General features: G+C 67.7%; 90 protein-coding genes and 1 tRNA gene (2 of these 91 cut by a window edge). 42 read left to right on the top strand and 49 right to left on the bottom strand.

The features are described 5' to 3' along the window. On the bottom strand, positions 1-259 hold the 5' portion of the coding sequence (gene lpxL, locus BMZ48_RS00710) for an LpxL/LpxP family Kdo(2)-lipid IV(A) lauroyl/palmitoleoyl acyltransferase (protein WP_091530058.1). The gene continues 674 nt to the left of window position 1, outside the view; only the first 259 of its 933 coding nucleotides appear in the window; it begins with the start codon at positions 257-259; its stop codon lies beyond the left edge, outside the window. Positions 260-391: 132 nt separating this feature from the next. On the opposite strand from lpxL, the gene waaA reads away from it, so the two are divergent. Further along, positions 392-1675, top strand: a complete 1284-nt coding sequence (waaA, locus tag BMZ48_RS00705) for a lipid IV(A) 3-deoxy-D-manno-octulosonic acid transferase (RefSeq protein ID WP_091530705.1) — start codon at positions 392-394, stop codon at positions 1673-1675. Between the two features lie 29 nt (positions 1676-1704). Here waaA and rarD read toward each other — a convergent pair whose 3' ends face one another. After that, complete coding sequence (gene rarD / locus BMZ48_RS00700; protein WP_091530055.1) at positions 1705-2580, bottom strand: EamA family transporter RarD; 876 nt, start codon at positions 2578-2580, stop codon at positions 1705-1707. Between the two features lie 101 nt (positions 2581-2681). On the opposite strand from rarD, the gene BMZ48_RS00695 reads away from it, so the two are divergent. Next, the gene (locus BMZ48_RS00695; protein ID WP_091530051.1) at positions 2682-3581 is read left to right on the top strand and encodes a TIGR01777 family oxidoreductase; all 900 of its coding nucleotides are present in this window, start codon (positions 2682-2684) and stop codon (positions 3579-3581) included. Here BMZ48_RS00695 and BMZ48_RS12935 read toward each other — a convergent pair. After that, on the bottom strand, positions 3539-3931 hold the full coding sequence (locus tag BMZ48_RS12935) for a hypothetical protein (protein WP_091530049.1): 393 nt from the start codon (positions 3929-3931) through the stop codon (positions 3539-3541). The two genes, BMZ48_RS00695 and BMZ48_RS12935, sit on opposite strands and share 43 nt — an antisense overlap. Before the next feature lie 130 nt (positions 3932-4061). On the opposite strand from BMZ48_RS12935, the gene BMZ48_RS00685 reads away from it, so the two are divergent. Then, complete coding sequence (locus BMZ48_RS00685) at positions 4062-5060, top strand: GGDEF domain-containing protein (RefSeq protein WP_159431028.1); 999 nt, start codon at positions 4062-4064, stop codon at positions 5058-5060. Between the two features lie 3 nt (positions 5061-5063). Continuing rightward, positions 5064-5768, top strand: coding sequence for an SDR family NAD(P)-dependent oxidoreductase (locus BMZ48_RS00680; RefSeq protein ID WP_234981451.1), 705 nt, complete (start codon positions 5064-5066; stop codon positions 5766-5768). A gap of 39 nt (positions 5769-5807) precedes the next feature. Here BMZ48_RS00680 and sat read toward each other — a convergent pair whose 3' ends face one another. Together sat and BMZ48_RS00670 are read right to left on the bottom strand one after the other, a co-directional pair. Further along, entirely contained in the window at positions 5808-6992 is a 1185-nt protein-coding gene (sat, locus tag BMZ48_RS00675; protein ID WP_091530043.1) for a sulfate adenylyltransferase, read from the bottom strand. Positions 6993-7050: 58 nt separating this feature from the next. Further along, positions 7051-7650, bottom strand: coding sequence for an ATP-dependent Clp protease proteolytic subunit (locus tag BMZ48_RS00670; RefSeq protein ID WP_200769464.1), 600 nt, complete (start codon positions 7648-7650; stop codon positions 7051-7053). 90 nt (positions 7651-7740) lie between these two features. Here BMZ48_RS00670 and BMZ48_RS00665 point away from each other — a divergent pair. Next, positions 7741-7817, top strand: a tRNA-Arg gene (locus BMZ48_RS00665). 43 nt (positions 7818-7860) lie between these two features. Here the strand turns inward: BMZ48_RS00665 and BMZ48_RS00660 are convergent. From BMZ48_RS00660 to BMZ48_RS00650, 3 genes are all read right to left on the bottom strand, one after another. Further along, entirely contained in the window at positions 7861-9216 is a 1356-nt protein-coding gene (locus BMZ48_RS00660; protein WP_159431027.1) for a virulence factor family protein, read from the bottom strand. Next, the gene (mprF, locus tag BMZ48_RS00655; RefSeq protein ID WP_234981450.1) at positions 9213-11804 is read right to left on the bottom strand and encodes a bifunctional lysylphosphatidylglycerol flippase/synthetase MprF; all 2592 of its coding nucleotides are present in this window, start codon (positions 11802-11804) and stop codon (positions 9213-9215) included. Before mprF ends, BMZ48_RS00660 begins: the two co-directional genes overlap by 4 nt. 192 nt (positions 11805-11996) lie before the next feature. Beyond that, complete coding sequence (locus BMZ48_RS00650) at positions 11997-13190, bottom strand: alginate export family protein (protein WP_091530041.1); 1194 nt, start codon at positions 13188-13190, stop codon at positions 11997-11999. Positions 13191-13476: 286 nt separating this feature from the next. Between BMZ48_RS00650 and BMZ48_RS00645 the strand changes: the two genes are divergently transcribed. The 6 genes from BMZ48_RS00645 to BMZ48_RS00620 all read left to right on the top strand — a co-directional run bounded on the left by BMZ48_RS00645 (position 13477) and on the right by BMZ48_RS00620 (position 22714). Then, complete coding sequence (locus BMZ48_RS00645; RefSeq protein ID WP_091530038.1) at positions 13477-14046, top strand: ANTAR domain-containing response regulator; 570 nt, start codon at positions 13477-13479, stop codon at positions 14044-14046. Between the two features lie 382 nt (positions 14047-14428). Further along, on the top strand, positions 14429-15760 hold the full coding sequence (locus BMZ48_RS00640) for an MFS transporter (RefSeq protein WP_091530036.1): 1332 nt from the start codon (positions 14429-14431) through the stop codon (positions 15758-15760). A gap of 26 nt (positions 15761-15786) precedes the next feature. Further along, complete coding sequence (gene nirB, locus BMZ48_RS00635) at positions 15787-18357, top strand: nitrite reductase large subunit NirB (protein ID WP_091530033.1); 2571 nt, start codon at positions 15787-15789, stop codon at positions 18355-18357. 18 nt (positions 18358-18375) lie between these two features. Continuing rightward, positions 18376-18717, top strand: coding sequence for a nitrite reductase small subunit NirD (gene nirD, locus BMZ48_RS00630; RefSeq protein ID WP_091530030.1), 342 nt, complete (start codon positions 18376-18378; stop codon positions 18715-18717). Positions 18718-18785: 68 nt separating this feature from the next. Then, the gene (locus BMZ48_RS00625; RefSeq protein ID WP_091530688.1) at positions 18786-20027 is read left to right on the top strand and encodes an NAD(P)/FAD-dependent oxidoreductase; all 1242 of its coding nucleotides are present in this window, start codon (positions 18786-18788) and stop codon (positions 20025-20027) included. Continuing rightward, positions 20027-22714: a nitrate reductase gene (locus BMZ48_RS00620; protein WP_091530029.1), complete on the top strand. Its 2688-nt coding sequence runs from the start codon at positions 20027-20029 to the stop codon at positions 22712-22714. The genes BMZ48_RS00625 and BMZ48_RS00620 overlap by 1 nt, the downstream gene beginning before the upstream one ends. A gap of 91 nt (positions 22715-22805) precedes the next feature. Here the strand turns inward: BMZ48_RS00620 and BMZ48_RS00615 are convergent, their stop codons facing one another. Continuing rightward, complete coding sequence (locus BMZ48_RS00615; protein WP_091530685.1) at positions 22806-23159, bottom strand: winged helix-turn-helix domain-containing protein; 354 nt, start codon at positions 23157-23159, stop codon at positions 22806-22808. Positions 23160-23295: 136 nt separating this feature from the next. Here BMZ48_RS00615 and mobA point away from each other — a divergent pair, with 136 nt between their 5' ends. The 6 genes from mobA to BMZ48_RS00585 all read left to right on the top strand — a co-directional run bounded on the left by mobA (position 23296) and on the right by BMZ48_RS00585 (position 27878). Further along, positions 23296-23874: a molybdenum cofactor guanylyltransferase MobA gene (mobA, locus tag BMZ48_RS00610; RefSeq protein ID WP_159431026.1), complete on the top strand. Its 579-nt coding sequence runs from the start codon at positions 23296-23298 to the stop codon at positions 23872-23874. A gap of 5 nt (positions 23875-23879) precedes the next feature. Beyond that, entirely contained in the window at positions 23880-24893 is a 1014-nt protein-coding gene (moaA, locus tag BMZ48_RS00605; RefSeq protein WP_091530681.1) for a GTP 3',8-cyclase MoaA, read from the top strand. Between the two features lie 5 nt (positions 24894-24898). Next, entirely contained in the window at positions 24899-25144 is a 246-nt protein-coding gene (locus BMZ48_RS00600; RefSeq protein WP_091530023.1) for a MoaD/ThiS family protein, read from the top strand. A 2-nt stretch (positions 25145-25146) separates the two neighbouring features. Further along, positions 25147-25632 carry a molybdenum cofactor biosynthesis protein MoaE gene (locus tag BMZ48_RS00595; RefSeq protein ID WP_091530021.1) on the top strand — a complete coding sequence of 162 codons (486 nt, stop codon included), beginning with the start codon at positions 25147-25149 and terminating at the stop codon, positions 25630-25632. 40 nt (positions 25633-25672) lie between these two features. Then, on the top strand, positions 25673-26599 hold the full coding sequence (gene moaCB / locus BMZ48_RS00590) for a bifunctional molybdenum cofactor biosynthesis protein MoaC/MoaB (RefSeq protein WP_091530018.1): 927 nt from the start codon (positions 25673-25675) through the stop codon (positions 26597-26599). Between the two features lie 76 nt (positions 26600-26675). Further along, positions 26676-27878: a molybdopterin molybdotransferase MoeA gene (locus tag BMZ48_RS00585; protein WP_091530015.1), complete on the top strand. Its 1203-nt coding sequence runs from the start codon at positions 26676-26678 to the stop codon at positions 27876-27878. A 24-nt stretch (positions 27879-27902) separates the two neighbouring features. On the opposite strand, the gene BMZ48_RS00580 is transcribed toward BMZ48_RS00585, so the two are convergent. Both BMZ48_RS00580 and msrB read right to left on the bottom strand, forming a co-directional pair. Beyond that, on the bottom strand, positions 27903-28325 hold the full coding sequence (locus BMZ48_RS00580; protein ID WP_091530012.1) for a hypothetical protein: 423 nt from the start codon (positions 28323-28325) through the stop codon (positions 27903-27905). 64 nt (positions 28326-28389) lie between these two features. After that, a complete protein-coding gene (msrB, locus tag BMZ48_RS00575) occupies positions 28390-28788 on the bottom strand; it encodes a peptide-methionine (R)-S-oxide reductase MsrB (RefSeq protein ID WP_091530009.1) in 399 nt (132 codons plus the stop codon). An 82-nt stretch (positions 28789-28870) separates the two neighbouring features. On the opposite strand from msrB, the gene BMZ48_RS00570 reads away from it, so the two are divergent. Continuing rightward, entirely contained in the window at positions 28871-29512 is a 642-nt protein-coding gene (locus BMZ48_RS00570) for a lysoplasmalogenase (RefSeq protein WP_091530007.1), read from the top strand. Between the two features lie 22 nt (positions 29513-29534). On the opposite strand, the gene dacB is transcribed toward BMZ48_RS00570, so the two are convergent. Further along, positions 29535-30992: a D-alanyl-D-alanine carboxypeptidase/D-alanyl-D-alanine endopeptidase gene (dacB, locus tag BMZ48_RS00565; RefSeq protein ID WP_234981447.1), complete on the bottom strand. Its 1458-nt coding sequence runs from the start codon at positions 30990-30992 to the stop codon at positions 29535-29537. Positions 30993-31074: 82 nt separating this feature from the next. Beyond that, entirely contained in the window at positions 31075-31566 is a 492-nt protein-coding gene (locus BMZ48_RS00560) for a GAF domain-containing protein (protein ID WP_091530001.1), read from the bottom strand. Between the two features lie 173 nt (positions 31567-31739). On the opposite strand from BMZ48_RS00560, the gene BMZ48_RS00555 reads away from it, so the two are divergent. Beyond that, positions 31740-33782: a M13 family metallopeptidase gene (locus tag BMZ48_RS00555; protein WP_091529999.1), complete on the top strand. Its 2043-nt coding sequence runs from the start codon at positions 31740-31742 to the stop codon at positions 33780-33782. A gap of 306 nt (positions 33783-34088) precedes the next feature. Here the strand turns inward: BMZ48_RS00555 and polA are convergent, their stop codons facing one another. The 10 genes from polA to BMZ48_RS00505 all read right to left on the bottom strand — a co-directional run bounded on the left by polA (position 34089) and on the right by BMZ48_RS00505 (position 53543). Continuing rightward, the gene (polA, locus tag BMZ48_RS00550; protein WP_091529996.1) at positions 34089-36827 is read right to left on the bottom strand and encodes a DNA polymerase I; all 2739 of its coding nucleotides are present in this window, start codon (positions 36825-36827) and stop codon (positions 34089-34091) included. Between the two features lie 58 nt (positions 36828-36885). Continuing rightward, positions 36886-38133, bottom strand: coding sequence for a diaminopimelate decarboxylase (lysA, locus tag BMZ48_RS00545; protein WP_091529993.1), 1248 nt, complete (start codon positions 38131-38133; stop codon positions 36886-36888). Positions 38134-38143: 10 nt separating this feature from the next. Next, positions 38144-38326: an LPS translocon maturation chaperone LptM gene (gene lptM, locus BMZ48_RS00540; RefSeq protein ID WP_091529990.1), complete on the bottom strand. Its 183-nt coding sequence runs from the start codon at positions 38324-38326 to the stop codon at positions 38144-38146. 80 nt (positions 38327-38406) lie between these two features. Further along, on the bottom strand, positions 38407-41748 hold the full coding sequence (locus BMZ48_RS00535) for a translocation/assembly module TamB domain-containing protein (protein WP_143383583.1): 3342 nt from the start codon (positions 41746-41748) through the stop codon (positions 38407-38409). After that, positions 41745-43490, bottom strand: a complete 1746-nt coding sequence (locus BMZ48_RS00530; RefSeq protein WP_091529984.1) for an autotransporter assembly complex protein TamA — start codon at positions 43488-43490, stop codon at positions 41745-41747. Before BMZ48_RS00530 ends, BMZ48_RS00535 begins: the two co-directional genes overlap by 4 nt. A gap of 10 nt (positions 43491-43500) precedes the next feature. Beyond that, positions 43501-44403, bottom strand: a complete 903-nt coding sequence (ttcA, locus tag BMZ48_RS00525; protein WP_091529979.1) for a tRNA 2-thiocytidine(32) synthetase TtcA — start codon at positions 44401-44403, stop codon at positions 43501-43503. 84 nt (positions 44404-44487) lie between these two features. Continuing rightward, positions 44488-45951, bottom strand: a complete 1464-nt coding sequence (locus BMZ48_RS00520) for a M20 family peptidase (protein WP_091529976.1) — start codon at positions 45949-45951, stop codon at positions 44488-44490. Between the two features lie 25 nt (positions 45952-45976). Next, a complete protein-coding gene (locus tag BMZ48_RS00515) occupies positions 45977-49069 on the bottom strand; it encodes an efflux RND transporter permease subunit (RefSeq protein WP_091529973.1) in 3093 nt (1030 codons plus the stop codon). Then, positions 49066-52335, bottom strand: coding sequence for an efflux RND transporter permease subunit (locus BMZ48_RS00510; protein ID WP_091529970.1), 3270 nt, complete (start codon positions 52333-52335; stop codon positions 49066-49068). Before BMZ48_RS00510 ends, BMZ48_RS00515 begins: the two co-directional genes overlap by 4 nt. A gap of 116 nt (positions 52336-52451) precedes the next feature. Next, positions 52452-53543, bottom strand: coding sequence for an efflux RND transporter periplasmic adaptor subunit (locus BMZ48_RS00505; protein ID WP_091529968.1), 1092 nt, complete (start codon positions 53541-53543; stop codon positions 52452-52454). Between the two features lie 284 nt (positions 53544-53827). On the opposite strand from BMZ48_RS00505, the gene BMZ48_RS00500 reads away from it, so the two are divergent. Continuing rightward, entirely contained in the window at positions 53828-54310 is a 483-nt protein-coding gene (locus tag BMZ48_RS00500) for an FKBP-type peptidyl-prolyl cis-trans isomerase (protein ID WP_091529965.1), read from the top strand. A gap of 42 nt (positions 54311-54352) precedes the next feature. Here BMZ48_RS00500 and BMZ48_RS00495 read toward each other — a convergent pair whose 3' ends face one another. The 3 genes from BMZ48_RS00495 to gltB form a co-directional block, all read right to left on the bottom strand. Next, positions 54353-55213, bottom strand: coding sequence for a hypothetical protein (locus tag BMZ48_RS00495; protein ID WP_091529962.1), 861 nt, complete (start codon positions 55211-55213; stop codon positions 54353-54355). A gap of 100 nt (positions 55214-55313) precedes the next feature. Then, the gene (locus tag BMZ48_RS00490) at positions 55314-56732 is read right to left on the bottom strand and encodes an FAD-dependent oxidoreductase (protein ID WP_091529959.1); all 1419 of its coding nucleotides are present in this window, start codon (positions 56730-56732) and stop codon (positions 55314-55316) included. A gap of 11 nt (positions 56733-56743) precedes the next feature. Further along, positions 56744-61255 (bottom strand): glutamate synthase large subunit, encoded by a 4512-nt coding sequence (gene gltB, locus BMZ48_RS00485; protein WP_091529957.1) that lies wholly within the window; start codon positions 61253-61255, stop codon positions 56744-56746. Positions 61256-61450: 195 nt separating this feature from the next. On the opposite strand from gltB, the gene BMZ48_RS00480 reads away from it, so the two are divergent. Then, the gene (locus BMZ48_RS00480) at positions 61451-61702 is read left to right on the top strand and encodes a type II toxin-antitoxin system Phd/YefM family antitoxin (protein ID WP_091529954.1); all 252 of its coding nucleotides are present in this window, start codon (positions 61451-61453) and stop codon (positions 61700-61702) included. A 7-nt stretch (positions 61703-61709) separates the two neighbouring features. Then, on the top strand, positions 61710-62135 hold the full coding sequence (locus BMZ48_RS00475; RefSeq protein ID WP_091529951.1) for a PIN domain-containing protein: 426 nt from the start codon (positions 61710-61712) through the stop codon (positions 62133-62135). Between the two features lie 8 nt (positions 62136-62143). Here BMZ48_RS00475 and BMZ48_RS00470 read toward each other — a convergent pair whose 3' ends face one another. From BMZ48_RS00470 to BMZ48_RS00435, 8 genes are all read right to left on the bottom strand, one after another. Next, complete coding sequence (locus BMZ48_RS00470) at positions 62144-63292, bottom strand: deoxyguanosinetriphosphate triphosphohydrolase (RefSeq protein ID WP_091529948.1); 1149 nt, start codon at positions 63290-63292, stop codon at positions 62144-62146. Then, positions 63289-64401 carry a 3-dehydroquinate synthase gene (gene aroB, locus BMZ48_RS00465; protein ID WP_091529945.1) on the bottom strand — a complete coding sequence of 371 codons (1113 nt, stop codon included), beginning with the start codon at positions 64399-64401 and terminating at the stop codon, positions 63289-63291. Before aroB ends, BMZ48_RS00470 begins: the two co-directional genes overlap by 4 nt. Before the next feature lie 73 nt (positions 64402-64474). Continuing rightward, complete coding sequence (gene aroK, locus BMZ48_RS00460; protein WP_091529941.1) at positions 64475-65005, bottom strand: shikimate kinase AroK; 531 nt, start codon at positions 65003-65005, stop codon at positions 64475-64477. Positions 65006-65045: 40 nt separating this feature from the next. Beyond that, positions 65046-67115, bottom strand: a complete 2070-nt coding sequence (locus BMZ48_RS00455; RefSeq protein WP_091529939.1) for a type IV pilus secretin PilQ — start codon at positions 67113-67115, stop codon at positions 65046-65048. 32 nt (positions 67116-67147) lie between these two features. Further along, positions 67148-67651, bottom strand: coding sequence for a pilus assembly protein PilP (locus tag BMZ48_RS00450; protein WP_091529936.1), 504 nt, complete (start codon positions 67649-67651; stop codon positions 67148-67150). Position 67652: 1 nt separating this feature from the next. Next, the gene (locus tag BMZ48_RS00445) at positions 67653-68294 is read right to left on the bottom strand and encodes a type IV pilus inner membrane component PilO (RefSeq protein WP_091529933.1); all 642 of its coding nucleotides are present in this window, start codon (positions 68292-68294) and stop codon (positions 67653-67655) included. Next, complete coding sequence (locus tag BMZ48_RS00440) at positions 68291-68899, bottom strand: PilN domain-containing protein (protein ID WP_091529929.1); 609 nt, start codon at positions 68897-68899, stop codon at positions 68291-68293. Before BMZ48_RS00440 ends, BMZ48_RS00445 begins: the two co-directional genes overlap by 4 nt. 31 nt (positions 68900-68930) lie before the next feature. Continuing rightward, entirely contained in the window at positions 68931-70010 is a 1080-nt protein-coding gene (locus BMZ48_RS00435; RefSeq protein WP_091530677.1) for a pilus assembly protein PilM, read from the bottom strand. 171 nt (positions 70011-70181) lie between these two features. Here BMZ48_RS00435 and BMZ48_RS00430 point away from each other — a divergent pair, with 171 nt between their 5' ends. After that, positions 70182-72572 (top strand): penicillin-binding protein 1A, encoded by a 2391-nt coding sequence (locus tag BMZ48_RS00430; RefSeq protein ID WP_234981446.1) that lies wholly within the window; start codon positions 70182-70184, stop codon positions 72570-72572. A 33-nt stretch (positions 72573-72605) separates the two neighbouring features. Beyond that, positions 72606-73193 carry a hypothetical protein gene (locus tag BMZ48_RS00425; RefSeq protein ID WP_091529926.1) on the top strand — a complete coding sequence of 196 codons (588 nt, stop codon included), beginning with the start codon at positions 72606-72608 and terminating at the stop codon, positions 73191-73193. 67 nt (positions 73194-73260) lie between these two features. Here BMZ48_RS00425 and BMZ48_RS00420 read toward each other — a convergent pair whose 3' ends face one another. From BMZ48_RS00420 to rph, 6 genes are all read right to left on the bottom strand, one after another. Beyond that, the gene (locus BMZ48_RS00420; RefSeq protein WP_091529922.1) at positions 73261-74556 is read right to left on the bottom strand and encodes a citrate synthase; all 1296 of its coding nucleotides are present in this window, start codon (positions 74554-74556) and stop codon (positions 73261-73263) included. Next, complete coding sequence (locus BMZ48_RS00415; protein ID WP_091529920.1) at positions 74553-75824, bottom strand: malic enzyme-like NAD(P)-binding protein; 1272 nt, start codon at positions 75822-75824, stop codon at positions 74553-74555. Before BMZ48_RS00415 ends, BMZ48_RS00420 begins: the two co-directional genes overlap by 4 nt. Before the next feature lie 122 nt (positions 75825-75946). Beyond that, complete coding sequence (gene rpmE / locus BMZ48_RS00410; RefSeq protein WP_091529917.1) at positions 75947-76159, bottom strand: 50S ribosomal protein L31; 213 nt, start codon at positions 76157-76159, stop codon at positions 75947-75949. Positions 76160-76247: 88 nt separating this feature from the next. Then, positions 76248-77411 carry a radical SAM family heme chaperone HemW gene (hemW, locus tag BMZ48_RS00405; RefSeq protein ID WP_091529914.1) on the bottom strand — a complete coding sequence of 388 codons (1164 nt, stop codon included), beginning with the start codon at positions 77409-77411 and terminating at the stop codon, positions 76248-76250. Further along, entirely contained in the window at positions 77408-78013 is a 606-nt protein-coding gene (gene rdgB / locus BMZ48_RS00400; protein WP_091529910.1) for an RdgB/HAM1 family non-canonical purine NTP pyrophosphatase, read from the bottom strand. The genes hemW and rdgB overlap by 4 nt, the downstream gene beginning before the upstream one ends. 4 nt (positions 78014-78017) lie before the next feature. Beyond that, on the bottom strand, positions 78018-78728 hold the full coding sequence (gene rph / locus BMZ48_RS00395; RefSeq protein ID WP_091529907.1) for a ribonuclease PH: 711 nt from the start codon (positions 78726-78728) through the stop codon (positions 78018-78020). Positions 78729-78859: 131 nt separating this feature from the next. Between rph and BMZ48_RS00390 the strand changes: the two genes are divergently transcribed. The 4 genes from BMZ48_RS00390 to trhA are packed head-to-tail and all read left to right on the top strand — an operon-like array spanning position 78860 to position 81426. Further along, positions 78860-79282: a SufE family protein gene (locus tag BMZ48_RS00390; RefSeq protein ID WP_091529904.1), complete on the top strand. Its 423-nt coding sequence runs from the start codon at positions 78860-78862 to the stop codon at positions 79280-79282. A 53-nt stretch (positions 79283-79335) separates the two neighbouring features. Continuing rightward, positions 79336-80286 carry an SPFH domain-containing protein gene (locus tag BMZ48_RS00385; protein WP_091529900.1) on the top strand — a complete coding sequence of 317 codons (951 nt, stop codon included), beginning with the start codon at positions 79336-79338 and terminating at the stop codon, positions 80284-80286. Continuing rightward, positions 80283-80717: an NfeD family protein gene (locus BMZ48_RS00380; RefSeq protein ID WP_091529897.1), complete on the top strand. Its 435-nt coding sequence runs from the start codon at positions 80283-80285 to the stop codon at positions 80715-80717. The genes BMZ48_RS00385 and BMZ48_RS00380 overlap by 4 nt, the downstream gene beginning before the upstream one ends. Positions 80718-80763: 46 nt before the next feature. Then, a complete protein-coding gene (gene trhA / locus BMZ48_RS00375) occupies positions 80764-81426 on the top strand; it encodes a PAQR family membrane homeostasis protein TrhA (RefSeq protein ID WP_091530671.1) in 663 nt (220 codons plus the stop codon). Positions 81427-81500: 74 nt separating this feature from the next. On the opposite strand, the gene BMZ48_RS00370 is transcribed toward trhA, so the two are convergent. Beyond that, on the bottom strand, positions 81501-82148 hold the full coding sequence (locus tag BMZ48_RS00370) for an NAD(P)H-binding protein (RefSeq protein WP_091529863.1): 648 nt from the start codon (positions 82146-82148) through the stop codon (positions 81501-81503). A gap of 47 nt (positions 82149-82195) precedes the next feature. On the opposite strand from BMZ48_RS00370, the gene BMZ48_RS00365 reads away from it, so the two are divergent. Together BMZ48_RS00365 and BMZ48_RS00360 are read left to right on the top strand one after the other, a co-directional pair. Continuing rightward, positions 82196-82618 carry an HIT domain-containing protein gene (locus tag BMZ48_RS00365; RefSeq protein WP_091529861.1) on the top strand — a complete coding sequence of 141 codons (423 nt, stop codon included), beginning with the start codon at positions 82196-82198 and terminating at the stop codon, positions 82616-82618. Between the two features lie 373 nt (positions 82619-82991). Beyond that, positions 82992-84974, top strand: a complete 1983-nt coding sequence (locus BMZ48_RS00360) for an SDR family oxidoreductase (protein ID WP_091529858.1) — start codon at positions 82992-82994, stop codon at positions 84972-84974. A 115-nt stretch (positions 84975-85089) separates the two neighbouring features. On the opposite strand, the gene BMZ48_RS00355 is transcribed toward BMZ48_RS00360, so the two are convergent. Then, the gene (locus BMZ48_RS00355; protein WP_091529856.1) at positions 85090-86163 is read right to left on the bottom strand and encodes a 3-deoxy-7-phosphoheptulonate synthase; all 1074 of its coding nucleotides are present in this window, start codon (positions 86161-86163) and stop codon (positions 85090-85092) included. Between the two features lie 177 nt (positions 86164-86340). On the opposite strand from BMZ48_RS00355, the gene BMZ48_RS00350 reads away from it, so the two are divergent. The 6 genes from BMZ48_RS00350 (at position 86341) to BMZ48_RS00325 (ending at position 90868) form a co-directional block, all read left to right on the top strand. After that, positions 86341-87273, top strand: a complete 933-nt coding sequence (locus BMZ48_RS00350) for a DUF3187 family protein (RefSeq protein WP_234981444.1) — start codon at positions 86341-86343, stop codon at positions 87271-87273. 38 nt (positions 87274-87311) lie between these two features. Then, positions 87312-88058 (top strand): hypothetical protein, encoded by a 747-nt coding sequence (locus BMZ48_RS00345; protein WP_143383582.1) that lies wholly within the window; start codon positions 87312-87314, stop codon positions 88056-88058. 139 nt (positions 88059-88197) lie between these two features. Continuing rightward, a complete protein-coding gene (locus BMZ48_RS00340; RefSeq protein WP_091529849.1) occupies positions 88198-89379 on the top strand; it encodes a magnesium transporter in 1182 nt (393 codons plus the stop codon). A gap of 30 nt (positions 89380-89409) precedes the next feature. Next, complete coding sequence (locus BMZ48_RS00335) at positions 89410-89712, top strand: EF-hand domain-containing protein (RefSeq protein ID WP_091529847.1); 303 nt, start codon at positions 89410-89412, stop codon at positions 89710-89712. Continuing rightward, positions 89712-90452 (top strand): sulfite exporter TauE/SafE family protein, encoded by a 741-nt coding sequence (locus tag BMZ48_RS00330; RefSeq protein WP_091529845.1) that lies wholly within the window; start codon positions 89712-89714, stop codon positions 90450-90452. Before BMZ48_RS00335 ends, BMZ48_RS00330 begins: the two co-directional genes overlap by 1 nt. Further along, positions 90443-90868: a PaaI family thioesterase gene (locus BMZ48_RS00325; protein WP_200769462.1), complete on the top strand. Its 426-nt coding sequence runs from the start codon at positions 90443-90445 to the stop codon at positions 90866-90868. Before BMZ48_RS00330 ends, BMZ48_RS00325 begins: the two co-directional genes overlap by 10 nt. Before the next feature lie 18 nt (positions 90869-90886). On the opposite strand, the gene BMZ48_RS00320 is transcribed toward BMZ48_RS00325, so the two are convergent. Both BMZ48_RS00320 and BMZ48_RS00315 read right to left on the bottom strand, forming a co-directional pair. After that, complete coding sequence (locus tag BMZ48_RS00320; protein WP_091529842.1) at positions 90887-92188, bottom strand: MFS transporter; 1302 nt, start codon at positions 92186-92188, stop codon at positions 90887-90889. 10 nt (positions 92189-92198) lie between these two features. Next, a complete protein-coding gene (locus BMZ48_RS00315; protein ID WP_091529839.1) occupies positions 92199-93491 on the bottom strand; it encodes an MFS transporter in 1293 nt (430 codons plus the stop codon). 100 nt (positions 93492-93591) lie between these two features. Here BMZ48_RS00315 and BMZ48_RS00310 point away from each other — a divergent pair, with 100 nt between their 5' ends. After that, positions 93592-93825: a hypothetical protein gene (locus BMZ48_RS00310; protein WP_091529837.1), complete on the top strand. Its 234-nt coding sequence runs from the start codon at positions 93592-93594 to the stop codon at positions 93823-93825. Positions 93826-93893: 68 nt separating this feature from the next. Here BMZ48_RS00310 and BMZ48_RS00305 read toward each other — a convergent pair whose 3' ends face one another. From BMZ48_RS00305 to trkA, 3 genes are all read right to left on the bottom strand, one after another. Beyond that, complete coding sequence (locus BMZ48_RS00305) at positions 93894-94835, bottom strand: homoserine kinase (protein ID WP_091529834.1); 942 nt, start codon at positions 94833-94835, stop codon at positions 93894-93896. Positions 94836-94911: 76 nt separating this feature from the next. Beyond that, positions 94912-96402, bottom strand: coding sequence for a TrkH family potassium uptake protein (locus BMZ48_RS00300; RefSeq protein ID WP_091529831.1), 1491 nt, complete (start codon positions 96400-96402; stop codon positions 94912-94914). Then, positions 96402-97778 (bottom strand): Trk system potassium transporter TrkA, encoded by a 1377-nt coding sequence (gene trkA / locus BMZ48_RS00295; RefSeq protein ID WP_091529827.1) that lies wholly within the window; start codon positions 97776-97778, stop codon positions 96402-96404. The genes BMZ48_RS00300 and trkA overlap by 1 nt, the downstream gene beginning before the upstream one ends. A gap of 161 nt (positions 97779-97939) precedes the next feature. Here trkA and BMZ48_RS00290 point away from each other — a divergent pair, with 161 nt between their 5' ends. The 3 genes from BMZ48_RS00290 to BMZ48_RS00280 are packed head-to-tail and all read left to right on the top strand — an operon-like array spanning position 97940 to position 111133. Beyond that, positions 97940-105562: a PKD domain-containing protein gene (locus BMZ48_RS00290; protein WP_234981465.1), complete on the top strand. Its 7623-nt coding sequence runs from the start codon at positions 97940-97942 to the stop codon at positions 105560-105562. Between the two features lie 37 nt (positions 105563-105599). Then, entirely contained in the window at positions 105600-108560 is a 2961-nt protein-coding gene (locus BMZ48_RS00285; protein WP_159431024.1) for an Ig-like domain-containing protein, read from the top strand. Then, positions 108560-111133, top strand: coding sequence for a hypothetical protein (locus BMZ48_RS00280; RefSeq protein WP_091529821.1), 2574 nt, complete (start codon positions 108560-108562; stop codon positions 111131-111133). The genes BMZ48_RS00285 and BMZ48_RS00280 overlap by 1 nt, the downstream gene beginning before the upstream one ends. Here BMZ48_RS00280 and BMZ48_RS00275 read toward each other — a convergent pair. After that, entirely contained in the window at positions 111130-111714 is a 585-nt protein-coding gene (locus BMZ48_RS00275; RefSeq protein ID WP_091529817.1) for a phospholipase D family nuclease, read from the bottom strand. The two genes, BMZ48_RS00280 and BMZ48_RS00275, sit on opposite strands and share 4 nt — an antisense overlap. Positions 111715-111720: 6 nt before the next feature. Next, complete coding sequence (gene rsmB / locus BMZ48_RS00270; RefSeq protein WP_091529813.1) at positions 111721-113031, bottom strand: 16S rRNA (cytosine(967)-C(5))-methyltransferase RsmB; 1311 nt, start codon at positions 113029-113031, stop codon at positions 111721-111723. 366 nt (positions 113032-113397) lie between these two features. On the opposite strand from rsmB, the gene BMZ48_RS00265 reads away from it, so the two are divergent. Together BMZ48_RS00265 and BMZ48_RS00260 are read left to right on the top strand one after the other, a co-directional pair. Then, positions 113398-114327, top strand: a complete 930-nt coding sequence (locus tag BMZ48_RS00265) for an SH3 domain-containing protein (RefSeq protein ID WP_091529809.1) — start codon at positions 113398-113400, stop codon at positions 114325-114327. 99 nt (positions 114328-114426) lie between these two features. Continuing rightward, positions 114427-115343, top strand: the 5' portion of a protein-coding gene (locus BMZ48_RS00260) for an EAL domain-containing protein (RefSeq protein ID WP_091529806.1). The gene runs 2476 nt beyond the window's last position; 917 of the gene's 3393 nt are visible here — the first part of the coding sequence; it begins with the start codon at positions 114427-114429; its stop codon lies off the right edge, out of view.

The raw sequence follows: 115343 nt of genomic DNA, 5'->3' as shown, positions 1-115343 counted from the left end.
GGCCGAGTTCGGCGAAATGGGCGTCGACGAGACGTTCGCGGTCGTGCTCGCCAAGCTGCGGATAGGCGATGGCGAGGTTGGCGCGCACGACGGCGCGGCGCCGGCGCAGGAGCCGCCCGGCTACGCGGCCGAGCCCGGCGCCGAGCATCATCTGCACCGGGATCGGCAGCCAGCTCAGCAGCCAGACGAGTCCGATGCCGACCCAGGTCGGCCAGAGACGGGGGTGCAGCAGGCGGACTTGGAATACGGGTACGGCCATGCATCGATTGTAGCGACGCGCTGCGGGTTCCCGATCGATTCACGCAGGTGCAGGGCGCGCGCCGAGTGCACGCGATTTTGAGCCGCGCTGCGGGACATGCTGGAATGCAGCGGAGATTTCCCAGGCTCGCCGATGCGCCTCGTCTATACGTTCCTGCTGTATCTACTCACGCCCTTCGTGCTGCTGCGCCTGCTCTGGCGCTCGCGCCGGCTTGCCGACTACCGCCGCCGCATCGGCGAGCGTTTCGGTTTCGTGCCGACGCCGGCGCAGCCGGTCGCGGTCTGGGTCCACGCCGTTTCGGTCGGCGAGGCGCTGGCGGCATTGCCGCTCGTGCGTGCACTGGTCGAACGCCACGGGTCGCAGCGCGTGCTGGTGACGACGACGACGCCAACCGGCTCGGCACGCGTGCGCGAGGCGCTGGGTGCGGCCGTTTTGCACGTCTATGCCCCTTACGATTTGCCGCAGGCGGTCGACCGTTTCGTATCCCGCATGCGTCCGCGCTGCGTCGTCGTCATGGAAACCGAGCTGTGGCCCAATCTGTTCCGCGCCTTGCGCCGGCGCGGGATTCCGCTGGTCATCGCCAATGCCCGGCTGTCGGTCCGTTCGTTCAGGGGCTACGCCCGCGTCCGCGGCTTGGCCGCCGCGACCCTGGCCGATTGCACGCACATCGCGGCGCAGAGCGAAGCCGATGCGGCGCGCTTTCGCGCGCTCGGGGCGCCGCCTTCGCGTGTCAGCGTGATCGGCAATCTCAAATTCGACCAGATGGTGCCGCCAGCGCAACGTGCATCGGGCCATGCGCTGCGCCAGGCCCTGGGTTCACGACGGCCGGTGTGGATCGCCGCGAGTACGCACGAGGGCGAGGAAGAGCGTGCCCTCGCCGCGCACCGCCTGTTGCGGCAGGCACTGCCGCAGGCGCTGCTGATTCTGGTGCCGCGCCATCCGCAGCGCTTCGACACGGTCGCTAGCCTGGTCGAACGAGCCGGGTTTACCGCCGTGCGCCGCAGCGCGCTGCCGGCGCATGCGCCGGTGGCGCCATCGACCGCCGTGCTGCTCGGCGACAGCATGGGCGAGATGTTCATGTATTACGCGGCCGCCGATGTCGCTTTCGTCGGCGGTTCGCTGGTTCCGGTCGGCGGTCACAACGTGCTCGAACCGGCGATGCTCGGCAAGCCGGTGCTGTTCGGACCGCACATGCACAATTTCGCCGAGGCGCGCACGCTATTGCTGGATGCCGGTGCCGCGCTCGAGGTAGAGGCACACACGCTCGCCGATACCCTCATTGCCCTACTCGGCGACGCAAAGCGCTGCCAGCGCATGGGCGATGCGGGGTATGCCGCCGTCGCCGCCAACCGCGGTGCGCGCGAGCGCCTGCTCGCCCTGATCGATGCCTTGCCGGAGAGGCCGGTTGCGGACTGAACGCCACCGGCGGACGCCGGCAAGGCGCTTTACACGCGCGCGGCCGAGCGGCGTGTGCGCCACAGGCTATCGGCGGCGTAGAGCACGAGGGCCATCCAGATGCAGGCGAAGCCGACCGCCTGCACGCGTGTGAACGGCTCGCCGTAGAGCAGCACGCCGCAGATGAGCTGCAGGCTCGGCGCCAGATACTGCAGGATGCCGATCGTCGACAGCGGGATCCGGCGCGCGCCGATCGCAAACAGCACCAGCGGCAGCGCGGTGACCAGACCGCTCATCGCCAGCAGCAGATCGACGCGACCGCCGGCGTGACCGAAAACGCCGCTGCCGCGCTGTTCGCTCCACGCCAGGAATGCGAGCGCCGGCAGGAACAGTAACCCGCTCTCCACCGCCAGCCCCTGGACCGAAGGCACCACCGCGAGCTTGCGGATCAGACCGTAGCCGCCAAAGGAGAACGCCAGGCACAGCGCGATCCACGGCATCCGCCCTGCCTGCCAGGTAAGCCAGAGCACGCCCAGCGCGGCGATGCCCACCGCCAGCCACTGCATCGGATGGAGCCGTTCGCGCAGCACCAGCACGCCGAGCAGCACGCTGACCAGCGGGTTGATGAAATAGCCGAGACTGGTCTCGACGATGTGACCGGCGTTGACCGCCCAGATGTACAGCCACCAGTTGACCGCGATCAGCACCGCACTGCCGGCGAGCATGGCCAGCAGTCTGGCGGGCAGGCGGCGCAGCCAGCCGAGGCCTTCGCGCAGGATCAGCCAGGCGGCGACGAACAGCAGGCACCAGACGATGCGGTGCGCCATGACCTGCGTCGCCGGCACCATCGCGAGTTGTTTCCAGTAAATCGGGAACAGGCCCCAGATCAGGTAAGCGCAGGCAGCAGCGATCAAACCCTGGCGCATGTGCGGTACCGGCGGCGGAAAAAGGTGCGCAGTGTACGCCTTCGTCCGCACGCGGATCGGCGTCGCGCTAAAGTGCGGCGGATGTCGATCGGGGGTGGAACATGCACGTGCTCGTCACCGGAGGCACCGGATTCATCGGCCGGCCGCTGTGCGCCGAGCTGCGCCAGCGCGGACACCGGGTCAGCGTACTGACCCGCTCCGCGGTGCGCGCCGCGGCGCGCCTGGGGTCGGATGTGCGCTGCATCGAGCGGCTTGACGCGCTGGCCGGGGATCCGCCCGAGGGCTGCATCCATCTGGCCGGCGAGAATCTCGGCGCCGGGCGCTGGACGCCGGCGCGCAAGCGCGCCTTCGTCGACAGCCGCGTGCACACCACGCGGCATCTGGTGGACGGTCTTGCGCGCTTTGCGCCGCGCCCACGGGTGTTGATCTCGGCGTCGGCGATCGGTTGGTACGGCGCGCGCGGCGACGAGCCCCTGACCGAAGAAGCCCCGCCCGGCGCGCAGCACGAGTTCACCGTGCAGTTGTGCCAGGCCTGGGAGGACGAGGCCCGGCGCGCCGAGGCGCATGGCCTGCGCGTCTGCCGCGTCCGCATCGGCATCGTGCTGGAACGCGATGGCGGTTCGCTGGCGCGGATGTGGCTGCCGTTCCGGCTCGGATTGGGCGGGCCGATCGGCAGCGGCGCGCAGTGGATGTCGTGGATCCACCGCGCCGATCTCGTCGCCCTGCTGATCTGGCTGCTGGAGAATCCGGCCGCGCACGGGGTTTACAACGGCACCGCGCCGGAACCGGTCACCAATCGCACGTTTACGCGGGCGCTGGGGCGCGCATTGCATCGCCCGGCGTGGCTGCCCATGCCCGGTTTTGTGCTGCGGCTCGTTCTCGGCGAGATGGCCGATATCGTCCTCACCGGCCAGCGCGTGGTGCCGCAACGCGCGCTCGAGCAGGGTTTCGTGTTCCGCTATCCGGAACTTTCCGCGGCGCTCGCGGCGATCGCGGGCTGATCGCGCAGCGCTGCATTGCGCAGCAGGTGCAGGCGCAGCAGGGAAGGCTGTCCACCGCCGGCGAGGCGCGCGTCGAACCGGGCGAGCGCCGCGGCTCCGGCGTCGGCGTCCAGGCGCTGGCGCACGGCGTCGATTTCCGTGGCGGAGGCCGGCCGCAGTGCCACCCACCAGCCGCAGAACGCAGCCGTGATGAGCCAGGCGACGGCCGTGCGCCGCGCCCCGTCGGTGCGCAGGAACAGGCGCCGGTAACCGGGCTGCGGCCGCCGCAGCGGGATACGCGCACAGCCGTCGTTCGCCGCCATCGATAGCGGTACCTCGGGGCTGACGGGACTCTCGCGAAGAACGTCCATGGCGGTCGGATGTCGGGCACTCAGAGTCTGAACATCGATAGCAGGCGCGATGCATCTGATCGCAAGGCAGCCGCCGGACGGCGCAGGCCGTCCGGCCGAACGGAGGGCGCCTCCCGTAGAATACGGCGGCATGAAGAGTAGCGGCGGCATGCGGTTTTCGTACGAGTCCCGCACGGTGTGGCCGTGGGCCGCGGATCCGTTCGCCGATCTGCAGCCTTCGCGGCACGAGGCGCTGCTGCGCGAGCGGCCCGAGCGCTATTCCGAGATGGTGCAGAGCATCAGCGGCTATGGCGTCTTCCTGATCGACCGCGCCGGGACGGTCCAGAGCTGGAACCGCGGCGCCCAGCTGATCTCCGGTTTTGCGCGTACGGACGTGCTCGGCCAGCCGATCGACGTCTTGTATCCGCCCGATGCGCAGCGCGAGGGCGTGCCCCGGCGCACGCTCGAATTCGCACGCGCCAACGGGCACTGCCGGGACGAGCAGCGCCGGCGCCGGCGCGATGGCGGCGAGTTCCTCGCGCAGATCGCACTCGATGCGATCCGCGCCGAGAGCGGCGAGCTGCGCGGTTTCGTCGAGGTCTTCCAGGACATCACCGAGGCCAAGCAGCGCGAGGAGCGGCTTTACCAGCGCGCGACGCGCGATGCCCTCACCGGCGTGGCCAATCGCGGGCACTTCGTCGAAATGGCCACGCTCGAGATCGAACGCGCGCGCCGGTTCGCCGAACCGTTGTCGGTGATTCTGCTCGACATCGATCACTTCAAGAGAGTCAACGACACCTACGGCCATGAAGTCGGCGACCGCGTGATCGTGACCGTGGCCAAGACCTGTGCGACGCAGGTGCGCAAAATCGACCTGGTCGGCCGCCTCGGCGGCGAGGAGCTGGCCATCCTGTTGCCGCGTGCGAACAAAGAGCCGGCGACGGAAATGGCCCAGCGGCTGCGGCGCCTCATCGCCGAGCAGCGCGTCCCCGCCGGCAACGGCCGCGAGATCGGGTTCACCGTGAGCATGGGAGTGGCCGCGCTGCGGCCGACCACGCGCGATCTCAACGAGCTGCTGCGCAATGCCGATGCCGCCCTCTACAAGGCCAAGCGCGAGGGACGCAACCGTGTCGAAGTCTGGTTCGAGTAGGCCATGCAGACCATGCAGACGTTGAGCGGGAAGGTCGTCGTCGTCACCGGTGCGTTCGGTCATCTCGGTGCCGCCGTGGCGCATCTCGCCGCTACGCGCGGCGCCCGCGTCGCGATGGTCGATCGCGCGCCGCAGCCGCCGCCCGATCCGCCGGCTGCGGCGTTCGCGCAGGGCGGCGTCGATCTGTCCGACGCCGACGCCGCACGTGTCGTGATGACCGCCATCGCCGCGCAACTGGGTGCGATCGATGCGCTGGTCAATGTCGCCGGCACCTTCCGCTGGGAGACGATCGAAGCCGGCAGCGCGGAAACCTGGGACGCGCTCTATCGCATCAACCTGCGCAGTGCGCTGTGCGCGACGCAGGCCGCCTTGCCGCACCTGCTGCGCCGACCGGCCGGGCGCATCGTCAACGTCGGTGCCCATGCGGCGGCCCGCGCCGGGCTCGGCATGGGCGCGTACGCCGCATCGAAATCCGGCGTCGCACGCCTGACCGAGGCGCTGTCCGAAGAACTCAAGGACCGCGGCATCACCGTCAACGCCGTTTTGCCCGGTATCATCGATACGCCGCAGAACCGCCGGGACATGCCGGATGCCGACCCCACGCGCTGGGTCGCGCCAAGTGCGATCGCCGAAGTGATCGGCTTTCTGCTGACGGACGCCGCAGCGGCGGTCACCGGCGCGCTGATTCCAGTGACCGGCCGGCTCTGAAGTGCCCGTTGCGCTCGGCGGCCGTGTCTTACCGCCGGGCTAGCCGCCGATCGACTGGTAGTACTCCATCAGAATCTTCGCCACTTCCGGGCGCGAGAATTCCGGCGGCGGCGCGATGCCGCGGCCGAGCATCTCGCGCACTTTGGTCCCCGACAGCGTGATGAAATCTTCCGGCGTGTGCCCGGGCGCTTCGCGCATCATCACCACCTTGCCGAGCTTTTTCGACCAGGCCGTGTTGTCGGCGCGGAAGATCTGGATCTTCAGGGCATCGGGCGGAATCGTGTCGAAGATCGTCTGCGCATCGAACGGTCCGTAATAGTTGCCGACGCCGGCGTGGTCACGGCCGACGATCAGGTGCGTGGCACCCATGTTCTGACGGAACACCGCGTGCAGCACCGCCTCGCGCGGACCGGCGTAGAGCATGTCGAAGCCATAGCCGCTGATCATCACCGTGTTCGGCTCGAAGTACAGCTCCACCATCTTGCGGATGCAGGCGTCGCGCACCGGCGCCGGGATGTCGCCTTCCTTGAGTTTGCCGAGCAGCATGTGGATGACGATGCCGTCGGCGTTGAGCCGCTCCTTGGCCATGCGGCACAGCTCCTCGTGCGCGCGGTGCATCGGGTTGCGCGTCTGGAAGGCGACCACGGTGCGCCAGTTGCGCGCCCGGATCTCCTCGCGGATCTGCGGTGCGGTGCGGAACGTGTCCGGGAACTCGGTCTGGAAATAGCTGAAATTCAGCACCTGGATCGGGCCGGAGAGCAGGATGTTGCCGAGCTGCGTGAACACCGCCACGCCCGGATGCTGGGGATCGAGCGTGCCGAAGATCTTCTCGGTCATGAACCGGATTTGTTCATCCGAGACTTTCTCGACGGCCGCAACGTCCATCACCGCGAGCACCGGGTGGCCGTCGACGTTCGGATCGCGCAGCGCGATGCGCATGCCGGCCTTGATCGAGGCATCGCGGGTCAGATTGACGATCGGCACCGGCCAGAACAGCCCCGCGGTCGTGTGCATGTGCTCGGCCACGGACAGGGCGTCGGCCAGATTCATGTAACCGGTGAGCGGGTTGAAATAACCGGCCCCCAGCATCACCGCATTGGCCGCGGCCGCGGAATTGAGCAGCAGCGACGGCAGGGTTTCGGCCTCTGCGCTCAGCGCGCGGCGGCGCGCCTCGTCCTCGACGAACAAGGGCTTGAGTTCAGTGGAACCGTGGGGCTGGATCATCGGGTCGTTCCTCGGCATGGGCGTGAGACAGCGTGGGTGATGTCGGCGCAGGGGTATATCAGCCGATCTCGGTCGCGCTGGTGATGATGCGGCCGACCAGGCCGTAGGCCTTGGCTTCTTCCGCGCTCATCCAGTAGTCGCGCTCGGTGTCCTGCTGGATGCGCTCCAGCGGCTGTCCGGTCTCGCGGGCGAAGATCTCGTTGAGCCGGCTGCGCATGCGCACGATTTCCTTGGCCATGATCGCGATCTCGGAAGCGGTGCCGCCGGCCCCGCCGGAGGGCTGGTGCAGCATGAAGCGTGTGTTCGGCAGGCTCAGGCGGTTCTCGCGCCTGGCCGCGGCATAGATCAGTGCGCCGGCGCTCGCCACCCAACCGGTGCCGATCACGCGCACCACCGGTTTTACGAACTTGATCATGTCGTGCATCGTGTCGCCGGACTCGACGTGACCACCCTGGCTGTTGATGTACACGGTGATCGGATCGTCCGACTCCGCGGACAGCGCCAGCAGCCGCGCGCTGAAGACTTCGGCCACTTTCTGGTTGATCGGGCCGTAGATCAGGATCGTGCGCGCCTTGAACAGCCGCTCCTCGAGCGCATGTGCGCGGCGCTGCGGGGTTTCGTCGGCGGCGTCCTCGCCGAAAAGCATGGGGTCGAACATGGCACCTGCGGATGCGTGGATGGAAAGAGGCGCAATTCTAGCCGCGCGCGGGGACAAGGCGCCCTTGAGTCCATTAGAATCGACGCCCCCGCGCCCGTAGCTCAGCTGGATAGAGTACTTCCCTCCGAAGGAAGGGGTCAGAGGTTCGAATCCTCTCGGGCGCGCCACTTCGCCGCTGCAGTCGGCCCGCAAGCACGCCGGCGGAGAGCGTCAGCGCGCCGGGATGCGCCGCAGGATTGCGGCGGCCAGGGTGTCGTAGGCGCCGTCGAAATGATGGCCGCCGGGCAACTGCTCGGCGTGTACGTGCGCCGCGCCGGCGCTGCGGCACAGCGAGTCGGTCTCCTCCTCGCCGTACAGGCACAGCACGTCCTCGGCGCGCAGGCGCGCGAGCTCCGGCTGCACTGGCAGGCCGTCGGAATCGGACCCGAGCCAGTTGCCCAGGTGGAACTCGAAGGACGCGCGCGCCTCCAGGCCCATCAGCACGATGTGCACGACCGTTCGGCGCGTGGCCGCCGGCAGGCGGTTGACGGCGAAGGGCAGCACATTGGCCCCCTGCGAATAGCCGATGAGGACGGCGCGCGGCCGCTGCCAGCGCGCGGCGTAGTGCCGCAGGATGCGGTCGAGATCGGCGGCGAGGCCCTCCGGCGTGCGTGCGCTCCAGAAATAGCGCAGCGAATCCATCCCGACCACCGGCAGGCCGCGCGCGGCGAGGTGCGCGGCGACCCGCTTGTCGAGCCCGGCCCAGCCGCCGTCGCCGGAGAGCAGCACCGCGAACGTGTCGCCGGGCACGGACGAGGGCACCTCGACGAGCGGCAGATCGGCCAGGGCCCCGGCGGGCGGCGGTGCGGTGTCGGTCTTCTGCTGGGCGAGCCAGGTGTAGGCCTCGAGCAGCGAAGCGGACACGTATCCGGCGCTGCGCATCTGCGCAGCGAAATCGGCGCCGCGTGCCCCGAGGCATGCGTCAGCGTCATCCACGACGAGCCGCCAGGGTATCGCGAGCTGCGGCACGAACTGGAGCACCTGGCCTTGCGCAGTGTTGCGCACATAGCCGGAGCGCTTGTCGGCACACAGCGGCTTGCCCGGCATCGGTTGCGGACACCAGCGCAGGCCGATCGCGCCGCCAAAGAGCTCGGCAGGGGCTGCGGCCGCCATCGCGTAGGCCAGCGCCGCGCCAGCGCCGATGCCGACCACGAGCGGTTTGTAGTATCCCGGAACCCGGGCGTAGCCCTGCAGGTAGTGGGACAGGTTTTCCAGATCACCATCGGGGAACACGCAGTCGCCGCCGCTGGCGTCGAGCGCGCGGCGCAACTGTGCGTAGTCGATGCCACCGACCAACGCCCCGCGCGCTGCCAGCGCCTGCGCGCTGTGCTCGGCATCTGCGTCCCAGCCATTCACATCGGACAGCAACAGCACGAACTGCTGTACGTCGGCGGGCGGCCGATACAGCCGCACGGGCTGGAACAGCCCGTGCGTGATGCGCTCCTGCGCGCTTGCCGGTGTCATCCCCAGCGCGATGCCCACGGTCGCGGCGAGGAAGTAGGCGAATATGCGCAGCAGCGGATTCATTTGGCGATCACGCCACGCAGACCGCCGCCGATCAGCGCGGCGACGTCGGCAAGCACGAACAGCGGGGTCAGTCCACCCGGCGCGGCGAGGTAGCGCGGTTCCCATTGTGGATCGAATTTTTCCTTGAACGCACGCAGTCCCCGGAAGTTGTAGAAGCGCTCGCCGCGCGTGTACAGCAGACGGCCGAGACGATGCCAATGCGAGGCCAGCGGATGTTCGGCCATGCCGGCGAGCGGCGCCATGCCCAGCCCGAAGCGCTGCACACCCTGCGCCTGGAAGTGCCGGATCAGGCTGATGAACAGAAAATCCATCGTCCCCGGCGGCACACCCGGACGATGGCGCATCAGATCGACGCTGGCTTCAAGACCGATCTTCGTCGTCAGCAGCGAGGCAAAAGCGATGATCTCGCCATGCTGGCGCACCAGTGCCAGCGGCACCCGCCGCAGGTAGGCCGGGTCGAAGCTGCCCAGGGAAAACCCCTTCTCCGCGGTCTGCTGCTCGGCAAGCCAGGCGTCGGACACCGCGCGCAATGCAGGCAGCACCGCGGCTGCCGCGCCGGGCGGGATGATCTCGCAGCTCAGTCCCTCGCGTTCGGCGCGGCTGAGCGCGTGGCGCAGCTTGGCACGCGATTTCCCCTGCAGCGAAAAATCCGGAAGCGGCACATAGGCGTACTCGCCGAGCTTGTACAACTGTAGCCCGGCGTCGAGATACAGACTGAGGTGTTGCGGGCGCACCTGGTAGAAGGCTGCACGGCAGCCGGCGGCGCGCGCCTGCTCGAGGAAAGACCAGATCAGCTCGCTCCACTCTTCGGGCGGTCCGACCGGGTCGAACAACGCGATCCACGAGCGCGCGCGCCGGCCGAACATCACGAAGGCGCGCTGCGATTTCGAAAACAGCAAGGCCTTGTCGCCGACCAGCGCCAGCCCTGCCTCGGCGCTCGGTTGCTGGCGGACGATGGCCTCGGCACGTGCCAGCGCCGCGGCATCGGGCAGCGGCGGCGCGGCTGCATGCGGCCGGAACAGCCTCCATGTCGCCAGTAGCAGTGCGACGAGGGCGACCGCGACCTGCGCGCGCAGCGAGCGCGGCGCATGGCCGTCGAATTCGAACTGCCACCACAGCTGGTGCGTGTATTCGACGTCGCGATAGGCGAAGAACAGCAGCGCGGTACTCGCGGCGAGGATCGCGGCGATGGCGAGCAGCCAGCCGGGGCTGAATGGCTGTGCGAACAGCGAAGCCTTGCGCGTGAACTGACGGCGCGAGAGGGCGAGCGCGGCCGCGAGTAGGGTCAGCATCACCGCCTCGGACAGGGCGATGCCCTTGGGAATCGCGAGCACCAGGGCAAACAGCGCGAGCAGCAGCCCGGCCCACCACGCCGCATCCAGGCGCTGCAGCATGCCGCGCGCGACGAACAGCAGGAGCACCCCGGCGATGCTGCCGAGGAAGTGCGACGCCTCGACGAGGCTCAGCGGCACGTACTGCGCAAGCCACGCGGTGGCGCTGTCCGTGGCCGGCGTCGCGCCCGACAGCAGCAGCATCACGCCGACGACTAGCGTGAACGCGGCCAGGCCCAGCGGGGCGAGCGAGGCCGCGGCGCGCACGACCGGCGCGCCGGTGCCCTGGCGCAGTTCGAAACCGACCAGCAGCGCCAGCGCGAGCAGCAGCGGCAGCGCGAAGTAGATCAGGCGATACAGCACGAGCGCGGCCGCCAGCTGCTCGGCGGGCACATGCCCGGAGAGCGCGATCAGCATCACCGCCTCGAACACGCCCATGCCGCCCGGCACGTGACTGATCACGCCGAGCAGCACGGCGATCGAGAAAAAGCCGAGAAAGACGCTGAAGGCCACCGCACCGGGTGGCAGCAGAACCCATAGCACCAGCGCCGCGCCGACGATGTCGAGCGCGGAGAACAGCAGTTGCTGCGCGGCCAGGCCGAACCCCGGCAGGGTGATGCGCACGCGGCCGAACAACCGGTATTCGCCGCTGCGCGCGCACAGCCACAGCAGACCGGCGACGGTGGCGAGCACCGCCGCCGCCAGCAGGCGCAGCAGCAATGCCGGCACGTGTAGCACCGGCGCGACCGCATCGGCGCCCCACAGCAGCGCGACGGCGCCGACCGCCGCGATCCCGAGGCCAAAGGCGACGGCATTGAACGCGATCGCGCGGGCGATCAGCCCGGCCTCCACGCCGGCGGCGGCATACAGGCGCATGCGTACCGCGCCGCCGGTGAGCACGCCGACGCCGATGGCGTTGCCGAGCGCATAGGCGATGAAGGAAGTCGGCGCGACGATCCGGTAGGCCACCCGAGCACCGGCATAGCGCAGCGCGGAATGGTCGTAGCCGCTGAGCGCGGCAAAACTCAGCGCCGTCGCCAGCACCGCCCAGCCCAGGGCATCCGGAGGAGTCGCGCGCACGGCGGCCACGACGTCGGCGAGGCGTAGCTCGGCGAGCAGGCCGCGCAGCGTATGCAGCAGCAGCGCGCTGACCAGCAGCGCGAACACGGCCACCAGCACGTGCCGGCTGCGGTCGAGCAGCGCCAGCACGGACGCTGCTGCGCCCGTGGTCTCGGAGGTGGGATGCGGCTTGTCCAAGTGACGGGTTCTCCGGCAAAACCGGTGCGGTCGGGATGGACCTGGGTCGGCCCGATCCGTTCCGGGCGCGCATCCTACCCAGTCTGCGTCGGCGCGCCTATCCGGTCGGGCTGGCGCGCACGCCAATGCCCGCGCCGGTCGCCGCCGTTTCGCCGGGATGGGCCGCCCGGCGCGGGCCGTAACGCCGACGGATCAGAAGGCGTATTCGAGCTGTGCCCACAGTTTGTCGGTGTCCGCGGTGCCCGATCCGGGCGCGGCGCGGTAACGCGCGGCCTTGATCAGGCCAGTGAGCGCGCCGGCCAGCGGCATGCCGGCGGAGATGTCGAATTCATCGCCATGGCGGCCGGGCTGCGCACAAGACGCGGCAGTGGCGAAGCGATGCCAGACGGCGGTGAGCCTGAGCGGACCGATGGCGCCCTGCGCCGCGGCGTAAAGATCCGCGATGCCGGTATCCGGTGTCGTCAGAAAGGCATCGGCCCAGCCCTGGAAGGCGTGCTTGGTCGCCAGCGGGGTTTGCAGGCCGTAGCGGCCGTGGTCGCTGCCCAGCACCTCGTATCCGAGCGTGAGCGCCACCGGCGCAATGCCAACGCCGATTTCGGCGAGCGCGTATCCCGCGCGGAAGTCGCCGGCCGCCGTCTGTGCCTGTTGCCGCGCGTATTCCACGGCGTAGCTTAAGCTGGCGCGCGCACCCAGTGGCCTGCGGCCGTGCCCGCGCAGGCCGAAGCTGACGGTATCCGCCGTGCCCGGTGCGGCGAAGTCGAGCCGGTAGAGGTAGGCAGTCAACGCGAGCCATGGCCGTGCGCGCAGGCCCAGGTTGAACAAATGGCCTTCGAGGTCGAGGTCGGCGCCGGTGACGGTGTGCACGTTCGTCAGATAGGCATACTGCCCGCTCGGTCCGGTGGCGCTGTCGCCCCAGCGCAGGAACGCGCCGTCGAAGGTCTGTTCGTTCTGACGCCAGGCGACATTCCCGACCCAGCGCGCGTTGTCGAGCACGAGCCGGCTGCGACCCAGGCTCAGGTTCAGTCCGGGCACGCCGGTGTACCGCAGGCCGAACTGGTTGACCTCGGTGCCCGGCGGATCGGCGATCGTCGAATGGCCCGGTGTCACCGGTGCGTAGTCGTCGATCGGCGCGGCCACGGATTCCATCTCGACGAATCCTTCGAGCGCCGACCACGGCGCCGTCGTATAGCCGAGCCGCGTGCGCAGGGTCAGAGCCGCGGCGTCGGCGAGCGCGCCGTCCTGTGTCACGGTCTCGTAGCGCAGGCGCAAATCGAGGCTCGTCCGGCCCTCGCTGAGGGCCGCGATGCGGTCGGCGCCATTCGCCGCTGCGCAGACGGCCAGCAGCGATGCCGCCGCCAGGCGGTGTGTTCTGTCATATCGATTCATGATGTCCAGGCTCCGCGTACGCCGGTATGCCGGCGCCAAAACGAACAGGCATTGCAGACTCCGCGTGGGCGTGCCATCGGGCAGGCGTGCGTGCGCGAAGCGGCACGATGTCTTTTCCGGTGGCCCGCGGTTGGACGCCGTTGTCCTGGGCCCCGGTACGCGACAGCGCGGTGGTGGGGCAGATCGCCGCGTGTCTGCCGAAGCAAAGGGTGTGCCAGCACCAGCGCGAGGGCATGGTTTTTGCGGGGCGGTGCCTGGTTTCCGGATGCCGACTCACTGCCCTGTCATGCGCGTCCTGCTCGTCGATGACGACTCTTCCCGCAGCACCCTGCTGCGCCAGGCGCTGATCGATGACGACCACGCGGTCGTCGCCGTGCTCGCGACGGCGGACGACCTGCTGGCGGCGGTGACGCGGCACCAGCCCGACGTGATTCTCATCGACGTCGATAGCCCGCGCCGCGATCTCTTTGAGTCGCTGACCCAGATCTCGCGTGAGCGGCCGTGCCCGATCGTGTTGTTCGCCGCGTACAGTGACGCCGAGACGGCGCGCCGCGCAGTCCAGGCCGGTGTGTCCGCATACGTCGTCGACGGGCTTGCGCCCGCGCGCCTGAAGGCGGTGATCGATGTCGCCATCGCCCGGTTCGAGCAGCATCAGGCGCTGCAGCGTGAGCTTGCGCAAACCAAGCTGCGGCTCGCCGACCGGCGCGATGTCGAACGCGCCAAGGGAGTGCTGATGGAGCGCCGCCGGCTGTCGGAAGCCGAGGCGTACGCGCAGCTGCGCAAGATGGCCATGGACCGCAAGCTCTCGATCGGAGATGCCGCGCGCGCGCTGCTCGCCGCAGCGGAGTTGCTGTAGGGCCGGAGCCTGCACCAAGAACCGCAAGGCAAGACGCGCCGGCCCGGCGGCATGCCGCTGGACATCGCCGCGGCGGTGTGCACGCCGCGATGGATGGCGCGGTCGGCGATGTCCCGCCGGCGAGCTCGGCGCGCACCGCGCTGAGCTGAAGACGCGCCCGCTGCTGGTGCGCGCGTGCCACGACGGTGCGTGCAGACCCGGCTGGATGGACCCAGCGACATGGCACGCCGCTTGCTTCGACGGCGGTGACCGCGGTGTGCAGGACGACGGTGTTCTGCGCACCGCGGATGAGGGTACTCCAGGACAACGGCGTCCATGACGCGGTCGGCGGACCGCGACGTGGGCGCTTTTTTTTTGCGCCGATTCTGACGAGGAGCCATTCATGCCGCCCTTGCACAAGGCCACGACGATCCGCCTGTTCAGCCTGGCCACGCCGCAGATGCGTGCGTTCCACTTGAGCTGGCTTGCGTTCTTCGTCTGCTTTTTCGCGTGGTTCGCCTGCGCCCCGCTGATGCCGGTGATCAAGGGCGAGTTCGCCCTGACCAAGGATCAGATCGCCAACATCAACATCGCCGCGGTCGCGGTGACGATTCTCGCGCGCCTGATCATCGGCCCGCTGTGCGACCGCTTTGGCCCACGCAAGGCCTATACCGGGCTTTTGCTCGTCGGCGCGCTGCCGGTGTTCGGCGTCGCCGCGGCGCAGAGCTACGAGAGCTTTTTGTTCTTTCGCCTGGCCATCGGTGCGATCGGCGCGAGCTTCGTCATCACCCAGTACCACACCTCGGTGATGTTCGCGCCCAACGTCGTCGGCACGGCCAACGCGACGGCGGCGGGCTGGGGCAATGCCGGTGGCGGCGCCGCGCAGGCGTTGATGCCGCTGCTGCTGGCGGCCCTGGTCTGGCTCGGTGTCGAGCAGACGCTGGGCTGGCGCTTCGCGCTGCTCACCCCGGGGGTGCTGATGCTGGTCTGCGCGTGGCTGTACTGGCGTTACACGCAGGACTGTCCGGCCGGTGATTACGCCACGCTGCGCGCCGCCGGGCAGCTCCCAGCAAACGACAAGAAAGCCGGCTGGCAGAGCTTCAAGCGCGCCTGCGCCAACTATCGCGTCTGGCTGCTGTTCGTGACCTACGGCGCCTGCTTCGGTGTCGAGATCTTCATCCACAACATCGCCGCGAGCCATTACGTCGAACGCTTTGGCCTGTCGCTGAAAACCGCGGGGCTGGCCGCCGCCAGCTTCGGTCTGCTGGCCCTGTTCGCGCGCGCCCTCGGCGGTTATGTCTCGGACCGCATCGCGCGTCGCTTCGGGCTCGATGGCCGCGGCCTCTTGCTGTTCGCGCTGATCCTCGGGGAAGGGCTTGGGCTGCTGTGGTTCGCGCAGGCCGAAACAGTCGCGCTCGCCGTCGTCGCAATGATCACCTTTGGCCTGTTCACGCACATGGCCTGCGGCGCGACCTATGCGCTGGTGCCCTTCGTCGATCGTCAGGCGCTCGGCGGCGTCGCCGGCATTGTCGGCGCCGGCGGCAATGTCGGCGCGGTCGCCGCCGGTTTTCTGATGAAAGGTGTGGGTAGCACGCAGGAATGCCTGCTGCTGCTCGGCGTTTGCGTGAGCATGGCCGCGCTGTGCGCGATCGCGGTGCGCTTTTCTGCTGAACACAAGGCCCGTGAACAGCGGCTCTACGAGCAGGCGCTCACCGAGCGCGCGGCCGCCGCGTAACCGGCACTGACTCCGGAGCTCAAGCCATGAAACTCGTCGTCATCGGCAACGGCATGGTCGGCCATCGCCTCCTCGAGGAGCTGAGCGCGGCAGCGCTGCCCGATCTTCATATCACCGTGCTCTGCGAAGAGCCGCGGCCGGCCTACGACCGCGTGCAACTCTCCTCGTTTTTCTCCGGCAAGAGCGCCGCGGATCTGTCGCTGGTTGCGCCCGGCTTTTTCGAGCGCAGCGGCATCACGCTGCGCCTGAACACCCGGGCGAGTGCGATCGACCGCGCGCGCAGGCAGGTCACGACCGCGAACGGCGACACCCTGCATTACGACAAACTCGTGCTCGCCACCGGCTCGTATCCCTTCGTGCCGCCGGTGCCGGGCAGCGACCGGCCGGATTGCTTCGTTTACCGCACGATCGAAGATCTCGAGGCCTTGCGCGAGGCGGGCAGGCGCGCCCGGGTCGGCGTCGTCGTCGGCGGAGGTCTGCTCGGGCTCGAAGCAGCCAAGGCGGTCCAGGACATGGGGCTCGTCACCCACGTCGTCGAGTTCGCGCCGCGGCTGATGGCCGTGCAGATCGACGACGGCGGCGGGCGCCTGCTGCGCAGCAAGATCGAGGCGCTGGGCGTGACCGTGCACACACAGAAGAATACGGTCGAGATCGTCGATGGCGACACCGCGCGCCACAAGCTGAGGTTCGCCGATGGCACCGAGCTCGAAACCGATCTGATCGTGTTCTCGGCCGGCATCCGCCCGCGCGACGAACTGGCGCGCGCCTGCGGGCTTGCGGTGGGCCCGCGCGGCGGCATCGTCATCGACAACCACTGCCGCACGCCCGACGACGACATCTATGCGATCGGCGAATGCGCGCTGTGGAACGGAAAGATTTACGGCCTGGTGGCGCCGGGCTACGAGATGGCGCGGGTTTGCGCCGCGCATCTGGCGGCGGGCCTGGCGGCCGAGCGCCGCGCCACACAGCCGCTACCGGCGTTCCACGGTGCCGACATGAGCACCAAGCTCAAGCTCATGGGCGTGGAGGTCGCCAGCATCGGCGATGCGCTGGGCACCACGCCCGGCGCGCAGGTCTGCCTCTACAGCGATGAGCGCAAGCAGGTCTACAAGAAGCTGGTGATCTCCGCCGACGGCAAGCGCCTGCTCGGCGCCGTGCTCGTCGGCGATGCCGGCGAGTACGCCGCGCTGCTGCAGATGATGCGCAGCGGCAGCGCACTGCCGGACCGGCCGGAGCTGCTGATCCTGCCGGCCAGCGACGGCGCGGACAAATCCGCACTGGGCGTCGATGCCTGGCCCGACACCGCGCCGGTCTGCTCGTGCAACAACGTCGCCAAGGGCGCGGTCTGTGCCGCGGTGCGCGCGGGCGCGACCAGTATCGGTGCGATCAAATCGGCGACGCGCGCCGGCACCGGCTGCGGCGGTTGCGTGCCGCTGATCACGCAGATCATGAAGGCCGAGATGAAGAAACAAGGCCTGTCGGTCAACCACCACCTGTGCGAACACTTTGCGTATTCGCGCCAGGAGCTGTATCACCTGGTGCGCGTCGGCGGCATCCGCGACTTCGCCACACTGCTCGCCCGGCATGGCAAGGGCCTGGGCTGCGATGTGTGCAAGCCGGTCGCCGCAAGCATCTTCGCCTCGTGCTGGAACGAGTTCGTGCTCGCCCGGGACAAGGCCGCGCTGCAGGACACCAACGATTATTTCCTCGCCAACCTGCAGAAGGACGGGACCTACTCCATCGTGCCGCGCATCGCCGGCGGCGAGATCACCCCGGAGAAACTGATCAAGATCGGCGAGGTCGCGAAGAAATACCGCTTGTACACCAAGATCACCGGCGGCCAGCGCATCGACCTGTTCGGCGCGCGTGTGGATCAGTTGCCGTTGATCTGGCAGGAGCTGATTGATGCCGGTTTCGAGTCCGGCCATGCCTACGGCAAGGCCGTGCGCACGGTGAAGTCCTGCGTCGGCAGCACCTGGTGCCGCTACGGCGTGCAGGATTCGGTCGGCATGGCGTTGAAGATCGAGCATCGTTACAAGGGCCTGCGCGCGCCGCACAAGCTCAAGCTCGCGGTGTCCGGCTGCGCCCGCGAATGCGCCGAGGCGCAGTCCAAGGACGTCGGCGTGATCGCCACCGAGAAGGGCTGGAATCTCTATGTCTGCGGCAACGGCGGCATGAAGCCGCGGCACGCCGAGCTGCTCGCCGGCGATCTCGACGAGCAGACCCTGATCCGCTACATCGACCGTTTCCTGATGTTCTACATCCGTACCGCGGATCGTTTGCAGCGCACCAGCACCTGGCGCGACAACCTCGAAGGCGGGCTCGATTACCTCAAGGACGTCATCGTCCACGACAAGCTCGGCATCGGTGCGGAGCTGGAAGCGGAGATGGCGCAGGTGATCGGCAGCTATGTCTGCGAATGGAAGAAGGCGCTCGAAGACCCGCAGACCCGCAAGCGCTTCCGCAGCTTCGTCAACGGCGACGGCGTCGATGAGCACGTCGTTTTCGTCGAGGAACGCGGGCAGATCCGTCCGGCGACGCCCGCCGAGAAGCAGGCGCGCTTCAAGGGCATCGCCGTGGTCAACGAGCCGGCATGACGCATAGGAGGTCTGACGATGGATGGATCAAACGCGCCAGCATGTTGGCACGACGTCTGCGGGCTCGACGACATCTGGCCGGATACCGGTGTCTGCGCGCGCATCGCGGGCCGGCAGGTCGCGGTGTTCCGCTTGCGCGATGACCGGTTGTTCGCCCTCGACAATTACGATCCGGCGGCGGACGCCAACGTGCTGTCGCGCGGACTGGTCGGCAATCTCGGCGAGCGTCTGGTCGTGGCCTCGCCGGTGTACAAGCATCACTACGATCTCGTCACCGGCGCGTGCCTGGACGATCCGGCGCTCGCGGTGCGCGCCTACCGCGTGCGCTTGGTCGATGGCCGCGTGCAGGTCGCCGTATGACCACGGCGATTCCCGCGCGGGCGCTGCCGGGGCCCATGCGCGAGCACCTCACCGGCGTCGATCGCCGCATGGGCGAGGCCGCCAGCGCTCGCCCCAGGCAGAGGCTCGTCGTCGTCGGCAATGGCATGGCCGGCATGCGCACGGTCGAGGAGCTGCTCAAGCTCGACGCCAGCGTGTACGACATCACCGTGTTCGGCGCCGAGCCGCACGGAAATTACAACCGCATCCTGCTGTCGCCGCTGCTCGCCGGTGAAAAACGCCTCGACGACATCATGCTCCATCCGCACGCGTGGTATGCGGCCAATGGCATCACGCTGCACGCCGGCGATCCCATCGTCGCCATCGACCGTACGCGCCGGATCGTGATCTCGCGCAGCGGGCGCAAGGCGGCTTATGACCGGCTGCTGCTCGCGACCGGATCCAGGCCGTTCGTGATTCCGGTGCCGGGCGCCGATCTGCCCGGCGTCGTCGCGTTCCGTGCCATCGAGGATGTCGAGGCGATGCTCACGGCGGCGCGCACGCGGCGCAAGGCCGTGGTCATCGGCGGGGGTCTGCTCGGGCTGGAGGCGGCCCATGGGCTCAAGCGTCGGGGCATGGACGTGACCGTCGTGCACGTCATGGATCGGCTGATGGAGCGCCAGCTCGATGCGCCGGCGGCCGCGCTGCTGCGCGAAGCGCTGGAGCGGCGCGGTATCCGCGTCCTGCTCAAGGCCGACACTGCCGCGATCCTGGGACGCGATCGCGTCGCCGGGCTGCGCTTCAAGGACGGCCGCGAGATCGAGGCCGATCTCGTCGTCATGGCGGTCGGCATCCGTCCGAACGTCGAGCTGGCCCGGCAGGCCGGCCTGTACTGCGAGCGCGCGATCGTCGTCGACGACACGTTGCAGACGCTGTCCGATCCGCGCATCTACGCCGTCGGCGAGTGCGTGCAGCACCGCAAGGCGACGTTCGGATTGGTCGCACCGATCTGGGAGCAGGCGCGCGTCTGCGCCGCACATCTGGCCGGATACGGCCATCGTCGCTTCGTGCAGACGGCCACGGCGACCCAGCTCAAGGTGAGCGGAATCGATGTGTTTTCCGCGGGCGAGTTCGGCGGCGGCGACGGCACCGAGGATCTGGTGTTCCGCGACGCGCGCCGTGGAACGTACAAGCGCCTGGTGCTCAAGGACGGGTGTCTGGTCGGCGCCGTGCTCTACGGCGATGTCGGCGACGGTGCGTGGTACTTCGAGCTGATGCGCCGGCGCGCCGATGTGTCGCGCCTGCGCAGCCGCCTCGTGTTCGGGCGCGCGTTCTGTGCGGATGCACCGTGATGAGCGCGCCCGTGAGAACCACCTGCCCGTATTGCGGCACCGGCTGCGGGGTGGTGGCGCGCGTTGCGGCGGACGGCATCGCCATCGCCGGCGATGCGGCGCATCCGGCCAATGCCGGACGGCTGTGTGTCAAGGGTTCCGCGCTCGGGGAGACGCTGGTGCCGGATGGACGGCTGCTGTATCCCAAGCTGCGCGGTGCCGACGGGACGCTGCAGCGCACGAGCTGGGATACCGCACTCGATCACGTCGCCGGCGCACTGCGCCGGATCATCGACACGCACGGTCCCGACGCCGTCGCGTGGTATGTCTCCGGGCAGTTGCTGACCGAGGATTACTACGTCGCCAACAAGCTGGTGAAGGGCTATGTCGGCACGGCGAACATCGACACCAATTCGCGGCTGTGCATGGCCTCCGCGGTGGCCGGACACCAGCGCGCCTTCGGTGAGGACATCGTGCCGGTGTCCTATGAGGATCTCGAACAGGCGGATCTGGTCGTGCTGGTCGGCTCCAACACCGCCTGGTGCCATCCGGTTCTCTACCAGCGCATCGTCGCGGCCAAGGCACAGCGGCCGCAGATGAAGATCGTGGTCGTCGATCCGCGGCGCACCGCGACGACGGACATCGCCGATCTGCATCTGCCGCTGCGCCCCGGCACCGATGTCTGGCTGTTCAACGGACTGCTGGCGTTTCTGCACCAGCACGGGGTCGTCGATCCGGCGTTCGTCGAGCGCCACACCGTCGGCGTTGCGCGCGCGCTCGCCGTCGCCGACGCCACTGCCGGCAGCGTGCGCGCGGTGGCCAGCGCCTGCCGGATCGACACCTCCGCGCTCACCGAGTTCTATCGCCTGTTCGCACGCACCGAGCGTGTGGTCACGGCATTCTCGATGGGCGTGAACCAATCGTCCGCCGGCACCGACAAGGTCAACAGCATCATCAACTGCCATTTGCTGACCGGCCGCATCGGCAAGCCCGGCATGGGGCCGTTCTCGCTCACCGGCCAGCCCAATGCGATGGGCGGGCGTGAGGTCGGCGGGCTCGCCACCATGCTCGCCGCGCACCTGGGCCTGGACGACGCGCGCCACCGTGCGCTCGTGCAGCGCTTCTGGAACAGCCCGCGCATCCCGACCCGGCCGGGGCTCAAGGCCGTGGAGCTGTTCGATGCCATCGACGATGGCCGCGTCAAGGCGGTATGGATCATGGCGACCAACCCGGTGGTGAGCCTGCCCGACGCCGACAAGGTCAAGCGCGCGCTGAAAAAGTGCGAGCTCGTGGTCGTCTCCGACGTCATCGAACACACCGACACGACCGCCTACGCACACGTGCTGCTGCCGGCGCTGGCCTGGGGCGAGAAGGATGGCACCGTCACCAACTCCGAGCGCCGCATCTCGCGCCAGCGCGCGTTCCTGCCCGCACCCGGCGAAGCCAGGCCAGACTGGTGGATGCTCGCCGAGGTGGGCAAGCGCTGGGGCTATGCCGAGGCGTTCCGCTACACCGGGCCGCACCAGATCTTCGACGAGCACGCACGCCTGACCGCGTTCGGCAACACCGACGACGAGGTGCCGCGCTATCTCGACCTGGCCGGGCTCGTCGGCATGGACCGCGCCGCCTACGATGCGCTGGCGCCGGTGTGCTGGCCAGTGGCCGCGGGGCAGGCCGGGTCGCGGCCGCTGCGACCTTTCGCGGACGGCCGGTTCTACACGCCCGAGCGCAAGGCGCGCTTCGTGCCGACGCCGCCGCGCGCGCCGGTGCACGCCTGCGACGACGATTACCCGCTGGTCCTCAACACCGGTCGCGTGCGCGACCATTGGCACACGATGACGCGCACGGGTTTGTCGCCACGGCTGGCCACGCACATCGCCGAACCCTATGTCGATCTGCATCCGCAGGATGCATTGCTGTGCGGCGTGCGCGAGGGCGAGCTCGCCTGGGTGTCGACGCGCTGGGGCCGTCTGGTCGCGCGCGTGCGCAGCAGCGGCGAACTGCCGCGCCGCAGCGTCTTCGTGCCCATCCACTGGAATGCGCAGTACGCCTCGGATGCCCGGGTCGGCGCGCTGTGCAATCCGGTGGTCGATCCGGTCTCCGGCGAGCCGGAGTTCAAGCACACTCCGGTGCGTGTCGAGCCGTTTGCGGTGCGCTGGCACGGCTTTTTGCTCAGCCGCACGCCGGTGCCGATGCAGACGCTGACCTGGTGGACACGCGTGACCGGCGCACGGTTCGTGCGCTATGAACTGGCCGGGCGCGAGCCGGTTGACGACTGGGCGGCATGCGCCCGCGACATGCTCGGCGTCGGCGATGCCGATGCCGACTGGATCGAATACGAGGACCGCAGCGTCGGCGTGTTCCGTGCGGCCTGGATCGTCGATGGGCGCATCGCAGCCTGTCTGTTCGTCTCGCCACGCCCCGATCTGCCGTCACGCGCCTGGCTGTCCGGACTGTTTGTCAAGGAGCGTCTCGACGATCGCGACCGGATCGGCCTGCTCGTCGGTGAGCCGCCGGATCGCGACGCCGACACCGGCCCCACGGTCTGCGCCTGCTTTGGCGTCGGCCGCCATGCGATCGTCGGCGCGATTCACGGCGGCTGCCGCACGGTCGAAGCGCTGGGACAGCGCCTGCGCTGCGGCACCAATTGCGGTTCATGTATCCCGGAGCTCAGGGCCCTGATCGCATCGACGCGCGAGCCGGCATGAACGGCGGTGGGTCGCGGACCGTGCTGCGGGATCGATCGGGCCGCAGCCGCGCGCCCACCGACCGTTCCCGCACGCGCGCCGTATGCCCGCTTCAGCGCAACAGCCGGGCGAGTTTCGCATTCATCCGCGCGAGGTGCCGACGATGATCATCCTCGAGCCGCGCATAGGCGCGGATCAGACGCTGGCCGTGTTCGGTGAGCCGTGCGCCGCCGCCGCTGCGGCCGCCGGTCAGACGCGTGACGACGGCGGCGCCGGCGCGCTTGTTCATCGCATCGACGGCGTCCCACGCCGCGCGGTAACTCATGCCCATGGCGAGCGCGGCCTGGCGGATCGAACCAGTCGCCTGGATCAGGCGCAGCAGCTCGATACGGCCGGGACCGGCGAGCGCCTCGTCGCCGGCCATGAGCCAGAACTGCGAACGGACGCTGTATTTTCGATCCGGCATCGCGGTTTTTGCGGTATGGATGCAAGCCCCGATTGTACGGGCCTGGCCGGCAGACCCAGCGCGCTCCCATCGGGAATACGCCAGCGAGCAACGGCTGCCGGCACGATCATCGTTATATATACTCGCGCATAACGCCATGTATGCCGCCTGCGCCATCCACGACGACGTGACCGGGGTCGTTCTCGCCGGTGGGCGCGGCCTGCGGTTCGGCGGTGCCGACAAAGGGCTCGTGGCGTATCGCGGCCGTACGCTCGCCGAGCACCAGCTCGCATTGCTCGCGCCGCAGGTACGGCGTGTGCTGATCAGCGCCAACCGCAATCTCGCGCGCTATCGCAGCTTCGGCGTCGAGGTGGTCACCGACGGTCAACCGGGCTGGTTCGGCCCACTCGCCGGCATGCTCGCGGCGGCGCGCCGTGCCGACACGCCGTGGCTGGTCTGCGTCGCCTGCGACACGCTCGGACTGCCGGCCGACAGTGTCGCGCGGCTGATCCGCTCGGCATGCCGCGCCGGGGCGAGCGCTGCGTATGCGCTCGCCGACGACGGCCCCCATTACACCGTGTGCGCACTGCGCACCGATCTCGCAGGCAGCTTGCAGGACGCGCTCGCGGCCGGACGTTACGCCGTGCGCGCGTTTTTGTTTTCGCAGCACGCGGTGGCCGCGGATTTTCGCGACCATGCCCTGGTCAATGCCAACGGCCCAGAGGCGCTGGCATGACGGTCATGAACGCGCATGTCCGCAATCCGTCCGCTGTCCCGGAGCCGGGCTTGCGCGACGCCCATGGCCGCACCAAACGCAAACTGCGGCTGTCGCTGACCGACCGCTGCAACCTGCGCTGTGTCTATTGCATGCCGGAACATCCGCGCTGGCTGCCGCGCGATGAACTCCTGCGCCGCGAAGAGCTGCTGCAGCTTGCGCAGGTATTCGTTGCCGAGCTCGGCATCCGCGAGATCCGTCTCACCGGCGGCGAGCCGCTGCTGCGCGCGGATGTCGTCGAGATCGTCGCGCTGCTCGGCCGACTGCGCGCACTCGGGCTCGAACGCATCGCGATGACCAGTAACGGCGTGCCGCTCGCGCGTCACGCCGTCGCGCTGCGCGCCGCGGGTCTGGATGATCTCAACGTCAGCCTCGATGCGGTCACGCCGGAGGCGTTCCGCAGGCTCACCGGTGGCGAGCTGGCGCCGGTGCTGCGCGGCATCGATGCGGCCCGCGCGGCCGGCCTGCCGGTGAAAATCAACAGCGTGATCCTGCGCGGGCACAACGAGGACGAGGTTTTGCCACTGGTGCGCTGGGCGATGGCCGAGGGCATCACGCTGCGCTTCATCGAATTCATGCCGCTCGACGGGCGCGGCTACTGGAACGACGCGCGCGTCGTGCGCGAGGACAGCATCCTCGAACGGCTGCGCGCGCACTACACGGTGCACGCCGAACCGCCGACCGACGATCCGGCCCATTATTACCTGCTCGACGGCCGCTATCGCCTGGGCATGATCTCGACCATCTCCAAACCGTTTTGCCGGCGCTGCGACCGCGTGCGGCTGTCGGCGACCGGGATGCTGTATGCCTGTTTGTTCGCGCAAACTGGCGCCGATCTGCGCACGCCCCTGCGCGCCGGCGCCGGCGTCGATGAGTTGCGGCAGCTGATCCGCGCCCATGTCTGGCACAAGCAGGCCGGCTATGCCGAGCGGCCCGGCTATGTCGAGCGGCCGGTCACGATGCACATGCTGGGAGGCTGAACGCGATGCAAATCGCCGTGCACTGCTATGGCGCAACTCGCCTGCACACCGGATCGGACACGCTGATGCTGTCGCTACCCGAACCGGCGACGGTCGCCGATGCGCTGGCCGCGCTCGCCAGCCGGAGCGAGGCCTTCGCCGCGCTGCTCAAGCAGTGCGCGGTGGCTATTGGCGATGAACTGGTGCGGCGCACGCATCCGCTCAAGCCGGGCGACGAGCTGGCGCTGCTGCCGCCGGTGGCCGGAGGCTGAGGATGGATGATCTCGCCTTCGATGCGCCGCGCATCCAGGAGCGGCCGCTTGTACTCGATGAGCTGCTCGTGCCCGCGCGCGACGACTGCGGAGCGCTGGCGATTTTCGCCGGCACCGTGCGCAACCATCACGACGGCAAGCCGGTGACCCATCTGATCTACACCGCGCACGTGCGTCTGGCCGACAAGATGATCCGGGCCATCGAGCAGGAAATCGGCATGCGTCACGGCGTGCCGCTGTGCCGCGTCGTCCACCGCATCGGGCGACTGGCGATCGGCGAGGTGGCGATCTATGCGGTGGTGCGCGCACCGCACCGCGCCGAGGCCTTTGCCGCGCTGCGCGCCGCCGTCGATGCGGTCAAGCACCGCGTGCCGATCTGGAAAGAAGAGTTCTATGCCGACGGCACGAGTGCCTTCGTCACCGGCTGCTGCATCGCCGAGCCGGAAGCCGCGGCGCACGGCGACGCACACCATTCCCATTCACACTGAACGCGGCGCGCCCGTCTGGCCCGCCGGTGCGGACATATCCATGAAAGACATCACGCTCAAGCCGACGACGCTGCGCAGCGCCACTGCGAGCGGGCGCATCTGTCTCGGCGCCGAGGGCGTTGCCCTAGTGCGCGAACGCCGGGTGGACAAGGGTGACGTTCTGGAAACCGCGCGCATCGCCGGCATCCTCGCGGTCAAGCACACGGCGGCGTGGCTGCCGCACTGTCACCCGATCCCGGTACTCGACGCCGAGCTGCGTTTTGCATTCGCGGACGATGCGCTCGCCATCGAAGCGCGCGTGCGCACGATCGCCGCGACCGGCGTGGAAATGGAAGCGCTGACCGCGGTGAGTGCGGCGGCGCTGTGCGTTTACGACATGATGAAGCCACACGTCGCCACCGAGGTGCTGCGCATCGAGGACATCCGGCTCACGGAGAAAACCGGCGGCAAATCGCAATTCGGACGCCGGCTCGCGAATGCCCGCGCCGCCGTCATCGTGCTCTCCGACACCGTTGCCGCCGGCAAGAAACCCGATACCGCCGGCAAGGCGGTGGCCGAGGGTCTCGGTCAGGCCGGATTCACGATTGCCGGATACGAGGTGCTGCCCGACGAACCGGCGCAGCTCGATACGCGCCTGCGCGCCTGGCTCGCACAAGCGCCGGAGCTGATCGTCACCGTCGGCGGCACCGGCGTCGGCCCGCGCGACAAGACCGTCGAGACGGTGCGGCCGCTGTTGTCCACGGAGTTGCCTGGGCTGATGGAAGCGGCGCGCGCCTTCGGCCAGGCGCGCACGCCGTATGCGATGCTCTCCCGCGGCATCGCCGGTCTGGCCGGCAACACCGTGATCTGCACCTTCCCCGGCTCGCGCAAGGGCGCCGAGGAGACCCTGGCGGCGCTGCTGCCGGGATTGGTGCACCTGATCGAGGTCTGCCGCATCGGGCGGCCGCATCCTGGGGGTTACACATGAGCGCTGGCGTGCGCGGATGCGGCGCCGTTTGGGCGGGCGCGCCTGATGGGGTCTCGTCAGCCGGGGTGATGGTGGCATGATCTCCGTCGATGAGGCGCTGGCGCGGGTGCTCGCGGCGACCCCGCCGCTGCCGGTACGGCAGGTTGCGCTCGACGCTGCGCTCGGCTGCGTGCTGGCGCAGCCGGCGTACACGGCGCAGCCCCTGCCGCCATTCGATCAGAGCGGCGTCGATGGCTATGCCGTGCGCCATGCCGATCTGGCCACCGTGCCGGTCCGCCTGCCACTCGGCACGACGGTTGCGGCCGCCGCGCAGACGCAGCGGCCTCACCTTGCGCCGGGCACGGCGGTGCGCATTCTCACCGGCGGCTGGCTGCCGGATGGCGCCGATACCGTCGTGCGCCAGGAGCTGACCCACCGCGAGGACGGATGCATCGTCGTGCGCGAAGCCGTTGCGCCCGGCGCCGACGTTCGCCGCTGCGGCGAGGAAATGCCGTCCGGTGCGATCATCGCGCCGGCGGGGACGCCCGTCACGCCGGGGCTCGTCGGCGCGCTCGCGCTCGCCGGCGTGCGCGAGGTCACCGTTTACGCCCGGCCGCGGATCGTCGTGCTGGTCACCGGCGACGAGGTCGTCGCCCATGGCGCGCCCCTGGCACCGGGGCAGATCCCGGATGCCAACGGGCCGCTGCTCGCCGCCTATCTCGGGGCCTGGGGCTGTCCGCCGCTGCGCATCGAGCATGTCCCCGATCGGCAGGAGGCGGTGCGCGATGCGCTCGCACGCGCGTTCGCCGCGGCCGATCTCGTGCTCACCACTGGCGGCGTCTCGGTCGGCGACTACGATTTCATCCCCGCCGTGGCCGAACAACTGGGCGCAACGCCGCTGCTGTGGAAGGTCGCCCAAAAACCCGGCATGCCGCTCTACGTCGCCCGCTGCGGACAGGCTTTGCTGTTCGGCCTGCCCGGCAATCCGGCCTCGGTGCTGGTGAACCTGCACGTGTATGTGCGCGCATCGCTCGACCGCATGTGCGGCCTTGATCCGGCACGGCGCTGGCGCTGGGCGCGTGCGCCGCACACCCTCAGGCGCGAGGCGCAGAAAACCTTCTGGCTGCGTGCGCGCATCGTCTATGCGGATGATGGCGTGCTACGCGTCGAGCCGCTGCACGGCCAAGCTTCACACATGCTCGGCAATCTGGCGCAGGCCGATGCGCTGGTGCGCGTGCCGGGTCTGCACGAGGCAGCGCCGGTGGAGATCGTGCGCTGGCTCGCGTTCACGCCTTGTTGAACGATGGCTTGAACGACGGCGGCGTCAGCCGGATGCGTGGCGTCTGAACAGGCGCATGATGAGGGCCACGCCCAGACCCCAGGCGCCGTTGAGCAGCAGCGCACCGATGAGGATCGACGGGTCGAAGCCGCCGGCCGGGCCCATGCCCTTGAGTGGCATGACCACGAACCAGGCGACCAGACTCGGGGCGAGCGCACCGATCGTGAGTGCGAGCACCCACTGCCGCGCTCCGCCGCTGCGGGCGATCACGGCCCACAGCGCGATCCCCCACAGCCCGCCCCAGAACGCCAGCGATATTACGCTGGGCACACCCAGCGGTGGCACCGGCGCGAGATTCCACGGTGCGCGCGCCGTCCAGCCGGCGCCGTGCAGCACGGCGAGCAAGCCCTGGTGAAAGAGCAAGGTCGAGCCGAATCCGGCGACGAAGGCTTTGAGGAAGGTCGGCATCGGGCGTCCTACGCATGATGGATGCGGGTGTCAGTCTGCCCGATCTTCCGCGGGTCCGGCGCGGTCAAGCGCTGCGGGGCGTGAACCGCAGGGCGGCGGAGTTGATGCAGTAGCGGTACCCGGTCGGGGGCGGACCGTCGGGAAAAACGTGCCCCAGATGGGCGTCGCAGCGGGCGCACAAGACCTCGATGCGGCGCATGCCGTGGCTCAAGTCCTCGCGGGTGGCGATGTGGGCGGGCTGTACCGGCGCGAAGAAGCTGGGCCAGCCGGTGCCGGATTCGAACTTGGTGCGGGCGTCGAACAGGGGTAGATCACAGCAGACGCAGTGGTAAACCCCATCGCGATGGTCATTCCAGTACGCGCCGGTGAACGCGCACTCGGTTGCGCCCTGGCGGGTCACGCGGTACTGCTCCTCGGTGAGCTGGGCACGCCATTGCGCGTCGGTTTTCACGATCTTGTCCATCCGATTCTCCGGTGAGGGCATGCGCATGTTCGCGGATCTGCGGTTAGGCTAGGCACCAAACGACGATACCCGGAGAGCGATCATGCTGACCATGCTCGGTGGTGCGGCCGCGGCGAGTGCGTTCGCGGCGATTGTGGCGGACTGGAATGAGTCCAGGCCCAAGGTTTTCTACTTGCTCAAGCCGCTGACGACGATTCTGATCGCGGCCATCGCCGCGCAGGCACCGGCTTCTGCGTACCGCGATTGGCTGCTCGCCGGGCTGGTGCTGTCGCTGCTCGGCGATATTTTCCTGATGTTCGACAGGACCGCGTTTTTCATCGGCGGACTGGCGAGTTTTTTGCTCGCGCACTTGGTGTTCATGTGGGCGTTCGTGCACGGGCTTTCCGCGCCGGTGCTGCCGCCGTGGGCTTGGGGTTTCGTGGCCTACGGCGTGGTCTTCGCGGCGATCCTGCTGCCGCGCGCCGGAGCGCTCAAGCTGCCGGTGCTCGTCTATGGCGCCGTGCTGACCGCGATGGCGGTCACCGCTGCGATGCGCGCCGCCACGCTCGGCGACACCGGCGCGCGGCTTGCGCTCGCCGGTGCGGTGCTGTTCGTGCTGTCGGATTCGGCGCTGGGTGCGCGCAAGTTCATTGCCCCTTATCCCGGGGCGCAGGGGTTGATCCTGTCCACCTACTGGGCGGCGATCGGCTTGATCGCCGCCTCGGCGCTATACGTCGCTGCTTAGGACACGCGGGACACGACGCGCGTTAGTGCCGGGCCAGCAGGGCTTCGATGTCCTTGCGGATGGCATCGAGCGATTCGTGCAGGGGTACCGCCTGGCGCGGCGTGGCGCCGTTGACCAGCGCGGCGAACGCGATCCAGCCGCCGTTTTGCTTGCGCAGATAGCCGGCCATGCCGAACACCGTGCGCGGCTCGCTGAGGGTGCCGGTTTTGAGCGCGACGCGGGTTTTCCAGGCCGCGCTGCCGGCGCGCAGATAGGCATTGGGCGCCTGTCCGGGGACGACCAGGCCGCCGTAGAACACCGGAAACGTCTGCGTCTGGCGGTACTCATACGCGAGCAGCGCGACCAGATCCTGCGCGGACAGCCGGTTCTCCGGCGTCAATCCGCTACCGCTCAGCAGCCGGGGGCGTGTGCCATCGTCGGCATAGCCGGCCTGCCGGCGCGCGCGCAGCACGAGCTCGGCGAGTGGTTCGCTGGCGCGCGCCAGGGTCGTCACCGGCTCGGGTGTGCGCTCGGCGGCCATCGCCAGTGTCAGTACGTCGGCGATGTAGTTGTTGGAGTAACGCAGCAGATCGGTGATTTGCGCGCGCAGCGGGCGGCCTTCGATGGCGGCAAGCGGCCGCGCGCCGCGCGGGATGGCGTCGTCGTCGATGCGCACGCCGCCGGTTAAGGTGACGCCGAGCTCGCCGAGCATCTGGCGCAGCAACAGGCCGGCGCCGAGGGCCGGATCGGCCATCGAACGGTACAGGCGCGCGCCCGCGCCATCGGCGCGGATGTCGCCGCCCATGACCAGGGCCTCGCCATCGCTGCGCTTCACGCGGTCCAGCCACAGCCAGGTGCCGCGGCGTACCTCGCGGGTCTGGATCGCGCCCGTGAGCGGAATCGGGACATCGACGGCAGCGCAGCTTTGGATTCGTGCCGCTGCGCCGGGTTGCGTTGGCTTTACATCGACGCACCAGGTGCCGTAATCGACACCGACGGCCGCCAACGGCGCATCGTAAGCGGTGTGGCTGCGCGCCAGCGCCTCGCAGCGGTCGCGGGTTTCACAGCCGAGCCGGCCAAATGGCGCAGTGCTGACGACGAGATCGCCCGCGACGCTGCGTATCCCGGACTGCTTGATCTGCGCGGCGAGCACCCACAGCGCCGCATGATCGAGCGTGGCATCGCCCTCGCTGTAGACGACCAGATCGCCTTGCAAATCACCTTCGTCGAGCCTGCCCGTGCCGACGACGCGGGTCACGAAGGTTTTGTCGATCGGCCAGGTTTCCAGCGCGGCGGCGGCGAGCACCAGCTTGCTCACCGAGGCCGGCGACAGGCGCGTTTGGGCATCGAGCGTCTGCAGGGTTTGGCCGGTGTCGAGATCCACTGCGGCGGCGGTCACATGGGCGCCGCGCCGGGCCTTGAGTGCGGCCAGCGCATCCCAGCCGGCGTGAGCGGGCGCGGCAGCGCCGATGACGGCACCGGCGCAAAGAACGGCGAGCAAGGGTTTTGAGAACAGCATTTTTCAGCGAAGAGGGTTGTTGCGCGATCGCGCCAGCAATCCGGCGCAAGCGGCGCAGCCTGACTCAATCCAGCGAAGCCACCCAGATCGCGGCGAGGCGTTCGAGCCCCTCGCGATCCTGTTCGTCGAAACGCGCCCGGCGCGGGCTGTCGAGGTCGAGCACGCCGAGCAGCGTATCGCCGCGCAGCAGTGGCACGACGATTTCCGAGTTCGACGCGGGGTCGCAGGCAATGTGCCCGGGGAAGGTGTGGACGTCATCGACGCGCTGCGTCTGCCGTGTCGCCGCGGCGGTGCCGCAAACACCCTTGCCGAGTGGGATGCGCACGCAGGCAGGCTTGCCCTGGAACGGGCCGAGCACGAGTTCGCGGTTCTCGCGCAAAAAATAAAAGCCGGCCCAGTTGAGGTCGGGCACGCCGTGCCAGATCAGCGCGGCGAGGTTGGCGGCATTGGCGACGATGTCGCGCTCACCGTGCAGCAGCGATGCCGCCTGCTGGGCCAGTTCGTCGTAGAGCGCGCGCTTGTCATGGACGGGCAGTGGCCCGAGCGTGAAACTCATCCGTATCGGCTCGTGGGCAACAAGGCGCGCCAGTATAGGCGAGACCCAATGCAGTAGGATCCGAATCCGCGGTAACGTTCGGGCGGCGGCCTGGTGGAATTTCCGGGCAGTCACGGACGCGCATCCCACGTAAGCTGCATGGCATCGAGTCCAAGACCCTTATGAGGAAACCCATGCGCTCATGGATCATCGGCGCGCTCGGCGCGTTGCTGCTGTCGGCCTGTGGCAAGGCGGAGAAAACCGCACCCGCCCCGGCGCCCGCGCCCCAGGTGCGGCCATCCGGCATCGACAAGACCCAGTTCGATCCCACGGTGCGTCCGCAGGATGATTTCTACCGCCATGTCAACGGCACCTGGCTGCGCAACAATCCGGTGCCCGCGGACAAGTCCAACTATGGCGCGTTCACCAAACTCGCCGACGACGCCGAGCAGCAGTTGCGTGCGATCATCGAGGAAGCCGCCGCCAAGCCCGACAAACAGCCGGGTTCCGACGAACAAAAAGTCGGCGACTTCTATACCGCGTTCATGAACGAGGCGCGCGCCGACGAGCTCGGCATAAAACCGCTCGAATCCGAGCTCGCGCGCATCGATGCGATCCAGGACAAAAAGGCGCTCGCCGGCGTGTTCGCGCAGCTGGCGCGCATCGGCGTGGATCTGATTCCCGGCTACATCGACACCGACGCCAAGAACGCCACGCAGTACATGGTCTATCTGTTCCAGGGCGGCACGGGGCTGCCGGACCGCGACTACTACCTCGACAAAGGCGAGAAGTTCGCGCAGATCCGCCGCCAGTACGAGGCACACATCGGCAACATGCTTAGGCTCGCCGGCATCGACCGCCCGCAGGATCTGGCCAAGGCGATTGTCGCGCTGGAGACGCAGCTCGCCGAGAAGCAGTGGACCAAGGTCGATTCACGCGATGCGGAGAAGACCTACAACAAATATGCCTTCGAGGATCTGCCCAAGCTGATGCCGAATTTCGACTGGCCGGCGTACATCGACACCACCGGTATCCGCAAGTCCCCGGGCATCGTCATCGCCCAGCCCAGTTTCTTCGCGGCGTTCGACGCGATTCTGCAGAAAGCCGACCTCGCCACGCTCAAAGCCTGGATGAAGTGGCATTTGCTCAGGGCGTATGCGCCGTTTCTCTCCAAACCGTTCGTGGATGAAAACTTCGCGTTCTATGGCCGTGTGCTCAATGGCATCGTCGAGCTCAAGCCGCGCTGGAAGCGCGGTGTCGAGGCCACCGAGGCCGCGCTCGGCGAGGTGCTCGGCCGCATTTATGTCGCGCGGCATTTCCCGCCGCAGGCCAAGGCGCGCATGGAAGAGCTGGTGCGCAATCTGGTCAAGGCCTACGAGGTGAGCATCCGCGAGCTGGACTGGATGAGCGACGCCACCAAGCAAAAGGCGCTGGAGAAGCTCGCCAAGTTCACGCCCAAGATCGGCTATCCGAACAAGTGGAAGGACTATTCCGCGCTCACCGTGGCCGCGGATGATCTGGTCGGCAACGTCATGCGTTCGCGCCAGGTCGAGCACGACCGCCAGACCGCCAAGCTCGGCGGCCCGATCGACCGCGAGGAATGGTTCATGACGCCGCAGACGGTCAATGCCTACTACAACCCGGGCATGAACGAGATCGTGTTCCCGGCCGCGATCCTGCAGCCGCCGTTCTTCGACATGAATGCCGACGATGCAGTGAATTACGGCGGCATCGGGGCGGTGATCGGCCACGAGATCGGGCACGGATTCGACGACCAGGGTTCCAAGTACGACGGCGACGGCAACCTGCGCTCGTGGTGGACCGAAGAAGACCGCAAGCGCTTCGAGGCGCGCACCCGGGCGCTGATCGCGCAGTACGACGCCTACGAAGCCTTGCCCGGCCACCACGTCAATGGCGCGTTCACGATCGGCGAGAACATCGGTGACCTGGGCGGGCTGTCGATCGCGCTCAAGGCCTACAAAATGGCGCATCCGGACAGCCCGGTGATCGACGGATTCACCGGCGAGCAGCGCGTGTTCATCGGCTGGGCGCAGATCTGGCGGCGCAACTACAAGGACGAAAACCTGCTGCAGCGGCTCAAGTCCGATCCGCATGCGCCGTCGGAATTCCGCTGCAACGGCATCGTCCGCAACATTCCCGAGTGGTACCACGCCTTCGACGTCAAGCCCGGCGACAAGCTTTATCTCGCGCCCGAGCAGCGCGTGAAAATCTGGTAGGCAGATACAAGGCCGCCCCGCCGGCGTAAAAAAGCCCGGTGGTCTTGGGGGGAGACCAGCGGGCGACGCTTTTCCGGCGTTGGGGGATGCCGGATCCGCCCAGGGAGTGAGGCGGAGAGCGGGACAGGGAGGATCACCGCTCGCAGGCTTAGATGGGGTCGGTGCCAGGAAGTTCCAAACCCGCCGGCGGCGAGGTGCCCGCGCCGCGCCGGCTGAACGCCAACTGAACCTTGCCCATCAAGGGCTTGCGCCGGCCGGCGGTACCGCCGGGCGCCGCCCGCCCCCGGTTCTCCGACAAAATTTCGTTTATGCAGCGCTACTTGCGTGCCCGATGGGGGTATGGGAGGCGTCCCAGTCGGGGCCCAGCCCCCAGTCGGCGACGAGCGGTACCGCCAGAGGGGATATACGGCACATGCGCTGTGCGATCTCCGGGGCCAGGGCCGACAGCCGCGGCAACGGCCCCTCGAACACCAACTCGTCGTGAACTTGCATGATCATGCGCACTTCTGGCGCGTTCTGCTCCAAAAAGCGGGCAACGTCGATCATCGCCAGCTTGATCAGATCGGCTGCCGTGCCTTGTAGTGGAGCATTGATCGCGGTGCGCTCGGCGTACTGGCGCAGCCCCGGGTTGCGGGAGTGGATGTCCTTCAGGTACAGCCGGCGGCCGAACAGGGTTTCGACATAGCCGCGCTCGTGCGCCGCCGCCCGCGTCGCTTCCATGAAGCTGCGCACGCCCGGGTAGCGGCTGAAGAAGCGGTCGATGTAATCCTGGGCTTCCGCGCGCGTGATGCCGAGCTGGCGGGCCAGCCCGAACGCCGACATGCCATAGATCAGGCCGAAGTTGATCGCCTTGGCGGCGCGGCGGCGCTCGGCGGGTACGGCAGCGATGGGCAGGCCGAAGACTTCGGCGGCCGTGGCCTGGTGGATGTCCAGGCCATCGCGGAAGGCCTGCTGCAGCCGCGCGTCGCCAGAGAAATGCGCCATCAGCCGCAGCTCGATCTGCGAGTAGTCGATGGACAACAGGGCCTGCCCCGGTTCGGCGACGAAGGCCTGGCGGATGCGCCGGCCCTCGGCGGTGCGCACTGGGATGTTCTGCAGGTTGGGGTCCGACGACGACAGCCGGCCGGTTGCGGCCACCGCCTGGCCGTAGGAAGTGTGGATGCGCCCGGTGTGCGGGTTCACCGCCTGCGGTAGCTGTTCGGCATAGGTCGAGCGCAGCTTCTGCAGCGCCCGCCAGTCGAGGATCAGCCGCGGCAGCGGGTGGTGGGCGGCGAGCTCGGCGAGCACGTCCTCGGAGGTGGACGGCTCGCCCTTGGGTGTCTTGCCGAGCACCGGCAGCTTGAGTCTCTCGAACAGGATCGCGCCGAGCTGCTTGGGTGAGCCGAGATTGAATTCGCCGCCCGCCTCGGCGAAGCACTGCGCCTGCAGCTCGTCCATGCGCTGCGCCAGTTCCTGGCTGATCGTGCGCAGGAGCGGGACGTCCACCTTGACCCCGGTGCGCTCCATTTGCGCCAGCACCGGCACCAGCGGCATTTCGATGGTTTCGTAAACCCGGCGCAGCGCGGGTTCGGCGCAGATCCGCGGATACAGCACCTGGTGCAGGCGCAGCGTGATGTCGGCATCCTCGGCTGCGTAGGCGGCAGCCTTGTCGATCGGCACCTGGTTGAAGCGGAGCTGATGGCGCCCCGTGCCGGTTACGTCCTCGAAGCTGATCGTGGTGTGGTTGAGGTACTTGCGCGCCAGCGTGTCGAGGTCGTGGCGGTTGGCGGCGGCGTCGAGCACGTAGCTTTGCAGCATCGTGTCGTGGGCGAGGCCGCGTACGTTGACACCGTGCCGGGCGAGCACGTTGAGATCATATTTGGCGTGCTGGGCGAGCTTGGGTTTGCGCGGATTCTCGAGAATCGGCCGCAGGCGCTCCAGCACCCGGCTGCAGGCGAGCTGCGGCGGTGCGCCGAGCGCATCGTGCCCGACCGGGACGTACCAGCCGCGCCCGCTTGCGACGGCAAAGGCAAGGCCGACCAGGCGCGCGCGGTGGGCATCGAGGCTGTCGGTTTCGGTGTCGAAACTGATCAATTCCGCGGCGTCGAGCGCTTCGGCGAGGGCCTCAAGCCCGGCGTCGTCGAGGACGACGATCGGCTGTGTCGGTGGCGAACCCGACGGCGCGGCTGCGGCTGCCGTCCGCGCAGGCACGGCGGGCGCGTCGTCCGCCAGTTCCCCGAGCAGACGGGTGAATTCCAGACGGCGGAAGAGCGCGGCCAGGCGTGCGGTATCGGGCGGGCGCGGCCGCAGGTCGTCGAGCGTCAGCGGCAGTGCCACGTCGCGGCGGATCGTTGCGAGCGTACGCGCCAGTGGCAGCCGGTCGAGGTGCGCGCGCAGATTGTCGCCGACCTTGCCCTTGATGTCGGCGGCATGGGCGATGATGGCGTCGAGCGAGCCGTACTCGGCGAGCCATTTCGCCGCGGTTTTCGGACCGACGCCGGGAATGCCGGGGATGTTGTCGCTGCTGTCGCCCATCAAGGCGAGATAATCGACGATGCGCTCCGGCGGCACGCCGAATTTCTCGACCACGCCCTTGGCATCCAGGCGCTGGTTCTTCATCGTGTCGAGCAGCGCGATGCGCCCATCGACCAGTTGCGCCATGTCTTTGTCGCTGGTGACGATGAGCACGTCTTCTCCGCGCGCGGCCGCGGCCTGGGCGAGCGTGCCGATGACATCGTCGGCCTCGACGCCGTCCACGGTCACGCACGGCAGGCCGAGCGCGTCGATCAGTTCGAGGATCGCCGGGTACTGGGCCGCCAGATCCTCCGGCGTCTGCGTGCGGTTGGCCTTGTAGTCCGCATAGAGGGTGTCGCGGAACGTCTTGCCGGCCGGATCGAACACCACGCAGATGCGCTCCGGCGCATAGTCCTTGAGCAGCTTGCGCAGCATGTTGTGCATGCCGAACACGGCGCCGGTCGGCTCGCCGCGCGAGTTCGTCAGCGGCGGCAGCGCGTGATAGGCGCGGAACAGCCAGCCCGAGCCGTCGATCAGAATCAGCGGTTTCATCGGGCATCCCCCCGACACTGCGTCGGCCCGGACGAGGCACCGTGCGGGATGGGCGCACTCACGGCAGCAGCGATTCGCCGCGCACGAGATCCTCGAAGGTCTCGCGCGCGCGCACGAGGTGGGCGTGCGCGCCATCGACCATCACCTCGGCTGCGCGCGGACGCGTGTTGTAATTGGAGGCCATCACAAAACCGTAGGCGCCGGCCGTGCGCACGGCCAGCCAGTCGCCCGGCGCGATGGCGAGCGGCCGGTCTTTGCCGAGCCAGTCGCCGGTTTCGCACACCGGGCCGACGACGTCGTAGGTTCTCACCGGCACGTCGCTGCGCACGCGCACGGGCACGATGTCCATCCACGCCTGGTAGAGCGTCGGCCGCAGCAGGTCGTTCATCGCGGCATCGACGATGGCGAAGGTTTTGGCCTGCGTGCTCTTGATGCCGAGGACGCGGGTGACCAGGATGCCGGCATTGCCGGCGATGGCGCGCCCCGGCTCGGCGAGGATGCGCAGCCGGCGGCCGGCAAGCCGCGGACGGATGGCCTGCGCCCAGTGCTGCGGCAGCGGCGGATTCTCGTCCTTGTAGCGCACGCCCAGGCCGCCACCGACGTCGATGTGGCGCAAGGCGATGCCGCGCGCATCGAGCCGGTCGACCAGCGCGAGCACGCGCTCGAGCGCATCGAGAAACGGTGTGATCTCCAGCAGTTGCGAGCCGATGTGGCTGGCGATGCCGACGATCTCGATGCCGGCAAGCCGCGCGGCCTGCGTGTAGAGCTGCTCGGCGGTGGCGATGTCGACGCCGAACTTGTTGGTCTTCAGGCCGGTGGCGATGTACGGGTGGGTTTTGGCATCGACGTCCGGATTGACGCGCAGCGCAACCGGCGCGCGGCGGTTCATGCTGCGGGCAATGGCGTCGAGGGTGTGCAGCTCAAACTCGGATTCGACGTTGAAGCAGTAAATGCCGGCCTGCAGTGCCGCACGCATCTCCTCCTCGGTCTTGCCGACGCCGGAGAAAACCACACGCGCGGGGTCGCCGCCGGCGCGCAGCACGCGCGCCAGCTCGCCGCCGGAGACGATGTCGAAGCCTGCGCCCAGGCGCGCGAGCACCTGCAGCACCGCGAGATTGGAATTCGCCTTGACCGCATAGCAGACGAGGTGGTCGGTGCCGGCGAGGGCGTCGTCGAAGGCGCGGAAATGGCGGGTCAGGGTCGCACGCGAATAGATGTAACACGGGGTGCCGTGGCGGGCGGCGATGTCGGCCACCGCACAGTCCTCGGCCCAGAGCGCGCCGTCCCGGTACACGAAGTGGTCCATGCCGGGATCCTCACGGCGTGGCGGGCGGCGCCGGTGTGTCGGGCCCAGCGGCGGGCGGCGCTTGCGGTGACGGTGGTGAGTCGTGCGGCGGCGCCTGCGCCGGTGGCGCCGGCTCGTCGGGCAGGTACAGCGCGCCGGCCTGACCGCAGGCGGCCAGGAGCGCAACGACGGTCAGCAGCCAGGGTTTGAGCATGGGCAGGGCATCGGGCGGGGGTCGGGCGAGCAGTATAGCGGCCGGCGGTGCGGTACCCGGATGCCGGGGCACGGCATCGGTCAGCGCTCGATCGTGTACAGCAGATCGCCGCCCGATTCGACGCCGGTTTCGGTCTGCAGCTTGAAGCCGGAGCCGAGGTCGTACTGCAGGCGGAACGTATGCCCGGGCTGGAACAGGGCAACGCCGTAGCTGATGAACAGCCGGGGCGAAAGATACTTGCCGATGGTCAGCCGCGCCTGGTCGCTGCTTTCGCCCGGACGGGCGCCGATGCTGATCTCGTCCAATCCCAGGCGTCCGCCGAGCCGCTCGGCCAGCCATTCGCCGCCGGCGAGGCCCAGCGACAGCGCCGCATCGGCGACCAGCGCCCGGTCGGCGGCGCTGCCGGCCGCCTGGTCGAGCGGCCGTCCGAGTACGAGCCAGGACAGTTGCCGCTCCTGCGGCATCGCCGGCATCGAGAACAGGCTGAATTGCGGTTTGTCCAGAGTGCCGCGCACGAGCACGCCGACGGTGATGTCCTCGCGCGGCTGGCGTGTTGCGCGCAACTCCAGCGCCGGACGGGTCAGCGCGCCGCCGGTGAACAGCAGGCGGCCGGTTTCCAGGCTCAGATCCTGGCCGTAAGCCTTGTAGCGGCCACCGAGCAGCGCCAGCTCGCCGCGCGCGCGCGGTGGTGCGCCGGGAGACTCCTGTACGCGCACGCTGCCGCGCAACTGCGTCTTCAGGCCCAGGCCGTCGAAGTGCACGTCGTCGCCGAGCGTCAGGCCGATGTCGGCGAAGATGCCGAGCCGCTCCGCTGTCGGCTCGCCGCGGCGGACGATGACCTGGTCGGCCGTTGGGGCAACGCCTTGCTCGACGCGGCGCGGCGTGAGGCGAGCACGCGGGACGAGCACGTCGCCGCTGACGTGCAGTTCGCGGCCGCTGAGCCGCACCGTCAGTTGCGGCGAGACCCAGATGCGGGCGTCGCTTCGGCGCAGGACCTGGAAGCGTTCGCCCTCGATTGCGAGCTGCAGCGGCGTCGGTGCACCGGGAGCAAGTGTTCCGGCCACGTGCAGGATGCCCTCGCCGGAGCTGGCATCGGCCTTGAGGTCGAACACGCCATCCTGCGTTGTGCCCAGCGTCGCGGTGATGCGCTCGAGGCGGATGCCGGGTGTGCGCAGGCGCAATGCGCCGTCGACGAGCTGGACGCGGCCCGCAAGCTGCGGTGCGGCCAGGGTTCCGGCGAGCGCGATCCGGCCCTCGATGCGGCCCTGCACCTGATCGAGCTCCCAGTTCAGCAGTTCCAGCCAGGCGAGATCCGGGATCTCGATCGCCAGCTCGCCGGTGAGCGGCCGCTGCATCAGTGCGGCGCCCGGCGCGAGGTTTGCGGTCAGATGCAGACCGCCGCGTGTAAACGGCAACCGGCCGTCGATCACCAGACCGGTCTGCGTTTCCTGCGCGCGCCAGGTGAACGGACCGAACACCAGCGGTGGCAAATCGCCGCGCACGAGACGCGAGACGCCGCCGCGCAGCTCCAGTTCCAGACCGGCGAGACCGGAGGCATCGAGATCGAAGGATCCGGTGCCCTCGATGCGGCCTTCGAGGCGAGCACCGCCGGGCAGCCAGGGATCGAGCGCGGCGAGGTCGACGTTGTCCAGATCCACGGCGAGGCGGCGCGCAGGGCCGACCGGACGCAGGCTCACACAGGCGCGGGCTTGCGTTGCGACAAAACAGGCACGATCGAGCGTCAGCGCAGTACCGTCGATGGCCAGCGGCGTGGCTTCTTCCAGCGTCCAGGCGGGCAGGGTCCCGGGTTTGACCTGGGCCTGCGTGAGCGTGCCGTGCCAGCGCCGCGCGGCGAGATCGGCCGCGCCATCGACGGTTGCCGCGGCGCTGCCCTGCTTGCCGCTGACGGCGAGGCGCAAGCGGTGCGCCGTGGTGCGGCCGCGCAGTTCGAGCTGTGCGCGATCCAGCACGGTGCCGGCCCTGAGCGCGCGCGCTTCGGCGTCCAGGCGCGATTCGCCGTGTGGATCGAGATCGGCGGACAGCGCGAGCTGGCCGATCGCCACGTCGGCGTAGCGCAGATCCTGCGCCTGCACGACGGCGGTGAGGCGCGGCTGCCGCGGCGGGCCGCGCAGCCTCACCTGGGCGCGGCCGCTGCCGGAGAGCGGCGGCCATAGCGCGGCGAGATCGGGTCCGGCGACCGTAACCTGCAGCGCGAGCTCGGGCCAGGCCGTGCCGGCGGCATCGATCCGGCTCGGGCCCGAGCGCAGGGCGAAGCGCTCGAGCTGCAGGCTCTGCGCGACATAGCGGCCGCGAGCATCGAGGCGTAGCGGATATTGCCGCAGGCGCGATTCGTCCAGACGCAGGGCAAACGCCACCACCGGCGCCGCCTCCTCGAATCGGGCGCTCGCCTCGACCATGCCATTGAGTTCGCCGTCGAGCTGATCGAGCCAGTGCTGCGGCTGTATGCCGCGCAGACGGCCGCCGAGACGCAGCGTCACCGGTGCGCGCCAGTCGATCGTCGCGTGTCCGTCGAAATGGCCGTGTCCGGTGTCGATGCTGAGTTGCTCGGCGACGGCGTCGGTGAGGGTGCCGCGGCCGTGGACGCGGACCGCCAGCGACTCACCCTCGACGGCGAGCGCGCCGTCGAGGGCAAAGCGCCAGTCGTCGAAATGGCCCATCCAGCGCAGACGGCCGCCGCTGCTCGCGAGCCGCGGTGTGTCCGCGACCGGCCAGCGCAGCGCATGCCAGCGCGCGCGCAGATCCGACGGCGTGCGGTAGCCGAGGTGTCCTTCGAGTTCGATGTCGGCAAAGCCGCTGCTGCGCAGCTGCGCGAGGTCGATGCCCTCTGGCTTGAGCTGTGCCTGGCCCGCGATGCGCAGGCGGCCGACCCAGGGGGTCACCGTTTCCAGCCGGCCGAGCTGCACGCGGTCGCCGGTCCAGCGACCCTCCAGCGCGACGTCATCGAAGGCCAGCGGCGCCCGTTCGGGCAGGACCAGCACGAGCTGCCCGAGATGCAGCGCGCGCACGTCGAGATCGACGGCGAGCCGGGTGAGGGCGCCGTCGCGCGCGGGCGCAGGCAAAGATGCATCGGCCGCCGGTTTGACTTCCACCGTCAGGCGTGCCGCCTGCAGGCGCGAGATGGCGACGGCGCGACGCAACAGGTGCAGCGGTGACCAGTCGAAGTACGCATCGTCGAGCACGATGCGCACGTGCGCGTCCTCGTAGCGCAGGCGCGCAAAGCGCAGCGGTCCCCACAGCGTGCCGGCCGCGCCTTCGGCGTGGAGGACGCCGAAGCGGGCTTCGAGCTCGCGCAGCGCCAGTTGTGCACCGGCTTGCGTGAACAGCACGAAGGCCGCGGCGCCGCACAGACCGGCGAGGATGACGCCGGGCAGCGCGCGCAGCATGGCCAGCACCCTGCTCACAGGCCGACCCTCACGCCGATGTGCAGGCGCACGCCGCCATCGGGTCCGTCGAGCGGATGGGCGACATCGACCTGCACCGAACCGACCGGTGCCCGGTAACGCACGCCCGCACCGATTCCCTGGAACAGGCGCGGTGCGGGATCGTCATCGGCGCCACCGGCATCGTAAAACAGCGCCGCGCCCCAATCGCGCCAGATCCGCCGCTCCAGCTCGATGCTCGCCGTGTTGAGGAATTTGCCGCCGATGACGTTGCCCTGCGCGTCCGTGGGGCCGAGCGACTGGTAGGCGTAGCCGCGCACGGACTGGTCACCCCCGGCGAAGAAGCGTTGCGAGGCCGGCAGCTCCCCGAAGGTCTCGACCAGGTTGGCGCCGTATTCGTAGCGGCCGAGCAGGCGTGCGTGCGCGCCCACGGGCAGCGCCCCGCGCACAATCACCTGCGTGCGCAGAAAACTGGTGTTGGCGAGCACATCACGCACGGCTCCATGCGCATCGAAAAAGATCGACCAGCCGCGCCGGGTATAAATCGGATCGTCCAGTTCGGCGCGGTTGAGGGAAAGGCCCGGCGTCAGCAGGTCTGCGGTCTGGCGCGTTGCGCCCAGGCGCGATTCTTCATGCGTGAATGCGAGATACAGCCGCCGCTGCCAGTCGCCGGGAATGCGCGACAGACTCAGTTGCAGGCCCCATTTGCGGCTGTCGCCGTCTTCGAGGCGCTCCTCGGACAGCTCGCCGGAGAGGCCGACGCTCTCGCCGACGCGCCGGCCCAGCGGGATGCGGTATTCCGCTTGCGCCGTGTTTTTGATCTGCGACAGGCGTAGCTCGGCCTTGGCGGTGTGTCCGGCGCGGTTGAGGCGGCGGATCTGCGTGCCGGCGCTGACGCGTGCACCGGTGTCGGTGCCATAACCGAGCCCGAGGTCGTAGCGCGCGCGCTTGCGCGGCGTCGTGCGGATGACGATCGGGACCGCGTGGTCGGTCGCGGCTTCGCGCTGCGGCAGGATGTCGAGCGTCTCGAAGTAACCGAGATCCCCGAGCGCGAACTGGGTATCGAGCAGCGCCTGTGGATCGTAGATCGCGCCGCTGCGGATGCGCACGTAGCGCGCGAGCACGTCCGGGTCGAGGATGTCTTGCTCGATCGTCACCGCGCCGAAGCGGTAACGCGGTCCGGTGTCGAAGACCAGGTACACCTGCGCGAGATTGTCGTCGGCGATCACGCGCAGCTCGGCCTGCGTGAAGCGGGCATCGAGGAATCCGGCTGCGTAGGCGGCGCTGGCCAGGCGCTCCTTGGCGGCCTCATAGTCGGCATGCCGCAGCGGCGCGCCCTCGCGCAGGCGGCGCAGTACGGCCTCGCGCACCGGGGCGAGCTGCTCGGCGCCTTCGCCCTCGATGCGCAGCTCGACCCTGTCGAGGTGCGTGCGCGGGCCGGGATCGACGCGGTAATGCGCGGTCCAGCGCGGCGCGGTCCCTTCGAGCTTGCCGTCCATCACCGGGTTGTAGTAGCCGAAGGGTTCGAGCGCGCGGCGAATGTCCTGGAACCCGTCGTGCAGCAGCGCTTCGGCGAGATCGCTGTCCAGATCCTCCTGCGTCTCGGTCAGCCGCGTCAGATGCAGCTCGGCGTTGTCGCGCAGTTCGCCATCGAGCCCGTCGATGCGCACGGCGATCTGTGCCTGCGCGACAGCGGAGAGCCCGGCGAGCACGGCGGCGGTACCGAGAACACGCAGACGGATGCGCAGCCGGCATGTTGGCATCGGCGACCGATCAGACGTCGGTTTCGGGTGTGGCCATCAGCCAATTGGCCGTCGCCGGCGCATCGCCACCCAGGCGCGCGAAATCGAACAACCTGCGGTCGGCGAGCTGCGAGGGTGCGACGTTGGTGAGCGCCGCGAAGATCTGTTCCGTGCGCCCGGGATGCTCACGCTCCCAGGCGTCCATCATGTGCCGCACTTGCTTGCGTTGCAGCTGTTCCTGCGAGCCGCACAGATTGCACGGAATGATCGGAAAACCGCGGGCTTGGGCGTAGGCGGCGATGTCGCGCTCGCGGCAATAGGCGAGCGGGCGGATGACGACGTTGGCGCCGTCGTCGGACAACAGCTTGGGCGGCATCGCCGCGAGCTTGCCGCCGTGGAACAGGTTGAGGAAGAACGTCGCGACGATGTCGTCCTTGTGGTGGCCGAGCGCGATCTTGGTGAAGCCCTGTTGTTTGGCAAACGCATACAGCGCGCCGCGCCGCAGGCGCGAGCACAGCGAGCACATCGTCTTGCCTTCGGGCACGACGCGCTTGACCACGGAGTAGGTGTCCTGCTCGAGGATGTGGAAGGGCACGCCCCGTGCGCGCAGATAGTCCGGGAGCACGTGCGCCGGGAAGCCAGGCTGCTTCTGGTCCAGATTGACCGCGACCAGTTCGAACCGGACCGGGGCCTTGGCCTTGAGCTGCAACAGCAGATCCAGCATCGTGTAGCTGTCCTTGCCGCCGGAGACGCACACCATCACGCGGTCACCGTCGACGATCATGTTGTAGTCCATGATCGCCTGGCCGACCTGGCGACGCAGCCGCTTGGCGAGCTTGTTGTTTTCCAGACGTGCGCGCGTATCCGGCGGCCGCGCCGGCCGCAGATCGTGGACGATGGCTTCGGATCGACTTTCGCTCGCGGGAACGGACATCGCTGAAGATGGCTTGCGCGGAAGCGCTATTGTCGCACGCCGGCAGCCGGGGAGCTGTGGCGCTGCGTGTCGCTTGCCGCCATTTCAGCCGCCGGCGTTCTCGAACAGGCGCACATAAAAGCGCACCATGTCCGCGTAGTCGGTGATGGCGATGCGCTCGTCGGTGCCGTGGATGCGGGTCTGCTCCTGCGGGGTGTAGCGCAGCGGCACGAAGTAATACCCCTGGTCGCGGATTGCGGCGTAGTGGCGGTTGTCGGTGGTCGCCAGGATGATGCCGCTGGTCACCAATGCTTGCGGGAATACCTCGGTGACGGTTTTCGCGATCAGTGCGAATTCCGGAGCGTCCGCATCCGATGGCGGCGGTGCCTCGTTGCCGAAGCCCTCGGCCAGCGTGACATCGATGGACGCATCGGCGATCGTCGCGATGATGTGCTGGCGTAATGCCTCGATGCGCTCGCCGGGCAGCAGCCGGTAGTTGATCAGCGCTTCGGCCTGCGTCGGCAACACGTTGTCCTTGACGCCGGCGCGCAGCACCGTCATCGCCTGGGTCGTGCGGATCAAGGCATGGGTGATGTCATTGCGCGCCAGGGCGCGCAGTAGCAGCGGTTCGAATACATCGCGGTTGGCGATCACCAGGCGCTGCGGATAAGGCATGTATGGCGCAAGCCGCGCCAGCATGTCGGCGACCGGCTCCGTCAGACGCGCCGGCAGCGGGCGTGCATCGAGCCGTGCCAGGGCGCGCGCCAGGCGCGGAATCGCTGCCTCGGCGCTCGGGGTGGAGGCGTGGCCGCCGCGCCCGCGCGCGGTCAGGCGGAAGGTCACATAGCCCTTCTCGCCGACCATGATCGCGGCGACCGGGCGATCGATGCCAGCGATGATGCCCTGGGTGATCGCGCTGCCTTCATCGAGGGTGAAGGCGAACCGCACGCCGCGTGCGCCGAGCAGGCGCGCAATCTGCGCGGCGCCGGCTGCGCCGCCGGTTTCCTCGTCGTGGCCGTAGGCGAAGTAGAGTGTGCGCTGCGGGCGGAAGCCTTGCGCCAGCAGGTATTCGACCGCCTCGAGCTGGGCGATGAGGCTGGATTTGTCGTCGAGCGTGCCGCGGCCCCAGACATGGCCATCGGCGATCGCGCCGGAGAATGGAGGGTGGGTCCAGCGCGGTTCGGTCCCCGGTTCCACCGGTACGACGTCCTGGTGCGCGGCGAACAGCGCCGGTTTGAGCGTCCGGTCACGGCCGTCCCAGCGGTACAGCAGACTGAAATCCCCGACGCGCTCGACCGCCAGCTGCGCATGCACGCGCGGAAACTGCGCCGCAAGCAGCCCGTGCAACTCGGCAAAGGCACTGGGGTCGATTGGGGTTTCCGGGCGGGTGATCGTCGGGATACGGATCGCGCGCGCCAGCCGCTCGGCCAGCGCCATGTCGTCGAGTTCGATACGTGAGATTGGCGGCGCCAGCGCATCCTGTGCGTCGAGCTGCGCGGTGCGGAGCATCAGAATGGCGAGCAGCAGCAGCAGTGAAGCTGCGGCGCCAAGCAGCAGTTTCTGGATCATGGGGCGACGTTGCGATGCCGGAGGTTCAATCGTACAGCTGCGACATCGCGCCGGGGGTGCGGGACTGCGCGACCGCGCGCACACCCGGCCATCGGCGCGCGCGGTGCAGCACGCGCTGTCCCCAGTGTCCGAGATCCTCGAGCGCGAGATAAATCGTCGGCAGTACGAGCAGCGAGACGAAGGTGGCAAAGACCAGGCCGCCGATGATCGCGCGCGCCATCGGGTAATAGGCCGGCCCTTCGCCGCCGACCGTTGCATCGCCCAGCGCCAGCGGCACCATGCCCAGCACCGTCGTCGCCGCCGTCATCAGAATCGGCCGCAGGCGGTCGCGCGAGCCTTGGATCAGTGCCTGGCGGCGCTCCTGGCCGGCTGCGCGCAACTGATTCACGTGATCGACGAGGACGATGCCGTTGTTGACGACGATGCCCATCAGCACCAGCATGCCGATCAGGGCCATGAACGAGAAGTCGGTGCCGGTGACGAGGAAAAACCAATAGACGCCGACGTACGAGAACAGGATGCCGGTGATGATCGCGCTGGGTGCGAGGATCGATTCGAACAGTGCGGCCATGACGATGTAGATGCAGGCTGCCGCGAGCAGCATGTTCTGGACCATGGTCCGCATGCTCTCCTGCTCCTCGTCGAAGGCTTTGCCGTAGCGCCAACTGTAGCCCGGCGGCAGCTGCAGTCCGGAAAGCGTCGCTTCGACGCGTTGCTGAGCCTCTTCGGCAGTGACTCCATCGACGGTACCGAATTCGATGGTCAACGCGGTATGCCGGTCTTCGCGCTCGATCGTTCCCGGAGCCGCGCTGACCGACAGCTGCGCGACTGCGGCGAGCGCGACACGCTCGCCGCCGGGCGTGATCACCGGCAAGGCGCGCAGAGCGTCGAGATCCAGCCGGTCGGCGCGGCGCAGTTCCAGACGCAGATCCACCTCCCCGGTCGACGTGCGGTACGGGCGCAGCGGCACGCCGCGCATCGCGGCGGCGACGACGTCGGCGACATGCTGGCTCGATAGCCCATAGAGACGCGCCTTGTCACGATCGATGCGGATACGCACTTCCCAGTCCTGCGCCTTCGCTCTCAGCCGGACGTCGGTCAAGCCGGGCACGCTGCGTACGACGCGTTCCATCTCGCGCGCGATCTCACCCAGACGATCGCTGGATTCACCGAGAATTTGTATCGACAGACGCTCGCCCGAGCCTTGGCGGTTTTCCTCGAAGCTCGGCTCGCCGATCGCGATCTTGGGCAGCTCGCTGCGGATCGCATCCTTGATCTGGCGCGTGGTCTGCCGGCGTTGTTCCTTGGGGAGCAGGATGATGCTGGTATCGGCGCGGCTCAGATCGAAATATGAATAGACCGATTCGATTTCGAAGCGCGCCTTGTTCGCGAGCAGGTAGCCCTCGATCGTGTTCACCGCCTCCTCGACCTTGTCGAGCCGGTAGACGCCGCTGAGGTTGTAGCGCAGCACCAGGCGTTTGCCGCTGTCCTGCGGGAACATGTCCGTTTTGACCAGGCTCGCCGGCACGGCGACGCTGGCGAGCACGCCGAGGATGAATACGCCGGTCTTGCCGGGATGGCGCAAGGTCCATTCGAGCACGCGCACATAGCGCGCCGCGAGATGTTCCATCCAGGCCGCGCGCGTCTGCGTTGCGATCGGAATGCGCGTCGTCAGCTGTGGGATCAGCGTCAGCGCGATCAGCAGCGATGCGCCGAGCGCGACGCAGATCGTGATGGCGACGTGCGTGAGATAAACCGTGATCTCGTTCTGTACGCCAAAAACGTTGGGCAGGAAGACGATCGCCGTGGTCAAAGTGCCCAGCGACACGGCGAGCGCGACGCCATCGACACCGGTTATGGTCGCCGCTTTTGCGTCTTGGCATTCGCCGCGCGCCTTGAAGATCGACTCGGTGACGACCACCGCATTGTCGACCAGCATCCCGACCGACAGCATCAAGCCCATCAGGCTGAGGATGTTCAAGCTGATGTCGAGGAAATACATCGCGGCGAGCGTGATCACCAGCGACAATGGCACCGCGCAGGAGACGATGAGCGTGCTGCGCCAGTCGCGCAGGAACAGGTAGAGGATCGCAATCGACAGCAATGCGCCGACGAGACCTGCCTCGGTCAGATCGTTGAGCGAGTCGCGCACGCTCTGTGCGGTGTTGTCCATCACGTAGAGGGTGATGCCGGCCATTTCCGGTAGTGCCCGCACCGCGTCGATCTCGGCGAGCGCGCGATCGGCGACATCGACCATGTTGGCACCGGTCTCTTTGAATACATTGATGCCGATCGCGTAACGGCCGTCGAGATGGCGGCCGTACGTACGCACCGGATCGGCGTAGGTCACCTCGGCGATATCGCCCAGGCGCAGACCGCTGCGGTCGATGACCAGGTCGCGGATGTGCGCCAGTGTCGGCAAACGCCCTTCGAGTCTGACGAACCAGCGCGTGTCGTTCTCGATGAGATCACCGGCGGTCTGCGCGAAATTCGCCCGCCGCAGCGTTTCTGCGAGCTGGCGCACGTCGATGCCGTGGGCGGCGATGCGGCTTGCGGCGAGTTCGATGCGCACCTCCTTGGGCTCGACGCCGTAGAGTTCGACGCGCGCGACACCGGGTAGGCGTTCGATGCGGCGCTTGAGATTGCGTTCGAGCATGTCGTAGGCGCCGGAGAGGTCGCGCTCGGCGGATACACGCAAGGTCAGCACCGGGATGCTGCCTGCTTCGAATTTGCGGATCTGGATCCGCTCGATGTCGGGCGGCAGGCTGTTGCGGATGGCGTCGATCTTGTCGCGGGCCTCGACCCCCTTGATCGCCAGGTCCTGACCCCAATCGAAGCGGATGAAAATCTGCGCGCCGGCGTCGGAAGACTCCGAGTGCATGTTCTCGATGCCGGACAGGGTGGCGAGCGCCTCCTCGACCGGACGCGTGATCCGCCGTTCCACCTCCTCGGGCGTGGAGTTGCGGTACGGGATTTCGACGAGCAGGCCGGGAAACTCGATGTCCGGGAGGAATTCGAGCGGCAGGCGCTGGCCGGCGATCAAGCCGATCACGGACAGACACACGAAGAACATCACGACCGTGACCGGCCGCCTCAGCGACAGTTGGGTGAGGCTCATTGCCCGCTTCCGTGCGCGTCTGTTGCGCGATCAGGGATTGCGGGATCTGCGCCTGGCTCGCGCACGACCAGCGCATACACCACGGGAATGACGACCAGCGTCAGCAGCGTCGAAACCGTGAGCCCGCCGATCACGGTGATCGCCATCGGCTGGCGCACTTCGGCACCTTCGCCGGTGCCGATTGCCATCGGCAGCAGGCCGAGCACCGTCGTCAATGTGGTCATCAGGATCGGCCGCAGGCGTGAGCGGCCGGCGTCGAGGATGGCCGCACGAACTGCGTGACCCTGCGCGCGCAGTTGGTTGACCAAATCGATGAGGACGATACCGTTTTTCACGACGATGCCGGCGAGCACGATCATGCCGATCAGCGCAACGACGTTGATCACCGAGCCGGTGACGTACAGCGACACAATCGCGCCGATCGCCGCGAGTGGGATCGTGAACAGAATGACGAAAGGGTGCAGCAGCGACTCGAACTGCGCCGCCATCACCAGGTAGACGAGAAAAATCGCGAGCGCGAGCGCCATCGTCAGCGAGCGGAACGACAGCTTCATTTCCTCGCTCTGGCCGGCGATGCGGGTGGTCAGGCCTTCCGGCAACGGCAAGGCTTCGAGCATCGATTCGATTTCCGATATCGCCTCGCCCAGGTCGCCGTGGGCGATGTTGGCCGAGACCACGATCACGCGTTGCTGGTCGACGCGACGGATCTCGCTGGGCCCGGTTGCGAGCCGTATCTCGGCGATCGACGACAGGCGCACCGGTTGCGGTGATTCCGGATTCACGCTCATGTTGCGCAGCGCTTCGAGGCTGGCGCGCGTATCCTCACCGCCACGCACGAGCACGTCGATTTCGCGGTCGCCGATGCGGTAGCGCGTGGCGACGCGGCCGTGCACCAGATGCGCGACGCGTTCGGCGAGCACCGCGGTATCGAGTCCCAGGCGGGCGGCGCGTTCCTGGTCGAATCGCACCTGGATCTCGGGATGCCCGGGCGCGCGGGTGCTGCCGACCTCGGTGAAGCGGTCGGAGGCGAGCAGGCGTGTGCGCAAGGCTTCGGACGCACGCTCCAGCTCCGCGAGGTCGTAGCCCGCGAATTCGATCTCCAGCGGCGTCTTGAGCGTGAACAACGTCGGCCGCGAATAGCGATAGCTTGCCCCGGGCACGCGGTCCAGCCGTTGCGAGAGGCGCGCGATCACCTCGGTTTCGCGTGCAAAAGCGGTCGGCCCGAGCACGATGTTGATCGTGCCGAAGTTCTCGCCGCCGGTTTCGGGATTGGCATCGAGACGGTTGCCGGTGCCGGCGACGGTGTAGTACGTGGCTACCCAGCCATGCAGATCGGAGTCGTCGCGCAGCGTGCGCGAGACGTCGGCGAGCACGGCGTCGGTGTGTTCCAGCGGCGTGCCCGGTGGCAGTTGCAGCTCGGCGCGAAACTCTCCCTGGTTGAACGGCGGGATCAATTCGACGCCGATGCGCGGCAGCAGGGCCAGCGACAGCGCAAATAGCAGGCCGGCGAGCGCGAGCACCGCGCCGCGGTGGGCGAGCGACCATTCGAGCAGATGCAGATAGCGCTGTTCGAACCGCCCGAACGCGCGTTGCCACTGTGCCGCCAGCGGGGACAGCGCCACGCCGAGAATGAGGCTGCCAAGGCGTGCCAGTTGCACGAACGGCCACAGCAGCAGCGACGGCAGGATCTCCAGCGTGCCGTGGCGTATCCGCGCCAGGCCGCTGCGCAGCGGCACTGGTGTGGGCGTATCCGCGCGCACCGGCGGTGACATCGCCCGTCCGCTGGCGCGCGCGGCCAGCATCGGAATCAGGGTCAGGGCCACCAGCAGCGAGAACATCAGCGCGCCGCTGACCACCAGCGCCTGGTCGGCGAACAACTGCCCGGCGATGCCTTGCACGAACACCATCGGAAAGAACACGGCCACCGTCGTCAGCGTCGATGCGGTGACGGCACCGGCCACCTGCGCCGTGCCGGTGACCGCAGCCGCGTGCGGCGGCAGCCCCAGTTCCTGCTGGCGATGGATGTTTTCGAGGACGACGATGGCGTCATCGACGAGCATGCCGATCGCCAGCGCGATGCCGCCCAGCGACATGATGTTCAGCGACAGCCCCGCACCGTACATGACGTTGAAGGTCGCGATCACCGAGATCGGAATCGCGACCGCGACGATCGCCGTGGTCCAGGCGTTGCGCAGGAACAGGTAGAGAATGAGGATGGCGAGTACGCCCCCCTCGATGGCGGCGCTCTTGACCTCATCGATGGCGTGCTGGATGAACAGCGACTGGTCGTAGAGCGGTTGTATCGCAAGATCCGGCGGCAACTCCTTGACGAGTCGTTCGACACGCTCCTTGATGCGTTGGGCGACGGCGACCGTGTTGGCATCGCCCTCCTTGTACATCGAGATCTCGACGGCTTCTCCGCCATCGATGCGGATGATCGCTTCACGCCGTTTGGCGCCCTGCCGGATTTCGGCGACGTCGTCGAGATAGATCGGGCGGTCACTGCGCGTCGCGACAATGGTGGTGCGCATCTCTTCGAGCGAGCCGAACTGGTTGAGCGTGCGCACCAGGTAGCTGGACGTGCCCTGTTCGATCCGGCCGCCGGAGATGTTGGCGTTCTCGGCGGCGAGCCGCCCGGCGACCTGTTCGAGCGTCAGGCCGAATTGGGCGAGGCGGGTCATATCGACCAGCACCTGCACCTCGTCTTCGAGTCCACCGGCGATCTTGACCGCGGCGACGCCGTCGACGCCCTCCATCGGTTTTTGCACGAGGTCCTCGGCGATCCGGCGCAGCCGCTTGAGCGTCGCTTCATCGGCCACGGTTGGGTCGGCCGACTTGAGTGCAAGCCCGTAGCGCATGATCGGTTCCTGGCTCGGGTCGAAGCGCAGCACGACCGGGCGGCCCGATTCGCGGGGCAATTCCAGTGCATCGAGCTTCTCGCGCACGTCGAGGACCGCGAAATCCATCGGCGTGCCCCAGTTGAACTCCAGCGTCACGTCGCTGCGTTCGGCGAGCGATACCGAGCGCACCTGGCGCACGTTACGGACGATGCCGAGAGCCTCCTCGATCGGTTTGGACAGCAGGGTCTCGACTTCTTCGGGCGCGCCGCCCGGCAGTTCGGTGCGGATGGTCAGCGTCGGATACGACAGATCCGGCAGCAGTGTCAGCGCAAGGCGCGACTGCGAAACCAGTCCGAACAGCAACACCGCGAAGGTCAGCATGCTGATCGCAACCGGCCTGCGTGTGCACAGCTCGATGAATCTCATCTATTCCGTCCCCGCAACCATGCCGTTGCCTGTCAGTCGAAGGTGGCCCAGGGATGCGCGCCGTGCGCGCACTTTTTGACCCCTGGGCCCGCGTGCCGGCCCGTGCCGAAGGATGTTCAACCCTGGCGGCGTGCATCCGCTGCGGATGCGGCGCCCGCGGCACCGTCCGCCTTGACGATCTCGACCCGGCTGTCGTCCTTGAGGCGGGCCTGCCCGGTGACGACGACCTGCTCGCCGGCGGCAAGGCCGGAGAGCACCTCGTAGTGGCGCTCGTCGCTATAACCGACCTGGATGGCGCGGCGGCGCGCGCGGCCGTCCGCGACGACGAACACCGCGTACTGCGCATCCTCGGTCAGCACCGCGTCCTTGGGAATCAGCAGCGCGGCGTCATGGCGGTCGTAGCGGATCTCGATGCGCCCGAACATGCCGGGCTTGAGCTCGGCCTGGCCTTCGGCCATCGCGACGGTGACCTTGACCGTTCCCGAGGCGGCATCGACGACGGGGTTGATGCGCAGGATCCGGCCGGCAAAGATCCGGCCCGGCCAGGCATCGACGCTCAGACTCGCCGGCTGACCCACGGCCAGCTTGTGGATGTCGCGCTCGGGCACGTAGATCGGTGCCTGCAGCCGGTCCATGCGGGTGATGCGAAACGCCGGGCTGCCCGGTTGGATCGTGTTGCCGACCTTGATGTGGCGCTGCGCGACGACGCCCTCGAAGGGGGCGCGGATGTCCGCCTCACGCAAGGCCAGGCGGGCGAGATCGTAGGCCGCGCGCGCGCCATCGAGTTCGAACTTGATGCGTTCGAAAGCCTCCCGCGAGACCAGGTTGCGCTGGAACACCGAGGCGTTGCGCTGGTAGTCCTGCTCCAGCTTGTCGAGCGCGGCCTTGGCGCGCGCGACTTCGAGGCGCAGCCGCTCGGACTCGAGCCGGGCGAGCACCTGTCCGGCGTGGACCCGCTCGCCTTCTTCGACCAGCACCTGCTCGATGACGCCGCCGGTCTTGGCGGTGACCGTTGCCTCATTCTCCGCCTCGAGCGTCGTCGTGCCGCGGTAGGCGGCTTCGATCGGCCCGATCCGTGCCGTGGCGACCTCGACCGGGATACTCGCCTGCTCTTTCTTCTTGTCCTTGTCCTGCGCCCGGCCGTCGCTGCACGCGGCCAGAAGGCCGGCCAGCCCGAGCGCGAATGCGCCGACACAATGCCTGTTCATGACCTCGCTCCAGTGGTATTCGGGCCGCACCGATCAAGATGCATGCCAGCCGCAGAATGTTTGTAGATCATTGATTTTGTTCTTTTCCGAAAGTGCCCGCACGGCGGTCGGAGACGGATCGGGCGGGCCTTGCGCGCCGTAATGTCCATGTTCACCGCAAGTTGGCACAAACCGCCACCTGCGCGACCCGCGGTGCCGGGCCCGGCGCTTGGATGGATGGGGCCGGAAAAGCGTGCGGGCGTTGCATCCTGCTAGCATGAGCGCCCGCACAACGGAAAATCTCCATGGAAATCGCACCCCAGCGTGTCGTCTATATTCACTACACGCTCACCAATGACGCCGGCGAAGTTCTCGACAGTTCGCAGGGCGGGGAGCCGCTCGCCTACCTGCACGGCTATGGCAACATCATCCCTGGCCTCGAGAACGCATTGACCGGCAAGCAACCCGGCGACAAGCTGCAGGTCCGGGTCGCACCGGCCGACGGCTACGGCGAACGCGACGAGCAGCTCGTACAGCAGGTTCCGCGCCGCGCCTTCCAGGGTATCACCGACATTCGCCCGGGCATGACCTTTCAGGCGCAGAGCAGCCGGGGGCCGATGCGGGTCGTCGTCACCCGCGTCGCCGGCGACATGGTCACCGTCGATGGCAATCATCCGCTCGCCGGCGAGCATCTGAACTTCGCGGTCGAGGTGACCGACGTCCGCGCCGCGACCGACGAAGAGCTCAGCCACGGCCACGTCCACGGACCGGGCGGTCACCATCACTGACCGCCACGGCGCGGCGCCGGGGCCGGCCGTCCGGGTGCCGGATCAGCGCGCAATGGCGGCGGCGAAACGCCGGTCCCACTCGTCGCGCTGCCGGATCAGGCGGCGGTCCTGCCAGAGGATGAAGGGTCGCGTGCGCAGCTTCCGGCCGATCTCGCTGACCGCGAGATCCAGGCTGCTGGCGATGCGCAAGTGACCGTCGATCAGCTCGGCGCGTCCCGAGCGTTGTCGCGCAAGCTGCGGCAGCTCGCGGCGCTGCGCGGCGAGGTAGCGCTCGGGATCTTCGGGCTCGAATTCGGTCTGATACAGGCGGTCGTTGAAGAACTGCAGCTCCAGTTGCCCCTGCACGCCCCAGTGCCGGAACTGGTGGACGGTGACGACATCGAGCGCGCGCGGCGGCACGCCCGCCGGAACCGCCGTGTGGTGGGATTCGACGATCGGCTTGAAGCCGGCCTGCTCGAGGCCGTAAACGACTTCATCGACGCCCATATAGCTCTTGTAGCTGCCGAGCAGACGCACCGGATCGGGTTCTACGCGTGTGAACGCGGCAAGTTCGGAATCCGCCGCCGGCGGTGCTTCATCTTCCTCGTAGATGAAGGCTTCCTCGGCGGGGTGGGTCGGTTCGGATGGGGCAGCGGGGACGGCCGCAGCCGCCGTGGTCACCGCAGGGGTCGGTGCGGATTCGCGGGCCACGGTGCTGATGGCTGCCTCCTGCGGCGGGGCGACGTGCGGTGCGGGAGCGGACGGCGCGGCGACCTCGGCCGGCGCAGCGGTGGGTTTTTCCGAGTCCTCGCTCAGCCACGCATATACGAGTGCAACGACGGCAGCGCCGGCCAGCCAGCGCAGCGGCCGCCATTTCTTCCACCACAGGGGCGGTTCCAGCCAGTCAGCACGTTTCTCGGCCATCGCTCCGATCGCTCCATGTCCGGGGGGCGCCGTTGCGGGTCTTGCGCAACGGCGCGCATCTTCGCACAGGATTCGGGCGGCGGTCGTCCCAGGTGGTGGCTCAGACGCCGAGGTAGTCGAGGATACCCTCGGCCGCTTCACGGCCCTCGAACACGGCGGTGACGACGAGGTCGGAGCCGCGCACCATGTCGCCGCCGGCAAAGACCTTGGGGTTGGCGGTCTGGAACTTGTGCTTGGCCAGCACCGCGCCGTTGACCTTGACCCGGCCGTCCTCGTGCAGCGCGATGCCATGCTCGGCAAACCACGGTGCCGGACTCGGACGGAAGCCGAACGCGACGATGACCCGGTCCGCGGGGATGATCTCCTCCGAGCCTTCGACGATCTCCGGTTTACGGCGACCGCGGCTATCCGGTTTACCGAGCGCGGTGGTCACGAGTTTGACGCCCTCGACCTTGCCGTTGCCGACGACCGCGACCGGCTGCCGGTTCCACAGAAACTCGACGCCTTCTTCCTTGGCGTTGGCGACCTCGCGGCGCGAGCCCGGCATGTTGGCCTCGTCGCGGCGATAGGCGCAGACCACGCTCTCTGCGCCCTGGCGGATCGCGGTGCGGTTGCAGTCCATCGCCGTGTCACCGCCGCCGAGCACGACGACGCGCTGGCCCTTGACGTCATAGGCCATGTCGGCCGGCGTGCCCTGTCCGAGCTGGCGGTTGACGTTGGCGATGAGAAAAGGCAGCGCTTCGAAGACGCCCGGCAAATCCTCGCCGGGAAAGCCACCTTTCATGTAGGTGTACGTGCCCATGCCGAGGAAGACGGCATCGTAGTCCTTGAGCAGGCGCTCGAAGGGGATGTCCTTGCCGATCTCGGTGTTGAGGCGGAACTCGACGCCCATGCCCTCGAGCAGTTTCCGGCGCGTTTTCACCACGTGCTTTTCGAGCTTGAACGGCGGGATGCCGTAGGTCAGCAAGCCGCCGATCTCCGGGTATTTGTCGAACACCACCGGACGGACGCCGTTGCGCACCAGCACGTCGGCGCAACCCAGCCCCGCGGGGCCGGCGCCGACGATGGCGACCTTTTTCTTTGTCCACTTGACCTTGGACATGTCGGGCCGCCAGCCTTGCTTCAGCGCTTCGTCGGTGATGTATTTCTCGATTGCGCCGATGGTCACGGCACCGAAGCCATCGTTGAGCGTGCACGCGCCCTCGCAGAGCCGGTCCTGCGGGCAAACGCGGCCGCAGATTTCCGGCAAGGAGTTCGTGCGGTGGGACAGCTCCGCCGCCGCGAACAGATTCCCCTCCTCGATCAGCTTGAGCCAGTTGGGGATGAAGTTGTGGACCGGGCATTTCCATTCGCAGTACGGATTGCCGCAGGCCAGGCAGCGCCCGGCCTGCGCCTTGGCGGCCTCCGGCTGGAACTGCCCGTAGATCTCACGGAAATCGCGGATACGCACCTCGACCGGAACCTTCGCCGGGTCCTGCCGCGGCAGATCGAGGAACTGGTTGACGTTCTTTGCACCCATGATGCTTTCCCTCAGGCCGCCGCCCGCACCGAGTCGATCAGCGAACCGATTTCCGCCGCCTTGGGCTTGACCAGCCAGAACTTGCCGACGAAGTCCGCCCAGTCGGACAGGATTTGCTGCGCCCACTTCGAGCCAGTGACCTTGGCGTAGTCCGTGACCAGGCTGCGCAGATAGTGCTCGTGCGCCTCCATCGATTCGGAGACGACGCGGTGGATGTCGATCAGCTCGTGGTTGTAGCGATCGACGAAGTTGCGCTTCTCGTCGAGCACGTAGGCGAAGCCACCGGTCATGCCGGCGCCGAAGTTGATCCCCGTGCGTCCGAGCACGACGACGACGCCGCCGGTCATGTATTCGCAGCCGTGATCGCCGCAGCCCTCGATGACCGCGTGCGCGCCGGAGTTGCGCACGGCGAAGCGCTCGCCGGCCATGCCCACTGCGTAGAGCGTGCCGCCGGTGGCGCCGTACAGGCAGGTGTTCCCGATGATCGCCGCCTCGCGCGTGTCGTAGCGCACACCCTTGGGCGGTTTGACGACGATGCGGCCACCGGCCATGCCCTTGCCGACGTAATCGTTGGCATCGCCTTCCAGCTCGATATGCAATCCGCCGGCATTCCAGACGCCCAGCGACTGGCCGGCCGTGCCCTTGAGCTTGATCGTGATCGGCTTGTCGCTCATGCCGAGGTTGCCGTGGCGGCGTGCGATCTCGCCGGACAGGCGCGCGCCGATCGAGCGATGCCGGTTGCTGACCGTGTAGTGGAAGATGCCGCCGGTCTTGTGTTCGATCGCCGGCAGGCAGTCCTGCAGCATCGCCTCGGCGAGCTCGCCCTTGTCGAACGGCTCGTTGTTGAACATGCAGTAGTGCGCGCTCGGCAGCACCATGCCGGCCGATTCGAGAATCGGTTTGAGGTTGAGGTTCTTCGTCTTGGGGTTTTCGACCTCGGCGATCTCGATCAGATCGGTGCGGCCGATCAGCTCGGCGATCGAGCGCACGCCCAGCGCGGCGAGCCACTCGCGCACTTCCTGCGCAACGAAGCGGAAATAGTTCATCACCATCTCCGGCAGACCGATGAAATGCGTGGAGCGCAGCACGGGATTCTGCGTGGCGACGCCGGTGGCGCAGTTGTTCAGATGGCAGATGCGCAGGTATTTGCAGCCGAGCGCGACCATCGGCGCGGTGCCGAAGCCGAAGCTCTCGGCGCCGAGGATCGCCGCCTTGATCACGTCCAGGCCGGTCTTGAGGCCACCGTCGGCCTGCACGCGCACCTTGTCGCGCAGGTTGTTCATGCGCAGCGTCTGGTGCGTTTCCGACAGGCCCAGCTCCCACGGTGTGCCGGCGTACTTGACCGAGGTGAGCGGTGAAGCACCGGTGCCGCCGTCGTAGCCGGAAATCGTGATCAGGTCGGCGTAGGCCTTGGCCACGCCGGCGGCGATCGTGCCGACGCCCGGGCCGGAGACCAGCTTGACCGAGACCAACGCCTGCGGATTGACCTGCTTTAAGTCGAAGATCAGCTGCGCGAGGTCCTCGATCGAGTAGATGTCGTGGTGCGGCGGCGGGCTGATCAAGGCCACACCCGGCTTGGAGTAGCGCAACCGGGCGATCATGTCGTTGACCTTGTCGCCGGGAAGCTGGCCGCCCTCGCCGGGCTTGGCGCCCTGCGCGATCTTGATCTGCAGCACCTCGGCGTTGACCAGATAAGCCGGCGTCACGCCAAAGCGCCCGGAGGCGACCTGCTTGATCTTGGACATCTTCTCGGTGCCGTAGCGCGCCGGGTCTTCGCCACCCTCGCCGGAATTGCTGCGCGCGCCCAAGCGGTTCATCGCGATGGCCAGGGCCTCGTGCGCCTCGGGCGAGAGTGCACCCAGCGACATGCCGGCGGAGTCGAAGCGCTTGAGGATGGATTCGATCGGTTCGACTTCCTCGATCGGGATCGGATGGCCGGTCTTGAGTTTGAACAGGTCGCGGATCGTCGCAACCGGGCGTTCGTTGACGATGCGGGCGAAGACTTTGTAGTCCTCGTAGTCACCGGACCTGACGGCGCGCTGCAGCGCAGCGATGACGTCCGGGTTATAGGCGTGGTACTCGCCGCCGTGGACGTATTTGTACAAACCGCCCTGCTCGATCGGCTTGCGCGCGCTCCAGGCCGATTCGGCCAGACGCGCCTGCTCGTTCTCGAGCTCTGCAAAGCGGGCGCCGCCGATGCGCGACACCGTGCCCTCGAAGCACAGCTCGACGACTTCGTCATGCAGGCCGACGATCTCGAACAGCTGTGCGCTCCGGTACGAGGAGATCGTCGAGATGCCCATCTTCGAGATGATCTTGTACAGCCCCTTGTTGATGCCCTTGCGGTAGGACTGCGCGAGCTGCTCCGGTGCCTTGTTCTTGATCTGGCCGGCACGTGCCATCTCATAGAGCGTCGCGTAAGCCAGATAGGGGTAAACGACCGAGGCGCCGTAGCCGATCAGACAGGCGAAGTGGTGTGGATCGCGCGCGGTTGCCGTCTCGACGACGATGTTGCAGTCGCAGCGCAGTCCCTCGCGCACGAGACGGTTGTTGACCGCGCCGACCGCGAGCAGCGCGTGGATCGGCAGCTTGCCACGCTCGATCGCGCGGTCCGAAAGCACGAGCACGACCTTGCCCGATCTCACCGCGGCGACGGCTTCGTCGCACAGATGGGCGATCGCCGCCGCAAGGCCGCCGCTCTGCCGCGGATCGTAGTTGAGATCGAGGACATGGTGCGCGTAGGCCGGATCGTCGTTGCCGATCGCGAGCAGCTTCTTGAACTTGGCTTCCGACAGCACCGGAGAGTCGATCAGCAGGCGCGCCGCGCGTTCCGGGGTTTCCTCGAACATGCCGCGCTCGGCGCCGAGCTGGCATTCCAGCGACATCACCACCTGCTCGCGCAACGGATCGATCGGCGGGTTCGTCACCTGCGCGAACATCTGGCGGAAGTAGTCGTAGACCGAGCGCACCTTGTCGGAGAGCACCGCAAACGGCGTGTCGTCGCCCATCGAGCCCACCGCCTCCTGCCCGGACTCCGACAGCGGGCGCAGCACCTGGTCGCGTTCCTCGAACGTGAGCTGGAACATCTTGTGGTACGTCGCCACCATGTCCGGCGGCATCACGTCGAGCGAGCTGGGATCGTCCGACAGCGAGGCCTCGAGCCGCTTCATGTTGCTCTTCAGCCACTGCTTGTACGGCTTGCGCGAGGCCAGCATCTTGTCGATGTCCTCGGGGCGCAGCAGTGCGCCGGTTTCGGTATCGACGGCGAGGATCTCGCCGGGCCGCAGGCGCCCTTTCTCGACGACGTCCTGCGGGCGGTAGTCATGCACGCCGATCTCCGAGGCGAGCACGATGTGACGATCCGCGGTGATCACGTAGCGCGCCGGCCGCAGCCCGTTACGGTCGAGCGTGCAGGCGGCGTAACGGCCGTCGGTGATGACCACGCCGGCAGGTCCGTCCCAGGGTTCCATGTTCACCGAGTTGTACTCGTAGAACGCGCGCACGTCCGGGTCGAGGTCCTCGACGTTCTGCCAGGCCGGCGGGATCAGCGCGCGCAGCGCGGCAAAGATGTCCATGCCGCCGGCCAGCAGGACCTCGAGCATGTTGTCCAGCGACTGCGAGTCCGAGCCGGTCATGCTCACCAGCGGTGCAACTTCCTCGATGTCCGGCAGATCTGCGCACTGGAACTTCTTCTGGCGTGCGAGCGCCCACTTGCGGTTGCCGGAGATCGTATTGATCTCGCCGTTGTGGGCGAGATAGCGGAACGGATGGCACAGGCCCCAGCGTGGCAGCGTGTTGGTCGAGAAGCGCTGGTGGAACACGCACATCGACGATTCCAGCGCCGGATCGGCGAGGTCCGGGTAGAACACCGGCAGGAACTCCGGCATCACCAGACCCTTATAGACGATCACGCGGCAGGAGAGGTGGGTGACGTAGAAGTCGCGGTCACCTTCGGCCTCGATGATTTTCTCGGTGCGACGGCGCGCCTTGAACAGCTTGAGCTCGAACGCGAACTTGTGCAGATCCTTGGGCGCCGTGATGAACGCCTGTTCGATACGCGGCAGCGTCTTGAGCGCTTCTTCCCCTAGCGCCGAGGTGTCGGTCGGTACCTCACGGTAGCCGAGCAGCGTCAGACCGTGCATCTCCAGGCTTTCCTTGAGCACGGCTTTGGCGCGCGCGCGACGCTTGGCATCCTGCGCAAAGAAGATGTTACCGGCGCAGTAGTTGGGGCCCAGCTCAAAGCCGAGCTTGGCGGCCTCGCGGCGCAGGAAGGCATCGGGTTTTTTCATCAGCAGCCCGCAGCCGTCGCCGGTCTTGCCATCGGCGGCGACGGCGCCGCGGTGGGTCATGCGGTGCAGCGCAGTGATGGCGGTACGCACCAGCCTGTGGCTGGCCTGATCGTCCATATGCGCGATCAGGCCGAAGCCGCAGCTGTCTTTCTCGAACTGTTCGCGGTACAGACCGTAGGCGGTCTGGGTGGGCCGGGGGTGCCCCGGATCCTGGCAGTGCTCGCGGTCGGACATCGGCTCGCTCCCAAAACGGCGCGGCGACGGCCGCGCAGCAGAACCCGCCCGGATGGCGGGCCGCACAGTGTGGGCCGCGGCCGTCACCAGCGCAAATCTTTGTCCCGCCAAAGCCGGCTTCATGCAAATTCTTCCAATTGATTCATACCGTTAAGTTGTCATATAAATGGCCATCTAAATGGCCATCTTGCGCGGATGAAGACGGTTTCCATTGCTCAGGCCAAGGACACCCTGACGGCCTTGGTGCGTGAGGCCGAGGAGGGTCGGCCGGTGGCGATCAGCCGCCGCGGCCGACCGGTGGTGGTGCTGCTCGGCGAGGCCGAGTACACGCGCCTGCGCGCCGCCGCCGCGGCGGCCGATTTCGGCAGCTGGCTGCAGGCCTGGCGGTTGCGGCTGCCGGCCGATTTCGAGGGCATCAGCGCCGAGGAGCTGGCGCGCTGGGGTTAAAGCATCGATGGCGCGCCGGATCTATCTGCTCGATCTCGCGGTGCTCGCCGAGCTGACCCGCCCGGCCGGCAACCGCCAGGTGCTGACCCGGTTCCGCCAGCACGAGACCGTCTCGGCGATCGCCGCGGCGACGGCTTACGCTCTGGTGCGCGGCGTCGAGACGCTACCGGAGGGGCCGCGGCGCACCCAGCTCGCCGCCTTTGCCCACGAATTGCTCGGCAGCGGTCTGCCGGTGCTGCCCTTCGACCGCGAGGCCGCGATCTGGCTGGCGCGCGAGATGCCGCGGCGCGAGCGGCAGGGGCGGCCGTGGACGCGCACCGAAGGCGAGCAGGCGGCAATCGCCGCGGTCAACGAGATGGTGCTGGTGACGCGCACGCCGGGCCTGTATGCCGGTGCCAGCGGGGTGCGCACGGAGGACTGGTTCCGGCCCTAGCGGGCATCTCAGCGCAGCCGCCGCGGATCGAATAGCCGCTCGTATTCATCGAGGGCATAGCGGTCCGTCATCCCGGCGATGTAGTCGGCGACGGCGCGCGCGCGCCCGGCCTCGCCGGCCTCGGCCGCCAGGCGCTGCGCCGCGTCGAAGAAATCCGGCGGCATCAGGCGCGGATCCTCGAAAAACGCATGGAACAACTCGGTCACCACGCGCCGCGCCTTGGTCATGATCCGGTGCACCTGCGGGTGGTTGTAGAGGTGTTCGCGCAGGAAGCGTTTGAGCGCTTCGTTTTCGGCCTCGGTTTCCGCGCTGAACGCGATCAGCGGTTTGTGCAGCGCGCGCACGTCCTCGATGTCGCGGACCCCGCTTTCGGCGAGCGCGCGGCGCGAGGTTTCGGTGAGGTCCACGACCAGCGTGTTGATGATGCGGCGTGTCGTTTCGTGGCGCTGCTGCTTGGGATGGATCGACCCGTAGCGTTTGAGCACTTCATCGTGGTGGCGACGGAACAGCGGCACCTCGCGCAACTGCTCGAGGGTGAGCAGACGCGCACGCAAGCCGTCGTCGATGTCGTGGTTGTTGTAGGCGATCTCGTCGGCGCGATTGGCGAGCTGGGCCTCGAGGCTGGGCTGGGTGCGCTTGAGGAAGCGCTCGCCGACGTCGCCGAGCGTCCGCGCCCGCGCCACGGAGCAGTGTTTGAGAATGCCCTCGCGCGTGTCGAACATCAGGTTCAGCCCGCGGAATTCCGCGTACTTGTCCTCCAGCTCGTCGACCACGCGCAGCGACTGCGCGTTGTGTTCGAAGCCGCCGTAAGGCTTCATGCAGGCATTGAGCGCGTCCTGGCCGGCGTGGCCGAAGGGTGTGTGGCCCAGGTCGTGGGCCAGCGATACCGCTTCGCACAAGTCCTCGTTGAGTCCGAGCGTGCGCGCCATCGTGCGCGCGATCTGCGCGACTTCGATCGAATGCGTCAGCCGCGTGCGGAACAAATCCCCCTCGTGGTTGATGAACACCTGGGTCTTGTATTCGAGGCGGCGGAACGCGGCGGAGTGGATGATGCGGTCGCGGTCGCGCTGGTACTCGCTGCGATGACCCGGCGCGGGCTCCGGGTGCCGGCGTCCACGCGAACGCCGGTCGTCGGCGGCGTAAGGGGCGAGGTTCACGGTGCGGGCGTCCGGACTCGGGGATCAGCCTGCGGCGAACAGAAGGATGCCAGTGTCTCGCCGAGCTTGGCCGGATCGAAATCGGCGGTGACCACGGCCTCGCCGATCGCGCGCAGCAGCACCAGACGCAGCTTGCCGTGCGCGACCTTCTTGTCGAGGGCCATCCGCTGCAGAAAGTCGCCCGGCGTCATTCCGGCCGGTGGCACCGTCGGCAATCCGGCGCGCGCGACCAGCGCGATGCAGCGCTGCGCATCATCCGGTGCGATCCAGCCCAGGCGGGCCGACAGATCGGCCGCCATGCACAGCCCGGTCGCCACCGCCTCGCCGTGCAGCCATGCGCCGTAGCCGGTATGGGTTTCGATGGCGTGCCCGAACGTATGCCCCAGATTGAGCAGCGCGCGCGGGCCGCTTTCCCGTTCGTCGCGCGCGACGATCTCGGCTTTCATCCGGCAACTGTGATGCACCGCGTACGTGATGGCCTCGGCGTCGAGGGCGAGCAGGGCGTCGAGTTGGGCTTCGATCCAGTCGAAAAAGGCGCGGTCGCCGAGCATGCCGTACTTGATGATTTCGGCGATGCCGGCGAGCAGCTCGCGCCGCGGCAGGGTCTTGAGCGTGTCGGTGTCGGCGAGGACCAGGCGCGGCTGGTGGAAGGCACCGATCATGTTCTTGCCGCGCGGGTGATTGATGCCGGTTTTGCCGCCCACCGAGGAATCCACCTGCGCCAGCAGGGTCGTCGGTACCTGTACGAAATCGATGCCGCGTTGGTAGATCGCGGCGCAGAATCCGACCAGATCACCGATGACGCCGCCGCCGAGCGCGATCAAACAGCCGTCGCGCGGCAGATGTGTCTGCAGCAGCCAGTCGAGGATCGCTCCGGCCTGTTCCCAGCTCTTCTGCGATTCGCCTGCCGTGAGGATGCGGACCGCCGCCTCGTCGAGGCCCAGCAGCGTGCGCAGCGGGGCCAGGTAATGACGGGCGACGTGATCGTCGGTGATCAGCCGCAGCGGCCGGGCGCGGACGCTGTCCCACCATTGGGTCTGGCCGAGCAGGCCCGGACCGATGTGAATCGGGTAGCTGCGGTCGCCGAGCGCGACGTTAAGGGTTTGCATCGGATGCGTCGTAGCAGGATCAGGGTGCGCAGTGTATGCGCGATGCGGTGCCGCAGGTAGGGCGGAAGCGGGCTCACTCCGCCTTGGGCCGATCCAGAAAGGCCTCGATTTCGCGGATCACGGCGCGGGCGCTGCGATGATCGGTTTCGACGACGAGGTCGGCGATCTCACGGTACAGCGGATCGCGGATGCGCAGCAACTGTTCGAGCACCGCGCGGCGGTCCGTGGCCTGCTGCAGCAGTGGGCGGTTGCTGGCGCGCGCGGTACGGACGAGCTGTTGCGCGACACTCGCATGCAGGTAGATCACGGTGCCGCGGGCGGCGAGCACGCGGCGGTTGTCGGGATCGAGAATCGCGCCGCCGCCAGTGGCCAGCACGATGTTCTGCCGCGCGCTGAGTTCCTCGATGATTTGTTTCTCGCGCCGCCGGAAACCGGCCTCGCCTTCTTTTTCGAAGATGTACGGAATATCGACCCCGGTGCGCGCTTCGATCTCGTGATCGGAGTCGACGAAGTCCATGCCGCGGGCGGCGGCCAGACGCCGACCGATCGTCGTCTTGCCGGCACCCATCGGTCCGACCAGGTAGATGTTCGGATGCACGGCCATCGCTGTCGTGGCGCCACGCCCTTGCGCAGCGCCACCCGGATCACTTCACGTTCAGGCCTTCCTGCAGCACGCGCGGGGTGACGAAGATCAGCAGTTCGCGCTTGTTGCGCGAGGAGCCATCGCTGCGGAACAGCCGGCCGAGGATCGGCACGTCGCCGAGCAGCGGCACCTTGGAGGCCGATTTGCTGCTTTCGTCCTGGAACACGCCGCCGAGCACGACGGTCTCGCCGCTTTTGATCAGCACCTGCGTGTCGAGCCGGCGCGTGTCGATCGCCGGGGCCGAACCCACGCCGGTGTTTACGTCCTCGCCCTGCGAATCGTTGGTGACCGACAGATCCAGGACCACGCGGTTGTCCGGGGTGATTTGCGGCGTGACCGTCAGCGACAGCACGGCCTTCTTGAATTCGGTCTGCACGCCCTGATTGCCGCTCGACGACTGGTAGGGAATCTCGCGACCCTGTTCGATCACCGCCTGCTTGCCGTTGGCGGTCACTACGCGCGGGCTGGAGATGACCTCGCCGCGATTTTCGGTCTGCAGGGCGCTGAGTTCGAGATCGACCAGGAAATCCGATCCCAGGATGGTCCAGGCTATGCGCGGTGCGTTGCCAACCACCGGCAGGTTGACGATGTAGTTGTCGAGCACCGATGGGGTATTGCCGGCGACGACGTCGCGCGAACCGGTATTGGAGCCGGATTGGCCGATCGTGGTGTTCCCCACCGTGCCGATCGTGCTGACCCCGAAGCGTGTCCCGATGTCGCGCGCGAAGTCTTCGCTGGCGATGACGATGCGCGATTCGATCAGCACCTGCCGCACCGGGATGTCCAGGCGCTCGACCAGGGCGCGGATCTCATCGAGCTTCTCGCGCGTCTCCAGCACCAGCAGCGTGTTGGTGCGTTCATCGACGGTGACGCGCCCGCGGTCCGACAGCAGCGAGGTCTCGCCGCTGGACAGCAGCGCACGCAAATCGGTGGCCTTGGCATAGTTGACCTGGATGATTTCGGAGCGCAGCGGCGCCAGCTCGGTCTTCTGCTTTTCCGCCTCCAGCTCGAGCTTTTCGCGCGTGGCGATTTCTTCCACCGGGGCGACCAGCATGACATTGCCCTGCTGGCGCATGGCCAGCCCTTTGGTACGCAGGATGATGTCGAGTGCTTGGTCCCAGGGCACGTTCTCCAGGCGCATCGCGATCTGACCCTTGACCGAATCGCTGATCACCATGTTGGTCCCGGCGACGTCGGCGATGATCTGCAGCAGGGCGCGCACGTCCACGTTCTGGAACGACAGGCTGATGCGCTCGCCGGTGAACTGCGGCTCGGCTTTCTTGCGCTGCTCGATCTGGGCCTGGGTCAGCGGCTGCAGCTCGATGGTGAACAAATCGCCGGACTGATAGGCCACCTGCTCGAACTCCTGGCCGGCGACCGGGGTGATCACGACCTGTGTGTCGGCGCCTTCTGGCCGGATGTCCACGAATTTCACCGGTGTTGCGAAATCGAGTACGTCGAGGCGTTTGGCCAGTGCCTCGGCGACCGCCGTGTTCTTGAACACGGCGACGATCTTGCCCGCTTCTGCGCGCACGTCGGCGACCGCCTTGGGATCGGTCAGGCGCAGCAGCACGCGGCCTTCGCCCTTTTCGCCGCGGCGGAAATCGACGCTCGCGATGCGGCCGGTGCCGCGCTGGGCCAGCGTCGGTGCGGGCTGCGGCGCGGCGACGGTCCCCCCGCCCAGGCGGATCAGCACTTTGTTGCCGTCGGTCTGCACGTCGTAGCTCGCCGTTTGGGCGAGTTCGACGACCACACGCGTGCGTCCGCGTGATTCGGCGCTCGCCACCGCGCGCACGTTGCCGACGTTGACGCGCTGGTAGCGTTCGGCGAGCGCCATGCGCGTATCCGGCAAATCCACCGACAGCCGCGCCGGTTTGTCGACGGTGAAGACGGAAGGTTGCGGTGCCGGCGCCGACAGCGTCAGCGTCATCAGCACGCGGCCGTTCTCCAGCGAGGTGAAGTCGATTCTCTGCAGCGCGCGGTCGGTCTGCGCGGTGGCGCTGCCCGCGATGATGAGCAGCGACAGGGCTGTGAGGAGCTTGCGCGAAACGGCGGCGGTGAACTCGAACATGTGAAAACTCCCTGGCATCTCTGGACCCTCGCCTACTCGGTCAATATCAGCGTCGCTTCGCGTTGCGTCCAGCCACCGAAGCCGTCGGGCACGAGTTCCTGCAGGCGAATCTCCGACTCCGAGATCGACACGATCTGCCCGTAGTTCTGGCCCATGTAATTCTTGACGGTGACACGATGGACGATTCCATCCGGCGCGAGCACGAGCGCGAACACGCCCGATTTCGTCCGGATCGTGCCGGTCATGCGCAAGGCATCGAGCGGGAATTCCTCGAGCGGCTCCTTGTTGCGGTGCAGGTCCGGACGCGGCCCCGAAGCCGTGCGGCTCTCGGCAACGACTTCCGTGAACGGATCGCGCCGGTTGCCTGCCTCATAGACGAAGGCCTCGTACTGCTTGATCTGCGGGATCGGTTCGATCGCGGTGGACTTGCGCGATTTCACCTCGGCGGCGTACTGCTCGAGGTCCGACATGTCGCTGCTGCACGCAGGCAGTAGCAGCGACAGACCGAGCCACAATGGGGCGGCGATGCGATTCATCTCAACGGCCTCCCCCGGCGGATGCGGATGTCGTTTCGTCGTCCTCGAGATAGCGATAGGTCTGCGCCGTCGCCGTCATGCGCAGACGGGTGGCGCTCGTCGGCCCCTTGCCGCCGGATGGCCGGATCTCGACGTCCTCGATGGTGACGATGCGCGGCAGTGCGGCAATGGCGCTGACGAAGTTGCCCATCTCGTGATATTCACCGATGACGACGATCCGGTTCGGGATCGCCGCGTAGAACTCGCGTGGGATCTCGCTTTGCGGCTCGAACAGCTCTTCTTCGAGTCCGGCGGCGACGCGGGTCTGTGAGATGTCGTTGAGCAGGTTGGCGACCTCGGCCTTGCTCGGCAACTGTTTGAGCATGGCGCCGAACGACCGCTCCATCTCGGCGAGCTGTTCGCGGTAGGCATCCAGTGCTGCGACTTTTTTCTGCTTGTTTTCGAACTCCTGGCGCAGCGCCTGCTCCTGTTCGCGGGCGATCTGCACTTCTTCATAGACCGGTTTGATCAGGGCAAAGCCGCCGAACGCGATCAGGACGACTGCGGCGAGGACGGCCGCGCCGATGCGTGCCCACGCTGGCCAGGCGCCGGGATTGTTGACGTCGAGCGTCTGCAGTTGCTGGAGGATCTGCTGGAAGTTCATGGGCTCACCCCTGCCGCGGTCGAGGCTTCGGCGGGTGCGTCCACCGCACGGGAGGCTTCGGGTGAGGTCAGGCGCCTGACCTGGAGCTGGAACGACGCCTTGCGGCGCTGGCCGCTCTCGCTGGTCTTGATCACGATCAGCCGCGGATCGGTGAACCACGGCGAGGCGTCGAGATTCTTCATGTAGGTGGAGATGCGGCCGTTGGACTCGGCGACGCCATCGAGGCTGACCTGGTCACCTTGCTGCTTGACGCCGGTCAGGCTCACCCCCTCGGGCAGCGTATTCACGAGTTCGTCGAAGAAATGCACGCTGGCCGAACGGCTCGCCTGCAGCTCTTCGATCACGCGCATGCGGGCGAGCAGATTCGCGCGCACCCGCTCGAGTTCCTGGATTTCCTTGATCCTTTGATCCATTTCCCGGATCTGGCCGCGCAGGAATTCGTTGCGGGTGTGCTGGTACTCGAGCTCGCCGTTGGCCAGCATCCAGCCGGCGAGCACGAGGCCGGCGGCAGCCGCGATGCCCAGCCCCAGGGTGGCGACGAACTCGCGCTTGCGGCGCTCGCGGCGTTCGCGGCGCCAGTCCAAAAGGTTGATGTGCGTCGTCATGGCGCGTCCTCGCACGCGGGGCTTGCGAAGCTCATGTCTTCTCCTCGTCGAAGGCGCGGAAGGCAAGGCCGCAGGCCGTGAGCAGCGAGGGCTCGTCCTGGGCCAGGTTCGCGGGTTTGGCGCGCGAGGCCACGCTCATTTTCGCGAATGGACGCGCCACGGCGGTCGGGATCTGGAGGCGCTCCTGGATACGGGCGTCGACGCCGGCGATCTGGGCGCAGCCACCGGCGAGGATGATCTGGTCGATCGAGCTGTACTGCGTGACCGCGGAGAAAAAGAATTGCAGGGAGCGGTCGATCTGCTGCGCCATGTCGGAGACGAAATGCGCCAGGACTTCGGTGTCGTAGCCCTCGGGCAGCTTGCCGCTGCGCTTGGCCTTGATCGCCTCTTCGTAGGACATGCCGTAGGTGCGCATGATGTCCTCGGTCAGCTGTCGGCCGCCGAAGCTTTGGTCACGGGTGTAGATCGCCTTGCGGTCGTGCAACACGAGCACCGAGGTCGTCGCCGCGCCCATGTCGACGATCGCCACGGTTTTCTGGCGCCCGCCATCGGGCATCTGGTGTTCGATGAACTGACAGGCATTCTCCAGCGCGTAGGCCTGCACGTCCACGACCTTGGGCTTGAGTCCGGCGAGTTCGATCGCCGCGCACAGTTGCTCGACCTGCTCGCGCCGGCAGGCGGCGAGGACGACCTCCACCATCTCGGCATTCTTGGCACTGGGGCCGAGCACTTCGAAGTCGAGGCTCACCTCGTCGACCGGATAGGGAATGTACTGATCGGCCTCCGCCCGGATCTGTTCTTCCATCTCGTCGCCGGACAGCGATTTGGGCATCTCGATGACCTTGGTGATCACCGACGGCCCGGAAACGGCGATCGCCGCCTGGCGCGTGCGCGTGCCGGCGCGGTTGACGGCACGGCCGATCGCCTCGCCGACGAGCTTGATATCGGCGATCTGCTTGTCGTTCATCGCATTGGGCGGCAGCGGTTCCACGGCATAGGCCTCGACGTGGTAACGCGTCCCCTTGCGCGACAGCTCAAGCAGCTTGACCGCGCTGGAGCCGATGTCCAGCCCGACGAGCTGCGGGCTCTGCCCGCCGAACAGCGATTGCAAGATGGCCATCAGCGCCCCTTCGTTGACATTCCCCCGCGGGATGGAAGACGCTTCCCGCATCGCGGCCTACTATAGCGCACTATTGCTCGTGCGCAACTGCAACTTAATGCGGCAACTGACTGATCAAACTGCAAACATTAGCGCAGCAAATTTCGATCTCCGGTACCGCCGATGACGCATGTATCGACCGGCCGGCGCCTGTGGGCCTGGCTTTTCGCAGTTCTGGGGCTGTTGCTCGTGGCCGGCATGTCCGCGGTGCTGCTGGTGGCCGCCCATCTCGGCCGCGAGTTGCCGTCGGTGCAGAGCCTGCGCGAGTTGCAGCTCGCATTGCCGCTGCGGGTGTACAGCCGCGATGGCAAGCTGCTCGGCGAGTTCGGCATCGAGCGGCGCGCGTTGCTGCGCTACGACCAGTTGCCGCCGCGCCTCGTCGAGGCCTTCCTCGCCGCGGAGGATGACCGCTTCTTCGACCATCCCGGCGTCGATTGGCAGGGCCTTGTGCGCGCTGCGCTCAAGTACGCGGTCACCGGCGAGAAAACCCAGGGCGGCAGTACCATCACGATGCAGCTCGCCCGCAATGTCTTTCTGACCAGCGAACGCACCTTCACGCGCAAGTTCAAGGAAATCCTGCTTGCCCTGCGCATGGAGCGCGAGCTCAGCAAGCAGGAGATCCTCGAGATCTACTTGAACAAGATTTTTCTCGGCGAGCGCGCCTACGGCGTCGGCGCGGCGGCGCTCGTCTATTTTGGCAAGCCAGTCGATGCACTCAATCTCGCCGAGATGGCCCTCATCGCCGGTCTGCCGAAGGCGCCCTCGCGCGACAACCCGATCGCCAATCGCGAGCGTGCGCGCGAACGCCGCGACTACGTGCTGCGGCGCATGCGCGAGCTGGGCCGGATTTCCGAATCCGAATACCAGGCGGCGGTTGCCGAGCCCATCCTCGTCCATCCCTACCGGGCCAAGGTCGATGTCGAGGCCGACTATGTCGCGGAAATGGTGCGCGCCGAACTCGTCGCCGAATACGGCGAGGACGCCTACAGCCGCGGTTTTACCGTGGTCACGACGATCGATTCGGCGCGCCAGGCCGCAGCCAATGCCGCTCTGCGCAAGGCCTTGCTCGAGTACGACCAGCGTCACGGTTTCCGGGGCGCGGAGGCGCGGATTCCCGCGGCGTGGCTGCAGGTGGGTGCCGACGGTCCGCTACGCGAGGTGTTCGACCGCTTCACGCCGGTCGGGGGGTTGGTGCCGGCGGTCGTCGTCGAATTCCACCCCGAGCAGCTGACGCTGCTGACCAGCAGCGGTACGGTGCGCCTTCCGCGGCGTGCCTTCGAATGGGCGCGGCTTGACGACAAAAACGCGCTCGTTCCCGGCGACGTGGTGCGTCTGCAGGCGGTCGAGGGCGGCTACCGGCTCGCACAGCTTCCGCAGGTGCAGGGTGCATTCGTGGCGCTCGATCCGGACGACGGGGCGATCCAGGCGCTGGTCGGCGGCTTCGATTTCTTTGCCGGCAAGTTCAACCGCGCGGTTCAGGCACGCCGCCAGGCTGGTTCCGGGTTCAAGCCTTTTCTCTATGCGGCGGCTTTTGAGCACGGTTTTACGCCGGCGTCCGTGGTGCTCGATGCGCCGGTGGTGTTCGACGATCCGCAACTCGAATCGAGCTGGCGTCCGGAGAACTACGGCGGCGACATCAAGGGCCCGATGCGCCTGCGCGAGGCGCTGGTGCAGTCGCGCAATCTCGTTTCGATCCGGCTGCTGCAGGCGATTGGCATCGAAAACGCGCGCACGTTCATCCCGCGCTTTGGTCTGCCGCAGGAGCGGCTGCCCAACGACCTGACCATGGCCTTGGGCAGCGCCGTGTTCACGCCTCTAGAGATGGCCCGCGGCTACGCCACGCTCGCCAACGGCGGTTTCGTCATCGACCCTTACTTCATCGCCGAGATCCACGACGCCCGCGGCCAAATCCTGTTCCGCGCCCAGCCCAAGCGCGCCTGTCCACAGTGTCTGGAGCAAGCCCTGGAGCAAGACCCTGCCCAGACAGCGACACCCACCCCGCCCGCGGAGACAGAGCAGGACGGTCTGCGTGCCCCCCAGGCCGTCGATCCACGCACGGTGTGGATGGTCACCGACATCCTGCGCGATGTCACCGTGCGCGGTACCGCTGCGAAAGTCGCCGAGCTGGGCCGCCGGGATCTCGCCGGCAAGACCGGGACCAGCAACGACGAGACCGACGCCTGGTTCAACGGCTTCCAGCGGCATCTGGTCGCCGTGGTCTGGGTCGGTTTCGATCAGCCCACACCGTTGGGCCGCGGCGAGGTCGGCGGTCGCGCGGCGCTGCCGGCCTGGATCGACTTCATGCGCGTGGCGCTCAAGGGCGTTGCGGAGGAGACGCTGCCGCGTCCGCCGGGGCTCGTGAATGTGCGCATCGACCCGCAGACGGGGCGGCTGGCCGCGATCGGCGATCCGGATGCGATCTTCGAAACCGTCCCTGAGGAACGCGTTCCCGAGTTGCAGGAGCAGGCCCAGCAGCACCGGCAGGAAGGCAGCGAGCTGCAGGATTTATTCTGATACCCGAACGGCTCGGGTATCTGGAGATTTGCCATGATCGCGCATGATCGCCGCGGCATTGCCGAAGAAGCCGCGCGCATCATTTGTGTCGAACACTTGATCGATTACGGCCTGGCCAAGCGCAAGGCCGTGCAGCGGCTGGGTCTGCCACCCGGCACGCCATTGCCCGACAATGCTGCGGTCCAGGACGCCGTCGTCGAGTATCAACGCCTGTTTGGCGGTGATGCCTACCGGCGCCAACTGGCCCGGATGCGGGCCACCGCGGTGGCGGCGTTGCGGCTGTTTGCCCGCCACTCGCCGCGACTGGTCGGCGCCACCATCAGCGGCGCCATCACCCCCGCGCACCGTGTGCAGCTCCATGTGTTCTGCGATGCCGTCGAGGAAATCGATGTCGAGCTGATCGACCGCGGAGTCGCTTTCGAGCAGGGAGAACGCCGGTACTGCTATCCCCATGGCGGTGAGCAGAGGGTTCCGTTGCTGCGCCTGGAATTCGGTGGAATCGGCGTCGATGTCGCCGTGTTCCCGGTGGACGAGATCCGGCGCGCACCGATCAATCCCTTCGACGGCCGGCCCTACCGGCGCATCGACCTGGCAGAAGCCGAGCGGCTTGCGGGCCCCTGAATCCGCCAGCGTGCACCGGCGGATGCGGACTGTTGCGCGAAAACAAACGGCCCGGTGTGTTTTCGGTTCAGCGCTGGTTGATCGGGATCACCGAACGCTCCGCCGGCCCGGTGTAGACCTGACGCGGACGCGCGATGCGTAGCGTCGGATCGGCGATCATCTCGATCCAGTGCGCGACCCAGCCGACGGTGCGGGCGATCGCGAACATCGGCGTGAACATGTTCACCGGAATGCCCAGTGCCTTGTAGATGATGCCGGAATAGAAATCGACGTTGGGATAGAGCTTGCGCTCACGGAAGTAATCGTCGTTGAGCGCGATTTCCTCGAGCTTCATCGCCAGTTCGAGCTGTGGGTCGTTTTCTTTGCCCAAGTGCTTGAGCACCTTGTGGCACTGCTCGCGGATGATCTTGGCGCGTGGGTCGAAGTTCTTGTAGACGCGGTGACCGAAACCCATCAGGCGCACGCCGGAACTCTTGTCCTTGACCTTGCGGATGAACTCCGGAACGCGGCTGACGTCGCCGATCTCGTTGAGCATCTTGAGTACGGCTTCGTTGGCGCCGCCGTGGGCAGGCCCCCACAGCGCGGCGATGCCGGCGGCGATCGCCGCGTACGGATTGGTCCCCGTCGAGCCGGCCATGCGTACCGTCGAGGTCGAGGCGTTCTGCTCGTGGTCGGCGTGCAGGATGAACAGCACGTCGAGCGCCCGTGCGGCGACTGGATCGACCTGGTAGGGTTCGGCCGGCACGGCGAACATCATGTACAGCAGGTTCGAGCAGTAGTCGAGCGAGTTCTGCGGATACATGAACGGCTGGCCGCAATAACGCTTGTAGGCGGCGGCCGCGATCGTCGGGATCTTCGCGATCATGCGGTGCGCGAAAATCTTGCGGTGCTCGGGGTCCTTGTTGTTGGTGGTGTCGTGGTAGAACGCCGACAGCGAACCGACGACGCCGGTGAGCATCGCCATCGGGTGTGCGTCGTAGCGGAAGCCATTGAAGAACGCCCGCAGCGACTCGTTGATCATCGTGTGGCGGCGGATGTTCTGGTCGAACTCGTGCAGTTGCTGCGCGTTGGGCAGCTCGCCGTTGAGGATCAGGTAGGCGACCTCGATGAAGCTGCAGTGCTCGGCCAGCTCGGCGACGGGGTAGCCACGGTACAGCAGCACGCCGGCGTCGCCGTCGATGTAAGTGATCGCGCTCTTGGTCGAGCAGGTCGAGGAGAACCCGGGATCGTAGGTGAACACGTCGAGCTGGCTGTAAACCTTGCCGACGTCGAGACCGACCGGACCCAGCGTGCCGGAGATGACCGGCAGGTCGATTTTCTCGCCGGTGACGTTGTTGACCAGACTGTAGCTGGGCGTGCTCATCGGATATCCCCTTGACTCGGATAATGCGGAGGGTATGGCTGCTTGGCGGCGCCACTGAGGACGGCCGCGCGGGCCACCGCCGACGCCACGCACTCGCGCAGGCGGGGGTCGAGCGGTTTGGGAATGATGTATTCCGGGCCGAAGGATAGCGATTTTTGCCCGTAGGCTTCCAGCATTTCCTTGGGCACGGGCTCGCGCGCGAGCGCGGCGAGCGCCCGCACCGCGGCGATTTTCATCTCACGGGTGATGCGGCGTGCGCGCACGTCGAGCGCGCCGCGGAACAGGAAGGGGAAACACAAGACGTTGTTGACCTGGTTCGGGTAATCGCTGCGGCCGGTGGCCATGATCAAGTCCTTGCGTACCGCCCAGGCTTCTTCAGGCAGGATTTCCGGGACCGGGTTGGACAGCGCAAAGACGATCGGCCGCTCGTTCATCAGCATCAGCCATTCGGGCTTCATCAGCCCGGGGCCGGATACGCCGATGAAGACGTCGGCACCGGCGAGCGCACCGGCGAGCGTGCGCCGCTCCGTCGGCGGGGTGGCGAACTCGCGCTTTTCCTTGTTCAACGTCGCATAGTCGTCACGGCCGGTGTGGATCACACCTTTGCGATCCACCAGCCACAGGTTCTCCCGGCGCGCGCCGAGCTCGATGGCCAGGCGCATCGAGGCAATGCCGGCGGCGCCGGCGCCGCAGCAGACGATGCGCGCGTCCTCGATCCGTTTGCCTTGTAGATCCAGCGCATTGAGCAATGCGGCCGCCATGACGATGGCCGTGCCGTGCTGATCGTCGTGGAATACCGGGATGTCGCAGCGCTCGATCAGCGCCTCCTCGATCTCAAAGCAGGCCGGGGCGGCGATGTCCTCGAGGTTGATGCCGCCAAACGTCGGTGCAATGCGGGCGACGGTGTCGATGAAGGCCTGCGGTTCGGCGGCATCGATCTCGATGTCGAAGACATCGATGTCGGCGAATTTCTTGAACAGCACCGCCTTGCCTTCCATCACCGGCTTGGACGCCAGCGCGCCGCAGTTGCCCAGGCCGAGCACCGCGGTGCCGTTGGAGATCACGGCGACGAGGTTGCTCTTGGCGGTGTAGCGGTAGGCGGCTTCCGGATCGGCCTGGATTTCCAGCACCGGCTCGGCGACGCCCGGTGTGTACGCGAGCGACAGATCGGCGGGGCCGGACACCGGCTTGGTGATCGAAATGCCCAGCTTTCCGGGGCGCGGCAGCGCATGGTAGTCGAGGGCTGCCTGTTTGCGGGATGCGGTCATGGCTGCGCAGTGCCTTCTGCCTGGTTGCGCGGTGTCGCGAAGGGGCGGCATCTTGCCTGCGTGCCCCGAAAACAGCAAGGCCGCGCAGTGCGCGGCCTTGTCTGCCCGTGGGCATTTGCCGGTCAGGCGGCGGCTTTGCCGTAGCGCTTCTTGAATTTGTCGACGCGACCGCCGGTGTCGACGATCTTCTGCTTGCCGGTGTAGAACGGATGGCAGGCCGAGCACACTTCGATGTGCAGGACATCCTTGCCGACCGTCGAACGGGTCTTGAAGGAATTGCCGCAACTGCACTGCACGGTCACTTCCTTGTAGTTCGGGTGGATGCCTTCTTTCATCGGAACACCAATCGGCTTGGGGCCGCAAAACGCGAAAGGGCGCGCAGTTTAAGGAAGTCGGCATCCGGCCGCAAGCGGCGGCTGCGGTTCAGGCGTCCAGGAACAGCCGCAGCACTGCGTTGAGATGACGCCATCCCAGCGGACTGGCACGGACGCGCTCGGGGGTTTCCTCGAGCAGGCCCCGCGCGCGGGCCTCGCGCAACCCGTGGATGCGCTCGTCCCATGCCAGGCCGGTGCGCGCCGTGAACTCGGCGATGGGAAAACCGTCGCGCAGGCGCAAGGCGTTCATCAGAAACTCAAAGGGCAGATCCGTCGGTGCGACGGTCCGCTCCTCCTGGATCGCCGCCACAGTGCCAGCATGCTGCAGATAGGTCTTGGGGTGTTTGTGGCGGGCACGGCGCAGGATGCGCCCGTCGGCGAGTGTGCGCTTGCCGTGGGCGCCGGCGCCGATCCCCAGGTAATCGCCGAACATCCAGTAATTCACATTGTGGCGGGACGGTTTTCCAGGCCGTGCGTGGGCGGAGATCTCGTACTGGGTGTAGCCGGCGGCATCGAGCAGGGCGAGCCCCTGTTCGTGCATCGCCCAGGCGTCGTCTTCGTCGGGCAGCGGTGGCGGGCGCAGAGCGAATTCGGTGTTCGGCTCGAGCGTGAGCTGGTAGTAGGAGACGTGCTCCGGGGCGAGCGCGAGCAGCGTGCGCAGATCCGTCGCCGCATCCTGCGGCGTCTGCTGCGGCAGCGCGTACATCAGATCCAGGTTGATGTTGTCGAACCCGGCGGCACGGGCCATCTGGAAGGCCTGCACCGCCTCGGCGCTGCCGTGGATGCGGCCCAGACGGCGCAGTTGCGCATCGTCGAGGCTTTGGATGCCCAGCGACAGGCGGTTGATCCCGGCGGCGCGGTAGCCACAGAAGCGCTGTGCTTCCGCCGTGCCGGGGTTGGCTTCGAGCGTGATCTCGATGTCCGGCGCAAAGGCGAGCCGCCGGCTCAAGCCATCCAGCAGCGACCCGATCTCCTGCGCGGAGAACAGGCTGGGCGTGCCGCCGCCCATGAAGATGGAGACGAGCGGGGGCGCAGCGGCAGGGATCGGCACGGATTGCAGCTCGTAGTCGAGATCACGCAGCAGGGCGTTTACATACGCATGCTCGGGCAGTTCGCCGCGCAACGGATGCGAGTTGAAGTCGCAATACGGGCATTTGCGGATGCACCAGGGGAAATGCACATACAGCGCCAGTGGCGGCGTCGGCAGGCTCATCGCGGGCGAAGCTGGGCGAGCAGCTGCGCCGCCGCCTGGGCCCGGTGCGAAATGCGATTCTTCACCGCCGGGTCGAGTTCGGCCGCGCTGCACCCGTATTCGGGGACGAAGAACAGGGGGTCGTAACCAAAGCCGCGGTTCCCGCGCGGCGCATCGAGGATACGCCCGCGCCAGATGCCCTGCGCGATCAATGGCACGGGGTCGTCGGCGTGGCGCAGCAGAACCATCACGCAGACGAAGCGGGCACCGCGGCGGTCTTCGGGAATGCCGGCGAGCGCGCGCAGCAGAAGGGCATTGTTATCGGCATCGCTGGCCGCCGGGCCGGCATAGCGGGCCGAGCGGACGCCGGGGACGCCTGCCAGCGCCTCGACCTCGAGGCCAGAATCGTCGGCGATCGCCGGCAGGCCCGAAACGCGTGCGGCATGGCGGGCCTTGAGCAGCGCATTCTCGACGAAACTCGGCGCCGGTTCGTCCGCGGCCTCGGCCGTGAACTCGGCGACCGGCCGCAGGCGCAGCCCGAGTGGATCGAGCAAGGCCTGCATCTCGGCGAGCTTGCCGGTATTGCGGCTGGCGAGGACGACGTCGTGGAACGGGGACGGCATGAGCCTAGCCGGAGAGGGCCCGGCGCTGTGCCTCGATCAGTTCCCGGATGCCGCCGCCGGCCAGTTCGAGCAGCGCATCGAGCTCCTGGCGGCTGAAGGCGTGGCCCTCGGCCGTGCCCTGGATCTCGACGAAACGGCCGGCCTCATTCATGACCACGTTCATGTCGCACTCGCAGTCGGCATCCTCGGCATAGTCGAGATCGAGCACCGGTGTGCCGCGGTAGATGCCGACCGACACGGCGGCGACCTGGCCGAACAGCGGATCGCGTTTGATCAGGCCACGGGCGCGCATCGTCGCCAGCGCATCGGCGAGCGCGACATAGCCGCCGGTGATCGCCGCCGTACGTGTGCCGCCATCGGCCTGCAGCACGTCGCAGTCGATGGTCAACGTGTAATTGCCGAGCGCATCGAGGTCCACGCAGGCGCGCAGGGCGCGGCCGATCAGGCGCTGGATTTCCTGTGTACGCCCGCTTTGCTTGCCGACGGCGGCCTCTCGGCGCGAACGTTCGTGGGTGGCACCGGGAAGCATGCCGTACTCGGCCGTGACCCAGCCGCCTTCCTTCTTCCAGGCCGGTGCGCGCTCCTCGACGCTGGCGGTGCACAGCACGCGCGTATCGCCGAAGCTGACCAGCACCGAGCCGGGCGCATGCTTGGTGTAACCCCGTTCGATGCGGACGGGACGCAGTTGTGCGGGCGAACGGCCGGATGGACGCATGGGCAGGGAGCTGAGGGGCGGGCGCCGATTATATCGGCGCAGATCCGCGGCGAGGCCGTGTGCCGCGCATCGGTTCCGCAGGGTCTGCCGGCCGCATGCGCGCCGACCCGGTGCGGCGTAGGCTATGCGCCATGGACACACAGGAACTGATCGAAACCTTCGAACTGCTCGGCGACTGGGAAGAGCGCTATCGCTACTTGATCGAACTCGGCCGCAAGCTGCCGCCGCTGCCGGAAGCAGAGCGCACCGAGACCAACAAGGTGCGCGGCTGTATGTCCCAGGTCTGGCTCACGCACCGCGTCGTGCCGGGGACGCCGCCGCGCCTGGAATTCCTCGGCGATTCCGATGCCCACATCGTCAAGGGTTTGATCGCACTGCTGTTCGGCCTGCTGTCCGGCAAGACCGCGCAAGAGATTCTGGCGACCGACGTCTCTGGGCTATTCGAGCGCCTGGGCCTGGAAAACCACATCTCGATGAACCGGCGCAACGGCTTCTACGCGATGGTCGAACGCATCCGGCAAATGGCCCAGGCGCAGATGGCTGCGGCGGCATGAGAGCGGACGGCTGCTGTCGTTAGAATTCCGGTCCGTCCAATCGGAGTTGGGCCATGGGAACTCTCGTTGCGGTCGCATTCGGTATTTTTCTGCTCGTCACCGCCTGGAAAGGCGTGGTCATCGTGCCGCAAGGCATGGAATACACGGTCGAACGCTTCGGCCGCTATCGCGCCACCTTCGAACCCGGCTTCCACTGGCTGGTGCCCTATGTCGACCGCATCGGCCGCAGGCTGTCGGTGATGGAGCAGGTGCTCGATGTGCCGTCGCAGGAGGTGATCACCAAGGACAATGCGATGGTCGGCGTCGATGGCGTGGTTTTCTTCCAGGTGCTCGACACCGCCAAGGCTGCCTACGAGGTGCAGCATCTGGAAATCGCGATCATGCAGTTGACGATGACCAATCTGCGCACGGTCATGGGTTCGATGGATCTGGACGAACTGCTCTCCCAGCGCGACCACATCAACGCCAAGCTGCTGTCCGTCGTCGATGAGGCGACGACGCCGTGGGGGGTTAAGGTCACGCGCATTGAGATCAAGGACATCCGACCGCCCGCCGATCTGGTCAATGCGATGGCGCGGCAGATGAAGGCCGAGCGCGACAAGCGCGCCAACGTGCTCGAGGCCGAGGGCCTGCGGCAGGCGGCGATCCTCAAGGCCGAAGGCGAACGTCAGGCGCAGATCCTCGCCGCGGAAGCGCGCAAGCAGGAACAGATCCTCGAGGCCGAGGGCCGCAAAGAGGCCGCGTTCCGCGATGCCGAGGCACGCGAGCGCCAGGCCGAGGCCGAGGCGCGGGCCACGATGCTGGTGTCGCAGGCGATCGCCAAGGGCGATCTGCAGGCGATCAACTATTTCGTCGCGTCCAAATACGTCGAGGCACTGACGCGCATCGCCACCAGCCCGAACGAAAAACTCGTGCTGATGCCGCTCGAGGCCGCCAACGTCATCGGCGCGCTCGGCGGCATCGCCGAACTGGCCAAGAAAGCCGGTGGCAAGGCGGCGTCATGAGCATCCAATACTGGCACTGGCTCGTGCTCGGCTTTGGCCTGCTCGCGCTGGAGATGTTCCTGCCGACCGGGTTCATCCTGTTGTGGATCGGCATCGCCGCAGTCGCCGTCGGTGCGGCATCCTGGCTGCTGCCGGGGATGGGCTGGGAGATGGCATTCGTGCTTTGGGGCGTGCTGTCCGTCGTTGCCGTGCTCGCGTGGCGGCGGCTTAAGCCGCTGTCCTTCGAAAGCGACAAGCCGATGCTCAACCGGCGCGGCCAGTCCTACGTCGGACGCGTGTTCACGCTCACTGAGCCGGTGGTCAACGGCGTCGGCAAGCTGCGGGTGGACGATACCCAGTGGCGGATCACCGGACCGGATGCGCCGGCCGGCACCCAGGTGCGCGTCGTCGCCGCCGACGGCACGACCTTGAGAGTGGAGAAAGCCGATTAGCGAGTCATTGCGCCGCGGTCTCGGACGTGCGCAGACCCGCGAGATCATGGGGGTGCACGTCCCCGACAAGCTGTATTCGATCGGTGAGGAAATCGCCCATGCCATTACGCATGGGCTGGGGATCGTGCTGTCCATCGTCGGACTCACGGTGCTGGTGGCGCGCGCCGCACTCTACGGCGGTCCGCTGCACATCGTCGCCGCCAGTGTCTTCGGCGCGACGCTGGTGCTGATGTACACGGCTTCGACGCTGTATCACAGCATCCCGCTGCCGCGCGCCAAGCGCGTGCTGCGCGTGATCGACCACTCGCTGATTTATCTCTTGATCGCCGGCACTTACACGCCCTTCACCCTGGTGACGCTGGGTGGGCGCTGGGGCTGGAGTCTGTTCGCGCTGATCTGGGCGCTCGCCGTTGCCGGCATTGCGTTCAAGATCCTTGCGACCGGCCGTTTCGAGAAAGTGTCGCTGGCGATTTATCTCGGCATGGGCTGGTGCGGGATCCTCGCCATCGAGCCGCTGTGGAAGAACCTCGCGCCCGGCGGCATCGCCCTGGTGCTCGCCGGCGGGCTCGTCTATAGCGTCGGTGTTGCGTTCTACGCCTGGGAGCGTCTGCGCTATCACCACGCGATCTGGCATCTGTTCGTGCTCGCCGGCAGCGTGCTGCATTTCTTCGCAGTGCTGCTGTATGTCGTGCCCGGTCCGCCGGCCTGATCGTCCACGCTGGATCGAGGATCGCGCGACGCAAGCCGCGTAGAGTGCGGTACCTGCGCTGCGCGCACGGGGATTCAGACCGTGAACGGCCAGTGATGCACGTGCACGCCGCGATCGCCGCGCAAGGCGAGGCGCGCCAATGCCGCGGCGACCTCATCCGCAGAAACGGGGTGGTATTTCGCCAGCGGTCCGCGCAAAAGCGGCGCGACGGCCGGCATCAGTTTCTGCGCCAGCGCTTCGGCGGGCCGCGCTTCGGCACGCTCGCCGAGCAGCAGCGAGGGCCGCACGATGTGCACGGCTTCGAAGTCGATCGCCGACACCGCCGCTTCCATGCGGCCTTTGACCCGCGAATAGAACACCGCGGAATGTTCGGAGGCGCCGACTGCCGACACCACGAGAAAACGGCGCGCACCCGCGGCGCGGCTGGCATGGGCCAGTTCCACGACCATGCGGTAATCCACATCCTCGAAGGCAGCGCGGGAGCCGGCTTTGCGCAGCGTCGTGCCCAGACAGCAGAACACGTCGTCCACGCTGAGCGCATCGCCCAGCGCAGCGAGATGCTCGTATGTGGTTTCGATGACGCGCAGCCGGGGATGCGACAGTCCGAGGGCGCGCCGCGACAGCGCGCGCACCTCGCCATAGGCGGGATCGCGCAGCAGGCGCTGCACCAGCTTGTGGCCGACGAGGCCGGTCGGTCCGGCGACGAGTGCGGTACGGGTCATGGCAACGGATGTAGGATGCGCAGAGAATCTGGGTTCCATCCTACGCCATGACCACCGAATTCGGTTTACACGAGCGTCTTGCCGCCGACACCGTCGTGCTCGGTGACTGGCCACTGAGCCGGGTGCTGCTGATGAACGATGCCCATTATCCGTGGGTGATTCTGGTGCCGCGGCGGCCGAATCTGCGCGAACTCTACGAGCTGGCGCCCGCCGATCTGCAGGTCCTGATGCAGGAATCGGTGCAACTCGGCCGCACGCTGATGCGCCTGTTCGCCGGGCACAAGCTCAATGTCGCCGCACTCGGCAACATCGTGCCCCAGCTGCATCTGCACCACATCGTGCGCCGGACCGACGACCCGGCCTGGCCGGCACCGGTCTGGGGGCATCTGCCGGCGCAGCCCTATGGCGAGGATGCGCTCGCCGCGCGCGTTGCGCTGCTGCGCGAGCACCTCGCCGTGCAGCCGCCGTAAGGCCCCCCTCGGGCACCCTGTGCACGGCGATTCGCCCCGGCCGTGGGTTTTGCGGCTAGACTGGGCCAATGGGGACGGGGGAGAGAACCGATGAGAGCGCTCGCGATGGTGTTGTTGTGCGTGCCGGCGCGCGCACGGGCCGACACACTGGAGGGCGTTTGTGGTGAATCACATATGCCTTCCCGCACGGCGACCTGCTGGCAGGCAGTGTATCGGCCTCAGTCGGTGGGTCAGGCTGCGCATGCCCTGGCGCTTGCGCCAGGAGCGACAGCTAGATGACCTGACGACACAAACGCGGAAGACTTCACGCGGCGCCATCGCCTGCCGGTGCGTGTAAGATGATCGGCCGATAAGAACCACTCGGGAGCAGGACATGAACTACTTCGTCACCGGCGCCACCGGCTTCATCGGCAAATTTTTGCTCGAGCAGCTGCTCAGGCGCGAAAACGCCAAGGTTTATGTCCTCGTGCGCGAATCCTCGCGCGACAAGTTCGAGGTGCTCAAGGCGCGTTACGGCGAAGCCGGTGACAAGCTGCATCCGGTCTACGGCGACATCACCACGCCAGGCTTGGTCTCCGCCGCCGATTTCAAAAAGCTCAAGGGGCAGATCGACCACGTTTTCCACCTGGCCGCCGTCTATGACATGAACATGGACGACGAGACCGGAGATCGCATCAACAACGAAGGGACGCGCAATCTCGTTGCCTTCTGCAACGATCTCGGCGGCAAGGTGCGCCTGCATCACGTCTCCAGTGTCGCGGTCGCCGGCGGCGACTTCGTCGGCCGCTTCACGGAGGACATGTTCGATGAAGGCCAGCGGCTGGGGCACCCGTATTTCCGCACCAAGTTCGAGTCCGAAAAAATCGTGCGCGAGGAAGCGCGCGTGCCGTTTCGCATCTACCGTCCGGGCGCCGTCGTCGGTCATTCCGAGACCGGCGAGATGGACAAGATCGACGGACCCTACTACTTCTTCAAGACCATCCAGAAAATCAGCTATACCGTGCCCAAATGGCTGCCGCTGCTGGGCGTGGAGGGCGGCCGGGTGCCGATCGCGCCGGTCGATTACGTGGCCAAGGCGATCGATTACATCGCGCATCTCGACGGGCACGATGGCGAAACCTTCTGCCTGATCCAGTCGCGTTCGCCCACGGTGGGTGAGCTGCTGCAAATCTTTTTCGAGGCGGCACACGGCCCGAATTTCGCCAAAAAACTGGAACTGCCGCCGGTGCCGCCGGCGGTCAAGCAGATCACGAGCCGGATCAGCGAGCGTATTCCTCCCGCGGTGCAGCGGCGGATCTCGCGCGCGATCGGCGTGCCGGTGTCGGTGCTCGGATACATCAGCAACCAGGCCGTATTCGACGACAAGAATGCGCGCAAGGCGCTCAAGGGTTCTGGCATCAGCTGCCCCGACATCCGTGATTACGCCGACAAGCTCTGGCAATACTGGGAGCTGCACCTCGACCTCGACGTCAAGGTTCCAGCGCAGGCGGTGCAAAAGCTCGCCGGCAAGGTGGCCGTCGTCACCGGTGCCTCCTCGGGCATCGGCTTTGCCGTCGCCAAGAAACTCGCGGCTTCCGGTGCCAAGGTGATTCTCGTCGCGCGCACGCGCGAAAAGCTCGAGGCCACACAAAAAATCATCGAGAAAATGGGCGGGGAGGCGCATGTCTATCCCTGCGACCTTAACGACATGCAGGCCATCGACGCCTGTGCGCAGAAGATTCTCGCGGATTTCGATCACGTCGATATCCTGATCAACAATGCCGGCCGGTCGATCCGGCGCGCGGTCATGGAGTCGCTGGATCGCTTCCATGACTTCGAGCGCACGATGCAGCTCAACTACTTTGGCGCCGTGCGCATGATCCTCAACTTCCTGCCGATGATGGCCAAACGCAAATCCGGCCATATCGTCAACATCAGCTCGATCGGCGTGCTGGCCAACGCCGCGCGTTTTTCTGCGTATGTCGCGAGCAAGGCTGCACTCGATGCCTTCGGCCGCTGCCTGTCTGCCGAGGTCAAGCACCTCAACATCGAAGTCACCGCCATTTACATGCCGCTGGTGCGCACGCCGATGATCGCGCCGACCAAGCTCTACGACTACGTGCCGACGTGGAGCCCGGAGAAAGCGGCCGACACGGTCATGCGGGCGATTCTCGAAAAGCCCAAGTCGATCGCCACGCCCCTGGGTACGGCGGCGGCAATCAGCTACGCGCTCTGGCCCAAGGTCAACGATTACATCCTCAACAAAGGCTTCCAGTTGTTTCCGTCCTCGGCCGCCGCCAAGGGCCGCAAGGAAGGCGGCAAACCGACGCTGGAGCAAGTGGTTTTCGCCAACCTGTTCAAGGGCGAGTACTTCTGAGGCGGTATTGTTCGCCCCGCCGGCCAGTGGGCGGGGCGGTTCCCCGACCGGCATCGACCGCGGGGATGTGGTGGGTGTCTCCGGTACTGATGTGCGCCGTCGCGCGTGGCGCAGGTCAGGCCGAGCGGGCGTGCCGCAGGCGGCGCTGCTCGACGGCGTGGGCGAGGTGGCGCAGCAGTTCGGCGGTGTCGTCCCAGTTGATACAGGCGTCGGTGACGGACTGGCCGTAGGTCATCTGTTCACGCGGGCGGATGTCCTGGCGGCCTTCGACGAGATGGGATTCGATCATCACGCCGATGATGCGATGGTCGCCGCCAGCGATCTGGTGGGCGACGTCGTGGCCGACGGTGATCTGGCGCTTGTGCTGCTTGTTGGAATTGGCGTGGGAGAAATCGATCATCACCTGCGGCCGCAAGTTGGCCTTGAGCAGGGCGGCGCAGGCGGCATCGACGCTCTTGGCGTCGTAGTTGGTACCGGCGCTGCCGCCGCGCAGGATGATGTGGCAGTCCTGGTTGCCGGTGGTTTCGAAGATGGCGACGTGGCCCTGCTGGGTCAGGGACAGGAAGCGGTGCGGATGGGCGGCGGAGAGGACGGCATCGACCGCGACCTTGACGCTACCCTCGGTGCCATTCTTGAAGCCGACCGGGCAGGACAGCGCCGAGGCCAGTTCGCGGTGCAGTTGCGATTCGGTGGTGCGTGCGCCGATCGCGCCCCAGCTGACCAGATCGGTGAGGTATTGCGGGGTGAGGATGTCGAGATATTCGACGCCGGCTGGAACTCCCATCTCGTTGAGCTGCAGCAACAGCTTGCGGGCCAGGCGCAGGCCTTTGTTGATGTCGAAGCTGTCGTCGAGATCGGGATCGTTGATCAGGCCTTTCCAGCCGACCGTCGTGCGCGGTTTTTCGAAGTACACGCGCATCACGATCAGCAGATGGCGTGCGAGCTGCTCGCGCAGCGGGGCGAGGCGGCGCGCGTAGTCGAGCGCGGCGTCGGGGTCGTGGATCGAGCAGGGGCCGACGATCACCAACAGGCGGTCGTCGCGGCCGTAGAGGATGTCCTGGATCTCGCGGCGCGTGTCGAACGTGGTTTTCGATGCGGCATCGGACAGCGGCAGCTCGGCCTGGATTTCGGCCGGGGTGGAGACTTCGCGGACCGATTTGATCCGGGTGTTTTCGGTGACAAAACGCATGGCTCGGGGCGCACAGCGTGAGGCAGGGCAGCGATCCTAGCAGAAGAGGGCTGGGCTGGCATGGCCGGGCTTAGAAGCAGCCGACGTCCCGGTGGCCAACACGGCACAATACCCGCGATTCCGGATATGGGGGATGCCGTGTACCGCCGTGCGCGTTTCGTTTGGATGGTCTGCGCGATGGGGAGCATGCTCGCCGGTGCGACTGCAGCGCAGGCGCGCGAGCCGTTCGTCTTCGCCGCGTTCAATCAGGCAGCGCTCGCCCGGCATGCGCCGCTGCCGGCGCCGGCGGCCTTCGCGCCACACGCGGGCATGGCCGTCGTGCTCGACTGGACCAATGAGACCGTGCTCGAGCAGGCCGGCGGTGAGCAGGTGCGGCTCGATGGCGAGGCTTTGCGCCTGGGATTGAGCCGGCGCTGGGCGTGGGACGATGCCGTGATTGGCGTGGAGCTGCCGCTGCTCGTCACCGGCGGCGGGGTGCTCGATGCGGTGATCGAGCACTGGCATGAATGGTTCGGCCTGCCCAATGGCGGCCGCGAACAGATCGCGCAGGACGAGTACCGGTATCGCTATGTCCGCGATGGGGTGACGGTGTTCGATGTCGGCGGCAGCGACGATGGCATCGGGGATCTGCGCTTGAGCACCGCGCGCTGCATCGGCACGGCAGGGTGCTGGCGGGCGCTGGTGCAGTTGCCGACCGCCGACGCGGACCGCTTGCTCGGCGGAGGGCTGGGGGGATCGCTCTGGTATGAGCGGGGCTATGCGCTGGATCGGGCCGGACGGTGGCGGGGCGCGATCGCCGGCGGCGGCGCAGCTCTGCGCGCCGACGGCCCGCTCAAGGCGCAGCAACGCACGCGCGTGCCCTTTGGGTGGGTTTCGCTGGGCTATGCCCTGACCGATGTGCTCGATGCGGGCGTGCAGGTTTATGCGCACGGCGCGCTCTATGATGGCAGCGCGCTCGATGCGCTGTCGCGCGCCGGCGGCCAGGTCGTGTTCGGCGTGCGCTATCGTGGGGCGGCGGGGCAGTGGTGGCTCGCCGTGCAAGAGGACGCGCTGACGCGCTCTTCACCGGATTTCGTCATCCACGTTGCCGCCGATTGGGGCGCGGATTGACCGTGCGCCGGGGCTTTTGAGGACGGGAAGAACGACAGATGCGTGTACGGTTTGGACAGTCGATGATCCTGGCCGCTGCGCTGGGTTGCACGTGGAGCGGCGCCTGGGCACAGGCAAATGCGCAGGAGGCCGGGCAGGGGCTGGGCCTGCGTCTGGGTACGGTCGGCATCGCCGTCGATTACGTGCGCGAACTTCGTCCGTGGCTCGATCTGCGCGTGGGCTATGCCTTCGGGCGCGTCAGCGGAAGCACCGAGGAGGACGGCATCGATTACGACGCCGAGATCGAATTCGGATCGGCGTTCGCGTTGCTCGAGTACCGGCCCTGGCGCGGCGGTTTCCGGATCGGTGCCGGCGTGCACGGCGCAGCCCCGGACATCGGGCTGGTTACGCGCGCCGACAACACGCAGTACCAGATCGGTAACAGCACGTACACCGCAACCGGCCGTCTCGACGGCGATATCGACCTCGGCCGTGTCGCGCCCTATGTCGGGCTGGGATGGGGCGGCACGTCGGCGGGCAAGGGGCTGGGTTTGAGTTTCGATGTCGGGGTCATGTTCGCGGACCGCCCGCAGGTGCGACTGGCTGCGCAGGGACGTGCCTGCGATTCGACGATACTGCCCTGCAATCCCGCTGGGCCTTCGGGCTTCGACGTCAACGATCCGGACGATGCGCGCGCGCAGACGTTCCGCACCGAGCTTGAGCGGGAACGGCAGAACGTCGAGAACGAGATCAAGGATCTGCGCTACTGGCCGGTCGTGAACCTGGGCGTGCATTACCGCTTCTAGACTGAAACGAGCACCGGTCGCCGTTTTCGCCTGCCTGCCGATCGATACAGGTTACGTCCCAACAAGCGGGTCACTGACTGGCGGTCCGCGCGGCCGCTGTTACTGGCCATAATGGCGGCAAACGCGGGGAGGCGGGGTCATGGATCAATCGCAGCGCATCGAGGAGTTGGTCCGCACGGTCAGTGCGCGTGTGCCCCTGGACGCCGCCGCCGTGCTGGCACGCGAGCGCCCGGAGACGGTGGCCGCCGTGCTCGCGCACCTGCCGCGCAAGTTGATGCAACACATCGTCGAGTATCTGCCGCCGCATCTGCGGCCGCAGGCTTCGCCGTCGGCATGGATCGATTTGGAGATCCCCGAGCGCGTCGCCGACCTGATGGAGCCGGTGCTCGGGGACATCCTGGAGACGGCGACGGTGCAGGATGCGATCGAATACCTGCGCGCCGCCGACCATGCGCGCCAGATCACTTATCTCTACACGACGGATGCCGACGGCCGGCTCACCGGCCTCGTCGTGATCCGCGATCTGTTGCTGGCACGTCCGGAGCAGTCGCTGACCGAGGTGATGCTGCCCGATCCGTTTGCATTGCATGCCCGGATGCCGGCCGGCGAAGCGATCCGGGCGGCGGTGCACCGTCATTACCCGGTTTATCCGGTGGTGGACGCCGAGCGGCGCCTCGTCGGTCTGGTGCGTGGCTGGCGGCTGTTCGAGCGCCAGGCCATCGAGATCACCGCGCAGTCCGGCCAGATGGTCGGTGTCGACAAGGACGAGCGTGTCCACACGCGTCTCTGGCAGGCCTTCCGCATGCGCCATCCGTGGCTGCAGCTCAATCTGCTGACGGCGTTTCTCGCGGCTTTCGTCGTCGGGATGTTCGAAGACACGATCACCCGCATCGTCGCGCTCGCTGCGTTTCTGCCCGTGCTCGCCGGCCAGAGCGGCAACACCGGCTGCCAGGCGCTGGCGATCACGCTGCGCGGGCTCACGCTCGGCGATCTCGACACGTATCCGATCGGCAAGCTGCTGCGCAAGGAGGCTGCGCTCGGCGCGCTCAATGGCGTGCTCGTCGGTCTCGTCGCCGGCATCGCGATGTGGCTGTACGCGACCCGCACCGGTGCGCCGGATGCGCCGATGCTGGCGCTGACCATCGTGCTCGCAATGACGGGCGCGTGCACCGGCAGTGGCATCTTCGGCGTGCTCGTGCCGGTGACACTGCGGCGTCTGGGCGCCGATCCGGCGACGGCGAGCAGCATTTTTCTGACCACGGCCACCGACGTGCTCGGCATGGGCTTGATGCTGGTGCTGGCGACGACGCTGGTGTTGTGAAGGCAAGGCCGCTGGCACACTAAGCGGTCTATGCGCCTTCTGCCGCTTGTTGTCGCCGCCATTGCCGCATCCGCCGCGTGCACGCCCCGTTACGGCGAGCGCCGATCCGATGCGCTCGACCCGCTGCGCCCGGCGTTCAACGCCGCCGATCGCGACCACGACGAGAATCTGACCCGCGCGGAGGTCGAATCCGGCATGGCGCAACTGCTGCCGTATTTCGCCGACATCGATACCGACGGCAATGGCCGGATCAGCGCCGGCGAGCTACGTAGCTGGCTCGAGTGGCAGCGCGTGCTGCGCGCGCCGCCGCCGGACGTACCGCGGGATCGTTGATGTCGGCGATCGATGCTGCGATCGTGCTCGTCGCCTTTTTGAGCGCGACGCTCTCCGGTGTCGCCGGGCTGGGCGGCGGCACCATTCTGATCGGCGTGCTCTATGCCGCCGGCATGGCGCCGGCGCAGGCCGTGCCCCTGTTCGCCGCGGTGCAATGCGTGGCCAACAGCGCGCGCACACTGGCTTATCTGCGCCATGTCGAGTGGCACGCCGCCGGCTGGTTTTCGCTCGCCGCGCTGCCGGCAATGCTGCTGGTCGCGCCGTTCGTCGAACACGCCGATGCCGATCTCGTCCGCCTCGTGCTTTCGGGTTTGATTCTGGCGTCGCTGCTGCCCACGCGCGCCGGCGTAGCGGCGCTGCCGCCGCGGCCGGCGTTCACGCTCGCCGGCCTGCTCAATGGCAGTCTCGGCATGTTCGTCGGCGCGACGGGCCTGTTCGTCGGCCGCCTGTTCTTCCGGCCGGAGTGGCGCAAGGAAACCACGATCGGCACGCTCGCGCTGACCCAGACGCTGGGCCATGCACTGCGTGTCGTGGTTTACGGATTCGTCGGCTTTTCCGCGCTGGCGCAACCGCTGCTCCTGGCCTTGCTGTGCGGCGCCGTGATTGCCGGAACCGCCCTCGGCAAGCGTCTCAACGGCCGGCTCAGCGAGGTGCAGTTCGCGGCTTTGTTCAAGTGGATTCTGATCGTGCTTTCGATCAAGCTCGCCTACGACGGCATGAGGGGGTTGTGGTGGAACTGAAACTCGATGCGGCAGGGGTGCAGGCGCTGATCCGCGCCGGACTGTCTGCAGCGGCCAAGGGCGGTGTTGTCGTCGAGGAGGTGCGCGCAGGCTATGCGCGCGTGCGCATCCCGTTTCGCGACAGCATGGTGCGGCCCGGCAACGTGATTTCCGGTCCGACACTGTTCACGGTCGCCGATACCGCCATGTATGCGCTGGTGCTCGCCCACCTCGGGCCGGCGCTGATGGCGGTGACCGCCGACATGAACATCCATTTTCTCAGCAGGGCCGCGCTCGGCGACGTCATCGGCGAGGCGAGGCTGCTCAAGCTCGGACGGCGGCTCGCGGTGATGGAGGCGACGCTCTCGACCAGCGCCGCGCCAGGCGCGATCGTGGCGCATGCGACCGGCAGTTACGCACTGCCCGCGGGTTTGTGAGGCGTCGGTCCCCGAGCCCTAATCCGGCAGCGGGCGTCCGCGGGTTTCGACGACCCAGGGCATCAACAACAGGCCGATGGCCGGAATCACTGCGACCCAGACCAGCACCTCGACCGCGGTACCGGCGCCACGGGCGGCGATCGCGCCGACGACGAACGGGCCGACGGCGGCAATGACGCGGCCGGCGTTGTAGCAGAAGCCGGCACCGGTGGCGCGCAGGCGTGTCGGGAACAGCTCCGGCAGATAGTAGGTGAAGCTGCCGAAGACGCCGAACACCGACAGCCCGATCGCGAAGTAGAAGTACAGCCGCATCTGCGGGGGGACGTCGGTGCCAAAGGTCAGCAGGATCGCGCCGATCGAAGCGGCGAAATACAGCGCGAACATCGGCCGCCGGCCCAGGTGCTTGGCCACCGGAACGGTCAGCAGCGTGCCGATCAGGCCGCCGAGGTTGAACGCCATCGTTGCGGTGAATTTCCAGTCCTCGGTGAGGCGCAGCATCGCGGCGCGCTCCAGACCGGTGGCCGCCGCATGCGTCTGCGCGAGCGCGGTGACGAACGTCGGCAGAAAGGCATTGCAGCTCCACCAGGTGATCAGCGCGATCAATGCCATCATCAGCCCACTGCGCGTGGCGCGCAGATGCTGCGGCGTGAACAGCTCGCGCAAGCGCGGCGGCGCGGTTTGCGCGCGTGCCTGCACCCAGCGCTCCGGTTCTTTCAGGAACAGGCGGATGATGAGAATCACCAGCGCCGGCAGCAGGCCGCAGAGAAAAACGTAGCGCCAGGATATTTCCGGCTGGTCGGCGAGCCACCAGCCGGCGATGACGAAGTTCACGACGGTCGCCAGCGTCGTACCGAAGGCGGCGGAGGTGTAGAGCAGCGCGCCGGCTTCGATGCGGCGGTTTTCGGGCATCACCTCGGCGACCATCGCGGCGCCGGCGGCCCATTCGCCGCCAATGCCCAGCGCGGCGATCAGGCGGAACACGAGCAGCCATTCGATGCTCGGCGCGAATGCGCACGCCGCCGTGCCGAGTGCGTACATCGCGATCGTGATCTGCATCGTGCGCGTGCGTCCGATGCGGTCGCCGACGTAGCCGAACAGAATGCCGCCGGCGGCCCAACCCAGGAGCAGCAGCGCGGTGAGAATGCCGGTCCAGTACAAGGTGGCCTGCTTGGCCTCGGGCGAGCCGATCGGCAGATCGAGCAGGGTCGGCACACAGTTGGGCGCGACGAAGTTGAACAGGATGCTGTCGAACAGATCGAAGCCCCAGCCGAGCCAGGCCGCAGCGAGCACGGTCCACTGGTAGCGCGTCAATCCGAGCATGGATCTCTCATCAGGTGTGGGCCAGATCCAGATCCCTGGTCTCGCGCGAGATCCACAGCGCGCCAAAACTGAGCAGCGCAGCGATGCTCAGGTAATAGCCGACGAATGCCAGCCCCTGGGTCTGGGCCAGCCAGGTGGCGATGTACGGCGCCAGCGAGGCACCGAAGATTCCGGCGAGATTGAAGCTCAGCGAGGCGCCCGTATAACGCACCGTGGTCGGGTACAACTCCGAGAGCACCGTGCCGAGCGGGCCATAGGTATAGCCCATCAGCGCCAGGCCCAGTGCGAGCGCGGCGAGCACCCCGCCCGTGCCCGCGCTCAGCAGCGGCGCGAGCACAAACCCGAAGGCCGCGATCGCCGCGCTGACCCATAGCAAGGTGCGGCGGCGGCCGTGCCGGTCGGCGAGTTTTGCCGACAGCGGAATGGTCAGGGCGAAAAACAATATGCCGAATAGCTGCATGACCAGGAATTGCTCGCGGGTATAGCCGAGCGCGGTCGTGCCCCAGGTCAGCGCGAACACGGTCATCAGGTAGAACAGTACGAAAGTCGCGAGCGCGATCACCGTGCCGAGCACTAGCGCGCGGCCATGTTCGCGCACCACCTTGAGCATGGGCAGACGCACCGGCGCATGGGTTTTGAGCGCTTGCGCGAACACCGGCGTCTCGGCGATGCGCAGGCGCACCCACAGGCCGACGAGCACGAGGACACTGCTGGCGATGAACGGGATGCGCCAGCCCCACGTGAAGAACTGCGCATCGCTGAGCGTCTCCGACAGGATCAAAAAGACGCCGCTCGAACAGATGAAGCCCAGCGGCGCGCCGAGCTGCGGAAACATGCCGTACCAGGCGCGTTTGCCCGGTGGTGCGTTCTCGGTGGCGAGCAGCACGGCGCCCCCCCATTCGCCGCCGAGCCCGAGTCCCTGGCCGAAGCGGCACAATGCGAGCAAAAGTGGCGCGGCGACGCCGATCTGGGCGTACGTCGGCAGCAGGCCGATGACCACCGTCGAGATCCCCATCGTCAGCAGCGCGGCGACGAGAGTGGCCTTGCGACCGATACGGTCGCCGAAATGGCCGAACAGCGCCGAGCCGAGCGGACGTGCGAAAAACGCGATCGCAAACGTCGCAAACGATTGCAGCATCGACGAGGTCGGATCATCCGCCGGGAAAAACAGCTTGGGGAAGACGAGCACCGCCGCCGTGGCATAGATGTAGAAGTCGAAGAACTCGATCGTCGTGCCGATCAGGCTCGCGAACAGTACGCGCCGCGGCGAATGGCCGGCGCCGGTCGTCGTGGACACGCTCATTCCCTCAACACTCCTGCCGGCGCACTCGCCGGTGCCGGGCGATTGTGCGGCAGCCGGTGCGCGGCGCGCTAGACTCACAACCCCAACATCGGAGAACGCCATGCGCACGGGTTTTACGGTATTGCTCTTCGCCGGACTGCTCGGTGCCTGCGGCCGTCCCGAACCTGCGCCGGAGCGCGGCAAGGCCGAAGGCCGCGAGGAGACGCGCACGATCCGCAACACCGAGGCCATCGGCTATGCCGGCGATGCGGTCGGCGACAAAGTCGATGCCGCGCTCGAGGCCAACGATCAGCGCAAAGACCGGCTCGACGCGGAGCTGGACGCCCAGCCGTAGCGATGCCGCCAGCAAGCCGTTGAAAACGGCTGCAGCGGGTCATTCTCGCTGCGTTTGGGAGCGGCCTGCTAGAGCGCCGGCGGTGCGTGCTCGCGGTGATGGACGAGGATGCGCCGGTACTGTTCCGGGTCTTTGACGTGGACGACGTCGCCGCTGCGCGGGAACGTCCAGTCGTACAACCGCGACAGCCAGAAGCGCAGGGCCGCGGCGCGCAACAGCAGCGGCCAGGCCGCGCGCTCGGCATCGGTGAGTTCGCGGCGCGCGCGATAGGCCGCGGTCAGCGCCTGCCAGCGCGCCGGATTGAGCGTGCCGTCGGGTTCGAAGCACCAGTCATTGAGGGTGACGGCGAGGTCGTAGGCCAGCGCATCGGTGCAGGCGTAGTAGAAGTCGATCACGCCGGTCAGCCGATCCTCGACGAACAGCACATTGTCGCGAAACAGATCGGCGTGGATCACACCTTGCGGCAGACTGGCGAGATCAAGCCCGGCCTGTGCGGCGAGCTCGTCCTCGATTAGCGCGCGGATTGCCGGGTCGCTCGTGTTCTGCGCGAGCAGGCGGCCGGTCTGTGCGCGCCAGGCTGCGCCGCGCGGGTTGACGCAGCGGCCAGGGTAGGACAGACCGATCATGTGCATCTCGCCGAGCGCGCGGCCCACCTGCCGGCACTGCTCGAGATCCGGAAACAGCACGCTTTGGCCATTGAGTCTGCGCACCAGCGCCGCCGGCTTGCCGTTGAGCATGGTCAGATTCTGCCCGCTGTGCGTGCGCAGCGGCATCGCGCTCGGAAAGCCATGTGCGGACAAGTGTTCCATCAGCCCGAGGAAAAACGGCAGATCCTCGTAGTTGAGGCGCTCGAACAGTGTCAGCACCCAGCGCCCGTCGCTGGTATCGACGAAGTAGTTCGTGTTCTCCACACCCTCGCCGATGCCGGTGAAGCCAATCAGCTCACCGACCGGATACTGCCTCAGGAACTCGCGCAACTCGGCATGACTGACTTTGGTGAAGACGCTCACGGCAGATCCGGACCGGGTGGAAAAATGGGGCAGGCGCAGCTTATGCGGACTTGGTTTGAGCCGCCACGCCGGGGTATCACCGGCGCCAGAAACCGGGGGTGAACACGATCAGGAAGGTGAAGATCTCCAGGCGGCCGATGATCATCGTGACGATCAGCACCCATTTGCCGAAGACGCTGACGCCCGCCATTGTCGCATTGACCGAACCTAGCCCCGGACCTACGTTGTTGATGCAGGCGGCGACGGCCGAGAACGCAGTGACCGGATCGAGTCCGGTGCCGATCATGACGAAAGTCAGCAAAATGGTCAGGCCGACATACACCGAGAAGAATCCGCCGACGGCATACACGATGTCGTCGGGCACGGTTTTGCCGCCGAGTTTGAGCGGGATGGTCGCGTTGGGGTGCAGCAGACGCTGCATTTCGCGCATGGCCTGTTTCATGAACAGCACCAGGCGGGTCATCTTGACCCCGCCGGCGGTCGAGCCCGCGCAGCCCACCATGAATCCGGACAACACGATCAGCAGCGGCACGTAGGCCGGCCATGGTGTCGGATCGGCGGTCGCAAATCCAGCCGTCGTCGCATAAGCGATCAGTTGGAACATGCCCATGCGCAGCGCGGTGCCGAACGAATCGTACGTGCCGGACAGCCACAGCGGCACACATACCAGAGCCGAGAGCACGAGCACCGTCACGGCAAAAGCGCGGAACTCCGGATCGCGCAGATAGACGAGCAGGGAGCGGCTGCGCCAGGCGACGAAGTGTAGGGCGAAGTTCATGGCGCCGACGAGCAAGAACACCATCACCGCGATTTCGATTGCCAGGCTCTGGTAATGGCCGATGCTGGCGTCGTGGTTGGCGAAGCCGCCGGTGGAGATCGTCGACATCGCATGGCAGATCGCGTCGAACAACGGCATTCCGACCAGCCAGTACACCCAGGCACAGACCAGCGTGATCATCACGTACACCAACCACAGCGCGCGCGCGGTGCCGGCGATGCGCGGTGTCAGCTTGGCGTCTTTCATCGGCCCCGGCGTTTCCGCGCGGAACAACTGCATGCCACCGATGCCGAGCATCGGCAGCAGGGCGACGGCGAGCACGATGACGCCCATGCCGCCGAGCCAGTGCAATTGCGCGCGGTAGAACAGGATTGCCCACGGCATCGTATCGAGCCCGGTGGCCACGGTCGCGCCGGTCGTCGTCAGCCCCGAGGTCGATTCGAACATCGCATCGACGAAGCTCGGCCAGCCGGTATGCGTGACGTAGAACGGAATGGCGCCGAAAGTCGACAGCACCACCCAGAACAGCACGACGACGAGAAAGCCGTCGCGTGTCTTGAGTTCGGTTTCGGCATGCCGCACCGGCCACCAGACGGCAACACCGGTGAGCAGCGTCAGAGCCAGACCTTCGGCGAAGGCATAGGCCACGCCCTCGTCACGGATCAAGCTGATCAGCAGCGGTGGCAGCATCGTCATCGAGAACAGCATCAGCAAAACGCCGGTGACCCGCTGCACCGCGGCGAAGCGGTGGGTGGCGAACAGCGATGCTGGTAACGCAAGCGAGCGCATCAGAAGAAGCTGAGGCCGACCTGGAACAGTTTTTCGACGTCTTTCACGCGCTTTTTGTCCACGATGAACAGGATCACGTGATCTTCCGCCTCGATCACGGTGTCGTGATGCGCGATGATGACCTCGTCGCCGCGCACGATCGCGCCGATCGTCGTGCCCGGCGGCAGTTTGATTTCGTCGAGGCGGCGGCCCACCACCTTGGAGTTGTGGCGGTCGCCGTGGGCGACGGCCTCGATCGCTTCGGCGGCGCCGCGGCGCAGGCTGTGGACCTTGACCACGTCGCCGCGGCGCACGCGGGCGAGCAGGGCGGAGACCGTGGAGCTCTGCGGCGAGATCGCGATGTCGATGCTGCCGCCCTCGACCAGGTCCACATACGACACGCGGTTGATCAGGCACATGGCCTTGCGCGCACCCAGGCGCTTGGCCAGCATCGCCGACAGGATGTTGGCCTCGTCGTCGTTGGTGATCGCGCAGAAGACGTCCACATCCTCGATGTTTTCCTCGCGCAGCAGCGATTCGTTGGCGGCGTCGCCGATGAGCACGATGCTGTGCTCGAGCTGCTCGGAGAGCAGGTGCGCGCGCTCTTTGGATTTCTCGATGATCTTGACCTGGATCTTGCTCGTTTCCAGCGCCCGCGCGAGGCGCAGGCCGATATTGCCGCCGCCGGCGAGCATGACGCGCTTGACCGGTTTGTCCAGACGGCGCAGCTCGGCGATGATCTTGGGGATGTGATCGCGCGCGGCGACGAAGAACACCTCGTCTTCGGCCTCGATGACGGTATCACCTTCTGGAATGATCGGTCGGCCGCGGCGGTAGATCGCCGCGACGCGGGCATCAATGCCGGGCAGATGGGCCGGCAGCTCGCGCAGCTGGCGCGACACCAGCGGCCCGCCGTAGTAGGCCTTGACGCCGACCAGGCGCACCTTGCCGTCGGCGAATTCGACGACCTGCAGCGCGCCGGGATATTCGATCAGGCGGCGGATCAGGTCGGTGACCAGCTGTTCCGGCGAGATGCGCATGTCCACCGGCAGGGCATCGGGGCCGAACAGCCGGTCTTCCTTGAGATATTCCGTCGCCCGCACACGCGCGATCTTGGTCGGCGTATTGAACAGTGTGTTAGCGATCTGGCAGGCCAGCATGTTGGTCTCGTCGCTGCTGGTGACGGCGATGATCATGTCGGCGTCGTCGGCGCCGGCCTGACGCAACGTGCTCGGGTAGGCCGCATGGCCCACGACCGTGCGGATGTCGAGACGTTCCTGGAGGTCTTCGAGGGCGGCTGGGCGCAGATCGACGACGGTGACGTCGTTCTGTTCGCTGGCGAGATTCTCGGCCAGCGTCGATCCGACTTGGCCCGCCCCGAGAATGATGATTTTCATGCGGCGCGCACCTTACGCCTGCTCATGCTGCGCCGCAAGATCGGCGCCGGCCGCGCCGATCGCCGGCGGCGGACCGTTATTTTTACTATCCGGATTGCTGCCGGGCATTTTCTAGAATGACCGGTCGGTCCAAAAGACCGGTGGAGGAGAGAACAACCGTGATGCCGCCCGTATCGACCCGCCTGGCCGGGATGCTGTCGCTGGCCCTGCTGCTCGCCGCCTGCGGCGGCGGATCGGGGGGATCCCCTGGCAACCAGCCGCCGATCGCCGATGCCGGTGCCGACCGCAGCGTCGGCGAGGGCGTCGAGGTCGTCCTCGATGGCCGGGGCAGCCGCGATGCCGACGGCCGGATCACCGCCTATGCCTGGACCCAGCAGGCCGGCCCCGCCGTCGTGCTGCAGGATGCGGGAAGTGCGCAGGCGCGGTTTTTCACGCCGCAGGTCAACGCCAACACCGAGCTGGTGTTCCGCCTGAAGGTCACCGACGACGCCGGTAAAAGCGCCGCCGACGAGGTCCGGATAACGGTGATCGACCGCGCCGGCGACAATCTCGCGCCGACCGTCGATGCCGGCGCCGACCAGAGCGTCGTGTCCGGCGCGCAGGTCACCCTCACCGGCACGGCGAGCGATGCCGACGGCACCATCGTCGCCTATGCCTGGACCCAGCTCGACGGACCGGCGGTGAGCCTGACCGGCGCCGATCAACCCAGCGCCTCGTTCACCGCGCCGACGGTCAGCGCGCCCACCACGCTGGCGTTCCGCCTGACGGTCACCGACGATGCCGGTGCGCGCGCTGCGGACGACGTCAACGTCGTCGTCAGCCCGCCCGGACAGAACCAGATGCCGATCGCCGATGCCGGACCCGACCAGACCGTCGATGCCGGGACCACCGTCACCCTCGATGGCCGTGGCAGTGCCGATCCGGACGGACGGATCACCGCTTATGCCTGGATGCAGAGCGCCGGCCCGGCGGTGACCCTCAGCGGTGCCGACACCGCGCAGCCGCAGTTCACCGCGCCGGACGTCACCGCCGATACCGCACTGCGCTTTACGCTGCGGGTGACCGACGACGCCGGCGCGCAGTCGGCCCCGGACGAAGTGGTCGTGACCGTGCGTCCGGTGACGCCGGCCAACCAGCCGCCGGTCGCCGATGCCGGGCCCGACCAGACCGTCGACGAGGGGGCGAGCGTAACCCTCGACGGCCGCGGCAGCTTCGATCCGGAGAACGGCGCGCTGAGCTATGCCTGGAGCCAGACCGCCGGGCCGGATGTGGCCCTCGACGGCGCGGCGACGGCCACGCCCACGTTCGTGGCGCCTGCAGTCGATGCCGACACGGTCTTGAGCTTCCGGCTGACCGTCACCGATGCGCAGGGCGCGAGCGCCAGCGATGTGGTCGATGTGACCGTGCGCAATGCGGTGGCACCGGCCTGCGCGCCCGGCACGTTCTGTGCCGGCGCCGCCAAGCGCAGCGTCACGCCGACACAGGCGCAGATCGACGGTATCGTCGAGCCGCGCTTTTTCGCCGGCTCCAAGCTGCAGAAATTCCATCTCGGCGGTTTTGGCATCAATCCGCTGCAGAACTTCCCCGATCCATTCGCGCAGTTCGGGGACAATCTCACCGAGCCGGCCGGCGCGCGCGTCCATCACAGCCGTTTCCGCGACGAGGACGAGGAAATCTTCGTGCGCGTGCTCGCCGTGCAAAACGGCGATACGCGGGTGCTGTTCGTCATGCTCGACGCGATCGGCGCCGGTAACGTGATCCAGCGCGAGCTGCGCCAGGCGCTGGTCCAGGCGAGCTGTGCGGTGCAGGCCTGCGTTGCCGCCGATCACATCGTCTTCGGCCAGACCCACAGCCATGCCGGCCCTGATTTGCAAGGCTTGTGGGGTGGCGTGCCGCAGGACTGGATCGTCCACCGGCTCTATGCGCAGGCCGCCGATGCGACGCGCGCGGCGCTGCTCGCGCTGCAGCCGGCGGACCTGAGCGTGCGCGTGGGCCGCACCTCGGAGTTCAACAATTACCGGCGTCCGCGCGTCGATCCGGCGGCGGACGCCGACGATGCCGTGACCCTGCTCGTCGTGCGCGACAAAGCCGGCGCGATCATCGCCCAGGTGCTGCAATACGCCGCGCATCCGACCAGCATCGGCACCGGTGAAGACCCGCGCGTGCCCCATGCCGATTACATCTATGGCGCGATGCGGCGGCTCGAGCAGGACGGCGGCGTGGCGCTTTATTACAACGGCCCGATCGCGGATGCCTCGCCGTCCGGCGGGCGCTGCACGGTGTCCGACCCGGACAGTTACGAGCGCGTGCGCTGCCGTGGCCACGATCTGGCGGACTTCGCCGCGGCGCAGGCGGAACGGGCACTGGCGCCGACGCTGGCCGTGCGCAACGTCACCGTCGTGCTGCCGGTCACCAATCCGGCCTTTGTCGCCGCCGGCGCCCTCGGTTCCTTCAACCGCTACTACGACTTCACGCCGGCACCGGTGAGTGCGATCCCGGGTCTTGGCACCGCGCTGGGCACGGTGTCCACCGAGCTTGGCCAGATCACGCCGACCGCGGAGACCCTGGTCACGCGCATCACCATCGGTGGCGCCGGCGGGCTGGAGATCGCGACCATCCCCGGCGAGGCGACGAACACGTTCGGTCAGTACATCCGCCGGCTCGCCGCGCACGCCAACCCCGGGGCCGCGGTGATGCTGCTCGGGCTGACACAGAACTCCTTCGGCTACATCATCCCCGAGGAGGAATTCAGCTACATCGATCCGTCCGGCGAGGCCGGTTTTCTCGTGCCGTTCACCGGCTACGAAGAGTTCGTCTCGCTCGGGCCGCTGACCGCACCGCTGCTGCGCATGCAGGGTTACATCCCGCTGTTCGAGGCACCGGTTGAGGAATATCTGCCCGGGTATCTGCGCGCCTGCGCCGATCCGGCGTCGCCGGATTGCCTGCTCACCGACATCGCCCAGCGCCTCGACTACATCCAGCGTTCTTATGCCCAGCGCTGCCGCGAGGCCGGTGCGCCAGAATCTTTCTGCGCGCTGATCGATCCGCAGCGCGATCTGGCAGACGCCTGCCGGGATGCGGGTCTGCCCGATGCGATCTGCGCCCAGCTGCCGTCGGCGACACCAGGGACCGCCGATGCCGCCCTCGCCGGTGATGCGCTGCTCGCGGCGCTCGCCGGCTGCGACATGCTCGACCCGTCTCACTGTCTGTTTCCTTTCCCGAACGACCATTTCACGGTCACCGCGCCGCCGGGCAGCCCGCAGGCGCGCGATCAGGGCGGAACCGGCCGGCGCATCGCCTTCCATCCGCTGGCAATGCCGCGCAACAGCGCCGGCAAGCCGATCGACCCCAGCGAGTGGAACCGCAACGACGGTTACTCGCCGGGCCAGCCGATCACCGTCTATGTGCCCAACCTGGGCACCGAGAAAGACGCGCAGGGGCAACCCTACGGGCCGGTCAAGGGCGCGGTGTCGCTGACCGACCTGAGCCGCTACGACGATCCGGATGCGCCCATCCTCGTGCTCGATACCGGGCCGGTCGATGCGCCCTATGCCGTGCCGCGCCGCCATTTGATCTGGGCCGAGATCGACCTCAATGCCGGCAAACTGATTCCCGGTGTCATCGACCAAGCGACGCCATCGCTCAAGGGCAAGCGCGCGGCGCTGATCATCCGGCCGGCGAAGAATTTCGAAGAAGGGCATCGTTACGTGGTCGTGCTGCGCCATCTGCGCGATGACGCCGACCGGCCGATTCCCGCCGGTGCGGCGTTCACGGTCTGCCGCGACCGCCTGCCCACCGGGCTTGCAATGCTGCGCCAGCGCTGCGCGGCGCTCGAGCCGGTGTTCGCGGATTTGGACAAGGCCGGCATCGCGCGCGATGCCAGCCTCTACCTCGCCTGGGACTTCACCACTGCCAGCGCCCAGAACAAGGTCGCACGGCTCAAGGCGATGCGCGACCGGGCCTTCGCCGCGCTCGGGGACGTGCGCGGATCGGCTCCGGGCGATGCCGACTATCCGGCCGGCCGTGCGCCGCGCTATTCGATCACTTCGATCGAGGATTTCGCCAGCGGCAGCACCGTGCGCCGCGTGCGCGGCACGATCCGCGTGCCGAGTTTCGTCGTGCCGGCCGACCCCTCTCCGCTCGATGCCCGGCAGGAACTGCTCGATCGGCTGTCGTCGCTGGCCGATCAGTGTCAGGCGCTGACCGGCGGCAACTGCGGCATCCCCGGCGTCGGCGATCTCGCCGATGCCCTCGGGCTGACCTCGACGGCGAGCCTGCCGCCGAACCGGCTCTATTACAATCCGGCGGACCGGCTCAATCCGGCCGATCCGCAGGGCAGCCCGTACGGTGATGGTCTGCCGGATCCGACCGGCGAGCTCAGCTTCACCTTCACCTGCAATATTCCGCGCGCGGCGGTCGGCGGGGCTTCCTCGATGGCCGCGGCCACGCAGGTCCATGTCGTGCGGCCCACGCTCTATGGCCATGGCCTGCTTGGCGGGCAAGGCGAGGCCAACGGGCAGGCCAGTGACTTCGGCAATCGCTACGGGCTGATGACCTGCGCCGCCGATTGGTTCGGCTTTGCCAGCGGCGATCTGCCCAATGTCGCCAGCGTGCTGGTCGACTTGTCCAACTTCCCGGTGATCCCGGACGCCTCCCAGCAGGGCATGCTCAACCAGATGTATCTGGCGCGGCTGCTCGTCCATCCGGATGGCTTGGCTGCCGATCCGGCTTTCCAGGTCAACGGCCAGCCGGTGTTCGACCGGCGCGAGGTGTTCTACCACGGCAATTCCCAGGGCGGAATTCTCGGCGGCGTTCTGGTCGCCGCATCCAAGGACATCAACCGCGGCGTGCTCGGCGTGCTCGGCATGAATTACTCGACGCTGCTGACCCGCAGTACCGATTTCACGCTCTACTCGATCCCGCTGTATCTGTCGTATCCGGACGACCTCGACCGCGTGCTCAACTTCGGGCTGATCCAGATGCTGTGGGATCGTTCCGAGAACAATGGCTATGCCCATCACCTGACCGACAACAGCGCCCTGGCGGGGCCCGACAACGCGGTGTTGTTGCACCCGGCCTTCGGCGACCACCAGGTCACGATGTGGAGCGCGGACGTCATGGCGCGCACGATCGGCGCGCCGGTGGATCGCCGGCGGGTGAGTCCAGAGCGGCATCCGGACAACGACGAATTCTTCGGGCTTGTGCCGCTGGACTACCGCGATCCGGCGCAGCAGCGCGGTTCGGCGCTGGTGTACTGGGACGAGCCGTGGAACGGCGGCCAGGACCGGCGCTGCGCCGGTTATCACACCGCGCCGCCGCCGGTGGGCAACGTGCCGCCGGGGACAGATGCCGGCGACGATCCGCACGAGTGCCCGCGCCGGGACGTGCAGGCGCGCTGCCAGATGTCGCATTTCCTGCTGCGCACGCAGGCCACTGCCGGCGACAGCACCGCGCGGCTGATCGATCCGGCGACGATCGACGAATTCGCCAGCGACACCGGCGGTTGTCCGGCGGTGATCATCACCGGCGCCCCGGCGGCCGGCAGTGGCGGCACCGGCGTCGTCGGCGCCGGCGAGGGACTCACCGGCCTGCTGGCGCGGCTGGGCAGCAACGGACATGTTCTGATCGATGCACTGCTCGCCGGCGATCTCGGCACGGCGCAGACCGCGTTGCAGACCACGCTGACCACGCTCGGCGCCGACTTGGCGCGCCTGGCTCAGAGCACGACGCCGGAAGACCTGCTCGGGCTCGCGCAGGGGGTGCCGGAGACGGTGGTGCAGGCGGCGTCCGCGCGGCGCGAGGTCGAACCCGTCGTCGTCCCCGGCGCACTGCTCGCCACCTGGGCAGTGCCGCCTGCGCAGGGGGTGGCCAATCCCTATCCGTCCGGCGCGGCGGTCACCGGCGATGGGGTGCGCGATGCGCACAACGGCACCCTGCTCTACCCGCTTGCCGGTTTCGTCCGCGCGGGCGTGCCCGTCGGCGACATCGCCGCTTTTGCCTGGCGCGACGGCGCATGGACCGAAATCCCGGTGCAGGTCGACGAGCGCATGCCGTATTTCCTCGCCAATGGCAACAGCGATTTTTCGACCTACTCCGGCACCGACCCCGAGCTCAGCTACGTCTGGGACACCGAATCCTGGGCGATGACCGAGGGCGATTGCACCCGCGCCTACGAGACGCACAGCGGCAAGACCTGGCCGACGGCCGATCCGGTACCGGGGCTCGATGCCGATGACGAGATCGTCTTCATGGCCGCCGATGCCGGTGGGCTGGCGCCAGCCGGCGCGCGCCCGCCCGGCGTGCGCAGCACACCCGGGCAGCAGATCGCGCTCGTCGATCCGCTCGACCCGACGGCGCGGCGCTACGTCTATCTCTTTCTCAAGGACGGCGGCTCGGCATTCAAGGGTGCGCACTATGTGCGCTACGTGCGCAATGCCGATGCCGATGCGTGGATCGACCGCCATTTGTTCCGTGACGATGATCCGGAGAAGCTCGGCACCAGCAACACTGGGTATGGGCCGAATCTCGCCGGCACGGTCTGCGTCGCCTCGCTCGAGGCCTATCACGGCAACGATGCCGCCTGTGGCTTCGATTTCGCCAGTGGCAAGTATCTCTGCCCGTCCACCGACCGCTTCCCGCGCGATGGCGTGACGGTGACCACCGACACCTACCGATGGAGCGCATCCGGCCGCTGGATGGTGCGCGACCTGCGCGTGCGCGGTCCTTCCGACAGTGCGGCATTGCGCGCCAGCCCGGATTATTGGGACCGGCGTCCGGACCTGATCGACCGCTGGAAGGGGCGCGCTTTCCAGCAGTCACCGGATTCGGTGATCTCGCTGGTCGGTTTTGAGGACGAGCAGGTCAACTGGGAAGGCAATTCCACCCTGCTCGGCGAGCGCTGCGGGCCGGTGCGCTGCATCCGCGAGGTCTGGGGCGCCGACTCCGGGACCAACGTCACCAAGACCGAGACCTTCTACCGCGATGCCGTCACGTACCGTTACCGCGTGCGCGTGCACCCGATCCCGCCGGACGGGCTGTACACGTCCTGGGATTACAACCGCAGCGCCATGGTGCCGACGTCGGCCGAGGCCGCCGCCGGCGTGCCCGGCGGACGCTATTACACGGTGCTGCGTCCGCAGGGTGTGCCGATCGACGGCGTCAACGACGATGTCGGCAATGTCGATGGCTTTGCGCCGGTCAACGGCATGTGTCCGGCGGAAAGCGGCGTGATTCCGCCGAGCGTCAACGGCCGTTGTCCGGCGTTTTTCGATACCGCCGATCCGACCTTCAACCTGCCGCTGGCGTTCGACAACTGGGAGCAGGTGTCCGGCAAGGGCGACGCCGGTTCGCTGGTCTATACCTTCCTGATCCGCGGTGCGACTTCGCTGCTCAATCCGCTGGTCGTGCCGTATTACCGCGACGATGCCTGCCTCGACGACGGTACCGGCGACGATCCGGTGCCGCGGCCCTATCCCGGCGAGAGCTACACCTGGAACGGCGGCGCCGTTCCCAGGGCCTACGACGCTGCGGCCGGGCGCGCCCTCGACCATTCCGGACGCACCTTTGCCGACTGCCTGCGGCGGCAGGGTGCACACGGCGCGCACGGGTTGCACTTCTTTGCGACCCACGATTCCGACAACCTGTTCACGCCGCTGGCCTCGACCGAGATCGACGGCGAGCAGTGGCAGTTCGCGGTGCCGACGGCGCGTCCGCAGAACGTGGCCGAACCGTATGCCAATGTCGCGCGCTTCCCGTTGCTGCCGCAGGTGGTGCCGGTGCCTTGAGCCGGATGCGTGCGCCGGGGTGGGCGGAGGAATGCCGATGACCGTGATGAGGTGCGCTTGGGGGGCGATCGGTCTGCTGTGCGCGAGCCTCGCCCTGCTCGCGGGCTGTGGCGGCGGCGCGCCGCGTTCGCCGGACACTGACCGCGCGTTGCAGCGCCTGGAGCTGAGCCCGGACCAGGCCCAGATCGAACGCGGCCAGACCCAGGCCTACACGCTGACCGCGGTGCTCGCCAATGGTACGCGTGAGCGCGTGGATGCATCAGCCGTTGTCTGGACCAGCTCGGTGCCCAGCGTGGCCCGGATCGATGCGCAGGGGATCGCCACCGCGCTCGCGGCCGGGCAGACCGAGATCCGCGCGCGTTACCGGCAGCGGGAAGCAGTGGCCTTTCTCACCGTCGTGCCGCCGCCGCTGACCGCGCTCGAGATCCACCCGGCGACCGCCGAGGTGCCGGTCGGCCTGACCCAGGCATTCGTCGCCCGCGCGACCTATGCGGATGGTACTCAGGAAGATCTGCGTCGCGGGGTGACCTGGTCGAGCAGCGAGCCCGCGCGCGCGACCATCGACGATGCCGGGCTTGCGACCGGCATCCAAGAGGGTGTCGTACAGATCACCGCGAGCGCGTCCGGACGGCAGGCGACGGCCACGCTGACGGTGACCCCGCCGGTGCTGCAGGCCGTGATCGTCACCCCGTCGCCGTTGCGGCTCGTGGTCGGCGCGCAGGCAGCGCTCGCCGCCACCGCGCAGTACTCGGACGGCACCCAGACCGACCGTACTGCACAGGCAGTATGGACCAGCGCCGACCCGGCGATCGCCACGGTTACGGCGGGGCAGGTCAGCGGCCACGCCGTCGGCACGACGCAGATCACCGCGACGCTCGACGGGATAGCGGGCCATGCGCAGGTCGAAGTCGGCCCTCTGCCGCCGCTGCCGTTCGAGGTGGGAGCCGCCGAGCGGCCGGCCTCGTTCCTGCCATTACCCGGCTCGGTCTGTCTCGGCGGCTACGATGTGTTCTGTGAGCGCAAGGCGTTCGCCGAGCACGATCCGCTCGTCGTCGGCGCGGTGGCGATCTCCAGCGCCGCCGACGGCAATACCGTCATCCTCGTCAAAACCACCAATGTCGGGTACTTCGCCGCCTACAAGGCCGGCAATGGGCCCAATGGCATTTACGACATCCGTCAGCGCATCGCGCAGCGGCTGCACGCGCGCTATGGCCGGGCCGTGGTGCCGGCGGATCAGATCATCGTGACCTCGGATCATTCGCACCAGGGGCCGGACACGATCGGCATCTGGGGCGGCGTGTCGCCGCTGTACATGGCGATTCTCGCCGAGGCCGCGGTGCAGGCCGGTGTCGAGGCTTATGTCCAGCGCGTTCCGGCGCGGCTGTACGTCGGCAGCGTGCAGGGGCCGCCGACCGCGGGGTCTTACGCGGGCCCGCCCACCGACGACCCCGACCGCGAGTTCCGCGTGCTGTTCGCCGAGGACCGCGGCGGGCGCCGGATCGCCACGCTGATGAACTACGCGCCGCACGCCACCGTGCTGTCCAGCGCCAATACCACGGCTACGGGTGACTGGACCGCCTGGGCGGCGGAGATCGCGCAGCGCACCAGCGGCGGTGTCGGCCTGGGCCTGGTCGGTGCGCTCGGCGCGATGGACTGGAACAAGTCCGGCGACAACGTCGCGCGCGAGGCCGAAGCCCGGCAGCGGCTGCGCAGCCTGCTCGATGCGGCGTTCGCGGCGCGCAGCGAAGTCGCCGGCGACACCGTTGCCGTGAAGACGGTGTTCGTGCGCGAGCCGCTCGCCCAGCCGATCCTGCTCGCCAACTATGCTCCGCGCGTCGACGTGCCGGGTGCGGGCGGCAGCCTGTCGATCGAGCGCGCCGACACGCCGCCGTGGGTCACGGGCCAGGTCATCGGCACATATGCGTCGGCGATCCGTATCGGCGATGTCTTCATCGGCACGATGCCGGGCGAGCCCTTCCCGCAACTGCACTATGCGCTGCGCGACTGCGCGACGTTGCCGCAAGGTATCGAAGCAGACACCGATTGCGGCGGCATCACCGGCGCGCGCGCAAACTTCCTGCTCGGTGCGGCCAACGATTTCCTCGGCTACATGCTGTACACGCCGGAGCAGTATGCGCAGACCTTCCGCGAGGGCGCGTTCTATCTCGGCGGCTGTCCCGAGGAGGCGCTGCTTGAGGGTCTGGGCCAGGACGTCGACGGTGCCTGCCCCGATCACTGGACGCTGATGGTGTCGCCGACGATCGGCCGGCATCTGGTCTGCACACTGCAGAATGCCGCCGCCGACTTGGGCTTCGGTATCGCCAACCAGCACCCTGAATGCGCGCTGCTGACCGCCTTCGACGGCCTGGCTGCGCCGGCGGAATATCCCGCCACCGATCTCGTCGCGCCGTCGCCGGCAGAGTTTCTCGCCAGCCCGGCCGCCGGTGTCGTCGCGCGCTGTCGCGCCCAGGGTGCACCCGAGGCGCTATGCGCCGGGCTTGAAACGGTGTCACGCGCGGTCGGCGAGCAGCTCGCCGCGCTTGCCGGCGCCCCACCGCCGCCGGTGCCGGCCGGACCCTCGCGTGCCGGGGTCGCGGTGCGCGATGCGAGCTGGCATCTGGGCGCCTCGGCCGGCCAGTTCTCCGCCACCGGCGCCGGCATCGCGCGCAACGCGGGATTCGATCCCTACGGACATTCGGTCAAGAAAGTCGGCGCCGACATTCTCGGCACACGTATCACGACGCGCGCGCTGGTCATCGAAGATGGGGACGGCCGCCGCGTCGGCATCGTCGCCAACGATCTTTATCTCCCCAACGACTTGCTGCAGCGCCGTGTCGCGCAGTTGCTCGAGGAGCACGATGCGCTGGTCGCATCCGGTGCCAAGTCCGGGCCGCTCACCCGTTTGACCGGGGCCAATCTCGCGATGACGGCTTCGCACAGCCTACCTCGCCGTTTTACTCGACGCCGGGGTGGGGCACCTGGATCTTCCAGGACGTGATGGATCTGCGCTTCTACGACTACATGGCCACGCAGATGCGCGATGCGCTGATCGAGGCGGTGGCGACGATGAAGCCGGTGCGCATGGGTGGCATCACCGTGCACTCCAACGACGTGACTTCGCACACCTACGGTCCCAAGGTCGGCCAGGACGGCACCCCTGCCGGCCAGCCCTATGACTACACGACGCAGCAGATCAGCGTCGTGCGCTTCGACGACGTCTCCGACCCAGCGCAGCCGAAACCGCTCGCGAACTGGGTGATCTTCGGCGTGCACCCCGAATGGGTCTGGGGCGAGGAGATCATCAATGGCGACATCACCCATGCGGTGATGCGCATGCTCGATCGCGAGACCGGCGCGGTGACGCTCTGGAGCCAGCGCGAAACCGGCGCCTCCGGCCCGCACAAGGACACGCGCGTGCATCCGCCCGAGGCGCGCCGCGAATTCCAGGAGTCGAATTTCTCGGGCTACGACCGTGCCGCACGCCTGCTCGTCGATACGCTCAAGCAGGCGCTTGCGCGCATCGAACAGAACCGCCCCGAAGATCCGAGTCAGTTTGCGCCATTGACGACGCATTTTCGCGTCGATGCGGTGTCGCAGCGCTTTGCGCCGCCGTTCACGCGCCCGTATCCGGGCGTCTCCAACTGCAACACCGACCCGCTGTTCACCGACCTGCGGCTGGGCTTGCCGATCCTTGGGTTCCCCGACTGCTTCTATGACCACAACGAGGTGCTCACCCCGCTCACCGAGCCGCTGCTCGCCGCGCTGCCGTACAGCCCGACCGCGCTGCGCGACCAGCTCATCGCTGCCGGCGTGCCGGTCCCGCACAGTTACAGCGCGACCTCGTTGACCGCGGTCGAGGAAACCGCGGCCGTGCACTTGCAGGTGTTCCGGCTCGGCGACATCGTCGCCACGTTCTGTCCGTGCGAGCAGTTCACTTCCCAGGCACTCAATCTCGCCTCGCGGCTGGACCGCGTCGCCGGCAATCTGTGGACCGGCTGGGACTGGATGTGCGTGGCCGAGGAGCGCGGACTGATCGAGCGGGATCAACGCTACGCCGCGCACTGCGCGCGGCAGAAGGCGCGCTACCCAGCGGCTTTCGACCAGCCGATTCCCGGCAGCCTCGCCGATCCGGCGAAGCTTGCGCGCGCACGCGCGCAAATCCACAACGACGCCGCCGGCTGGGAGGCGATCGACTACGCGCTCTATGCGGAATCCGAGCCGCTCGATCCGGCGCTGATCAAGGGCAATTTCACCCACGAGGAATTCCCCGCGCACGGCTACGGCCTGGTGCTCGCCATCGGCATGGCCAACGACTACTGGGGTTATGTCCCCGAATACCGCGAGTACCGCGCCCACGACCACTACCGCAAGGCGCTCAACGGGCTGGGTCCGCACGGCGCCGACTATCTGGCGACGCGGCTGGCGCGGCTGGCGGCCAGGCTCAATGGCGCCGATGTGGCGATGCCGTTCAATCCGCTCGATGAGGTCTACCAGGCCGAGAGCGCGCGCGCAGAAAGCCTGGCACGCACGCTCGGCGAGCTGGCGCGCACTTACACCGCGCTATACGACGTGAGCATTCCGCCCGATGGCGGCGTGCCGGCGATCACCGCACAGCCGGCACCCACCGTGCCACGGTTCTCGGCGGCGGTGCTCGACTTCATCGGTGGGACACCCTATCTGGGCGCGCCGGTGGTGCGCGTCGAACGGCTGTTGTCCGGCAGCGTCGACGACGGTGTCTGGGAGACTTACGGCACGCAAGAGGGCGAAGTGCAACTACAGGTGCGGTTCATCGAGGCCCTCGGCACCCTACCGCTACCGCCGAATCCATTTGCGTCCGACATCGGCGTTGCGTTTCCCGACCCGGCGCAGTTGCTGGCCTGGCGCGCCGGGCAGTTCGAATGGCGCTGGCGCGCGAGCTTCGAAGTCTTCATCTCCGAGCTGCACGACCTCGGCGCGCGGCCGCCGGCGACGCCGCTCGGCACGTACCGTTTCGTCGTCGAAGGGCACAAACGCGGCCTCGTCGGCATCGAACACTATCGCCTGGTCAGCACACCGTTCGAAGTCGTGCCGTGGGGCGGGATCACCGTGGAAGATCTGCGCCTTGAAGCCGACGGGCGCGTTTCGGCGCGCATCGGTCCGGTTGGCGAGCACCGGTCTTTCCGCAATGGCATGAGCACCGACGCCGGCACTTACGAAGTTCCCGCCGGGGAGCCGGCGTATCGCATCGGCCCGATCGACTATCCGGACAGCTATGACGGCGGCTTGAACTGGATCGATCCGCGTCGCGTCCTCTTGCGCTACGGCACGGATGATCGCCGCGTCCACCAGCAGTACTGCAACCGCTGCAGTTTCCGGCCGTGGGCGGATACGGCCCAGGTGCGCACGGCGACCCTGACCGTGCGCCGTGCCGACGGCTCGGTGTACACCCAGCCGCTGCATGCCCAGGGCGACCGCTGGGTGAGCCTTGTGCCGATCGCGCGCGGCGAAACCGCTTTCGTCGCCGCCGGCGGCATCGTCGATGAATACGGCGAATTCAACGCCGCGGCCTCGGCTGCGCTGACCCGGCCCTAAGGCACGGTGCGTGGCCCGCCGTCGGGGACGGCAGCATCCGGTGCGCCGGCCTCGTTCCACAGCCGCTGCCATTCGCGCTCGTAGGCTGCGGCCAGTGCCGGTGCGTTACGCAGCAGCAGCACGTTTTCCGCGTTTTGCGTCGCCGCGGCGTAGGTGTAGTTGTAGCTGCCGGTCTGCACGTGGCGGCCATCGACGACCATGAACTTGTGGTGCATCCGCGCGTAATGACCGTTGCGGCGCACGCCGACACCGCCGGCGCGCAGCAAGGCCAGCGCGCTGCGCGGGCCGTCGCCATTGTCCGGATCGACGACGACGGCGACATCGATGCCACGTGCACGGGCCTCGACCAGCGCCTTGGCGATCCGCCGCGAGCTGAACGTGAACATCGCCACCCGGATACGCGAGCGCGCCTGCGCAATCGTTTGCAAGACGAGATCCTCGGCGCTGTTCTGACCGTTCTGCGGCGAAAAACCGACGACGGCCGAAGTCTCGTGATGCACCTCGCGCGCCGGAGCAGACAGCGCCAGTGCGGTGCAGAGCAGCGCCGCTGCCAGCACCCGCACCGTTCGACGCGCGCGCATCGGCCTTCAGCGCTTGTGCAAGACTGCGTAATAAAAGCCGTCGTAGGCACCGCCGGGGGCGATGCGCCGGCCCAGTGCCGTGGTCTCGCCCCAGGGCGCGTCGATGGCCTGCACGGCGACGCCGTCGGCGAGCAGGCGGAAGCGTTTGATCACCTCGTCGCATTCGTCGTGCAGCACCGAGCAGGTGGCATAGACCAGCACGCCGCCTGGCTTGAGCAACGGCCAGAGCCCCTTGAGCAGGCGTAGCTGCTGCGCCTGCAATCCCGGGATGTCGCTTGCGCGGCGCAGCCACTTGATGTCCGGATGGCGACGGATCACGCCGGTGCCGGAGCAAGGGGCATCCAGCAGGATGCGGTCATAGGGCTTGCGGTCCCACCAGCGCGCCGGTTCCGCGGCGTCGCCGGCCAGGACCTGGGCCTGCAGCTTGAGCCGGCGCAGGTTTTCGTCGATGCGCAGCAGACGTTGCGGATCGGTGTCGAGCGCGGTGACGGTGACATCGGCCGACTCGAGGATGTGGGCGGTCTTGCCGCCGGGCGCGGCACAGGCGTCGAGCACGCGCTGGCCGTGCTCCAGGGCGAGCAGGCCGACGGCGAACTGGGCGCTGGCATCCTGGACCGAGACCTGGCCGCTGTTGAAGCCGGGGATTTTTTCGACCGGCCGCGGCTCGGCGAGCACGACCGCGTCGGGTGCGTGCTCGACCGCGCTGGCCGAGATCTGCATTTGAGCGAGACGGGCCAGATAGGCATCGCGCGACAGGCGGCGGCGGTTGACCCGCAGGGTCAGCGGTCCCTGGACGTTGTTCGCCTGCAGGATCGCTTCCCACTGCCGTGGCCAGTCTTCGCGCAGCTTCTCGACCAGCCACGCCGGATGCGAATGGCGGATCGCCGGATCGGCCGGCAGCTTGCGCTCCAGCGTCTCGGCTTCACGTACGTATCGACGCAGCACCGCATTGACCAGGCCACGGGCTTGCGGGCGCTTGAGCACGTCCACGGCATCGACGGTTTCATGGATGGCCGCATGCGGCGGTGTGCGCAGCGTGCGCAACTGGAACAGGCCGACCAGGATCAGGGCCGCCAGATCGTCGTCGGCGGCGAGCGGCTTGTCGAGCAGGCGGCCGGATAGCCATTGCAACATCGTCAATTCGCGCAGTACGCCGCAGGCGAGCAGGCGCAGCATCGCGGTGTCGGCCGGCAGTTGCAGTCGCGCCGTCGCCGGCTGCAGTGCGTCGTCGAGGCTGCGGCCGCGCAAGACCTGGGCGACGGTGCGTGCGGCGAGGGCACGGACATTGGCGTGGTGGCGGGGGGAATGCGCGTTCATCGGGCGCGCATCATCGCAGGCAGCGGGGTTCAGCGGTAGAGGCCGCAATGGCGCCACGGCCAAGCACAGATCGGGTGGACCGTGGCAGCATGCCGTCACCGATGCGTGTGATGGAGGGCGGGATGATGCGGACGGTGGCGATCGCGTCTTTGCCGTCCCCTTGCGCCAGGTCGATCTCGTCGATCGGCTCGCCGGTGTGCTGACCGTGTACAGCGATGCGCAGCGGCCGTCCAGCATCGTCGTTCCGCGCGTGCCGTTGAGCGCGCTGCGCTAGCGTGCCGGTTCGGCCGGGGCAGCGGCTGGATCGTGGTCGGCAGTGCGCCTATGATCGACCCATCCGGCTCCAGATGAGCTGGGGGGAGAACCATGTACAAGGCGCTTGCCGCAGGACTGCTGTCCGGCGCGGCGGCTGCGGCCTTGGCCGCGCCGTCGCCGCCGCTGGATGCGCTCGCGACTTTTCTGCGCGGCGTGCAAGGCGGCATGCCCTTGCAGGTGCAGCGTTACACCGCCCAGTTGCCGCGCATCGGGCGCGACGATGGAACGCGCAGTGTGACGCCGACTCTCGAGCTGGTGGCCGGCCGGCTCGATGCCGAGTACTGCCTCTACCAGCTACGGCTGCAGCTACGCTGGTCGGGCAGGCTGCCGGAGGACAAAAGCCGCGTCGGCGGCCGTTCGCTGATCCAGAAAGCGCCTTGCGCGACGCTGCCCGAGGAAGTCCTGGCCCTGGTCCAGTACGAACTCTCGGCTCTGCAGCAACGGGTGCAGGGCAGCGGGCGGCTTGCCCTCAGGCATGAGCGCGACCAGGTCATCGCCACGGTGCGCCATGCCGGGCCGCCGGATGCGCACACCTACGCCGCGGTCACCGTGGACGACCGTGTCAACGTGCGCGCGTCCCCCGAGCGCACCGCGCCGGTGCTGGCCACGCTGCCGCCGGGTACGCAGGTGCGGGTCGTGCCGGCGCAAGCCGAGGGTTGGTACCGGCTGCTGGATGTCCCCGGCCATGTCCATGCCAGCACGCTGCGCCTGGTCGAGCCGGCGCCAACGGTCGCCAGTCCGCCGCAGGCCATTGCCGAGGCGGTCGTCGGGCGCGCACCCCTGCTGGTGCATGCGGCGCCTGCACGGGGCAGCCGGGTCGTCGGCCGTCTTGCGCCGGGAACCGCCGTGCGGCTGCGGTCGGCGCCGGTGAGCGGCTGGTTTGCGCTCGAAGAGGGCACGGGTTTCGTGCCCGAGGCCGGAGTGCGGCGTGCTGCCCCGGCGCTCACCGCCGGTACGGGCACGGCCCGGTCCGCGCCCTAAGCCTGCTCCCGAGCGCCGTTCCCGCCGCTGGTCGGCCTGGGCCTGCCTTGCAGGGGACCGCGGCCGTTTTCCGGGCACACCAGAACCTAAGCTGCCGGCATGACCGCCGCCGTGGCCGTTGCCGACGGTCCGCGCGCGCATTCCGGTTCCGCCGTCCCCGGACCGGATCTGCGCCGTTGGGCCCATCCCGCGACCGACCGTCGCGGCGTGCTGCTGCGTGTCGCGGTTCTCGCGCTGGCGTACTGCGCCAGCGGCTGGGCGGGTCTGCAACTGGCCTTGCCGCCGGGCTATGCGACGCCGATCTGGCCGCCCTCGGGTTTGATGATGGCGTTGCTGCTGCTGTGGGGGGTGCGGGTCTGGCCCGGCGTGTGGATCGGGTCGTTCGCGGTCAATCTCTGGGTCGGCTACGCACAGGCGATCGGTCCGGAACAGACGATTGCGCTGGTGGCGGCGGCGATCGCCTGCGGCTCGACGGCCGAGGGCCTGCTCGGGGCCTTGCTCCTGCGCCGGTTCGTCGCGGCGCCGACGCTGCTCGATACGGCTGCCGACATCGGGCGGTTTTTCCTGCTCGGCGGCCTGCTCGCGAGCACGGTCGCAGCGAGCATCAGCGCACTTGCGCTCGTTGCCGCCGGCGCGCTCGCGGCCGCCGATCTGGCGGGTCACTGGCTGACCTGGTGGGTCGGGGATGCGATGGGCGTGTTCTTGATCGCGCCGCTGCTGCTGGTGGCCGCCCGTGTGCCCGATGCCGCCACGCACGGCCGCCTGCGCGCGGTGGCGCTGACGGTGGCACTCGCGCTGGCGGTCGGATCGCTGGTGATCCAACAGACCAACCGCGTCGAGAGTGACCGGATCGCCAAGGAGTTCACCCACACCGCCGCGGACATCGACAGCGATCTGGAAACGATGCTCGCCGAAGCCGGTGGCGCGGTTTACACGCTCGCTGATTTCTTCGAGGCCTCGACGTATGTCGAGGAGGCGCAATTCGCACGTTTCGCCGACGGCCTGCTGCGCCGCTC

Origin of the sequence: Fontimonas thermophila (genome assembly GCF_900113085.1) — a bacterium.
GTDB lineage: Bacteria > Pseudomonadota > Gammaproteobacteria > Nevskiales > Nevskiaceae > Solimonas > Solimonas thermophila.
Note: the sequence above shows the minus strand (reverse complement) of the source record. Positions and strands in the feature narration are given on the sequence as shown.

Bases quoted from the DNA above. Each gene is read 5' to 3' on its own strand.
- waaA (WP_091530705.1), top strand. From the start codon at position 392: ATGCGCCTCGTCTATACGTTCCTGCTGTATCTACTCACGCCCTTCGTG.
- rarD (WP_091530055.1), bottom strand. From the start codon at position 2,580: ATGCGCCAGGGTTTGATCGCTGCTGCCTGCGCTTACCTGATCTGGGGC.
- BMZ48_RS00695 (WP_091530051.1), top strand. From the start codon at position 2,682: ATGCACGTGCTCGTCACCGGAGGCACCGGATTCATCGGCCGGCCGCTG.
- BMZ48_RS12935 (WP_091530049.1), bottom strand. From the start codon at position 3,931: ATGGACGTTCTTCGCGAGAGTCCCGTCAGCCCCGAGGTACCGCTATCG.
- BMZ48_RS00685 (WP_159431028.1), top strand. From the start codon at position 4,062: ATGAAGAGTAGCGGCGGCATGCGGTTTTCGTACGAGTCCCGCACGGTG.
- BMZ48_RS00680 (WP_234981451.1), top strand. From the start codon at position 5,064: ATGCAGACCATGCAGACGTTGAGCGGGAAGGTCGTCGTCGTCACCGGT.
- sat (WP_091530043.1), bottom strand. From the start codon at position 6,992: ATGATCCAGCCCCACGGTTCCACTGAACTCAAGCCCTTGTTCGTCGAG.
- BMZ48_RS00670 (WP_200769464.1), bottom strand. From the start codon at position 7,650: ATGTTCGACCCCATGCTTTTCGGCGAGGACGCCGCCGACGAAACCCCG.
- BMZ48_RS00660 (WP_159431027.1), bottom strand. From the start codon at position 9,216: ATGAATCCGCTGCTGCGCATATTCGCCTACTTCCTCGCCGCGACCGTG.
- BMZ48_RS00650 (WP_091530041.1), bottom strand. From the start codon at position 13,190: ATGAATCGATATGACAGAACACACCGCCTGGCGGCGGCATCGCTGCTG.
- BMZ48_RS00645 (WP_091530038.1), top strand. From the start codon at position 13,477: ATGCGCGTCCTGCTCGTCGATGACGACTCTTCCCGCAGCACCCTGCTG.
- BMZ48_RS00640 (WP_091530036.1), top strand. From the start codon at position 14,429: ATGCCGCCCTTGCACAAGGCCACGACGATCCGCCTGTTCAGCCTGGCC.
- nirB (WP_091530033.1), top strand. From the start codon at position 15,787: ATGAAACTCGTCGTCATCGGCAACGGCATGGTCGGCCATCGCCTCCTC.
- nirD (WP_091530030.1), top strand. From the start codon at position 18,376: ATGGATGGATCAAACGCGCCAGCATGTTGGCACGACGTCTGCGGGCTC.
- BMZ48_RS00625 (WP_091530688.1), top strand. From the start codon at position 18,786: ATGGGCGAGGCCGCCAGCGCTCGCCCCAGGCAGAGGCTCGTCGTCGTC.
- BMZ48_RS00620 (WP_091530029.1), top strand. From the start codon at position 20,027: ATGAGCGCGCCCGTGAGAACCACCTGCCCGTATTGCGGCACCGGCTGC.
- BMZ48_RS00615 (WP_091530685.1), bottom strand. From the start codon at position 23,159: ATGCCGGATCGAAAATACAGCGTCCGTTCGCAGTTCTGGCTCATGGCC.
- mobA (WP_159431026.1), top strand. From the start codon at position 23,296: ATGTATGCCGCCTGCGCCATCCACGACGACGTGACCGGGGTCGTTCTC.
- moaA (WP_091530681.1), top strand. From the start codon at position 23,880: ATGAACGCGCATGTCCGCAATCCGTCCGCTGTCCCGGAGCCGGGCTTG.
- BMZ48_RS00600 (WP_091530023.1), top strand. From the start codon at position 24,899: ATGCAAATCGCCGTGCACTGCTATGGCGCAACTCGCCTGCACACCGGA.
- BMZ48_RS00595 (WP_091530021.1), top strand. From the start codon at position 25,147: ATGGATGATCTCGCCTTCGATGCGCCGCGCATCCAGGAGCGGCCGCTT.
- moaCB (WP_091530018.1), top strand. From the start codon at position 25,673: ATGAAAGACATCACGCTCAAGCCGACGACGCTGCGCAGCGCCACTGCG.
- BMZ48_RS00585 (WP_091530015.1), top strand. From the start codon at position 26,676: ATGATCTCCGTCGATGAGGCGCTGGCGCGGGTGCTCGCGGCGACCCCG.
- BMZ48_RS00580 (WP_091530012.1), bottom strand. From the start codon at position 28,325: ATGCCGACCTTCCTCAAAGCCTTCGTCGCCGGATTCGGCTCGACCTTG.
- msrB (WP_091530009.1), bottom strand. From the start codon at position 28,788: ATGGACAAGATCGTGAAAACCGACGCGCAATGGCGTGCCCAGCTCACC.
- BMZ48_RS00570 (WP_091530007.1), top strand. From the start codon at position 28,871: ATGCTGACCATGCTCGGTGGTGCGGCCGCGGCGAGTGCGTTCGCGGCG.
- BMZ48_RS00560 (WP_091530001.1), bottom strand. From the start codon at position 31,566: ATGAGTTTCACGCTCGGGCCACTGCCCGTCCATGACAAGCGCGCGCTC.
- BMZ48_RS00555 (WP_091529999.1), top strand. From the start codon at position 31,740: ATGCGCTCATGGATCATCGGCGCGCTCGGCGCGTTGCTGCTGTCGGCC.
- polA (WP_091529996.1), bottom strand. From the start codon at position 36,827: ATGAAACCGCTGATTCTGATCGACGGCTCGGGCTGGCTGTTCCGCGCC.
- lysA (WP_091529993.1), bottom strand. From the start codon at position 38,133: ATGGACCACTTCGTGTACCGGGACGGCGCGCTCTGGGCCGAGGACTGT.
- lptM (WP_091529990.1), bottom strand. From the start codon at position 38,326: ATGCTCAAACCCTGGCTGCTGACCGTCGTTGCGCTCCTGGCCGCCTGC.
- BMZ48_RS00530 (WP_091529984.1), bottom strand. From the start codon at position 43,490: ATGCCAACATGCCGGCTGCGCATCCGTCTGCGTGTTCTCGGTACCGCC.
- ttcA (WP_091529979.1), bottom strand. From the start codon at position 44,403: ATGTCCGTTCCCGCGAGCGAAAGTCGATCCGAAGCCATCGTCCACGAT.
- BMZ48_RS00520 (WP_091529976.1), bottom strand. From the start codon at position 45,951: ATGATCCAGAAACTGCTGCTTGGCGCCGCAGCTTCACTGCTGCTGCTG.
- BMZ48_RS00515 (WP_091529973.1), bottom strand. From the start codon at position 49,069: ATGAGCCTCACCCAACTGTCGCTGAGGCGGCCGGTCACGGTCGTGATG.
- BMZ48_RS00510 (WP_091529970.1), bottom strand. From the start codon at position 52,335: ATGAGATTCATCGAGCTGTGCACACGCAGGCCGGTTGCGATCAGCATG.
- BMZ48_RS00505 (WP_091529968.1), bottom strand. From the start codon at position 53,543: ATGAACAGGCATTGTGTCGGCGCATTCGCGCTCGGGCTGGCCGGCCTT.
- BMZ48_RS00500 (WP_091529965.1), top strand. From the start codon at position 53,828: ATGGAAATCGCACCCCAGCGTGTCGTCTATATTCACTACACGCTCACC.
- BMZ48_RS00495 (WP_091529962.1), bottom strand. From the start codon at position 55,213: ATGGCCGAGAAACGTGCTGACTGGCTGGAACCGCCCCTGTGGTGGAAG.
- BMZ48_RS00490 (WP_091529959.1), bottom strand. From the start codon at position 56,732: ATGGGTGCAAAGAACGTCAACCAGTTCCTCGATCTGCCGCGGCAGGAC.
- gltB (WP_091529957.1), bottom strand. From the start codon at position 61,255: ATGTCCGACCGCGAGCACTGCCAGGATCCGGGGCACCCCCGGCCCACC.
- BMZ48_RS00480 (WP_091529954.1), top strand. From the start codon at position 61,451: ATGAAGACGGTTTCCATTGCTCAGGCCAAGGACACCCTGACGGCCTTG.
- BMZ48_RS00475 (WP_091529951.1), top strand. From the start codon at position 61,710: ATGGCGCGCCGGATCTATCTGCTCGATCTCGCGGTGCTCGCCGAGCTG.
- aroB (WP_091529945.1), bottom strand. From the start codon at position 64,401: ATGCAAACCCTTAACGTCGCGCTCGGCGACCGCAGCTACCCGATTCAC.
- aroK (WP_091529941.1), bottom strand. From the start codon at position 65,005: ATGGCCGTGCATCCGAACATCTACCTGGTCGGACCGATGGGTGCCGGC.
- BMZ48_RS00455 (WP_091529939.1), bottom strand. From the start codon at position 67,115: ATGTTCGAGTTCACCGCCGCCGTTTCGCGCAAGCTCCTCACAGCCCTG.
- BMZ48_RS00450 (WP_091529936.1), bottom strand. From the start codon at position 67,651: ATGAATCGCATCGCCGCCCCATTGTGGCTCGGTCTGTCGCTGCTACTG.
- BMZ48_RS00445 (WP_091529933.1), bottom strand. From the start codon at position 68,294: ATGAACTTCCAGCAGATCCTCCAGCAACTGCAGACGCTCGACGTCAAC.
- BMZ48_RS00440 (WP_091529929.1), bottom strand. From the start codon at position 68,899: ATGACGACGCACATCAACCTTTTGGACTGGCGCCGCGAACGCCGCGAG.
- BMZ48_RS00430 (WP_234981446.1), top strand. From the start codon at position 70,182: ATGACGCATGTATCGACCGGCCGGCGCCTGTGGGCCTGGCTTTTCGCA.
- BMZ48_RS00425 (WP_091529926.1), top strand. From the start codon at position 72,606: ATGATCGCGCATGATCGCCGCGGCATTGCCGAAGAAGCCGCGCGCATC.
- BMZ48_RS00420 (WP_091529922.1), bottom strand. From the start codon at position 74,556: ATGAGCACGCCCAGCTACAGTCTGGTCAACAACGTCACCGGCGAGAAA.
- BMZ48_RS00415 (WP_091529920.1), bottom strand. From the start codon at position 75,824: ATGACCGCATCCCGCAAACAGGCAGCCCTCGACTACCATGCGCTGCCG.
- rpmE (WP_091529917.1), bottom strand. From the start codon at position 76,159: ATGAAAGAAGGCATCCACCCGAACTACAAGGAAGTGACCGTGCAGTGC.
- hemW (WP_091529914.1), bottom strand. From the start codon at position 77,411: ATGAGCCTGCCGACGCCGCCACTGGCGCTGTATGTGCATTTCCCCTGG.
- rdgB (WP_091529910.1), bottom strand. From the start codon at position 78,013: ATGCCGTCCCCGTTCCACGACGTCGTCCTCGCCAGCCGCAATACCGGC.
- rph (WP_091529907.1), bottom strand. From the start codon at position 78,728: ATGCGTCCATCCGGCCGTTCGCCCGCACAACTGCGTCCCGTCCGCATC.
- BMZ48_RS00390 (WP_091529904.1), top strand. From the start codon at position 78,860: ATGGACACACAGGAACTGATCGAAACCTTCGAACTGCTCGGCGACTGG.
- BMZ48_RS00385 (WP_091529900.1), top strand. From the start codon at position 79,336: ATGGGAACTCTCGTTGCGGTCGCATTCGGTATTTTTCTGCTCGTCACC.
- BMZ48_RS00380 (WP_091529897.1), top strand. From the start codon at position 80,283: ATGAGCATCCAATACTGGCACTGGCTCGTGCTCGGCTTTGGCCTGCTC.
- trhA (WP_091530671.1), top strand. From the start codon at position 80,764: ATGGGGGTGCACGTCCCCGACAAGCTGTATTCGATCGGTGAGGAAATC.
- BMZ48_RS00370 (WP_091529863.1), bottom strand. From the start codon at position 82,148: ATGACCCGTACCGCACTCGTCGCCGGACCGACCGGCCTCGTCGGCCAC.
- BMZ48_RS00365 (WP_091529861.1), top strand. From the start codon at position 82,196: ATGACCACCGAATTCGGTTTACACGAGCGTCTTGCCGCCGACACCGTC.
- BMZ48_RS00360 (WP_091529858.1), top strand. From the start codon at position 82,992: ATGAACTACTTCGTCACCGGCGCCACCGGCTTCATCGGCAAATTTTTG.
- BMZ48_RS00355 (WP_091529856.1), bottom strand. From the start codon at position 86,163: ATGCGTTTTGTCACCGAAAACACCCGGATCAAATCGGTCCGCGAAGTC.
- BMZ48_RS00350 (WP_234981444.1), top strand. From the start codon at position 86,341: ATGGGGAGCATGCTCGCCGGTGCGACTGCAGCGCAGGCGCGCGAGCCG.
- BMZ48_RS00345 (WP_143383582.1), top strand. From the start codon at position 87,312: ATGCGTGTACGGTTTGGACAGTCGATGATCCTGGCCGCTGCGCTGGGT.
- BMZ48_RS00340 (WP_091529849.1), top strand. From the start codon at position 88,198: ATGGATCAATCGCAGCGCATCGAGGAGTTGGTCCGCACGGTCAGTGCG.
- BMZ48_RS00335 (WP_091529847.1), top strand. From the start codon at position 89,410: ATGCGCCTTCTGCCGCTTGTTGTCGCCGCCATTGCCGCATCCGCCGCG.
- BMZ48_RS00330 (WP_091529845.1), top strand. From the start codon at position 89,712: ATGTCGGCGATCGATGCTGCGATCGTGCTCGTCGCCTTTTTGAGCGCG.
- BMZ48_RS00320 (WP_091529842.1), bottom strand. From the start codon at position 92,188: ATGCTCGGATTGACGCGCTACCAGTGGACCGTGCTCGCTGCGGCCTGG.
- BMZ48_RS00315 (WP_091529839.1), bottom strand. From the start codon at position 93,491: ATGAGCGTGTCCACGACGACCGGCGCCGGCCATTCGCCGCGGCGCGTA.
- BMZ48_RS00310 (WP_091529837.1), top strand. From the start codon at position 93,592: ATGCGCACGGGTTTTACGGTATTGCTCTTCGCCGGACTGCTCGGTGCC.
- BMZ48_RS00300 (WP_091529831.1), bottom strand. From the start codon at position 96,402: ATGCGCTCGCTTGCGTTACCAGCATCGCTGTTCGCCACCCACCGCTTC.
- trkA (WP_091529827.1), bottom strand. From the start codon at position 97,778: ATGAAAATCATCATTCTCGGGGCGGGCCAAGTCGGATCGACGCTGGCC.
- BMZ48_RS00290 (WP_234981465.1), top strand. From the start codon at position 97,940: ATGCCGCCCGTATCGACCCGCCTGGCCGGGATGCTGTCGCTGGCCCTG.
- BMZ48_RS00285 (WP_159431024.1), top strand. From the start codon at position 105,600: ATGACCGTGATGAGGTGCGCTTGGGGGGCGATCGGTCTGCTGTGCGCG.
- BMZ48_RS00280 (WP_091529821.1), top strand. From the start codon at position 108,560: ATGGATCTGCGCTTCTACGACTACATGGCCACGCAGATGCGCGATGCG.
- BMZ48_RS00275 (WP_091529817.1), bottom strand. From the start codon at position 111,714: ATGCGCGCGCGTCGAACGGTGCGGGTGCTGGCAGCGGCGCTGCTCTGC.
- rsmB (WP_091529813.1), bottom strand. From the start codon at position 113,031: ATGAACGCGCATTCCCCCCGCCACCACGCCAATGTCCGTGCCCTCGCC.
- BMZ48_RS00265 (WP_091529809.1), top strand. From the start codon at position 113,398: ATGTACAAGGCGCTTGCCGCAGGACTGCTGTCCGGCGCGGCGGCTGCG.